Raw genomic sequence first — 115,343 nt, 5'->3', positions numbered from 1 at the left:
CGCGCTGAATCTGGATTCACGTCGTATTTCGTGGCGTCGTGTCATGGACATGAACGATCGCGCGCTTCGCCATACCTTGGTTGGTTTGGGTGGACCTGCTCATGGTCAGCCACGTGAATCAGGCTTTGATATTACTGTCGCGTCAGAAATCATGGCGATCCTTTGTCTTGCTGATGATCGAAAAGATCTCCAGCGCCGACTCGGAAATATCATCATCGGGCGCAACCGTGACAACAAGACAGTCACGGCACGCGAGCTAGGCGCTGATGGCGCAATGACGGTGCTGCTCAAAGAAGCCATTCAACCGAATTTAATCCAAACTCTGGAGCATAATCCAGCGCTTATTCACGGCGGTCCGTTCGCCAATATTGCTCATGGTTGTAACTCGGTGATGGCGACACGCACCGCGCTCGGTTTAACCGATGTCGTGGTCACAGAAGCCGGCTTTGGTGCGGATCTGGGCGCGGAAAAATTCATCGATATTAAGTGTCGATTGTCAGGTCTAAAACCCGATGCTGCGGTATTGGTGTGTACTGTACGTGCTTTGAAAATGCAGGGTGGTATCGGCAAAGGAGACCTTGATGCGCCAAATGTCGAGGCCGTCACCAAGGGTGCAGAAAACCTCGTTCGTCATATCGAAAACATGCAGCAGTTTGGCTTAAACCCGCTGGTGGCGATTAACCGATTCCCAACAGACACCGACGAAGAACTGACGGTGATTAAAGAAGTCTGTTTAGGATTAGGTGCGAAAGTGGAAGAAGCGCATCACTGGGCGGAAGGCAGTGCGGGTGCCAAAGCCGTCGCAGAAGGCGTTAAAGCGATTTTGGACAGCGGCTCGCCAGAGGTGAAGTTTCTCTACGAAGATGCGATGCCGATTGACGAGAAAATCCGCACCATTGCCACGCGCTTATATGGCGCATCGGATGTGCAATTCAACATTGCCGCGCAAAAACAGTTGGATGAAATTCATCAACAAGGTTTTGGTCATCTGCCTGTATGTATCGCGAAAACGCCTTACAGCTTTACCGCAGATCCTCATATGCTGGGCGCACCGACCGATCATGTTCTGCCTGTGCGTGAATTGCATTTGATGGCAGGGGCTGGGTTTGTGGTGGCCATTTGTGGTGACGTGATGACCATGCCTGGCTTGCCAAAACAACCCGCGGCGCTGAGTATTTCCTTGGATGACAATGGCGAAATTGTGGGTTTGTTCTAGCGCGCCTAACGCCAATACTTAGCCTGTAAGCTGCGACTTGAGTCGCTCACGCTAAAAAGTCACAAATAGCGCCACGTTTCGTGGCGCTTTTTGTTACTTTGAACAGCGGTATTAACGGCGGGCGGGATCTGTCGTAGTCTTGGTTCCACACACGGAGCACAGACACAAAAAAGGACAGAGACATGGCCAAGCAGGACCCTTCATATCACTATCAGCAAAGACAGGTTGAGCTTGATGCACAACGCCAGTTACGTATTGGCGATGGCAAAATCAGCGGCTATTTGTCCTTCATGCTCGGTGCATTGTCATTGCTTGCGGTGCTGGCCTATCTGTTTCCTTCTTATCTCACTACCACCGAACTACGCAAAACCTATGACGCCGAAAGCCTGCAACACATACTGAAATACGGCATGTATTTTTCGTTGTTCTTTGGGGCAATGACGCACCTACTGAAAAAATGCCGCAGGTTGGGTTGTTTGGGAATTTCGTTGACTCTCATTGCGTTCGCATTGGGTGGTTACACCGTGCCTGTTGGCCCCGTTGAACCGAAAGCGTTATCGCTCGGCGTAGATTGGTTAATCCTTGCGTTTTTGGGCTCTGCGGTGGTGTTTGTGACACTGGAAAAGCTGTATCCGAAATATAAAAATCAGGTGATTTTACGCAAAGAGTGGGAGACGGATTTTCTCTATTTCTGCTTCAACCATCTCGCGATTTCCGCCATCTTGATTTATGCCAACTATCATGTGAGCCACTTTAGCTGGGCGGTGAGTGCTTCGTTTCAAGAAACCATCCAATCGTTACCTGTGTTTGTTCAGTTTGTGTTGATTCTGATTGCCGCTGATTTTGTGTTGTATTGGGAGCATCGTCTGTTTCACGAAGTGAAAGTGCTTTGGCCTGTGCATGCTGTGCATCACTCGGTGGAAAATCTCGATTGGTTGGCAGGTTCACGTGGTCATTTTCTGCAGGTGTTTTCAGAGCGCGCCATGGTGATGGTGCCGCTGTATTTGCTTGGCCCATCGGAAGCCGCCTTGAATGCCTACGTTGCATTTGCTGCGCTGCAAGCGGTGTTGATCCACTGTAATACGCGGCTGCATTTTGGCGTGCTGAAATACATATTCGTGACGCCACAGTTTCACCATTGGCACCACAGTTCAGAAAAGCCGGCGATTGATACCAACTACAGTGCGCATTTGGTGGTGTTTGATTGGCTGTTCGGCACCATGCACATGCCGGGTAAACACTGGCCGGCGAATTACGGCACGACCAAGCCATTGCCGAAAAGTATTATGGGACAGATCTTGTATCCCATTACAGCGTGGAAAAAGAACAAATAGTAAGATTCACGTTGATTCACAAAGCGTCAAAAAAAAGCCCAAACTCTGCGTTTGGGCTTTTTGATTTGAGTCTGTGCGAGCCTACCCGCCAGTCGCCAAAGCAACTGACATTACAGCTTACTGTGTGTTGCCAAAATCGCTGCCAACATGTCGTTGCCAAATGCGGCGCTGCGCGCCGGAGACCAACCATAGAGCGCATCAGCGTGGCTGATGTGATCTTTAAATGGCATTTCAACGGTGTAAGCTAAACATTTGAATTGTTCTGCTACCCAGTTTGAACCCACAGTTAGGTTGGCCGTACCCGGTGCACTTTTCGGGTAACCGAATTCGTCTTGGAACTCAGGGGTGATGGTCAGCAGGGCTTGCTTGAAGTGATCTTCGAGCGCCGCCAATTCTTCGTTATAAGAAGGGATGCCTTCACTGCCCGCGACAAAGTTATACGGAATGGCTTCATCACCGTGAATGTCCAAGAACATATCAACCCCCGTTTCTAGCATGCGCTCGCGAACGTAAAACACTTCAGGGCTGCGCTCGACCGACGGTGTTTGCCACTCGCGGTTGAGGTTTACGCCAATCGCGTTGTGACGCAGGTGACCGCGAATGCTGCCATCTGGGTTCATGTTCGGTACCACGCGGATCACGGCATTGTCGATCAGGGTTTTGCCCACGGTGTCGGTTTCATCAAGCAGGCGCAACAGCAGCCCTTCAATGAACCATTCCGCCATGGTTTCGCCAGGGTGCTGACGACCAATAACCCAAATGTTCTTCTTGCCTTCTGCTGGCTCGCCGATGGTCAACAGGCTGATGTCGTTGCCATCAAGCGTGGTACCAAGGGTTTCAAGTTCGCACGCATAGTGAGATTGCGCACTGTGCAGTAAGTCTTGATGACGGTCGTAAGAGTATGGCGCGAAGTAGGCAAAGTACATGGAGCCACTTTCTGGGATAACAGAAAAACGCAGGGTGTCGCCATCAAACTCGGCAGGAATACGGAACCACTCATTGCGGTCATAAGACGCGACAACATCGTAGTCTTTCCACCCTTCTGGGTAAGCCGATTTTGCTAAGTTCAGAATGTTGAAATCATGCTGTTCTTGCGACGTACTTTCTAGTCGAAAGTGGAACCACTGGGATATCTCGGTTTGGTTATCCGCAGGAATGGTGAGCTGAATATCGTTAGGCGTATCGGCTTTAACGATGTGAATATTTCCGCTTTCGAAATTGCTGAATATTTTCATTTTTGAATGTGACGTTTTTGTGTGAACAGTCAGTAAGATTATCACAGTTTTCGGCGTCCTAAACCTGCAATCCACCCCCGATATGCGTGGGGCAATTTCCCCTCTGACGCAAACCCGCAACAAGCTGTCGCAATCGCACCGCCGAGTTTGAAGGTTGTTGGTTAACGTGAAAGTCATAGAAAAGGGAATACTCACAAGGAAGCTTTCATGTCCGACAATAACGCTGCCGCTTTACTTCATCGCGATTCCATCATTATTGATGGCCTCATCATTGCCAAGTGGGACAGGGCGCTGTTTGAAGACATGGCAAAGGGTGGACTCACCGCTGCTAACTGCACCGTGTCGGTGTGGGAAGATTTTCAGGCCACCATCGACAATATCGTCGAATTCAATCAGCTGCTTCGTGACAACAACGACCTTATTCGCCCTGTTCACACCACACAAGATATCTTGCGTGCCAAAGAAGAAGGCAAAACCGGCATCATGCTGGGCTTTCAAAATGTGCATGCATTTGAAGACCAACTGGGCTACATCGAGATTTTCAAAAAGCTGGGCGTTGGCATCGCGCAAATGGCCTACAACACCCAAAACCTCGTTGGCACTGGCTGCTATGAACGTGATGGCGGTTTGTCGGGTTATGGGCGTGAAGTGGTAGCGGAAATGAATCGTGTGGGCGTGATGTGTGACCTTTCCCATGTTGGTCCCAAAACCTCTGAAGAAGTGATTTTGGAATCCAAGAAACCTGTCTGTTATTCCCACTGCTTGCCTTTAGGGCTAAAAGATCACCCGCGCAATAAATCTGACGCTGAACTGAAATTCATTGCTGATCACGGCGGATTTGTTGGCGTCACCATGTTCGCGCCTTTCCTCAAAAACGGCATCAACTCCACCATCGAAGATTATGTCGAGGCGATTGATTACATCGTCAACATTGTGGGGGAAGACAGTGTCGGTATTGGTACGGATTTCACGCAGGGTCACGATCAGGCATTTTTTGAATGGATCACTCATGACAAAGGCTATGCGCGCAGGCTGACGCGCTTTGGCGAGATCATTAACCCCAAAGGTATGCGCACCATCGGGGATTTCCCGAACTTAACCCAAGCGCTGCTTGATAACGGCTGGCCTGCAAGCAAGGTGCAGAAAATCATGGGCGGAAATTGGGTCAATGTATTGAAAGACGTGTGGGGCGAATAGCACCTGCGTGTAAGCGTTCGATTGTTGCTAAGTGATTTGATCGAGATTAATAGTGAAAGCTGAGGAAACATTCATGAGCCAACATCCACCGGAATTACCGATTCAGGTTGACGACGAAACCGGCGTTTGGAGTACAGATGGGTTACCCATGTTGTACGTGCCGCGCCATTTTTTCATCAATAACCATGCTGCGGTAGAAGAAGCGTTAGGTGCGGATGTCTATGCTGATTTGCTCTACAAAGCAGGCTATAAATCGGCCTATTTTTGGTGTGAGCAAGAAGGTGAAACCCACGGCATTTCCGGCGCTGAAGTGTTTGATCATTACATGAAACGCCTTTCTCAACGTGGTTGGGGGCAGTTTTTTATCGAGCACCTTGATGTGTCTCAAGGCACAGCGCGAGTGCGACTCGAAAACTCCGCGTTTGTGTATTACTACGGCAAGGTCAATCGCAAAGTGGATTACATGTTCACGGGGTGGTTTGCAGGCGCGATGGATCAAGTGACGGAAAGTGTCGGATTTCCGCTCAAAACCCACGCTGTTCAACGTCAAAGTGGCTCGGAAGAGGGCTACGAATTTGGGTTGTTTGACGTGAAGCCTGTTTAAGCGTCAAGCGTTGAGAGTTAAGAGCAGGCCCTAGATCCTAGGGAAAGCAAGAGCTTGACGTAGCAAACATGGGCTTTGAATTTTTGCAGGACCCAGGATCTAAAACGAACATAAGGAAATATCATGTCTCAGTTCGATGCCATTTTTCAGCCGCTTGCGATTAACAAGCTGATGATCAGAAACCGCGTGATCAGCACGGCGCATGCCGAGGTATATGCGACCGAAAATGGCATGCCGACTGAGCGCTACATTCAGTATTACGAAGAAAAAGCCAAAGGCGGCATAGGGCTGTGTGTTTGTGGCGGCTCGAGTCCGGTCTCAATCGACAGCCCGCAAGGCTGGTGGAAGTCAGTCAATATGGCCTCCGACGAAGTGATCCCGCACCTACAAAATCTTGCCGATGCCATGCATAAACATGGCGCGCATATCATGATTCAAATTACCCACATGGGGCGTCGTTCTCGTTGGGATGGCGGCAATTGGCCGTCGTTGATGAGCCCAAGTGGCATTCGTGAACCGGTTCACCGCGCCACCTGTAAGACTATCGAACCAGAAGAAATTTGGCGCATCATTGGTGATTTCGCCAAAGCGACCAAACGCGCCCAAGACGGCGGTTTGGATGGCGTTGAACTCTCTTTTGCGCACCAACATCTGGTTGATCAATTTTGGAGTCCGCGCGTTAACCGACGGACCGATGAGTGGGGCGGCAGTTTTGAAAACCGGATGCGTTTTGGCGTGGAAGTACTCAAAGCGGTGCGTGAAGAGGTGGGGCCGGATTTCGCGGTCGGCATTCGTATGACAGGGGATGAGTTCCACCCAGATGGCCTTGATCAAGATGACATGAAAGAGATCGCGGCGTATTACGACAGCCTCGGTCTGATCGACTTTTTCAGCATCGTTGGCTCAGGCTGTGATACGCACAATACGTTAGCGAATGTCATTCCAAATATGACCTATCCGCCAGAGCCGTTTATCCATTTGGCGGCAGGCATTCGCAGCGTGGTCAATGTGCCCGTGATGCATGCGCAAAACATCAAAGATCCCGTGCAAGCGGCGCGCGCATTAGAAAGCGGATTGATTGATTTTGTCGGCATGACCCGCGCTCATATTGCTGACCCGCATCTCATCACCAAAGTGAAGCTGGGACAGACAGACCAAATTCGTCAGTGTGTCGGCGCGAATTACTGCATCGACAGACAGTATCAAGGCATTGACGTGCTTTGCATCCAAAATGCCGCGACGTCTCGCGAACAAACCATGCCGCACATTATCAGCAAAACAGAGGGCCCGATCCGTAAAGTGGTTGTGGTGGGCGGCGGCCCTGCGGGCATGGAAGCGGCAAGGGTATGTGCCGAACGCGGTCATCAAGTCACGCTGTTTGAGAAAAGCCGCGAGCTGGGTGGGCAGATTTCACTCGCATCACAAGCACCACAGCGGGAACAAATCGCGGGGATTACCCGTTGGTTTGATCTCGAACTTCGCCGCCTTGGCGTCAACTTGGTGTTTGAAGTGGCAGCCGATGAAGCCGTGATCATGGCCGAAACACCCGATGTGGTGCTGCTCGCTGTCGGCGGCACGCCCTTCACAAATCAAACCCCTGAATGGGGGGCGGAAGATGGCTTGGTGACCAGTAGTTGGGATATTCTCAGTGGTGCGGTTGCGCCGGGGGAAAACGTGGTGGTATATGACACCATTTGCGAATTCAGTGGCATGTCGGTGGCAGATTTTCTGGCAGCCAAAGGCGCACAAGTTGAGATGGTCACGGACGACATTAAACCGGGTGTCGCGGTGGGGGGAACCAGCTTCCCGACTTATTACCGTAGCCTGTATGCGCGCGACGTAGTGATGTCGTCGGATCTTGTGTTGGAGCAGGTCTACAGAGAAGGCGAGAAGCTGATCGCCCGATTTGAAAATGAATACACGGGTGTGCGCGAAGAGCGCGTGGTGGATCAGGTGGTCATTGAAAACGGCGTAAGACCTGACGAAGCTCTGTATTACGCGTTCAAAGAGGGATCGCGAAATCACGGTCAAGTCGATCTTGAAGCGCTTTATGCTGCCAAACCTCAACCTATGTTCGCCGAACAAGGGGAGGGGTATTTGCTCTATCGACTCGGGGATTGCAACGCCCCACGCAATATTCATGCAGCCATTTATGATGCGCTTCGTCTGTGTAAAGACCTATAGCCATTAGCGAGGGAAGCGATATGTCCACAGCGCTAATTGGTCCTCTTCTTCTCCTTGCGATCTTGCTTGCAGCCATAGGTGCAGCGAGAAGAGTCAAAATGTGGCGTCAGGGTAAGCCTGACCCTAACGCTGTTCCATTCTTTAAAGGCATTGCCGCTATTCTTCCTCGCTACCTGCATGATTTGCATGATGTGGTGGCGCGAGACAAAAAATTTGCCAATACCCATGTCGCCACTGCGGGTGGCTTTGTTGCCTCTGTGCTTGCCATGTTGGTGGTGTATGTTTTTGGCGGCGATTCTTCATTTACCTATGGCTTGTTGGCGGTGACATTCTCGGTCATGAGTATTGGCGCTTATCAGGTGAAAAAACGCCGAGATAACCCGCCTGCAAATTTATCTAAAGGCGTTTGGCATCGTCTTCCCTATAGCTTGTTAGCATTTTCGCTGTCAGGCCTTTGCATCGCACTGATTCAGCTTCTTGGTATCGGTAATGTGCCGATTGTGCTTACCGTTTTGTTGCTCGGTGGCGTGCTGCTCGGTTTAGCAGAACTGATATTTGGCATGACGTGGCGCGGCCCAATGAAACATGCGTTTGCTGGCGCACTCCACTTGGGGTTTCATCGCCGGCAAGGCAGGTTCGGCGGTGGGCGTTCGACGGGCTTAAAACCCATCGATCTCAATGAAAACACGCTAGGCGTGGAAAAGCCGACGGATTTTCATTGGAATCAATTACTCGGTTTTGATGCGTGTGTGCAATGCGGGCGCTGCGAAAAAGTATGTCCAGCATTTGCCGCGGGCCAGCCGCTTAACCCCAAAAAACTGATTCAGGATATGGTGGTCGGCATGGCGGGTGGAGACACCCGCCAATATGCAGGCAGCGCTTATCCTGGAAAAGAAGCAGGTAAATCTGATGAAGCGAGATGCGGTGCGCCGGACAAGCCATTGTTTGAAGGTTTGCTCGATGCCGATACCGTGTGGTCATGCACCACGTGTCGCGCATGTGTGGAAGAGTGTCCGATGATGATTGAGCATGTTGATGCCATTGTTGATATGCGCAGACATCTGACACTGGCGAAAGGGGAAACCGCAGGAAAAGGCGCAGAAACCCTGAATAATTTGATTGCGACGGATAACCCGAATGGCTTGTCACCGCAAAACCGCGCCATTTGGGCAGTTGATCTTAAGCTCGATACCATGGAAAACGTAGGCTCGACGGATGTGTTGCTATGGGCAGGCGATGGCGCGTTTGATTTGGCGTATCAGCGCACATTGCGAGCGCTAGTCGCACTGCTTCGACATGCTAACGTTAGCTTTGCCATTTTGGGCAATGAAGAACTCGACAGTGGCGATTTAGCGCGTCGATTGGGCGATGAAGCCACGTTTCAGCGTTTAGCCAAGGCCAATGTGAAAACCCTGAATAAATACACTTTCCAAACCATTGTGACGCCAGATCCCCACGCGTTTCATGTCCTGAAAAATGAATACGCCGACTTTGGCGGTCACTATTCAGTCATGCACCACACCGAATTTCTCGCCCAATGTGTCGAACGCGAGTCACTGACCTTGAATACGGCCAAAGCGCAAAGCGTCACTTATCACGATCCCTGTTATTTAGGGCGTTACAACGGCGGTTATGATGCCCCGCGATTCTTGTTGGAACGCATGGGGATGACGATCAACGAAATGGAACGCTCAGGTTTTCGCTCTCGCTGTTGTGGCGGTGGAGGGGGCGCGCCCATCACGGATATTCAAGGCGAGCAACGTATCGCGGATATGCGTATGGACGATGCCCGCGAAACGGGGGCCAGCATTGTAGCCGTTGCTTGCCCGCAATGTGCGGTAATGCTAGAAGGCGTGGTGATGCCACGCCCTGCCGTTCAAGATGTGGCTGTCATGCTGCTTGAACGGGTGATTGATACGGGGCAAAGCGCAGGGGGGCGCAATGGATGAGATAATGCGGCGCGATCCGCGAAAAGAGAGAATCCTGCGTGATCGTCTGCACCCCAAGCACGAAGAGCTGACCACGTTTGATGGTCGCTCTGATGGGGGTGTTGAGAGCGGTACGGCTAACATGATGGTGAATGGCATTCGCCGAAAGAATCCGCATGGAGTTGGCTTTACCTCGGCGGATGGCATTAAGCGCATTGATCGTTCTGGTGGCATGTCATCATCGTCTTCAGGCGTTGTGAAAAAATCACAGTCTCAATCTTTGCCGCGTCGACAGATCACCGAGCCAACAGGATACATCGTGGTGGTGTCTGACGCTGACAGCAAAAAGCTCACCACGCTTGATAAAGACATGCTTGGCCTTGCGCACCAACTGGCGACAACCGGCGATCATAAGACCGTCGCGCCAAACACTGCAATTGTGTTTCTCACGTTGTTTAACCGCGATGATGACATGGCGGCTTTCGGCGCGGATCGTGTCATTTCTCTTGGCGACAATACGACATATTCGCCGGATCATTGGTTGGCGGTGCTACATGCATTGCATACCCAACTCGCGCCTCAACATTGGATTTTCGCTGATGAAACATTCATCGGCGGCGACCTCGCAAGAAAGCTGAGTGCGTCGTTGGGCGAGCGTCCCGCCACGCGCGTGAAAGCAGCTTCTCATGGTTCGATTGAATGCGGTAGCGGCGACGAGAAGCAGTCTGTGACCCGAGAGCTGTCGCGCTTCTTGCTGGTGGAAGAGCAAGTGTCCGACCCCATTTCAGGGTTCGTCAGTGAAGCATCGGCTTGTGCTTGTCCAGATGTGGAAAACGGTCAGGCTAAGATTGTCGATCTTGGTCGTGTGGCGGTTGATCCCAAAGATATCCCGTTACCCGAAACCCGATTTATTTTGTCGGGCGGTAATGGCGTGCGTAACTGGGCCTTGTTTCATCAATGTGCCGACGCACTGGGCGCCACCGAAGGGGCAAGCCGCGTTGCCGTCGATAACGGACACATGCCGCGTCCTACTCAGGTGGGCGCATCGGGCACGTATGTCAACGCCAAAGTGTATATTGCAGTCGGCATCTCTGGTGCGATTCAGCATCTTCAAGGCATGACGCATTGCGACAGCGTGATTGCGATTAATACCGATGCGTCTTGCGACATGGTGAAACGCGCCGATCTCAGCATCATCGCCGATAGCGCTGCCGTGATGCAGGCTTTGATTGACGCCACGCAAGGCGAGTTAGGAGAGATTGAAGATGCAAGCTAACAGCAGTGTGATGGTTTTGGTTTCTTGCGGTCAGCATCCTTTGTCTGGTCGAGCGCGTCGGGCGGAAAGTGACGCCAAAGCCTTGGAATTGGCACTGAAGTTAGAAGAGGGCTTAGGAGAAGCACCTGCGGTGATTTTCGCAGGCGATCCGGATTCACTCGCTATTCGAGAATACCTCGGTATGGGCGTGAAGCAGTTGGATGTGCTCAAGGTGTCGCAAGACGCCGATGCGAGCCTCGCCTTGGCAGATCATGTTTCGGCGCGAAAACCTAACATAGTGTTGTGTGGCGCAAGAGCCGAATGGGGCGAATCTTCGGGAATGGTGCCTTATCTGGTTGCTCAATCCCTCAGCGCGACGGTTGTGCCCGACGTGGTGGATGTGCTCACTCAAACAGAAACACACGCCGAGGTGCTGCAAGCCTTGTCAGGTGGCCAGCGTCGTCGTTTACGCATCACATTGCCTGCGGTGCTATTGGCAAGTGGCGCTGCGCCAGAGCCGCGTCAGAGTGCGTTTACCAAGGCACGTGATGGCATCGTAAATGTATTGCAAGTGGCAGCGCACAAAGATGAACTTGCACAGGCTTGGCAATGGCAGGTAGCGAAGAAGAAACCGAAGCGAGTCAAAACAGTGGCAGCATCAGCATCAGGGCGCGATCGCTTTTTGGCGGCGACGGCAGCACCTGTGTCTTCTGGCGGTCAGGTCATGAATAACCCCAGCCCACAAGACGCGGCTGAGGCTATATTGGTGTTGCTTAAAAAAGAAGGCGTGATTTAGGCATCTCTAATTTCAATCAAAATGATAAGAGACGAGGATAAAGCGCTGTGAAAGCTCACTGTCCGCAGTTGGTACTGGTAGCGGATCTAGACACGCGGTTATCGGCACCATCACAGAAATCGTAGTTCAATTTCAAGTAACACTGCTGAGTGCCATCTGCCTTTATGGTGATTGAGCCTGTGTAAACATAAGACAATGGCGTACCGCGAACATCACCATGTTGGCAAGCAGGTTTAATGGTTGAGCTACCATTGACGGTTAGCGTTTTCAGTGTTTTGATTTCTGTTACCCCGACATAGCCTCTAATCCCACCATTGTTTCGGTCATAGTTGGTGGTTGAAAAACTGCCATAGTCAGTGGTCCAACTTACTCGAGTATGACGGGCCGAATCACTGTATAGACCCGCCGCATTAAAATAGACATCGGATTTATTGCAGTCCACACCAAAATAGGACCAAGCGCCATCGCCACTTGCAGCCATTTGCAGTTTGACGCCGGAGCTACACGCGCCTAATGGTTCATCGTTGTCTTTAATCGTGGCCAGTGCAGATGCTTTGTCGCTTTGATCGTCGTTTATCCAAGCGTCGAGAGAAAAAGTTTTATCATCTTCATCAGTGTTGTCATCGATTGTCGATACTACCACTCGAATACTGCTGACACCCGGCGGCACGGTGACCTTGACGCCAGTATCAGTCAGTGTCACGTCGACACTATTTGTCTCATCAAATATTACACTGACATCGCGGCTGTAATCAGTACCCGAGAAGGCCGTGCCATCTTTGAGCGCCAGCGTCACCTCTTTGCTTGCTTTGAGTTCTTTATCAAAATTGACGTTGAAGGTAGCGCTTTGCCCTTCGGTCACTGTGTCGCCAGTGACGCCTGTTACTTCAACAATCGTCTCGCTTGGGAAGACGGTTTCGTCATAACATTTATACGTTTCTTGGGTATTGGTCGCCATCGCACTGATGCGGCTGGGGAACAAACCAACAGAAACCTTTTCACCTGTCTCTGGGTTCAAGCGCCACAGCCCTGTGCTGTTGATGTTGCCCGTGACATTCTGATTTTTGGTGGCAATCAGCAGTTGTCCATTTTGGTCGAGCGTAGCGGCGGTGACGAAATCAATGTAGTGAAAAGAATCAAGCGTTGATGAGGCGTCTGAGGTATCAATGCTGAACGAGCGTGTGTTGGAGACGAGAAGAAGCTTGTTGTCATAGAAGACAAAATCCCCCCAGTTAGTAAACCCACCCGCGACCATATTGGTTTCAAAATTGCCCACGGCGGTTGTTGAGCCATCAACAGGATCAATCGTAAAGACTTTGCGATTATCAGAGGCGAACAAGGTGCCGGTTGCTGGGTTAAAGGCCATGCGGAAAACGTTAGGCACCTCAGCAACAATGGTGTGTTGGTTGGTTTCTGGATCGAAGTAAGCGAGTTGGTTGTTTTTCACACGTGAAGCGTGAAAGTCCAAGTTGGAGAATTCTTTGGCCACCGTTTCGTCATCAAGCCCATCAACATGGTAGTCATCAGGGCGCGGTGTACTGACGTAGTAGATACGGTTGGTGTTTTTGTCATACGCCATGGCAGAGCTGCTGAACAGGGCTCGTGACTCTTTGAGTGCCCTGTCACCATTGTAAACGCCAGTGAGTTGCTTATCTTCTTGTACATCAATCATGAAGCCAACATGACCACGACCTGCGTTCATCGCATAAACATTACCGAAACAATCCGCATATGCTGCAGAAGAGAGACTTGTTGCCATGATCAAACTGGCAATCATCTTTATTTTCATCATATGTCCTTACTTTTTATATTGTTATGTGAGGTTAAACCTCGTTATCAAATGGGAGATTATGTTGAACGTGGCAGGTATGTTGTCTCAGGATTGCTAGCGCTAAAGATATTGTTTATTAGGGTTGGCTAAAAATCTCATGTATTCAATTGGTAGTGATATGAACAATTTAATACTAAATTAGAGTAAGATAATTAATCTTTGTAAGCTTAATAATGCAGAATAATTATCTTTGCATGGCAATGGAGGCAATGTGATAAAAATCGTGATCTACACCAGCAAGAGCTGTGCTCACTGTCAGGCAGCAAAACAGTTCTTTGACAGCAAGAAAATGACCTATCGATTGTGTGATGTTGGTACGCCTCGCGGGCGAAAAGAGCACGCAGCATTAGGTGCGCGTGGCGTTCCCGTGATCAAAATTGGCGATAAAGTGCTGCATGGATTTTCAGTAAAAGCCGTAGAACGAGCATTGAAGTGATTGAAAGAAAATCGTCACTTTACATATGGGAAATCATATATAAAGTGATGCTACAAAATTCATTGCTTATTGATACGGCGAAATCTATGTCACCCGTGACTTTTTACAAATGTTTAGCGGACGAAACGCGCCTGAAAACCTTGTTGTTGCTTCAACAGGAAGGTGAGTTATGTGTCTGTGAACTGATGGCTGCATTAGAAGAAAGCCAGCCTAAAGTGTCTCGCCATTTGGCGCAATTGCGTAAGAGTGGTTTGCTTAATGACCGCCGTCAGGGGCAATGGGTGTTCTATCGCATTCGCAATGAGCTGCCTTCGTGGGCAAAAGATGTGTTAGCGCTAACCATTGAATCAAATCAAATCTTCCTGCAAGACAGCATGGATAAATTGTGCCGAATGGGTGACCGACCTGAACGAGTGTTGAGTTGTTGTTAAACGCATAATTGATGACTGAGTATTTAGAAAAACCTCAGCAAATTCGATGAGGTTTTTGATTTAGATACTTAAGATTTAGCCTAGCAAAAACACACTGCCCAATCCCAAGAAAGCCACAAAGCCTACAATATCGGTGACTGTGGTTAAGATCACTGACCCAGACAGCGCGGGATCGATTTTGAACTTGTCGAGTATTACTGGAATGAAAATCCCCGATATCGCGGCGCAAATAATATTAGCGACAATGGCGATGCCAATGACAACACCAAGCATTGGGCTGTCAAACCAATAACCTGCAACAAGCCCGATCACAATGGCCCATAACACGCCATTTAGTGCACCGACTTTGACTTCTTTTGTCAGTAGCGGTTTAAGGTTGGCTTTTGATATTTGTCCGAGCGCCAAGCCGCGCACAATCAAGGTGAGTGTCTGGCTGCCAGCAATGCCGCCCATGGAGGCAACAACAGGCATCAAGACCGCCAATGCGACCACTTGTTGCAGTGTGGCTTCAAACAAGCCAATAAACCATGACGCGAGAAAGGCCGTCATTAGGTTAATGCCAAGCCAAATTGCACGGTTCTGCGCGCTTTTGCGAACGGAAGCAAAAAGGTCTTCATCTTCATCTAGACCGGCTTTTGCCATCAATTGTGATTCGGCTTTTTCACCTTGTAGCTCGTAAGCCGTGCCCATGTCTAAGCGACCAATCAACAAGCCACTATCCGTGATAACCGGTAGTGATGACTCGCCACTAGCTGCTACCTTGTTTGCAGCGGAATAGATATCTTCTTTGGCGTTGAGTGACGGAAAGTCATCTTCAGAAAACTCTGAAATGCGAAGTGTCGGGTCGGCGCCAAACAAGCGATTGATTCGCACTGTGCCATCCCAATTCCCTCTGCTGTCGACCAAGAAAATAACGTGGCTATGCGGAGGAAGATGGCGACGTAAAAGTCGCATCACCACTTTGATTTTGGTCTTTGCAGGCACAACTAAAGGCTGGTGATCACACCAGTGCCCGACTTCGTCATCCTCAAATTGTTGTGCAGCCGAGTAGCGATTTTGCTGCTCTTCATCCATTCGCCCAAGCACGTTCTCGAGCAAATGGTCTGGAATGCTGTCTTGAAGTTCAAGCAGGGTATCTGCATCTATTCCCGTGAACAGAGAGAGTAATTTCTCTTCATCCTGGTTGTTGAGGATGGATGTACTGGCGTCTGTACGCATCTCGACCAGAACGGGAACTTTCATCGCATCTGAAAGTTGTTCCCATGTGCTCAAGCGCTCGGTAAGCGGAAGTGACTCAAGCAACAATGCAATATCGACAGGGGAGTTGTCTTGCTCCCACTGTTCGATGACAGCGTGTTGCGAGTCAACGTCGCCACTATCTGTGAGAAGCTCACTGACTACGTCCTGAATCGTGTTATTTTCCATGGGTTCTTTAAGTCAGCAGATAAGCGATCTGGCGAGAGTAATGCAAAGGATCTGGATGTAGCAATAAAAAACATTGATGCAATAGAAATTTCATATGTTAAATAAGAACATTATTAGGTGAAGAGTTAGACGCATGGACGATTTTATCATCTCAAGTTGGCGGTTTTCGTCAGGCATAGCTTATGAAAACAAAAAGTTATCAGGGGAGTTGCAGCCTTCTGTATGGTATCACTGTCAACGTGATGCAGACGGATTACGAGGGTGGCTGGAAGACAATGCGATTCCTGAAGCCATTGTTGATTCGCTGTTGGCCGATGATACGCGCCCTCGCTTTGAGCATTTCGACGATGATTGTTTCTTGATGATCTTACGCGGCATTAACTTTAACGAAGGTTCACAGCCAGACGATATGCTGAGCTTGCGTATTCTTTGGTATAAAGGGGCGCTCATTTCAACGCGTAAAGTCCCGTCTCGCTCAGTGTCTGGATTGATTGCTCAGTTAGAAAAAGGGCTGGGCCCAACCTCTTTGTCTGACGTCATTATTGGCATGGTGACGGGCATCAATAAGCACATTTCAAGCTTTTTGGTTCCTGTGGAAACGTTGCTCGATGGCCTAGATTGGGAAGGGGATGAGGACACTCAGGCGCTCAACGCTTTGCACTCGCGTTTGTTAAGGTTGAGACGTTACTTGAAGCCGCAAAAGTATGTGTTTGAAGACCTTATTGAGATACAGCCTAAAGCACTCGTGGATGCGCAAAACCATCTCAAAAATAGTCTCGATACCACAATGAGAATCAATGAGTCGATTGAGTTTTATATTGATCAAATCAACGTATTCTTGGCGAATTTAAGCCAGCGACAAGCAGAGAAAATGAATCGAAATACCTATTTATTCTCGATTATCGCAGGGATATTCTTACCTGCGGGTTTCTTTACGGGTTTGCTTGGTGTCAACATTGGTGGGATTCCGGGAACGGAAAATCCGATAGCGTTTACCTTATTCTGTATCGGACTGGTTGCAGTGGTGGCCATTGAAGTGATTGTTTTGAAGAGGTTAAGATTTATTTAATGATTGAGTTATTACTATCGAATGTGTTGTTGAAGCAATTCGGTCTCGGCCTACTATTAATTGTTGCTTTTTTGGTGTTTAAACGTGTCGGTCGAAAGTGGATAGAAACACTGGCTCAAAACAAGCGCGTGAACCTGAAACGCACTCAGTTTGTGATCAAATCATTCAATGCGGCATCGTTCTTGCTGTTCGTTGCCATCTTCACTATTGTTCTCGATTTGGGATTTGGTGATATCTCGTTATTTTTGTCCTCGATCTTCGCGGTGCTTGGTGTTGCGCTGTTTGCCCAATGGTCAATACTGAGTAACCTGACAGCCAGTGTGTTGATATTTTTTGTGTTCCCTTATCGCATTGGTGACAAAGTCAAAGTGTCGGACAAAGATGATGACATTAGTGGTGTCATCATTGATATCACGATGTTTCACGTGATTCTTCGTCATGCGAGCGGCAACATAATCACGTACCCCAATAACCTTATCCTGCAAAAAGGGGTGACGAAAATCGTCGCAGAAGAACCAGTGAAAGCCGCCGAGGTTTTACTTGACGGCAGTTGATACGACACATTCGGAAACGGATGCTTGGTTTCGTCGAGCATAGGTTCATAGGTTCATAGGTTAGGGCAGTGAGCAGGCTTTCGCTGCCCTTTTCTATTGACCTTTATTTTAAACATTGATTTGCAACGAGCGCCACGCGCTATTTTCACCTCCCGAGTTTCCACAAAACCTTTCATGGCATCTAGCCTGATTTTCACCTCTTAAGCTTTCCTTAAGTTTCGAACGATAGGCTCACGCTTGGTCTCACACTGCGGTGTGTGGAGCGCTGTTCGATGAAAAAACGGTGTGTTCATTCGCTAATAGATCGATGTATTACATTTGTTACATAGACTAGCGTCGTCATGGTCAAACATGAGTACTGACAACTTAGTGATGGAAAGGAAAATCCCCTACATGAAATCCCCAGCGACAGGGTTGATGCGAATTATCTATGCGACGCGATTTTCGATGTTTGGTCTTCGGTCAGCATGGAAGCACGAAGCGGCTTTTCGGCAAGAAATAGCACTGGTCGTGCCGCTTGTCATCCTCACATTTTGGTTACCCGTAGAGAAAATTGAACAAATCCTTCTTATTGGTTCGTTGATGCTGGTGATTATAACAGAGCTTTTGAATTCAGCGGTTGAAGTGGTTGTCGACAGGGTCGGGGATGAGTGGAATGAGCTCAGTGGCAGAGCCAAAGACATCGCGTCGGCGGCTGTGTTTGTCTCATTAGCCTTTGCCCTTTTTACGTGGGTTTGGATATTAATTTAGCCCAAGTACCTCCCGTTTAGTTTTATAAAACGCTTTTAGCCATCACATGGAGTGACTGTGTTGAAAAATATAAAATCAGTGTTGGGCCCGTTATACCCGATTGTTTGCGCCTGCCTGGTCTTGATCTTGATCTTTACTGTGTCCCGATTAAGTCTCGCCATTTGGCATATCGACCGCGTGAATGACGCCCATGGCTGGAGCTCAATATTTCTCGGTGGGTTACGTATAGATATCGCATCAATCTGTTATCTCTTCATACTGCCCGCGTTGCTTGCTTCTCTTTTGTCCGGAGACCATGTTATTGGGCGAATTTGGCACTGGATTTTGCGCGTATGGATCACCCTAGGCTTATGGTTTGTGGTCTATATGGAAGTGGCGACGCCGCCTTTCATCATAGAGTACGACCTTCGGCCTAATCGTTTGTTTGTTGAATACCTTGTCTATCCAAAAGAGGTGTTTGGCATGCTTTGGAGTGGCTATAAACTCGAATTGTTTGTCGGGCTTGTTGTATCGCTGCTGACCTTGGCGCTGGGATGGACATGGAGCAAATCTCTGGTCTCAGGTTTGCGCTACCCCAAATGGTATTGGCGCCCATTGATTGCTGTCTTGGTTGTTGCTATCGGCGTGATGGGAGCGCGTTCTTCGCTAGGTCATCGCCCACTTAATCCTGCGATGGTGTTCTTCTCTAGTGACCCTTTGGTCAACGATATAACGTTGAATTCTTCATACTCGGTATTGTTTGCTGCCAAGCAAATGGGCTCAGAAGCGAGTGCGTTTGATTTCTATCCGAAGATGGATAGCGCTGACATCATTTCTGAAGTCAGACGGTCGATGAATGTGCCTGAGTCAGCGTTTATATCAGACAAGGTTCCATCGCTTGCCGATCATGAATCGACCTATCAAGGTAAGCCTAAAAACATTGTGATCTTATTGCTAGAAAGCCATGGTGCGCGCTATGTCAAAAGCCTTGGTGGGATAGATGCGTCCCCCAATTTAGACGCGTTGATTGACGAAGGGTGGGCATTTACACGCATGTACGCAACCGGTACGCGCTCAGTGCGAGGTATTGAAGCGGTCACAACCGGCTTTTCACCGACACCTGCTCGTTCGGTGGTGAAGCTGGGTAAGAGTCAGACCAACTTTTTTTCGATTGCAGATCTGCTGAAAGCAAATCAATACCACACCCAGTTTATTTATGGCGGCGAGAGCCATTTTGACAACATGAAGAGCTTCTTTTTGGGCAACGGTTTTGTTGATATGCAGGATTTCCCTACCTTTAGCTCTCCCACGTTTGTCGGTTCTTGGGGGGCATCAGATCAAGATTTGTATAATAAAGCCGATCAACAGTTCAGCCAGTTGGAAAAAGAAGGTAAGCCTTTCTTTAGTTTGGTATTCAGTTCCTCCAATCACAGTCCTTTTGAATACCCTGATAACGTCATTGAACCCTATAACAAGCCCAAGAAAACCGTTGAAAATGCGGTGAAGTATGCTGATTTTGCATTGGGTGAATTTATCGATAAAGCGAAAAAATCAAATTACTGGAATGATACTGTGTTCGTCGTTGTCGCGGATCATGATGCGCGCACGTATGGCAATTTACCGGTTCCGATTGGGCATTTTAGGATCCCAACGGTGATTTTGGGTGGTGGTATTGAGCCACATTTGGATACTCGCTTAGTGAGCCAGATTGATCTTCCCCCGACGCTGCTTTCGTTGGCGGGGATCAGTAGCGATAACCCGATGATCGGCCACGATCTAACGAAAGAGGTGCCCGCTGAAAAACAACGTGCATTGATGCAGCGTGACAAGAATTTTGCGTGGATGACGGAAGACAATAAAGTGGTCGTGATCCAGCCGGGACTCGGGATCTCAACCTATCAATACGATCCGGTTGCGGATACCTTGCAGGAGCAAGATATCGAACAAGGTATTGTGAATTGTGCTCACGCTAATGCGATGTGGGGGAGTTTGGCGTTTCGAGAAAACTACTATTCTGCCAGTAATAGCGACGCCGCCAGCCAGCAAAATCGTGCTGGTAAGCAATAGAGTATCGCTTTCGTACACATCTATTGATATCAGAAATGGATAACAAAAAGCCGCAACGTTTTGCGGCTTTTTGTTGTGTCGATTAGCGTGCTTTTCACCCGTAAAAGTCAGACTTATTGGAAGCCAAACTTACCGTTGTCGTTTTTCCAGTCGCTGCGTGGCGGAATGTTTTCAATCACATCCCAATGTTCCACGATTTTACCGTTGTCTAAGCGGAACAGGTCATAGAATGCTACATCTTGATTAAGGAAAGTCCCTTCGCTGATGGCCAGCACAAAGTTACCTTCACCAAGGATTTTATGGTTGGTGGTGTACACCATTGGTATACCTTGCTCGGCGAGGGCACCAAGAGCTGTACCAAGTGCTTCTAGACCGTCACCTACAGCGCTGTTGTGCTGTATATACGCATCTTCACCATGGTCGATGAATTCGTTCATTCGGGCCATATTGCCTTCCATCAAAATGGTTTTCACAAAGTCTGCGACAATCGCTTTGTTCGTATCTGTTTTGTCGAGGTCCGTGACTTGCGTAGGGCCATCTAATTGCGTGCGTCCACTTGGATTAGCAGGAGCAATGGCTTGCAGGTTATCCCAATGTTCGACGATTTGACCGTTTTCGAAGCGGAATACATCAAAGCCAACTTTTGGGCCAAAGAAATCATATTCTGTGTGTGTGACGGTAAAGTCGCCATCTTGAAATGCGCGCTTAACGTCAGCTTTAGCGCTCCCCTCTGGCAACATCGCCATTAACTCACCAAACCCGTCAAGACCATCGGCAGCCGCTAAATTGTGCTGGATGTACTTATCTGAATTGATGTATGCAATTGGGCCATGGTCACCCGTTTCGATGCTACTGATGAGTGCGACGGCTTTGTCTTTATTGCTCAATGTGTCAGTAGAAGACTGGGCAGAACAAGCGGTTACGCCTAGAATGCTGGCAGCAATGACAGAGCGGCTAACTGAATTCGATAATGTTTTCATGGTGGAGTCCCTGTGATTTCGACGATGTGTTTGTCGTGAATTACGTTTCATGTTGGGGACTATGTTAGGTGAGAGCACCAAGCGGTGGCAGAGTCAAAAAGGGCGTTAAAATGGTGAATGTCGAACCTTTAGTGATATTCACCGGAACGGATAGGCTGGATATATTACGTGGGTTTTATAGCACCGGTGTGGTGTGAATTTTCTGGAATTGACTCGGCGTGAGTCCCGTTTCCTTTTTGAAATATTTGAGGAAGTTGCTGGCATCGTCAAAACCGAAGTCGTAGGTGAGTTGCTGCGAGGTGACATTGCTAACCACCAAGCGTCGTTTGATTTCAATGATGGTAAAGGCATCAATCATTTGCTTGGCTGTCATATTGGTTGCGATTTTGCAGATTTGGTTGAGGGTTTTATACGTTATCGCTAACTGTTGTGCATACCAATTGGCATCTCGTACACGTTGGAAGTTGCTTTGAAGTAATTCGAACAAACGAGCAAATTTTTGGCTTTGCGTTTGAGAAAGTGCTGCCAGATTTTCTTTTGGCTGCAGTCGACGATGAAGCAAGGCAAGCGAGCAAAATAGATACATCACGATTAATGGGTCTCGATGTTCCAGGCCAATCTCCGTGGTCATTTCTTCTATCAGCGTTTTAGTGCGGCGGTTGTTTTGGTCGTCCAACGTCAATATGGGTGACTGAAGATGATTTAGGTGGGTAGGCGTGTAATTAGGTAAGCGCATGTTGGTATGCACATTGTCGAGAAACGCTTGAGTGAAAATCAGCACTTTGCCTTTGGGCATATTAGAAAAATCAAACGCGTGGACTTGTTCTCGTTGCACGAAAATCACAGAGCCTGCTTGATAGGCGTACTCTTTGAAATCTACCCAATGCTTGCCTTCGCCGTGCTCAATATATATCAACAAAAAGAAATTTACGCGGTGTGGCAACTGAGGCGCATGGTCTGTGTGCTGAGCCTGTTCAAGCGCACTGAGTTCGATAATTTCCAACTCTGCCTGATTGGTTTTATGATGATTAAAACCGATATTCGGGATGTGCATATTGAATGTTAGCTCCGTCTAAAACTCTTAGTATTGTAGCGGAATGTTAGGCGTATCTGCTATTTGCGCGCTACCGTGGATACCGATCCGATAGAGGCAGAGAATAGGGAAAGACGTGCTTCGATGGTGTGATGGGGTATGAGATTCGCGTTGATAAAGCCAGTATGTAGATAAAACCGCATGCCCTTGATGAGTAAGCATACGGTTGATAAACAACAGAATTAACGCTTTTTACCGCCAGATTTTTTCAGCAGTTGGTGCTTCAAACGGCGTTTATCACCGCCTCGTCCGCCGCGTTTTTCACGGTGTTCGATTTCGGCATTCAAATCCGGTTCAAACCCCTCCAGCCATTCTTGTGGCAAGCGTTGGTCAATTAAGGTTTCAATGGCCGCCAGCATGCCTTCTTCTTCTCGACTCACCAATGAAATCGCATTTCCGCTTTTGCCTGCACGTCCGGTACGCCCAATACGGTGAATATAATCTTCCGCCGCGTGTGGCAGTTCATAGTTAAACACGGTATCAAGGGAAGGAATATCCAAACCACGTGCCGCCACATCGGTGGCAACCAGCACGCGTATTTTACCGTCTTTAAAGCCTTCTAAGGCGCGGTTTCTTGCACCTTGGGTTTTCTCGCCATGAATAGCTTCAGCGGCTAATCCATCAAGCTTTAGCTCGTTAGCTAAGGCTTCTGTGGTTTGGCGGGTTTTGGCAAACACCAACACTTGTTTTAAGTTGCGACTACCAATCAAAAATGACAGTAATTCACGCTTACGCTTCTTATCGACAGGGTGCACCAATTGGTTAACGGTATCTGCGGTGCTGTTTGAGGTAGACACTTCAATACGCACTGGCTGGTTGAGTAGGCCATATGCTAACTCCAATACCTGTTTTGGATAGGTGGCGGAGAAAAACAGTGTCTGACGTTCTTTGGGCATTCTTTTCATCAATCGTTTGATGTCTGAAATAAAGCCCATGTCTAGCATGCGATCCGCTTCGTCCAATACTAACGTGTCGAGGCTCGAAAGGTTCAGCGTGCCAATGTGCAGATGGTCTAAAAGACGACCGGGCGTGCCCACTACGATTTCTGGGCCTTTTTGCAGCTGACTTTTCTGCGGGTTGATGTTGGCACCGCCATACAGAGCGACACATTTAAGTGATGTGTTTTGGCTGTACTCGATAACTTTGTCATACACTTGCTGTGCTAATTCGCGCGTTGGTGTGACCACCAATACTCGCGTTGCGCCTTTTGCGCCGCTTTCGAGCAACTGGTGGATCAGTGGCAGCGTAAAAGCCGCGGTTTTCCCTGTGCCGGTTTGCGCTGCGCCCATCACGTCATTCCCTGCTAAAACCTGAGGAATGGCTTGCTGCTGAATGTCCGTAGGCTCGGTGTAACCAAGGCTAACCAGTGTTTGCTGCAAGGTAGGGTGAAGTTGTGAAAAGGCGCTGTCAGACATGATGAAAAATTCGACCTAGAAAAAGGAGCGCGAGTGTAACAGATTGCCTTGCATTATACCCAAGCATCTTGAGGTTGCTTGAGTATATGCATTTTTCAAATGTAAAGGTCAGCGCAGGCTGACAAGCTCGATAGAGAAACTCAGTTTGGCTAGCGCTTCACGCAGGTGAAAATTGCATTGCCAGATGCGTTGTCCCACGGCAGCAATTTGTCGTAATCGTGTTCTAAAATCGTCACATCGAAATACGGCGCAAGTAGCGATGTCAGCTCATCGAATCCGACCGCGACCATCGGGTGGTCATCGTGCCATTCTTCGGTCACTTTGTTGGTGGTTTTTTCAATGCTGAGCTTGAGCGCTTGCTTGTCGCCATTACCGCCATAAAACCATCCTGATTTGAACACAAAGTGGCTGCCTTCGTGCTCCACGCTGTGGCGAACGAAAGAGTCATTGTTGATCAGTTTTTTCTCAACGGCGTTGAAACAGAAGACGCCGGCTGGTTTCAGCGCGGCATGAACGCGCTCAATGCAGGCGCGAAGCTGTTCAAGGCTGCCGCTGTAGTGAATCGAATAGAGAAAACAGGTGATCAAATCGTAAGGTTCATCAACCACAAAATTACACATGTTCTGCAGCGAGAATTGGGCTTCAGGACAGCGCTGTTTCGCTAAATCCAGCATAGGCTGATTTAAGTCTAACCCACTGCTTTCATAGCCATTATCGATGAAGAAACGCACATGCGGACCCGTGCCACATGCAAGGTCTAAATGGGTTTTTCCTTCACTACCAAACATTTGATGGAGTCTGCGTACACAGTCACTTTGTTGTTGGTAGTTAATGTCAGCGCACATCAAATCGTAATAACCAGACAGGTCAGAATAGAGCGCAGTGGAGGGCTGTGTGTTCAAGCAAATTCACCAGGAAAAATGAAGGTGGCGAATACTATACCGTTTGCACTGTTTTGCGAAGTGGTTAAAGTTTTTTGTGGCAATAAAAACGCCAGCCTAGGCTGGCGTTCAACGTGGACAATAATGGAAAGTTAGCTTTGCAAAATCATTAACGGCAGGGCCAACATGTCATCGCCTTTTGTGGCGAAATAGATGATCACGCCAATAAGCGAAGCAACGGTAGCAAAATACCAAAGTGTGCTGAAAATTTGGCCGTAGCGGTTAAGCGGCAATAAGTGCGTGTGATGGCGGTACTTCCATTCAAAGATGATCTCACCACTGCCAATCAGCAGAAGAAAACCCAGTAACGCCAAGCCAAATGCGTAACTGACGTACACACCGATGGCAGCACCTGCAATACAGGCCACTAAGCCCGCAATACTGTTCATTGAAAAGCTGATGCTTTTAAGGATATGTCCGCCGTCCAGCGGCAGAATAGGCAGCAAGTTAAACAAGTTAAGCAGGGCGTTAAAGGTCGCGATGCCAGCGAAGAATACATTGCCTGTGATCCAATAAGCGACCAAGGCCAATAACGACATGAACAAACCAAATGTCGGCCCCATGATGGAGATAACCACGTCTTGCCAGCGGGTGTTTATCTTTTCATCAGACAGCGCCAAGCCGCCCATGAAGGGGATCAAGTAAATGCCTTTGGTTTTCATACCGAAGTATTTCATGGCGCGGATGTGTCCGTATTCGTGCACCACGAGGCAAGCAATCAACGCCAGTGCAAACTGCCAAGAAAACAGCCACGAATAAGCCGCAACACTGGCACCCGCCAACACTACCTTGATGACTTTGGCGCTTTTTAAAAGCTTGAAGCCGAGTGAGGCCAAACCCACAACGCTGAATTTTGGTTTCGTTTGGGGTGTCACGACAGGCTGCTGACGTTCAATGTCTTTTTCATTGCGTGAGCCAGATTCAATGACCTCGCCATCAACGGTCACACGATAGTCGACATTGAAAGGTTGCCAATGGATATCGGTAGAGACATCCACCGTGATGATGCTGTCATTGGCAGTAAGCTGAAAGGTATGGGTTTTCTCGCCGTCTGGGTCGGCACTGGCGGCAAGTTGAGACACGAGTTGGTTGTCCCAGTAAAGCGCTTGCCAGCCTGCTAAAGAGCCTTCCAAACGCAGTGGCTTGCCCATGCACGAAATATTGAATAATTCCAAAATGATGTAATTAAATCTGATAAATGATGGGCGCTAATGTAGCAGTTTTTTGAGGGTGACGAAAAGAACAGAAGGGCGCATGCGCCCCAACGCATCTTACTCTGTCGTCGCATTGACCAATGTTGGCGCCACAATCACTTTACGGGCGACAGTGTCGCTGGTTTCAAACTGTTCAATCAGACGCTTTGCAGCCTGCCGGCCAATCTCTTTCGCATCAGAATTAACGAAAGTAATCGGGGGCTCTGACAACTCAGCTTCTTGCACCGCATCAAACCCGACAATTGAGATTTGCTTATTAAAAAGATTGTCGGTGCCAACAGATCGCCCAAGGCGATGAATGCCTTGTACCGCCCCAACCGCGGTCGACGAATAGTGACATAACACCGCACTCACTTGCGGATGATTGATCAGTAACTGTTCGACCGCATTGGCGGCGGGCGCTTGCCCTGCGTCACACTCCACCACCCACTCAGGTTTGAAGGGCAGCCCAAACTGCATCAAGGTACTGCAATATCCGCCTACGCGTTCGGCGCGACAGAGTGAACTGATTTTTCCACCCACATATGCAATGCGACGATGCCCTTGATTGATCAAATGCTCCGTTGCCATTTTCGCCGCGCTGGCGTTATCGGGGCCGACATAATCAATCTGCTGATTCACTGAAGCGCGCGAAATACACACCAACGGTAGATTGTGCGCTTTTAACGCATCCACATCGACGTGTTGGTTTTCATTGGCTGGGCAGAAGGCAATGCCACCCACGCCTTGTCTTGCCATGGTTAGTACGCATTGTTCAAATTTGGCTTCATCGCTGCTTTGGGTGAGAAACACCATGTAGCCCTGCTTTTCCGTTTCTTCACAAAGCCCAGCTGCAACTTGTGCGTAGTAAGGATCGCTGATGTCTTTAAGAATCAGGCCAATGATTTCGCTGCTGTTAGAGCGCAGATTTGCCGCAGCGCGATTGCGCACATAGCCAATGGCCGCCACCGCGTTATTGACCTTTTCAATCGTATCTGCCGATATCCGCCCTTTGTTGCCGAGCACCATCGACACTGTGGTAACAGAAACACCAGCATGCTCAGCCACGTCCGTGATCGTCACTTTCTTCAAGTGTTTTCCTTTTTGGTCTTAGGGCAGGGTGCCTTGATAAAACGTTTTACCCCGAAAGGATACTGTTATTTTCCCGTTTTTTAAACCGGATCAAATTTGTGGATTAAGAGAGTATGCAGAGATCACATTTGTTTTGATAAAACGTTTTACCAAAATTTTAATCCCCTATGATGGCCCCGAAATCACTTATTCAGTGTGCTGGTCCGATGACCCGTCACTTCTGTCATGTTCTCATGTTTCGGAGAGTTGTTATGACGAACAAAGCGACAAAAACCACTATGTGGGAGTTTCTGCAAAGCCTTGGCAAAACCTTCATGCTGCCTGTGGCCCTCCTTGCGTTCTCGGGTATTTTGCTTGGGGTCGGCAGTTCGCTGTCGAGCGCAGCAATCCGTGAAGCCATCCCCTTTTTAGATAACATCTTGCTTCAATACCTGTTCATGTGGATGACCAAGATTGGCTTGGTGGCATTCATTTATTTGCCTGTTATGTTCGCCATTGCGATTCCGCTTGGCATGGCGCGTGAAGAGAAAGGCGTTGCCGCTTTTGCAGGCTTCGTTGGCTATGCCGCGTTCAACCTTGCTATCAACTTCTTCCTGACAGTGGCCAACGTGCTTGGCGATCCTGTTGCAAGTAAAGCCTATGGCGTGAAGAGCATTATTGGCATTGAATCTATCGACACCGGTATTTTGGGTGCGGTGATGGTCGGTATTATCGTTGCTAGACTGCATCAGCGCTTCTACACCTTCAAAATGCCCGATGCGTTAGCATTCTTCGGTGGTGCGCGTTTCGTTCCTATCATTTCGGCTATTACACTGGGTGTGGTCGGTGTGCTGGTCCCCTTCGTGTGGCCTTACTTTGCGGCTGGCATCAACGGTATCGGCAATCTGATTGCAAGTGCTGGCGCGTTTGGCCCAATGCTGTTCGGCACGGGTGAGCGTCTTCTGCTGCCAATCGGCTTGCACCATATTCTGGTGGCGCTGGTACGCTTTACCGAAGCGGGTGGCACCATGGCGGTGTGTGGCGAGACAGTCTCTGGCGCACTGAATATTTTCTACTCTGAGCTAGCGTGTGCGGAAACGAACGGCTTCACGCCAGAAGTCACTGCATTCCTATCTCAAGGTAAGATGCCTGCGTTCTTGGGTGGCCTTCCTGGTGCAGCATTGGCGATGTACCACTGCGCTAAACCTGAAAACCGCTCAAAGATTAAAGCCCTACTGATCTCTGGTGTGGTGGCGTGTGTGGTCGGTGGTATTACCGAGCCGTTGGAATTCCTGTTCCTGTTCGTTGCCCCTGTGCTGTATGTGGTTCACGCAATCCTGACTGGCCTTGGCTTCATGGTAATGGGCTTGCTGGACGTGACCATTGGTAACACTGATGGCAATATCATCGATTTCTTGGTGTTCGGCGTACTGCAAGGCACAGCAACCAAGTGGTACTTGGTGCCAGTGGTCGCAGCGGCATGGTTTGCGGTTTACTACACCGTATTCAAGTTCGCTATCTTGAAGTTCAACCTGAAAACACCCGGTCGTGAAGTGGATACTGCGGAAGTAGATGGCGAGCTAGAAGCGGCATTTATCAACGAATCAGGTAAAGGTGCAGCGATTCTGAAAGCCCTTGGTGGCAAAGGTAATATCACCTCGCTAGACAACTGTATCACTCGCCTTCGTTTGACGGTCGACAACATGGATTTGGTGGATGCTGGCAAGCTGAAAGCTTACGGCGCATTGGGTGTGGTTAAGCTCGATGCACATAGCCTGCAAGTGGTTATTGGTACGCAAGTACACCTTGTGAAGAATGAAATGCAAGCGTTGATGACCGCGAGCTAATTAAACGGTTCCCCCTAAAACCCTCGGATTGACGGTCAAAGTCAGACCGAGGGTTTTCTTGTTTGTGTGGATGAGAAAATGACAACAATGAATTTTGATACGCCGGTTGACCGCATGGGCACTTACTGCACGCAATGGGATTATGTGCAGGACAGATTTGGCAAAGCGGGCTTGCTACCGTTCACCATTTCAGACATGGATTTCGCGGCACCAGATGCCGTGATTGACGCATTAAAAGCACGTTTAGAGCATCCGGTGCTGGGTTATAGCCGTTGGAATCACGATGATTTTAAAGGCGCGATTGAACGCTGGTATCAACGCAGATTCGATACCCAGATTGATAAAGACACCCTTGTTTATGGCCCATCGGTGATTTATATCATTGCCAAGTTGATTGAGAAATGGAGCCATGCTGGCGATGGCATCGTGTTTCAAACACCCGCCTATGATGCATTCGACAAACTGGTCGAAGGCGCAGGTCGTCGCTGTATTCGCAATCCGTTGCTAAAAACCGCCAGCGGTTGGGAGATTAACTGGCCGCTACTGGAACAACAGCTGGCGCAACCTGACACCACCGTGTTCTTGTTATGCAGCCCGCACAACCCAACGGGGCGAGTTTGGCGGCGCGAAGAACTTGAGCGGATTGCAGCGCTTTGCGATGAACATGATGTTGCGTTGATCTCGGATGAAATTCACATGGATGTTGCGTTAAAAGCACATACGCCATGGTTGGGTTTTGGCATGAAACAGCGTTGGGCATTGGTGACTTCGGCGTCTAAGTCTTTCAATATTCCGGCGCTTAATGGCGCGTATGCCATGATTTCTAGCGAACAATCGCGTAATGACTATTTGTTCAAACTGAAAGAAGTAGACGGACTATCGTCTCCATCCATCCTGGGTGTCATCGGGATGATGGCGGCTTATAACCACGGAGAAACATGGCTGACTGCGTTGAATGCGTATGTGAAAGAAAGCCATGAGCTGGTGCGTGATACGTTGAATAGTGCCTTTGCTAACGTGCAATATCAGGTGCCAGATGCCACGTATTTGGCATGGCTCGATCTTTCTGCTTTGAATCTCGATATGCAAAAACTACAAAGTGACCTGATTGAACATTTCAACGTGGCAATCATGGACGGCGGCGTTTATGGCGAGGTTGGACAAGGTTATGTGCGATTGAACCTTGGCTGTCCACGTTCGAAAGTACAGGCGGGGTTGGATGCGCTCGTGGGCGCGATCAGGCTTCAGACCCATTAATTTACGCCGCTGATTGAGGGGAAAACGGGTTAATCGTTTTCGTTATCTGGCGGATATGAGGGCGATTGAGTACGTTTTAAGGCGTCAGTCAGTGTGTCCAAAGAGAACTGCTCTTGCATGGAAGGGCTGTTGTATAGGTACGAATCTCTTCGCATATTGATGACGTCTTTTTTTATGTTCCATAGCGGTTTCGTTGCAAGCACCTGAAGTTTTGCTGATTCCTCTCTCCCTAAGTGGGTAAGCACTGCCGTGATCACAGGTACCCCCATGATGTCTTCGCAGTACAGCGTTAAATAGCCAAACTTGGCGTGTGCATTTTCACCGCTTTGACTGACGGCTTTTGCCGCGAGTTCCATGCTGGTGTAAATCGCTTTGATTTTCTTATTCACGTTGTCATTGTTTTTCACTCCAAACATGTCATCAGACGTTTTCTTTATTAAATCATTGTTTTTTCGTACCTCATATTCCGTCGATACTTGCCCAATATGAACAAATAGAGGGTGATGCGCCAGCATCTGTTCAAGTGCGTATTGGTTGTAGATGGAGCATGGTCTGCCTGTCTGTGGGTCGGTGGTTGAGGCGACGGCTTTTGTCATCATACATAGCATGCTGATGGCTTCGAGAAACAACTTTTGGACGTCGTCAGGGAGCTTTTCGCTCGGAGGGCGATGGCTTGCAATGACGATGTTTCCCGTCTCATTGAGGATGACATAGCGTGATGGTGCGAGTTTTTCTTTCGGGGTGGGTTCTTTGGGTGCGATATGTCGACGCTTACCCCATATGGCATAAATAATAAGTAATAAAATAGCGCCAGCCATCACAAGAAGAAGCGGGGGGAAGAAGTCACTGAACAATTCGATTCGCGTCGTTTCCATGGTTATCGCTCAAAGCACCATTGATAAAACGCCGTTTTACCTAGGCGGTAAAGCGGCGTTCTGGCTTAGGTACCGCTGGTGACGGTGAATGATCCTGGAGAGGAAGCAACCACGGTATCTTTACCGCCATCGGTCAAGACCACATTGATGGCTGATTCGTCATCCATGGTGCCATTGACGGTGAAAGCAATTTGATCGCCAGTGTAATTCGGTTCTGAGAAGGTAGAGGTTGTCGCTCCCGATGCCCATTTGAGAGAGACTTTATCGGTAGGAAGGAACTGACCTTGCAGTGCGTAGGAATGTCCGGCAACAAGTGCTGAGCCTGAATCAACAGATGCGTATCCGTTACCCCTATCAGCAACATTAAATATCGTTGGCGTTCTAAGTAGCAGCCCGCCAAGCCAGTTGATCATCGCCAAATACTGAGGATCGGAATTAATAGAGCCAAGATCGCCAGCATATTCATGAATAAAAGTGGGTGTTACGAACATATAGGTGTCTTTGTGCATAGTCAGCGTAACGCTAGACGAATGACCTTTTATGCAAGGACCGGCCTTAAAGGCGACTTCATTTTTCGCCATATCAGCGTAGACAACAATGGCGCTGATAGAAGGCATGCCCAAGAGGTATTCACAAACAAAAACGATGTTGCCGACTTTACTGTTGGTTTTATCCTGACTGGCTGAAATGTTTAAACCTTCTTGGCCAATTGATGAGATCATGGAAGAGGCAAAGGCGAGCCCACCCAGTCCGGTTGCGAGCCCAAGTAGTGATTCAATTAATTCCTTGCTGAACGTTGCGCCGCCGCTTTTGCTGGAGTGGGTGACGTCTTCTTCTGTGACATGAACGAACAAGCCCGAACCTTTTATGACACTCTCTAAAGCGGCATAGTTATACAAGGAGTAAGGTTTACCCGTTGCAGGGTTTTTGGTTGTGCTCATTGCCCGAGACATCCCCGCAAAAAACACAGAAACCTCAGAAAAAATCTTCTGAACGTCCTCAGAGATAGGTGTATTCGAATCTATGGTGCTGGACATCATTATGTTGCCCGTTTGATTGAAAATGTAGTACTTCGTCGCCTCAATGTTATGCGGGTTACTGGCTGGTGGTTTTATTTCAGTGGCTTTGATTTCTGCATTATCTGCCATGGGAATATCCTCATACAGTGTAAATAGGGAAGTTTAGAAACCAGAGTGGGGTGCTTTATGCGGCAAGTTCCCCCATAATTCATTTGATTTTTGTGTCACTATCACACCATGTGAAAAAAACATTTCCCTTTTTGCAGGCAGACTTTATATCTTCGTCACTGAGTAGCGTTGACGCTTTTTTGGAAATGAAAAAAACGGAGGCTTTCTTGAAATTTGTGGCCGATTTTTTTGTGTCGGCCACTTCTTGGTCATCAAAATCAATGAACCAGTCTCCATTCTCATCTCCATGATAGCCAGAATATACAGTGAGATTTTCTACTTCGTTTATTTCGTCAAACTTGGCTTGGATTTCAGTAATGAAATCATCCACGGTAGATTGACCTTCATGCGTGATGATGTTGTTTCTATATATATGAATAGACATGGTATTTATCCATTAAATGTTGATTGGCTTGAACGCCAGCTATTAGTCTTTTTATAATGACTACAGCCTGAACCACTTTTAATGGTGAGAGAGGAAGGGGATTGTCTGAACATTAAATCAGGCTACTGAAAGGATAGTAACAGCCTGAAACAAGGCAATGGTTTATTTTTGGTGAATTCACACTGTGTATGACTTTTGATTCACGTCCAATTATTAAGGCATGGTGAAATTACTTTTATTATTTAGATGGAGTCTGAGGTAAAACTCTTTTTTATGCTGTTGATAATGTGGGTATAGGGAGGGGAAGTTATTTAAATTAATAAGAAAGGACATGTCGGAGATATACTTTCATAATTAGTTTTGATTTTAAAAATCCCCTCCCTGATAAGAGGGAGGAGATGTGGTATGAATCCGATACTACGTTTTTTCTCTAAATTTGGCCGTAAAGTGTCGCAGCACTGTTGGCTCGTAGGTGAAATCGAGCCCTTTAAGCGACGCGGCTTTTTCTTTAAGTTCAATCAACGCGTCTGCGATGTAATCCATGTGGTCGTTGGTGTACACGCGGCGGGGAATAGTGAGTCGCATCAGCTCCATCGGGGATGGTTTCTGATCTCCCGTTGATGGGTCTCGCCCAAGCAGCAAAGAGCCAATTTCAACCGCGCGAATACCGGCTTCCACATATAAGGCGTTAGCGAGCACATGGCCCGGGAATTGTTCGGCGGGAATATGAGGCAGCATTTTCCCCGCATCGACAAACACAGCATGACCCCCTGTTGGGTATTGGATGGGAATTCCCCCTTCGCGTAAACGCTCGCCCAAATACTCCACCTGACGAATTCGGTAGTTAAGGTAATCTTCCTCCGCACCTTCGTGTAAACCTCTTGCCAGTGCTTCCATATCACGGCCAGCCATCCCGCCATAGGTGATAAAACCTTCCATGGGCACGCAGCGTGTTTGCACGGCTTGGAACAGTTCTTCATGGTCGCGCACACAGCAAAGCCCGCCGATATTCACCAGTGGATCTTTCTTGGCAGACATGGTGAGCATATCGCCATAAGTATACATTTCGCGAATGATGTCAGTGATCGAGTGGTTTTCGTAACCCGTTTCGCGCTGTTTGATAAACCAAGCGTTCTCGCAATAGCGCGCGGAATCAATCACCACCGGAATATCGGCTTCTTTGGCGATTTGGTAAACCTCGCGCATGTTCGCCATGGAAACCGGCTGACCGCCGGAGCTGTTGCAAGTAATAGTAGTAATAATGGCTGCGATATTGTGCGCGCCATGCTGCGCAATGGTCTCGCGCAATGTATCGAGGTCAAAATTGCCTTTCCAGTCGTCATAGGTGTCGGTGTCGAAGGCTTTTTCGGTCAGCACATTGATGGCCTTACCACCGTTCATTTCAACGTGACCTGCGGTGGTATCGAAATGGTAGTTAGAGATAAACACAGGGTTTGTGCCCCCGCGTACCTGACGCATCCGTTCAATTAAACAAGGGAACAGAATTTGCTCTGCGCCACGCCCTTGGTGGGTCGGCACGGTGAGTTCATAACCAAAGAAGTGTTTTACCGCATCACACAAGTTGTAGTAGTTACGGCTGCCTGCATAAGCCTCATCGCCCATCATCATGCCAGCCCACTGGTTATCGCTCATTGCGCCTGTACCGGAGTCGGTGAGCAGATCAATGTAAACATCTTCGCTTTTGAGCAAAAACGGGTTGAGCCCCGCGGTTTCTAATGCTTGCGCGCGATGTTCAGGGGTGGTCATTTTGATGCGTTCAACCATTTTAATACGGAACGGTTCTGGTAAGCGTTTCATAGGATTGATCCTTTTTACGCTCGCACGGACGGTGTTTTCTTCGCCTGATGATTCACGAGTGAGCGATCAGGAAAGCGCAGAAACCACAAACCGACCCCAACAAAAAAGGGACGTGCGAGCAAATTGTGAGTGTTTAAACGAGGTGAAATATCGACGCGAGTGCGTCAGCGAGGATCAATCGCGAGGGAAGTCGTAGGCGAGTTGGATATCGTTGTTGTACCAATGGAATAGCACTGCGCTGTCATCATGCGTGCACGTATTCATTCGCTATCCTCCTTGATGTTTTGGCTACAGATGGTTTGGTTACAACTGTTGATAAAGTAGTCAAATTTAGTGATGAATGCAACTGAGCGTCTAGCGGCCTAAAAGCGCAAGGGTGATAAATTCACGGCGAAAACTATCCGATCCTATCAAGTGCGAGACACTTCGCTGGTCATATCTATGCATATAGTAGGGAAGCAAGAGCATAAGGTTCAGCAGTGATTCTAATGGAGAGGAGAGCCCGCACTATGCAGTTCGATAACCACGTCAACACATCGATTTTTAATCCAAGAATTTTTCGCTCGCAGGTGTCCGAGAGCGGCAAGAAGCCAGCGCTTAACGCGATGTCTAGTTTGCCCTTGTTTGACGCGATATCTCAGCAAGTGTCTGCGTCTACTGATATGGATGCCAGTTACAAGGCGCGTATTGACCGTCGCCTTCAGGTGCTATCCCATAACACACTCAATCTACTGATCATCGGGTCAAAAGGTGCAGGGAAGTCAGCGACCGTGCAGGCACTTTTTGGTGGGTATGATTGGCGAGCTGCTGATTTAAAAAACGATGAAAGCGACGCTTCTTCGAAGATTCGCCGTCAGCAATTGAATCAACTCACCGTGTGGCAGGCAGATCTGCCGAGCGAAAATGAGCCCGCGCAGGAGCGATGGAGTGAGCTTGGCGCACTGCTATCAGAAACCAATGCAGATAATGAGCCGTTGATTGATCGCGTGATTGTGGTTTTGGACTCCGCCAGCAGCAATATTGATGATTGCTATTTAGATATCTGCCATTCCATTGTGCCCATGATGGGAGCGATGACAGAAAATCGCTTGACCATCTTGATGAACAAAGCCGATAAAGTTGCCAGGCATATTCGTGGGACACACGCGAATGTGCTTATGCCGTTGGATGCAGAGATTTGGCTTGATTGCACCGCAGCGACCTTGCGCTATCGATTAGCTCACAACACGGGTATTCAAACATGCCTGTTGGCTTACAGTGCGTTGGCCGGCGAATCGCCAAATGGTCGTCCTTATAACTTACAAAAACTCATGGCAAAAATGTTGGCTGACCTGCCAGAGGAAAAGCGTTTATTGTTGCTGAATCAGCCTCTGACTTGTGGTGATGACCAATGGCGTGATCATGATGACAAATTGATTTACATGCAAAGCATCGAAAACCTCTGTTTTGATAGTTTGCACGTTGGCGCGAGAGATGGCGATCGTTTCGGTGGGCAACTTGGTGCGTTTCTGGGGCGTCATGGTCGAGCGATGGGAGACATTGTTTCAGACACAATTCGCGCACAAATGGGTATGACGATTTAACATCTTCTCTCATCCATTTATTTTCGAAAAATACGCTGGAGGGCTCGTTATTAGGGCGATCCTCCTTTCGATTATCCCTCAGCTCTATTCCGCACGACAACCTGTAAGTAAATAAATTGTTAAAGACTATCAAGAGCGAGACAGATTCACTCTGTTGCTTTGCTTATAGTTGCATTTGGTTACGTAGTACTCATTGAGGGCAACCCCATGCAAAATAGCACCGCATTTTCTCGGCAACTAGCAATGGATATCAGCCATTCTTCTTTGTTGGATGAATTCAAAAAAGCAGCGCTTCAACTTCGCTTGCATCAATTGGAAGCACAACCCCTGAACATTCTGTTTGCTGGGCCGCAAGGCGTTGGCAAGACATCTACTATCAAGGCATTGTTTGGTGGCGCGCTTTTAGAGCCAAGTTCGTCGGATGCTGGTCGCTATGAAATGGGCAATTTAGTGGTTTGGGATTATCCAGGTCATACGGGCAATCCTGAACAAGACGCTATGCTGGACATGCAGTTGGCAGCAACGTTGACAGAGCGGGACAGCAACGGTAATCCGCTTATCGATATGGTTGTTGTGGTGTTGGACGCGGCGGAAAGAAACCTCAACAGTGGTTATCGCTTGATAACAGAAGTGCTTGTGCCTGCATTGGGCGATAAGTTAGATAGCCGATTGGTCGTCGGGCTCAATAAAGTTGATGCCGCCAGTTATGGTTACGAGTGGGACTATGTTGTCGACAGCCCGTCAACGGAAGTGGAAATCTGGCCTGAAAGTACAGCGACCTTGTTGCGTCATTGCATGCTGGATGAAACGGGCCTGGAAATCGCCCCTGTTTGTTATGCAGCAGAGTTCGCACGTCGTGATGAAGCAGCTCGTCCGTTTAATTTGCTGAAACTCATGAACCAGATGGTCGTTAAGCTCCCGCTTGAGAAAAAACTTACCTTGATTGATGCGCCGCTAAACGCACAAACGCAGGCGTGGTATGAAAGTGATGATCGTAATAATTATCTGACAGAAATGGAAAACAATCTGTTTGATTTGGTTTACGAAGGCGCGAAAGATGGCGCGAGATTTGGTGGTTTGCTTGGCGCTTATCTTGGTAAGCAAGGCAGGGAACTTGGCTATTTAGTTCGCCGTAATTTGCGTAGAACGCTTCATCAGGACTAAGCACTTTTGTTGTTTTCTGATGAGCAAGAGAAAGGGAGCTGTGATAGCTCCCTTTCTCTATGTGTTGCATTTGGCTTTTTATATAGGCATTTCATACCTAGGCAAAAGGCATTTTGCTCGTTAGTGCTCCCAGCTAAAATCTGTCACGCGCTCATCAGCAATGTAAAACAACAAATCGTTTGGTATTACTTCTGCATCCAGTGGCGGATTAAGCTGCACATTACTATCTCGGCGAATGCCAATCAGCGTGGCATCATGTTTTTCTTTCATGCTCAGAAACAATGCATTCACCGTCGTGTATTTTGCATCGGCGGGGTAGCTGACTGCGTATTGGGTCATTCCTTTGCGGGTATTCAGTAGCTCATGATGAAGCTCAGAAGAGCCAGGATCGAGCGCGGATTTTGCCATCATCTCAACAGACACCGACGGAATGCATTCAGCTTTTGGACAATGTGTTTTCAACAGGTTGCTTAACACCTCGTCTTGGAAGTACGCGAGAATGTGTGCATCGGGATTCTTGCTTGCGCAGAACAAGGCAGCCGCAAACGTAATGTCATCTTCTGGGTTATCAATGATGATACAGCTAGCATCTTTAACACCCGCACGTGCCATGGCCGTTTCATCGGTAAAGCTGGTGGTGCGAACAAAATCGATGTCTTTCGGCAGCGGGTTTTCAATGTCCACTCGAACACAAAGCACAATAGGGCGCTTGTTTTTTTCTTCATGGAGCAACATGTCGATGAGGTGTAGGGTACGGCTTTCATTCCAGCCCAAAATTAAAATGTGGTCAGACACGTCAACGCTCCTTTTTCCTGTTAATCCTTTACGCCAAAACTGAATGGCGATACCCGCTAAACGGCCAACACCTATCGCAAAAATACCTAAACCGCAGGGAATAACAAAAAGGGCGGCAACCCATTTTCCTGCGTCTGTCTGTGGAGACATATCGCCGTAACCGACCGTCGAAGCGGTCACGAGTAAATAGTAAACAAAATCAACAATTGGTGTGGTAAGTTCTTGCTCTCCTGCTGCCTTAAGCAACACCCAACTCAGTGCGGCATAAGCCAGTACCGCAACGGCGACGTGCTTACCGCTCAGATGCTGAAATTGAGAGGTGATCCATCGGCGAACCATGTACCACTTTGTCATCAGCCGTTTTCCTTAACATGTGTCTTATACCCAATCATCTTGAGATTTTTTGGGCGTATCTATTAAATTTAGCCGCACACTATAACAGCCTATTCACAAAGCCAATTTCTCAATACTGCTGATTGTGAAAAAGTTCTCATCTTCGTGCTGGATGCGCCGAAACTTTCCCACTAATGTCGAACAATTGCGATAGTTCTAAGCATCTTGATGCTGTTAGGGCGTAAGAAGGAAGCTGTAATGAGTGATAACAAATATCTTGATGAGTATTCAGAAGATAGCTTTTGGACAAAAACGCGCAACTTCGCGCAAAAAGCCGGTTATGACGTGTTGGAAAAAGCGCTGAGGCTCTACTATTCCGCCACGGATGACGACACACCCAAGTGGGCGAAAACCACCATGTTCGCGGCATTGGGTTACTTTATTAGCCCTATTGATGCCATTCCTGACCTGACCCCTGCGGTAGGGTTCTCGGACGACCTAGGTGTACTGGTGGCTGCTGCCGCTGCGGTAGTGATGCATGTAAAAGCAGAGCATGGTGAGAAAGCTACCGAGAAACTCGATAGTTGGTTCAACAAACAAAGCACAAGCACGGGAAAGGAGAGCGAGAAATGAGGGGATCACGAGTCAACATCAGAAATGCCTTTGAAAAGGTCACCTTTCTCGCCGGAAGGACGCCACAACATTCGTTGAGTGGAGAAGGCACTGACGCATTTGATACCTTGTCGGCGTATCGAGATGGAGGGGTATTTATCGCTTACTATGACGGGAAGAGTGAATGGGAGCGTCACCCTGGTGACGAGTTAGTACAAATTATTGAAGGACAAACCACGGTATTTCTATTGGAAAACGGGGAAGAAAGGCCAGTATCTCTGTCTGAAGGCGAGCTGATCGTCGTGCCAGAAATGGTGTGGCATCGGTTTGATACTCCAAATGGTGTGAAAGTGCTTACCATCACGCCTCAACCAACAGAACACAGTATTCAAGTGCCGTCATCTTGAACAAAGGCAAGCAAATCGTGGAGACACGGAAAGCATTGCTCAAATGTGACTACCCGAGATGGCATTGAGCGCGTAGAATGCCAGCCCTGCGATTCCCAGACAGCACCAACTGGACTTCAACATGGCAAAACCGAGCAAGACATCCCCACAATTGAAAAAGGGCCTGCATCCGCGCAATCCGCATCGTGCGCGCTATGACTTCCCAGCGTTGGTAAAAAGTACGCCAGCGCTGAGCGCTTTTGTGAAAAAGAATCCCTTTGGCGAATTGTCGGTGGATTTTTCTGATCCCGACGCGGTCAAAATCCTGAATAAAGCCCTGTTGAATCACTTCTACCAAATTAGCTTTTGGGACATACCTAAAGGCTACTTGTGCCCGCCTATTCCTGGACGTTCGGATTATCTGCATTACATTGCAGACCTTCTTGCTGACACCCATAACGGCAATATTCCGACGGGTAAAAAGGTTAAAGGGTTAGATATCGGGATGGGGGCAAACTGTGTGTATCCCATGGTCGGTCACCGGGTGTATGGCTGGCAATTTGTGGGTGCAGACATTGATCCAGTGTCTGTTAAAAGTGCCAAGCTGCTGGTGGACACTAACCCAACGCTGAAAGGCGGTATTGAGTGTCGTTTGCAAAACAACCCCGACAATATTTTCACCGGCATGATTAACGCCAAAGAACGTTTTGATTTCACCCTGTGTAATCCGCCATTCCATACCTCAATGGAAGAGGCGACCAAAGGTTCTGAGCGTAAAGTGCGTAACCTTGCAGCCAATGCGCGCAAGAAAGGCGCCGAAAACCGTCCTTCCCACGCGATGTCACATACAAACGCGAAAGACTTCACTAAAGGGAAGGGCAAACCTGTTTTGAATTTTGGCGGTCAAAACGCAGAGCTTTGGTGTCCCGGTGGTGAAGCCGCGTTTGTCAATCGCATGATCACTCAAAGCGCAGACTTCAAGCATCAATGTCTTTGGTTCACGACGATGGTGTCGAAGAAAGAAAATCTCCCCGCCATTTATCAGGCATTGAAAGCGGTTGGTGCCAAAGAAGTGAAAACCATCGACATGGCACAAGGCCAGAAGGTCACTCGTGTTGTTGCGTGGACATTTTTGGACAAAGACGCGAGAGATTTGTGGTGCAGTGGGTGGGGAGCGTAAGGCGAACGTTCTGATCAATGTGATGACCTCCTAGAGACCGTATTGAAGCAATCTAGGAGGTAAGAAATAACGACGGAATCGCTAGTTTTCAGACACTCTTTTGTGAAAATGTTCGTGCGCAGAATCAGACAGGTCACACCCCATATAATTTCGCCCAAGATTTTTTGCGGCGACTAACGTTGCACCTGATCCGAAGAACGGGTCGACAACTAATTCACCTTCTGTGCTGCTCTGAGAGATGAGCATCTCGATCAGCGGAACTGGCTTCTCAGTGGGGTACCCGTTGTAGACTCTTTTGCTAACGAGAATATCAGGCATGCCTAAGTCGTTGAGTTTTCTTTTTCCCTTCTCGAAAAACAGAATATATTCATGACGAGCACGATAGTGGTAACCCATGCCAATCGTGACTTTATCCCAAATGATCGGCTTCCAGAATTTAAAGCCTACTTTTTCTGCAATCGGTTTGATTGCAAACATCGTTTCTTGGTCACAGAATAAATAGAAATGAGAGTTTTTTCTTAGAACGCGATAGACCTCTTTTAGAAGCGCTTCAAAGCGGTCATTGGGAAAAATATCAAACCACTGATTGCTTGAAGACTTGCTTACCTTCAGCCTTGTCGTTGTTCCAATTTTTCTGTGCTTTTCCAGTGATTCATAGGGTGGATCTGTGATGAAAAGATCAACGCTCCCGTCCGCGAGCGTTGAAAGCCATTCTACGGCATCATTTTTAAAAGTAAGCATTTCGCCTCTATGTTAAATCACTGCAAATACGGCCTTTCTGATAAGTGCGAGAAGGTACACCTTTATCCAATCTACGGCAATCAATGGGGAGGTTTGATCTGTGCAGGGAGAACATACGCTCTTGTCATCCCTTATCAGTCGAAGATTGCTTAAGTAATGGCGCTGTTGACTGACGCCTTGCCTACAGAATCAATCAACCACAAACAGCTTTGCGCCAATTTCAGTGGATGAGCGATGGGCTTCGGCGTTATCCGCAACGTGATAGCTCATGCCGGGCTTCAATACGTGAATGCTGCCGTCATCTAGCTCTGTGGTTAATTCACCCGACAGACAAAATAGAATGTGTCCTTTTGAGCACCAATGATCCGCGAGGTAACCGGCTGAGTACTCCACAATACGCACTCTTATCTCGCCGAATTTTTGAGTGCGCCAGTAAGCCACACCTGTTTCGCCAGTGTGTTCAGTCGGCGTGATTGTTTCCCAGTCTGTTGTGCCAAATGGCAGATTATTCATTTCCATCTTTCTACTCTTTCCTTGAGTGAAGGTGCGTTTAGGCACGACGTTGTTGTTCTGATCTGCGGGTTCGGCAGGGTTCTTGCTGACGGCAGCTTGACTTTACAGTATGACATTATTAAAGCGTGTGCCGCTATATTATGGGCTGCTGTTTCTCGGCGAGATTGAACGCTCAACAAGCGCATTCATTAAAAAAGCTTCGGCCTTTTTTTGTTGCGCCTTTCACTAATATGTAAAGCTGAGGGTTTGCTCAACTTTACATGATATATCCATGACAAAAATGTTGTCTTTTATCGGGTTTAGAAGTAAATAGTTACCATCTTCATTTTCTTGGTTTTTGCGTGGAAAAACTGCTCAAAAAGCTTCCGCTTATCATGGCATTGCTCACGGTGTTATTTTGCGGTTACACCCTTGGTGTGATTGGGTTAAATCACGCTGAGAATGTGATAAACAGTGCTGTTAATCAAGAATCCGCACCCGATGTTAAAATTGACATGTTGGCTCGGCGTATGGCTTCGTCACGTGTCCTTTTTTCTGCTTCAAACCCTGAACAAAAAGACCCACTATGTTGGCCAATATTGCTCACTTCGATAGCGAGCTTATTGGCTTTGGGGCATGTTTTGTTCGGGCTACCTCGCACATATTCTTTCATTGATAGTGATCGCCTCGCGGGCTGGCAAGGTGCCAATTTGCAGTATCGATTTATTCATTCTCGTCGAACGATACATTCACACCTGACTCTTTGTATTCACGCAAAGAAGTATCAATATAGACAACAAAAAGCCAATGAAACCCGTAACTCGCATTCCTTGCACCTTGGTATTTTGGAGAAACAATGTTTGAAGCAATCCAAGACGTATTGGTCGCCATTTGGCACCAAGATTTCAATGCACTGCTAACCCCTGGTAGTGCAACCCTAATTTATATTCTTGTGGCGATGCTAATCAGCCTAGAAAGCGGTTTTCTTCCCGCCGCACCGCTGCCTTGTGACAGCATCGTTGTACTTGTTGGTACGCTTTCAGCTGTAGGTGTATTGGATCCCTTTATTGCCTTTCCAATGCTGATCATTGCCGCGTCGATAGGAAGTTGGTTAGCGTTCTTACAAGGCCGCTGGCTTAACAAATTTCCGCTGGTGCAATCTTGGTTAACAAAGGTACCGGAAAAACAAATGCGTACAGTGGATGCGCTTTTATGTCGCCACGGTTTGGTTGCGCTGTTTATTGCTCGCTTTGTACCGGGTGTGCGTTCTGTTTTGCCAATGATGATGGGAATGCGTGTGGATGAAGTGCCGAGATTTCATCGTTTCGCGTGGCTGAGTGCCAGTATGTGGGTGTTCTTGTTGGCGGGTATGGGTTACTTGCTGCCTTCGCTTCCTGAGCCCATTAGCCGTTTAGTGACCATGGGGTTGATGGCTGCACCTGTCATTACCTTGTGTATCGGAATGCTAACTGCGGTGACATGGCGTATTCGTAAAGCCCTTCGAGCAGACCTTAATCCCACCGTATAAGGTTGCATTTTTGCGTACTAGCGGTATTCTTGCGCGCCTTTTTACCGAGTGAAATAGAGAATGTTGTGAACAGCTATCGCTTGCGGATTGATTATCCGTTGTTTGTTGCGATTTGTGCGTTGATTGCTTTGGGATCGATAAGTGTTTGGAGTGCAAGTGGCTTTAGCTTGCCAATCCTTGAACGCCATTTAGCGCGCGCGGCGTTGGCCATTTTGGCACTCGTGGGTTTATCCACTATTCCGGCAAGAATTTATAAAGATTTCGCACCTAAGCTTTTCGTTATCGCGATTGTGCTTTTGTTCGGGGTTATCATTGCTGGTGATACCGTGAATGGCGCAAAACGCTGGTTAGCATTGGGACCCATTCGCTTTCAACCTTCTGAATTGATCAAAGTGGCCATGCCGATGATGATGGCATGGCTGATTGTGAAAGATCCTGGGCGACCTGGGTTAAAGAAAATAGCATTGTGTGCCGTAGTCACTGCCTTGCCTGTGTTATTGATTGTGATCCAGCCTGATTTGGACGGTGCAATATTCACCGTGATGTACGCGCTGTTTGTGCTGTACCTTGCGGGGATGAGTTGGAAAATTATTGGCGGTGTATTGGCAACTGTGGCTGCGATAGTGCCCGTGATGTGGTTTTTCTTTATGAAAGACTACCAAAAAATGCGTGTTACTCAGTTTTTGAACCCTGAATCCGATCCGCTCGGATCTGGCTATCAAATCATCCAGTCTTTGATTGCGATTGGTTCTGGTGGTTTTGATGGAAAAGGATTCATGGGCGCTACGCAGGGGCAACTCGGATTTATTCCCGAAAGCCACACTGATTTCATTTTTTCGACACTTGCGGAAGAGTGGGGTTACATGGGCAGTGCAGTTGTGGTGCTTCTGTACTTATTTATTTCAGGTCGAACTTTGTGGTTGGCGAGTCAATCCCCGTCAGCATTTTCACGTCTTGTGAGTGGTGCTTTGGCGATGAGTTTCTTTCTGTACGCATTCATTAACCTTGGTATGGTGAGCGGCATACTGCCTGTGATGGGAAGCCCATTGCCATTCATTAGCTATGGGGGAACGGCGATGATCACTCAGGGCGCATGCTTCGGCATCATCATGGCGTTGTGTTGTGGTGTTCAGCAAGTTGAAGCGACGTGGTCACAGCGAAGCCTTTCGAAATAGTCGCAGGTTCATACTGACTAAACAAAAAATTAAGCATCAAAAAAGGCAGGTTATGAACCTGCCTTTTGTTTATCTAAATAACCGCTTAGAACGTATTACTTAATGGTGACGCTTTGAATAACAATAGGATCCATCGGCACATCATCGTGCCCTGCAACGCGTGTTGTCATTGCGTTACCAATGTTGTTTACCACGTCCATTCCTGCTGTCACTTTACCAAATACGGCATAGCCCCAACCTTGATTTGTGGTCGCGGTGTAATCCAAAAAGCCATTGTCTTCTAAGTTAATGAAAAACTGTGCAGTTGCTGAATGCGGTGCATCCGTACGGGCCATTGCAATTGTGCCAATACGGTTTTTCAATCCACGGTTCGCTTCATTCACAATAGGGGCGTCGGTTGGCTTCTCTTTCATTTTCGCCGTGAATCCGCCGCCTTGGATCATGAAACCTTTGATCACTCGGTGAAAGAGGGTGTTGTCGTAGAAGCCGTCTTCGCAATACTTCAAAAAGTTCTTAGACGAGACTGGTGCTTTGTCTGAGTCCAATTCGATTTCAATGTCGCCGAAGTTAGTGGTGAAAATAATCATAGGTCGAAAGCCGTTGGATAAAAACGAAAGGGGCGCAGTATATACGCAAAGCCAAAGATTAAAAGTAGTGATGATGAAGCCGTTAAATAAGGAAAGCGCTCAGTCAAAAAGACTGAGCGCTTTTTTATCTACCGTCTATGGCCTATAAACGATCTTTAGTGGGTTGTTTCAGGCTGTTCAGGGATAGCGGTTGGCTCATCGGGCTCATCATCCATCTCGCCTTCATGGAGCTTGTGACCGCCAGAGATATAGGTGTACATCACGGGAAGAACGAACAAGGTGAACAAGGTGCCAACCGCAAGGCCTGCCACAATGACCAAACCAATGTTATAGCGTGATGCTGCACCTGCACCGGTTGCGAACAATAGAGGTATCAAGCCCGCAATCATGGCTGACGTTGTCATCAAGATCGGACGCAAACGCACAGTGGCGGCTTCAACAATGGCTTCCTGTTTAGACACGCCTTTCATGGTTTGCTCTTCTTTTGCCACTTCACACATCAAGATCCCGTGCTTAGTGATGAGTCCGACCAAGGTGATCAAGCCAACTTGAGAATAAATGTTCATCGATGTCTCGCCAGACATGTGTGTCCAGCCCAACGCGATCAATGCACCGCTGATGGCGAGCGGTACGGTGAACATGATGACCAAAGGGTCGCGAACACTTTCAAACTGGCTAGCAAGCACGAGGAAGATAATCGCCAATGCCAGTGCGAAGGTTAGGTACAGGGAGCTACCTTCTTCCACAAACTGTCTTGCTTCTCCCATGAAGGAGTAGGTGTAACCTTGTGGTAGGTCCGTGGCTGCGAGTCCTTCTAAGAAGCTGATCGCATCACCCATCGCAACATTGGGTGCAGGCACACCTTCAATTGAGATGGCGTTCATTTGGTTGTAGTGCGGCAACGTTCTGGCCTGTCCGTTAACGGTGAAACTCACCAAGCTCGACAACGGAACGGCGGAACCATTTTGCGCCGTGACATAGAACTGATTGATGAGATGTGGGTTGGCACGATTGGCTCGTTCGACTTCAGGAATGACCTCATATGAACGCCCATCGATGTTGACGCGATTAATGTAGCCACCGCTCATCATTGTTCCTAATGTGGCGCCAATCGCTTGCATAGTGACGCCATACGCACCTGCTGCTTCTCGGTCGATGGTTAATTGCACCAAACCTGAGTCGTATTTCAAGTTAACGTCCGAATACACAAATAGCGGGCTGTTCTTCACTTTCTCCAGCATTTTGCTGCCGATGCTATACAGGGTTTCGAAATCTGCCGGGCTGGTGATCACGAATTGCACTGGTAGGCCGCCAGACGCGCCGGGCAATGATGGCATTTGGTATGCGGTGGCATTAATGCCGGGGATTTTTTTTGCCTCTTTATTGATGGTGGCTGAGATCTCTTTCTGGCTCTGCGTTCGATCACTCCATGGGATTAATGGCCCGATAGCAATCCCTTGGCTGCTGGTAGGCACACCAATCATGGCAAGCGACGCTTCCGCTTGAGGTTGCTTGGAAATGATCTTGCCGATCAATTCCATGTTGGACTGGATATAGTCATTGTTTGAAGTAGATGGTGTACTGCCGATCACGACGACCACGCCCTGATCTTCATCGGGTGCGAGCTGTGATGGGATAAAGCTGAAGAGGATTGGCAGTGATACCAATACAAAAAGGGCAAAGACCACCACAACACGCTTGTGATCTAATACGGCATGAAGCGCGCGTTCATAACGCTTAGTGACTCCCCCCAACACGCTTTCTACCGTAGATTCAAATTTGCTTGGCTTCACGTGAGGCTTCAGCATTTTCGAACACATCATGGGCGAGAGGGTGAGTGCCACAAAACCGGAGATAAACACCGCCCCAGCGAGCGTTAACGCAAACTCTTTGAACAATGCCCCTGTTACGCCGCCCATTAAGGCAATCGGCGCATATACGGCAGCGAGTGTGATGGTCATCGAGATAACCGGAACGGCAATTTCTCGGGTCGCTTCGATAGCGGCTTTAAAGGGTTTGGTGCCCATTTTGATATGCCGATCGACGTTTTCTACCACCACAATGGCGTCATCCACCACCAGACCAATAGCCAATACCATCGCGAGCAGCGTCATCAAATTGAGTGTGAAACCAAAGGCTTGCATAACAGCCATGACGCCAATCAATGACAACGGAATCGTCACAATTGGAATGACCACCGCGCGGAATGAGCCCAGGAAAAGCAGTATCACGATGATAACAATCACCGCGGCTTCGATGATGGTTTTCACCACCTCGTCGATAGAATCCGTAATCGCTAAGGTGGAGTCGTACAGCACTTCTGCATCGATCGTAGAAGGCAGGTTGCGCTTAACAGATTCAAACTGCACACGAATACCTGCCGCTACATCAAGTGGGTTCGCCGTGGGTGTGGCATTAATGCCAATGATCACCGCTTCACGTCCATTGGCCAACGCACGGGAACTGTCGCTGCTTTTGCTCATGTTCACTTCGGCAACGTCTTGAAGCATCACGACTTGGCCATCTTGACTCTTGATGATCAGGTTTTTCAGACCATCAACGGTGTCAACCTGACTGTCGATGGTACTGTTCAATACCGTGAAATAGCTATTGAATTGCCCGACGGCAGATTGGTAATTGTTTTGCTGCAAAATGTTGACGAGGTCCGTTGTTGAAAGGTCATATTGTCCTAACTTTTTCGGATCTGGCCATATTCGCAGCGCAAACGGCGCACCGCCCATCATGACGATATTAGACACGCCATTAACGGTTGAGAGCTGCGGATTGACCACGCGTTCCAAGTAGTCCGCAATTTGGCTTGAGTTCAAATCACCACTAAAGAACGAGATATACATAATGGATGTGGTGGAACCCGTCGATGAAGTGACCGAGGGGTTATAGGCTTCTTTAGGAAGTTGGTTACTCACCGAGTTAATTTGCGAAAGCACATTCGCCAGAGCCCCTTCGGGGTTGGTATTGAGCATCATGTTCAGCACAATGCTGGAACTGCCAAGTTGGCTGGCTGACGTCATGAAATCCAGGTTATCAACCTGTGCCAGTGCTTGCTCGAGTGGCTGAGTAATAAAGCCTTCCACCAAATTGGCATCAGCGCCGGGGTAGGGCGTGGTCACTGTGATAACGGTGTTGGTCATTTCTGGGTACTGGCGTACTTGCAGATCTTTCAGTGCGTTCAAACCAAGCAACAGCAATAACACACTGAGAGACGCCGCCATTACCGGACGATGTATGAAAATATCGGTAAATTTCATTTCCGGCTCCTTAAAGTTGCGGCATCTTATCGGGTACGGAAATTGGGTTAGGTACAATGTCTACTTTTGCGTTGTTACCTAAGTTCAATATGCCAGTGGTGACGACTTCATCATCAAATTTCAGTGCGCCAGTGACCAATGCGTCGTTGCCATTGCGTTGAGTGACTTCAACCGTGACTTGTTTGACGCGGGTTTCGTTGTCTTTCTTTTCCACCACATATACCGAGTTGCCGTATAGCGCGAACACAATGGCGGTTTGTGGTACCACAAATTGATTGTCGAGGTTGGACAGCGCGATGTTCACATCGGCAAACATGCCGCCGCGTAAGGAGTTGTCATCGTTAGGCAGCTCGGCTTGCACCATCACTAACCCCGTTTGGTTGTTCACTACCGGTTCAATAGCATTGATCGCGCCTTTGTAGGTGCGACCAGGGAAAGCTTCGACTGTGAGCGAAATGGCTTGGCCGATACTGATATTGCCTAATTCAGCCTGAGGCACGCTAAAACGCACGCGCATCACAGACAGATCTTCAAGGCGAACAATGTCTGTTCCTACTGACACATATTGGCCGAGGTTAACGTTTCGAATACCGAGTAGGCCGTTAAACGGGGCTTTGATTTCTCGCAATGCGATAGTTGCTTGCAAGCTTTCAATATTGGCGAGCATTGCTTGGTATTTTGACTGTGCTGTTTCAACGCTTTGTTCAGATACAGAGCGCTCTTTGTAGAGTTTGACGAGGCGGTTGTAATCATCACGTACGGAAGGAAGTTGCACCTGTTGCGCTTTGAGGTCAGCTTTTTGCACCGAAGCATCAAGGCTGAGTAGCACAGTGCCCTGTTTCGCTGAATCACCGTTGTCAAAGTTAATCGCGGTGACAATACCGGCGACTTCATTGGATACATCTACCCCTTGGTTGGGTTCGATAAAACCGATAGCACTAATGCCTTGTGGCCACACTGTTGGTGTGAGCTTTTCGATGGTCACGGGATACACAGGCTCGGGCAAGTTGGCCAGTGTGTTCTCGATTTTTTTATTCACAAAGAGGTTGAACCCAATCACTGTGCCGAAGGCGAGCACAACAATCACTATCATCCCTATTACCCACTTACTCATGTGTGAATCTCCATGCTCTTATCAAATTGATGGTTCAAAAAGTGAAGGTGAAGGCGCCCATGACGAGACCACATTGGCATGGGAATACAGCAAAACATGGAAGGTTTCGCTTGGGTGATCAGGCTGGGTGTTTGTCTCGTGGTTCGAGAGGTAGCACCGGATCAAAAGCACGGTTTGCGACGCCATGTTCACTCACTTCATTGGTGACTTTCAGTAAAAAGTATATGCGGCGAGCAAGTTAGGAGTGTTTCCTTGTTGGGACGAAACAGTGGCTTGTGATAGATAAAGAGGTCATGGAGGGTGGAAAGGGGGGCGCAGCACCAAATCGGCACACCAGTTAAGGCTGCTTGGCGTGACTTTATCATGACGCCGATGGCCACTTGCTCCTTTATGTCCCATGATGAGTGAAGCTCTGTGCTGGTCATTGCTATAGTCTGTAGGTCGCGATGGAATGGGTGTAAATGCCAAGAATGAAAACAATTTACGAATATACACAAACGAATATTTTAGTGCTTCCACAGGCATTATTTGCGATGAAAGATGTCAGTGTCCTGATGCAAAGTGGCGATGCTGTGGTGTTTCGAAAGCAGCTTGAACAAGACTTGTCAGATATTGAGTTTTATACCAATCAACCGTGTTTGATATACATCGAAAGTGGTCGTGAAACGCTGACTAACAGTGATAACGGCACAACAGAGTTGTTCCCTGGGTCGGCGATATTTCTTGCTCAAGGATTAAATTTGCATTCTGATTTCGTAAAAAGTACCGAATCATTGAAAGCCTATTTGGTCTTTTTTGATGAGCAGGCGATCCTCGAATACTTGAAAAAGGTGAAAAGTGACGATTTGGTTTCAAACACAGATCAGGGCTTTTGCCTTCTGGAAGAAAAAGATAATGGCTTAGCCAATTTCTTCAGTACGATTCAGTCTGATATAAAATCTTCAAGCTATTTGGATATTAAACTCCAAGAGTTATTGCACCTTGTAGCATATATGGGTGACAAAAATTTGATTCATGCATTGCTTGCCCAAAAGGCAATATCTAACAAACGAAATCTCCGTCGGCTGCTTGAATCGGAAGACATACTGCACTTAACGGTCAGTGATTTGGCTCAATTATCTGGAAGAAGCATTTCTAGCTTTAATCGGGACTTCAAAAATATTTATAACGTGACGCCTCAAAAATGGTTGCGAGACAAAAGGATGGTTCGTGCAAATACGCTTCTTGAACGAGGGGCGATATCGGTGACGGATGCGGCCTTAGAGGTGGGGTATGACAATGTGTCTAATTTTATCAGAGTGTTTAAATTGAAATATGGAAAAACACCCAATCAGATAAAAAAGGCTCGGTGATCGAAAAACGTTTGTTGATCTGACCAAGACAACTGCGAGTAAAGCCTGAACCTCATTCAGCAAAGCTTGCATTGGAGATGGGTAATGTTAGAGATTGGAACAGCAACCATAGGAACATTCATCGCTAAGGGAAAAGAAAACCATGACGTTTCAGAGCACTAAACACATTGTCATTGCCCTAATGGCTATTCTGCTCAGTGCGACAGCCCATGCTGAGGCTGTTTGGATAGACACCCGCAGTGCAGCGGAGCATTTTTTCGATAACATACCGGGTGACGCAAGGATTTCTCATTCAGAGATCGTTAAAGAAGTCAGGGCGCTTTACCCTGACAAAGACACGGAAATTCGCTTGTATTGCCTCAGCGGCGTTCGTTCAGGTAAAGCAATGAATGCACTTAAAGGTGCAGGCTATCAGAATGTGTTTAATGCGGGGGGTATTAGCGATGCGAGAGTGGAGCGTGGTTTGAAAGACCAATGAACCCACGTTCCCAACGCCAGTTAGAGATGAGAAGGCACGGGCTCTCATTTAACAAAATATGAGTATGCTGTGCCCGCCAGTTGTTTCTGTCTTCTATTGATTAAAAATCACAATCAACGCTAAACGTCATGCGTTGGTGCGTGTAAGGGTGATCAAACGCGAGTTGTTCCGCATGCAAGTGAAGGCGTGCATCTCTATCGCCATATAAACCATCACCTACCATCGCCATATTCAGCCCCATGTGATGTGCGCAATGCACGCGAAGCTGATGAGTACGGCCTGTTTTCGGGTACATATGAAGCTTACTGCGACCCTTTTCAATACAAATTAACTGCCAATAAGTTGTTGCTGGCTTGCCATGTTCAAAGCAGACCAATTGACGAGGCCTGTCGTCTGGGTCGCCGCGCATTGGCAAATTGATCTCACCTTGAGTTTGTTCAACAACGCCTTCCACCATGGCGATATAGCGTTTTTCTATGCCGCGAGTAATGAACTGTTTTTGTAAGTTCTTGTTCGCACGTCGCGTGAGGGCAAAGACCAACAAGCCCGATGTCGCCATGTCTAATCGATGCAGCGCAAACGGCCCTTCAACGTCAGGAAACATATCGATAACGCGGGTGTACGCGGAGTCTTTAATGGTTTTCCCTGGCACAGAGAGTAGGCCAGAGGGTTTATTCACCACGACAATAGCGTCGTCTTGATAGACAATTTCCAACGCTTTATCTTCTGCCCAGTTTTCTTCCAATGGGTTTGGGTCGACGCTTAACCCTTGCAGCATATGCCCAAGAATGGGATTGCACTTGCCGTGGCATGATGGGTAGAACTTTTTATGCTGACGCACTTCTGATTTTGGTGAAACGCCCCACCAAAATTCGGCCATCGCAAGCGGGGTAAAGCCGTGTTTGTAAGCGTAGTGGAGCAGTTTGGGTGCCGCGCACTCGCCGGCCCCTGCAGGTGGGACAGGGCTGGCTGTTGGCGCGAAAATGGCTTTGAGGGATTTTTCTTCCCCACGTGCATTCAGAAAGCAATATTGCTCAAACAGTTTGTTTTGAAGCGCATTAGATAAGGCTTTACGCTGCTGTTTGGCATGCTCGATATCAGCAGTTAACTGAGTGAGTTCTACGTGAACCGCACCGATTTTTTGATCCCATTCCAGCTTGAGGTATTTAAGATCGTTTTTCTCCGCAACGCTTCGTTTGGCAAGTGTATCGAGAGCGTCTTTCAGTGGGTCTCCGGTCAGGGCTCTCTCAGCCTGTTGGCGCTGTTGCTTGCGTGCTGCGCGACCCGCAATCATGGATTGACGTTGTTGTTGTTCAAGGGTTTGGTATTCGGTTTTATATTGCGCGATCTGAGCCGTCAGTTGCGCCACTAAAGGATTAGCAGTAAGCGTGGTGACGTGTGTGTTTAACGCAGTGATCGCTTCCAACTCTGTTTGGAAAAAACACGCTTCGGCCAGCATGTCAAACACAGGTGGTACGAAATTCGGCAGGATGTTTTGCTCAGCAATTTTGCCAGAGAAAGCACTGAAATAGCCGAGCTCACCGCTTGGAGAACGTACAAGCAAGACGCCAAACATTTTACCCATGCCTGCTGATGCCTTGTCATTGTCTAGCTCGAAATCATCGCTTAGCCCAAAGTCATGCTGCCAATCGATTTGCGTGGCTAAGTGTTGCTGCAATTCAGTGGCAGCAAGCACACAAAGCGGATGTGGCTGATAGTAAAAGGGGAACGTAAACGCGCTCGGCAACTCGAATTGATCGATGGTGGCGTTAAAGCGGGTAAACAGTTCGTCTGGGGTAAACAATGCGTCTGGGTGCATGGTCAATATCTATCAGCAACACGATGGGGGCGTGATTTTACCTGTTTAGGTGAGAAATACTACTTTGGCTCATTCAGCTGACGCATTCTTTCCCATGGTTGTTTCAGCGCCATCAGCAATATTGTGCAAACTGATCGGTAGCAGGCAAGCCAGATTTATGAATAATGAATGTAGCACGGCAATAGCCGTATGATGGGTGCTTTTTGCTAAATGCATCGTCGGAATTTAAGTAAGGGATCAGTTTGGCTAAAAAATACTATGTGGTGTGGAAAGGTCGTAAGAGCGGTATTTACACTGACTGGACACAGTGCAAGGCGCAAGTTGACGGCTTTCAAGGCGCAAAATTCAAATCGTTTCCTACGTTAGGCGAAGCTGAGGCAGCTTATGGCGGCAAGGCTAGCGCAACGTCAAGCAAGGCCGCAACGGCAACAAAAATCGCCAAACCTAAGTCCGCAGCACTGACACAAACGCAAATCACTGAGATGCCGTTTGATATCAAAATATTTACGGATGGTGGCTGTGAACCGAACCCTGGCGAAGCCGGAACAGGGTTGGCGGTCTATAACAACAATGCACTCAGTGAGTTGTGGTACGGGCTTTATCAGGCGGTTGGTACCAACAACACGGCAGAACTTCACGGACTATACCAAGCGTTTATTATCGCCAAAGAGAAGCTTGCTCAAGGGCTGTCTGTGGCGATCTATTGTGATTCTCGATACTCGATTGATTGCGTGACCAAGTGGGCGTCGGGTTGGGAATCGAAAGGATGGAAAAAGGCAGGGGGAGAAATTAAAAATCTCGACATTATTCAGCCCGCTTACGCGCTCTATCAAACGTTGAAATCTCACATCACTGTTTATCACGTCAATGGTCATGTTGGCATTGAAGGTAATGAACTGGCTGACCGAATGTCGATTTTGGCGATTGAACGTAAAGACGAAGCATTGAATCTGTATCGAGAAACCACCGATATCAATGAAATATTGGCGTTGCGAAGGGGCTAAAAAAGCGGCCCAAGGTGAAAGCATTGGGCCGCTTCTTTGTTTGCTGGTCAGTTAACGCGCTACAGTGCTTTTTTAACCTTGTCTGCCACATCTGCGGGTACCCATTGGGTCCACACTTGTGGGTAGGATTCAAAAAATTCCAGCGCGGCTATTTCACCGTCGGCTTGGTTTTCTTCCATCCATGCCATCATGGCACTCATGTCAGCGTTTGCGTAAGCGCGATTTGCAATGTATTCATATGCCGCGGGTGATTTCTGCGCAAAGGATTCTGTGGTGATCGTGTTCACCGCTGAGGGTGGATATGCCGTCACTTTTGGATTGGTGCAATCTTCTTGAGTGATGCAACTTTCATAGTGGGCAGGATCGGCGTCAACGCCAAAGTCGACTTTTACCATGTCGTAGCGACCCAGCACAGGGGTGGGTGACCAATAGTAACCAAACCACGACTTTTCGCGATCGTAAGCACGGGCGATTGATCCAGCTAGCGCTGCACCAGAACCGGGGTCAACCAGCTCAAAGCCAGATGCTTCTAAATTCAATGCGTCAAATAGATGACCTGCGGTGATCTGGCATGTCCAACCTGACGGACAGGTCATAAAGGCAGATTTGCTATCATCCTCAGGGTGCGGGAATAGTTTCGCATTGGCTTTAATCCCTTCGATGGTGGCCAGCTCTGGGTGTTTTTCAACCATGTACTTAGGCACCCAGAAACCTTCTTCTCCCCCTTCGGCGAAGGCTTTACCTGCAAATCGCAGTTTGCCGGCATCAACGCCTTTTTGAAGCATCTCTTTATGTGAGTTACTCCAAAATTCAGGTGCAATATCCGGTTCGCCTTTTTCTGTCATCGAAACGCCGGTTGGCATGGTATCGCCAGGAACCAACTCCGCGTTGCAGTCATAGCCATTTTGCAAGATGAATTGATCAACGTGCGCCATCAGCGTCGCGGAATTCCAGTTCATATCGGCAATGGTGACATCGCCGCATTCACTAGCGTTAGCGAGAGGTGAGAGCACAAGAAGTGCCAAGGGGGTTAAACGTGCAAGCATTTACAAAGCCTCCAGCAATAGAAAATTGTGTACTGTTATATTTGTGCCCACGATAACAAAGGGAATGTAAGGATTGTTTAGCATTTGTTGATAAACGTGATGTTTCTAACATTTGAATGCACAGTTTCACCACGCGTTTGTGAAAGAATTTTAAGCATTGCTCATGATCAGCCTCTCACTAGTTAGCATGCACTTTGATCATTGTTAACACCGTGTTATACGCTTTAGGTTGTTTAGAGGTGTAAGGAATGCATGGATCATGCAACAGGATGGCAATTCAAACAGCACGGCGTTCCCCTTTGTAAAGTTCGATAATATCCAGAAAAGCTACGATGGCAGAACTTTGGTGGTCAAAGGGTTTGAGATGGATATCGAGCGAGGTGAGTTCATTACTCTTCTTGGCCCATCGGGCTCAGGAAAGTCCACCGTATTGATGATGATGGCAGGCTTTGAGCAGCCTACTCACGGTGATATCTATCTCAATGGTAATCCGATCAAAACGCTCCCACCGCACAAACGCGGTATTGGTCTGGTATTCCAAAATTACGCTCTTTTCCCTCATATGACGGTGGAAGAAAACCTCGCTTTTCCCCTCCAAGTTCGCAATCTCTCAAAATCCGATATCGAAAAGAAAGTGAAACGAGCACTCGATATGGTGCGTTTGACAGAATTCGGCCATCGCCGTCCTGCACATTTGTCGGGCGGTCAGCAGCAACGTGTTGCCGTGGCACGCGCATTGGTATTTGAACCTGAGCTGGTATTAATGGATGAACCGCTCGGCGCGTTGGATAAAAACCTACGTGAAGAGATGCAATACGAGATCAAACACATTCAGGAAGATTTGGGTGTGACCATGATTTACGTGACTCACGATCAGTCAGAAGCGTTGACTATGTCAGATCGAATCGCGGTATTTAATGATGGTGTGGTTCAGCAACTTGCGACACCTGAAGAGCTTTATGAGCGCCCTGCGAACGCCTTTGTTGCTCAGTTTATTGGCGAGAACAATCGCCTCAAAGGGAATGTGATTTCGTTGGACGACAACCTGTGCAGGGTTCAAGTTCCTAATGGCGACATCATTACTGCCAAGCCTGTTGCCGTCGGTAAGCAGGGTGACGTGTCCACCTTATCGCTTCGTCCTGAGCGTATTATCATCAACCCTGAACAAGGGGCGCTACCTAATATTTTCAATGCCAAGGTAGAGGAAGTGATTTACCTCGGCGATCACCTTCGCACACGCGTCAAAGTGTGTGACAGCAACGAATTCATCATTAAAACACCCAATGCAGAAGGTCACCCAGACCTTCGCCGTGGGGACATGATCAGTGTTGGTTGGTCTGAAGAAGATTGCAGAGCCTTGGACGCCTCTTAATACGTTCTAGGTTCGTGTTTTTTGATGCAAAGGAAATGTTCGACTGGTCACAAAGCTAGTTGATCAATGGTTGGGAAAGAATTGGGTAAGTATGGAACGCAGTTTTTCTATCGTCGATCGTTAGGCGAAGAAGTGGATTCCTACTCCTGCTCAGACGTCAATAAGTGAAAGACTCACGGAGAAGAAGACGATGAAGAAACTTGCGTTACATATTGCCATTTTGGCTGGCTTGACTGGCGTTGCTTCCACAGCAATGGCTGAAGAAACTCTGAACGTTGTGTCTTGGGGGGGAGCGTATACTGCGAGCCAAACCAAAGCCTACCACGAACCTTGGACTGAAAAGACAGGCCAAAAAGTGGTTAACATCGACAAGGCGCAAAATGGCCTTTCTGGTTTGCGTGCACAGGTTGAAGCTGGAAACGTGACTTGGGATTTGGTCGATATTCTGCCGTCTGATGCCATTGTTGCTTGTGATGAAGGGCTAGCAGAGCCTCTCGATCACGATCTTTTGCTTGCAGCGGCGCCAGATGGCACGCCAGCGACGAAAGACTTCCTTGCAGGATCTTTGGGTGAATGTTTTGTCCCATCCATCGTGTACTCCAATATTGTTGCGTTCAACTCTGAGATGTTTGACGGTAAACAACCAAGCAAGATTCAAGATGTGTTTGACCTGAAAAACTTCCCTGGTAAACGTTCTTTGCAGAAAAAGCCGATCAATAACCTTGAGTGGGCCTTGATTGCTGATGGTGTTCCCGCCTCTGATGTTTATAACGTATTGAGCACCGAAGCTGGCGTTCAACGCGCGTTTAAGAAACTGGATACCATCAAAGATTCTGTTATTTGGTGGGAAGAGGGTGCGCAGCCGCCACAACTATTGGCTGATAAAGAAGTGGCGTTCGCGTCTGCCTACAATGGTCGCATCTTTAACGCAGCCGTTAACGAGAAGCAGCCGTTCGACATCATTTGGGATGGCCAAGTGTTTGAGCTGGATGGTTGGGTTGTGCCAAAAGGTAAGTTGGACAAGGTGAAAGACTACCTCCGTTTTGCGACGGATTCGCAGCGCCTTGCTGATCAAGCCAAATACATTTCGTATGGGCCTGCACGTAACTCATCAGCAGGTATGGTGACAACCCATGCCGACTCTGGCATTGAAATGAAACCGCATATGCCAACCTATGGACCTAATTTCGCGACCGCAATTCCGAAGGACGATGTGTTCTGGGCGGATAACGGTGACGAATTGGCACAGCGCTTCAATGCGTGGTTAGTGAAATAAGTTGATGTTGTAGGCGAGGATTCGAATATCGATCCTCGCCTTTTTGCGTTTTATCTAATGGGAGAGTGTGGTGCAGGAAACTTCAGCCAACGATATTAAAACGGCAGATGGTGTATCACTTCGCGTGAGCCAACAGCGCTCAATTCGTCGTAACAAAATCAAAGCCTTCTTGCTTGTTGCTCCTTTGCTGGCCTTCTTGCTGGTGGCTTTTGTGCTCCCCATTTTTGATATGCTGCAACGCAGTGTTGAAAACCCAGAAGTGGCTACCTACATGCCGCAAACGACGGCAGCGCTCGAAAGCTGGGACGGCAATGAACTGCCGAATGAAGAAATTTATGCAGCACTGGTGTCTGATTTACAGATCGGTGCTGAAGCGAGAAACATCGGCAAAGTTGCGTCTCGCTTAAACTATGAAAAATCAGGAATGCGTTCGCTGATCATGAAATCGGCGCGAAAATCGAAAAGAATCACAGAAGGGCCATACAAAGACGCGATGGCCAAAGTGGATAAGCGCTGGATGGATATCGGCACTTGGAAGCTGATCGAGCGAGAGTCGTCGCCTTACACGCTTTCTTACTATCTTAATGCCGTTGACCTGCGTTACGACGACAACGGCGATATTGTTGCTCAACCCGAATATTTACAGATATACACCTCTCTATTTTGGCGCACGCTCTATATGAGTATGGCGATCACCTTTCTTTGCTTGCTATTGGGTTATCCCGTCGCTTATTTGTTGGCGAATTTACCTGCCAAAAAAGCCAACATGTTGATGATCTTGGTATTGCTGCCATTTTGGACGTCACTATTGGTTCGCACCGCAACTTGGATAGCCATTTTGCAGCAACAGGGCGTGCTGAACGATTTAATGGTGGGGGCGGGTGTGCTGGATGATGATAACCGCATTCAAATGATCTATAACCAAACGGGCACCTTGATTGCGATGACGCATATCTTGCTGCCGTTTATGATCCTTCCGCTTTACTCCGTGATGAAAACCATCTCGCCGAGCTATGTCCGTGCTGCCCGCTCAATGGGTGCGCCACAGGCGCTGGCGTTCCGAAGGATCTATTTCCCGCAAACCCTACCTGGCATCGGCGCAGGGTCGATTCTGGTGTTCATTCTTTCGATTGGTTACTACATCACCCCAGCGTTGGTAGGCGGTCAAACCGGTACTTTCATTACTAATTTTATTGCGTATCACATGCAAACATCCCTGAACTGGGGTCTGGCAGCGGCAATTGCATCGATATTACTGGTGGTCGTGATGGTTTTGTATTGGCTTTATAACCGCCTAGTTGGCGTCGACAACGTGAAGTTAGGGTAGGAAATAACGATGGCATTACCAGAATGTGCGACGACAGGCGAAAAAGTATGGTTTGTGGTCTTTCGCGTGATTTGTGCAGGAATATTCTTGTTTCTGATTGGCCCGCTGCTCGTCATTTTACCGCTGAGCTTCAACGCTGAACCTTATTTTACCTTTACTCCTGAGATGCTGAGTTTTGATCCTGCGGGATATTCATTGCGCTGGTATGAAGATTTCTTTACGTCAGACGCTTGGCAGTCCGCCGTGAAGAACAGCGTGATTGTCGCAATCGCTTCAACGATTTTGGCGACAGTACTCGGTACCATTGCGGCACTTGGCTTATCTAGCCGCTACATGCCTTACAAAGACGTCATCATGGCGATACTGATCTCGCCAATGATCGTGCCCTTGATAATCTCTGCCGCTGCGATGTTTTTCTTCTTTTCCCGATTTCAGATGACCCACACCTATTTAGGCGTGGTGCTTGCGCACACCGCGTTGGGTATTCCATTTGTGGTGATCACTGTCACCGCCACTTTAAGCGGTTTTGACCACTCTCTAACACGTGCTGCTGCAAGTTTAGGGGCCAACCCTGTAACGACCTTCTTCAAAGTGGTATTGCCATTGGTGACGCCGGGTGTCATTTCTGGCGCACTGTTTGCGTTTATCACGTCATTCGATGAAGTGGTGGTGGTGCTGTTTATTGCGGGACCGGAACAAACCACCTTGCCTATCCAAATGTGGTCAGGCATACGGGAAGAAATCAGCCCAACAATTCTGGCTGCGGCGACCTTGCTGGTTGTGCTTTCAATTGCCTTGTTGACCACGCTTGAACTGCTTCGCCGTCGCAGTGCAAGACTGCGTGGCCTTGAAGACTAACTGAACTTCACGCGATGACACACTTGTGCGGCTGCAATGCTGCGCAGGTGGTTCATGCTTGTCCAAACCGTAAATTTCAATTTCTCATTCCCATGTTTATGCCATCTGTCACTCGCTAAATTCAACTAGTTTCATTTGAGATCTCTTTTCGTTTAAGGAAGATAACAATGAATTCGTGTGTCCGAAATGCAGCAATTTTCGCGGTTTGTTTGATAGCGTCACCCGTGAAGGCGCTAGACGGTTTGGAACAACTGTCAGTGCAAGAAAAAGTTGAGATTGCCGCACCTGCTCAAAAGGTGTGGCAGAGGGTGATAGGCTTTGATGGGACGGATTTTTGGGTGCCGGGTGTTTCTAAAAATGTCCTCATTTCAGGTTCGCCGAACGAGGCGGGCGCGGTCAGGGAATTGTTCATTGGTGATGCATCTGTCGAAGAAGAATTGGTGTCTATTGACCCTGCTGCGATGACATTGAAATACAAAATCGTGAAAGATAATGTCGACTTGTTGCCAGTGACACATTATCAATCGACCATTTCAGTTGTCGCTAAAGGAGACAGTGCCAGTGAAGTCACGTGGAGCGGCGAGTTTTTTCGCGGTTTTCCAGAAAGCGATCCTCCACCGTACCTGACTGATGATGCGGCAGTGAGAGGTGTAACAGGGTTATATCAAGCAGGACTGGGCAACTTGAAAAAGCTGATGGAAGCGAAAAGCCAATAAACACTCTAATGACTAAACGTGTTGATAGCGCTTAGAAGACAGCGTTTAGCGCACTGAATTGAAAAAATAGTGTGTAAAACAAGAAAGCACGATGACAGTTTCATCGTGCTTTTGAAGGTTGGTGTGCCAGTCACCCATTCCCCCAAATAAGGTAACCGGCAAACCAAACTGTTTATTCATTGACGCTTAATTGTTCAGCAGTGCTTGATTAAACATTGCTGTTCAACGTTTACTCGGCTAAAGAATGCCAGCTAGGCAATGACTTTCGTCTAGCACTTATCTTGTACCAAATGGACATCATTAAGCCGAAAATCATTCCCGTCAGAAGAGAAGCATTGACGGCGTAGTTCAACGTTACACCAAGGCTCTGCCATTGCATAAACCACATGATCACGCCCCACAAGGTGCCGAACCAAACTGTGCCAACGAGAATGTTAATGCCAATATGGGCAAATTGGGGTGGGGGGACTTTTAGGCCCGCTTTTCGCACAAGGCGATAAATGATGGGGTTGATGGCTGCGCCAGAAAAACCCTTTTTGAGAAGCACTTGATGTGCGCGGTCCAATTGTTGCTCAAAATCCATGTTCATTCACTATCTACAACTCAGTGCTGAAACTATACCTAAACCATTTGCATATTGAAGAGATGCAAACGTATTTGGTGACCCTGCTCTCGTTGGGATGAGGATTTCACTGTTTTCCCGCGACATGGGTAAAACAAGACGCGTGACGAGTTCGACAATACGTGTAATTTCTGGCTGAAGTTGGGCAGTTGTCCCATTTGTTTTGATGTGCCATTGAACGCTCTTCTACTTCAGCTAGGCTAGATGTTCTGTTCTTGCCCAAAGCGAATATTCCGCCATGAAAGTCGACTATCAAAAACGTTTGCTCCCCGTGATCCGTCACTTGGAAAAACACTTTAATCAACCCTTGAATTTGATTGAAGTTGCAGCGCTGGCCAACTTATCGCCGTATCACTTTCATCGCACCTTTAAAGCGGTACAAGGAGAAACGTTGGCTGATTACATCCGACGCTTGAGGTTAGAAGCTGCTGCCGATGATCTTTTTAAGAAAAAGCAGGCCGTGCTTAACGTGGCGCTAGAGTATGGATTTTCTTCCTCTCAAAGCCTTGCCAAAGCGTTTAATCAACACTTCGGTGTCACACCTTCGGCTTTTCGAGAGTGTGAAGATCTCTCTGCGTTTGCGACGCTTTCTCGAAACAGCAAGATTGGACACGCACTGCGCAAGATTGGAAACGCTGACACAAATGACAATCCATATACTGGCTCCAACACATCACAACGGAGTGCATATATGGAAACGCAATTATTCGACCAAGCAACACTGGCTTATGTTCGTGTCACTGGACCTTATGGGCATGGTTACGAAGCGGCATCAGGTCGCCTCTATCAATGGGCGGGCGCCAAAGGGCTGGCTGGCAGCACGTGTATTTTTATTTATCACGATAACCCTGAAATTACGCCTGCTGAAAAATGCCGAACTGATATTTGTTTAATGGTGCCATCAGACACAGAAGTAGCTGCTGGTATTGAGTTACAAGATTTTCCGGGTGGTCACTATGGCGTGATGCGAAAAACGATCACCGATTTCAGTCAGTACCCTACAGCATGGGACGAGATCATGGCTGATGTGATTGCGTCGGGCTTTGAAACCGACAGCCGACCTTGCTTTGAGCTTTACCACAGCTTTGATCCAAAGACACATCAAGCAGATGTGAGCTTTTGCACCGCCATTAAAATGTAAATCGCAAACCGCCCGTGAATACGGGCGGTTTTCTCTTCGGCCATAAACTCTCGCCCAAGTCTTTGATTCATCAATATGCCTAACATGATCTGTATGATTAATGAGCGCCTAGCCAGTTTTCCTCGATACAAAAAGTAAACCAACACTGATGCCTACCCCGTATTAGCAAGAGACAATGTGGTTGTATTTTACGCCTGTGACACTCTTGAGCTGGCATAATCGTGAGGTTTGTCGTGCTGACACGAGTGTAACGATGGCTGTTTGGATACAAGCATAATAACGACTGATATATAGACGAATGGCCGAAATTACTGAAAATACCCGTTTCAACGCAGATCAAATAAACAACTTGGTCGTCGGCGTCGCTGCCCGAATAGGTACGCACGATTCTGGTATACATAAACACAAGAAACATCAACTATTGTTGGCTTCATCGGGCTGCATGAGCATCAATTTTGCTGGCGTGTGGTGCGTGCTGCCACCTTCGCGTGCAGCGTGGATCCCTTCTGGTACTGAGCATTGCGCAGTAATGAGAAATGTCGTTGCTTATCGCTCTTTGTATTTTCAGCATTGTGTTTCTTTGACACTGCCGACAGACATTAAAATCATTGAAGTTAATGGGCTGCTGCGAGAACTCATCGAGAGAATGGCGTATTGGGAATGGGATAAATCGATTAACGAACAGCAAACGATTTTATCCGTATTTTGTGAAGAGCTTAATGCTGCAGAAGAAGAATACTTATCTCTCAAACTCCCGACTGATAGGCGCTTAAAGGTATGGTTAGAAGATGTCATGGAAGGGAAGCACTTACCAGAACCACTCACAGATATGGCAGATAAAATTGGTGCGAGCGCAAAAACCATCAGCCGCATTTTCACCCGAGAAACGGGGATGCCTTACCAATCATGGCGACAACAGTGGCGGTTACAAGCCTCTATCGAATGTTTGTCTGATGGTGCAAGTGTTTCTGAGGTTGCCAAAAAGCTGTGTTTCTCCAGTGACAGTGCATTTATTAGTTTCTTTCGCAAGATGACGGGTGACACTCCAGGGCGATATATCTGACCTTATAGGGTGGAAATTTACACTGTAATTTAATTTGTAATGATACCCATTCTCATTTAATGTTAAGTAAACGTAAATGGGAGGCTGAGCATGCAGAGCGACAGAGGCGATGAGTACACCAATCAGAGACTCAGAGAACCTGATTGTTTTGAGAGGAAATCGAGAGCTAGCGCAAAAAAGGTACAGATCGAAATAAGCGCAAACACGCTCGAACGTTTGTTTGTTCAAGGACAGCTTTGTGCCGCCGAGTTCAGTTGCTTGAATGCCGAATCAAAACAAGCCGTACAATCACTCTGCTTGAACACCTGTATGCATCGGATTTGTCGTGAAGAGAAGTTGAAAGTGGGCGAGTTTCAGATTGAAGTTACTCGTGAATATACTTGAGCAACGTCGAGATAATGTCTGGGTTGAAATCCGTCTAATTTGCCCCAATAGTGAAATGTTAATTGAATGTTTTACCCCAAATGTTGGCCAGAAAATCTATAAATTATTATTTAATCCATTCAGTGCCTTAGAGCGGTTTAGAGAAATATTTATATTTCATCACTTGAAAATGTCATGTGTTACCTCCAAATATATCGGTGAAGAGGTTGTGGCGATATTCGTGCGACCTTGGATAATCATTAATAATTAAATAACCCATATCGCTTCATTGGAGGATATATGATGAAAACTATCGATTTGACACCGCTATACCGTAACAGTGTGGGTTTTGACCGCTTCGCGTCATTGTTGGATAACGCATTCCGTGCAGAAAGCGCGGCGGGCGGCTACCCCCCATACAACATAGAGTCTTTAGAAGACAACTACTACTCCATCACCCTTGCTGTGGCAGGCTTCACGCAAGAGGAGCTTAACATCAATGTTGAGCGTGGCGTGCTCTCTATCCGTGGTGAAAAAGGCAAGGTAGAAGGTAAGAATTTCCTTTACCAAGGCATTGCTAACCGTACGTTCGAGCGTAAGTTCAATCTTGCTGATTATATCGAAGTGACGGGGGCTGATTTAGAGAATGGTTTATTAACCATTAACCTTTTGAAAATCGTGCCTGAAGCGATGAAGCCAAGAAAGGTTGTGATTAATACGGCTAAGAAAAACAGTGTTGAGCCAAAAGAAGAAATGATAGCGTAACGCTTATTGGTATTAACGCTGATATTTTAATGTGATAGTTAAAGGCCGAAATGTAGATTTCGGCTTTTTATTATTTGCATGAAAGTAATCGCACCATTCTGATGTGTTCTACTTGGGTAGATTTTGAGAGGTAAATATTTCCCACGGATATAAATCCTGCTTTTTCGTACATAGATATCGCTTGTATGCGAGCATTCAGCTCTATTTTTTTGGTGTCTAAATGATCGGCGTGTTCAACGATTCTATTCAACAGCATTGAGCCAAAGCCTTGCTGTTGAACTTCTTGTGCAACCACCATCTGTGAAATCTTCATGGAGCCGTTTGAGAGGGCACTTAACCTGCCGTAAGCAAGGATATTTTCGTGATCGGCAAAGGCAAAGTGCTGACTGGTCGCTTCGAGATCATCAAAAACCGTTTCAAAGGGGAGATGGTGCATTTCAAAAAATAGCGCATAGCGCAGTTGTAACGCTTGTGCATAGAGTGGGGATTCAGTGGTGATCTGTTGAAAAGTCGCGGTTTCTTTACCATGCATGCTCTTTCCCTTCCCATGTTAAGAACTTTCCTGTGTCTGCAAGGGTCAGCTGGCTGGTCAGTGCAACAATGCCTTGTGCACTTTCCTTTGCGGATATTTCAGCGTCATCACCCCCCATGTCAGTTCTCACCCATCCTGGATGAACGGGGCAGACAATAATACCCTTCTCTTTCAATTCCAAAGCAAGTACCTGCATGACTTTGTTCACTGCTGCTTTTGAACTTCGGTAAGCATGCATGCCGACAGATTCGCGATGCAATGAGCCCATTTGACTGGATATCGTGATCACGCGGGGTGAGTCACTTATAGCAAGGTTTGGTATGAGCGCACTTGTGACCATTAATGGCGCGATAGTGTTTACTCTAAATGCTTCTGCCCAACCTTTGGCGTCCATATCTTGATAGGACTGATTTACAGGTCCAATGCTGCCAGCATTGTTGATGAGAATGTCGATGGCGATACCATCAAGTATCGTAACAAGTTCTGCGATGCTTTTTTCATCAGTAACCTGTAAAGGACGGAGTGAAAGTTGATTGGTCGATAACAGTGCATTGAGGGCGTCGGGCGGTGTGTGGCCTCGGTAGGTCGCGAAGACTTGATTACCGCTTTCAAGGAACTGCTTAACTAACTCAAGCCCAATCCCTCGGGTTGCTCCCGTGAATAAAACTGTATTCATATGACGAGAAATTCCAATGCCTGATTTTTTAGATAGATTATATCTCATTGATAAATAGCGGAAATCAAACTCAGCAATCTACGTATCAGATCGCAAATTACACCGTGAAGAGAAATTAAGTTCGATAGTTCAATATATTACGCTTCGAAAATAAAGTTACCCACAGAAACGGTGGATAACCCTCTGGGTAACATTTAATTGATACAATTGTCATTCTAATTTTTAACGATTTGATCTTTAAATTTAGCGTGTTAACGATCTGGATTAAAACAGCACACACTTTATTCTTTGACAAAAAAAGTAATGGTTTATCGGGGTTTTGTGTATGAGTCTCACTGCTTATTCATCTTTAAAGCAGCCTAGTTTTATTGGCAGATCGGATGCTTACGCTACTCATTATTAGGGTGTTTCTGCTATGTGGTTAATATTTGAGCGGTGATATTCAGGTGAAAGGAAAGACGTAAAATCTATGCGAAAAAAGCCCGAATAATAATGTTCGGGCTAGATGGGCAATGTTGAACTGGATAAGTTGCGCTAACTGGCTATTTGCTCACCGTTTGTCGCTACCAGAGTTGCTTCCACTGCTGGTGTTGGCGGATGTTGAGCTTGTTTGAGCCCAAGGCGCTCTTCTCGCGGCGGAATGCCAAAATAGTCGCGATAGCATTTACTAAAGTGCGGCGTAGAAACAAAGCCACAGGCAATAGATATTTCGATGATCGACAAATTGGTTTGATTCAGGAGCTGCCTTGCGCGGCTTAACCTTAAATGCAGATAGTAGCGCGAAGGCGAACACTGTATGTGACGTTGAAAAAGCCTTTCCAATTGGCGTCGTGACAAAAGCACCAACGCAGCCAATTCATCAATGCAAAAGGGCTCTTCAAGATTGGCTTCCATTAATGACACGGTTTCCAACAGTTTTGGTTGCGCTGTACCAATCAGGTTCCGGAGCGGCACTTTTTGAACATCTTCACTGTTTCTCACGCGTTCACACATGAACATTTCTGAAATTGCGGCACTCAGCTTATTTCCATGCTCTTGTGTCACCATGCTCAGTATCATGTCCATAGGTGCGGTCCCACCTGCACTGGTCATTCTTTTCTCACACAGGGAAAACAGCTTGTTACTGACTCTTACTGATGGGAAGGCTTCCTGAAATCCGGCCAAATTCTCCCAGTGAATGGAACATGTTTTATCTTTCATTAGTCCGGCTTTTGCTAACACATAACTACCCGTACAAATGGCACCAAGGGTTTTGTGTTTGCGATCTTGTAAAGCCAGCCAACTGAGCAGTTTGGGCGTGTAGTTACGTTCGATATCAACGCCGCCACACACAACCACAATATCAACCTCTCGTTGAGTCTTAATGTGTTCGTCCACATTGATGGTTAGTGAGTCGCTAGCAGACACAGGGTGACCGTCTTCGCTCAAGGTAAACCATTCGTATAACGTTTCGCCAGACAATCGGTTGGCCATTCGCAATACTTCAATGGCAGATGCCATCGCCAGCATGGTGAAGCCATTGCAAAGGTAGAAACCAAGCCGGACAGGTTGGTGAATTGAGGATACTGAGCCCATTGATGGAACCCCTCCGTTATGGGTTTAGTGATCTAAACCGTCCATGTTTAAATTCATTACAGTTCGTATTGAAATCAGCCAGCAGTATTAGTGGCTCATAACCTCTGCGTAGGACATTGTTAACAAAAAGTAAAATGCGAACGTCCAAATCTGTCCATTAAAGGCGATGTTTCTTGAAAATATGAGGAATGATGGGGCTGATTATCGAAAATGAAACACATTACTCCGCGGGTGTGTAGGAGTAATGTGTTTAGACGTGTAAACATTATTTGGGTGTGTGGAGTGAGTGAGTTTCATCCCACGGCTTTTAGCAAGATGCAGTTATTTGCAAAACGAAGCCGCCACGTTCGCCGCTAGTTTGGCGTTGTTCAGTACTAATGCAATATTTGCTTTTAAGCTGCTTCCCTGAGTTTTCTCAGCAACTTTCGCCAGCAAAAATGGGGTTGAGTCTTTGCCTTTAATGCCCTTTTCATCCATTTCGGTAATAGCTTCTGCAATCACACCATTTATCAAGGCTGAAGCCATGGCGTGTTCAGGAGGGATCGGGTTGGCTATCACGACACCACCTTTCAGTGACATTGACCATTTAGCATTTAGTGCTGCAGCCACCTCTTCGGGAGAATCAAGGCGATAGTCGACGCCAAATTCGCTCTCACGGGTATAGAAAGCGGGAAGGGTATCTGTTTGGTAGCCGATCACAGGTACACCTTTGGTTTCGAGATATTCCAAAGTCAGACCTAAATCCAAGATAGATTTGATACCCGCACAAACGACAGCAACATTGGTTTGAGCAAGCTCCTCCAAATCAGCAGAGATATCGAAAGTGGTTTCAGCGCCGCGATGAACGCCGCCAATACCGCCTGTCGCGAACACGCGAATGCCAGCCATATCCGCCAAAATCATCGTGGATGCGACCGTGGTTGCGCCGTCACATCGGTTTGCCACAATAAACGGAATATCGCGGCGACTGGTTTTTATCGCGTCCTGACCGCGCTTACCGAGGTAAGTAATTTCTTCTTGCGAGAGTCCAATTTTTAAACGGCCCTTGAGAATCGCAATCGTTGCCGGCACGGCACCATTGTCTCTTACGGTTTGCTCAACGCGTAACGCTGTTTCGACATTCTCTGGGTAGGGCATACCGTGGGAAATAATGGTGGACTCAAGCGCTACAACAGGCTGACCAGCATCTAAGGCGGCTTTTACGTCAGGATGTATATCGAGATAAGGATTTAGCATAAGACGCCCTCAATGCGTTGTTGAACCAAAAGTTCGGTAATGTCTGGGTTAATGGTATTGATGTGTTCCATGGCAAGCGCGGAGCAACTTGCAGCAAACTCGCAAGCGTCGGCTTCTTTCATGCCTTGTAGTTGGCCGTGTACGAGGCCAGCTAAAAACGCATCACCTGCACCATTGGTATTAATGATGTGCGACGTAACAGGGCGGATAAGACGTTCTTCTCGGGGTGTTCGGAACAAGATGCCGTCAGCTCCCATACTAAGAAACAGCCGTTGAACACCGTGTTGGATAAACCAATCCGCCATTTCGTCGATGTCTGATTCGGATTCCACCGTCATTCCGGAAATCATCTGCCCTTCCACCAAGTTAGGTTTCAGGGTGTGGATGTGTGACAAATAAGGGCGGGCTTTCATCGCTTTGGTTGCTGACACTGTGTCGAGATAAATAGCCTGATCACTAAAGTTGCTAAACACATAGGCCAGCACGGTATCGCTGAGGTTGGTGTCGATCACTATTGCTTCTGCGTGGCGAATCATCTCTGCCTGTCGGCTGATCAGAGAAACATCTAGTTTGTCGAGAATAGACATATCCGCGACTGCAGCGAGCATATCGCCATCATGGTCAAGCAACGACAAATAGGTAGAAGTGGTTTCGTTTTCTAAGACGCTGACCCCGCGAACATCGACGCCAGCACGACGCGTGATATCTCGTACCATATTGCCGTAGGTATCGTTACCTACCACAGAGATGAGTTTGACGTCTGTACCCAAACGCGCCAGATTTTCTGCGATATTACGCCCAACGCCGCCTGCTGAATGAGAAATATTACCGGGGTTAGAGTCTCTAGGAATCAATTCGGCATTGGGTTGGCCCAACACATCAATGTTGGTGCCGCCAATGACCACCACATATCGTTGTTGGTCCACAATGTATCCCTTGCCGCGAATCACGCCTTTTTTGGTCATGTTCATGATATGAACCGCCACTGAAGATCGGCTGATATTCAGTAACTTGGCAATGCGCTGTTGCTGAATAAAGGGATCATCTTTGATCAGTTGTAGGATTTCATCTTCACGGGTGGTCATAGCCTCTCACCTGACATCTGTTTAAATAGTAAACAAATGTTAGTTTTTATCTTGCTGTGTAAACTGTCAATTGTTACTGAGCAATAATTAATCAAAGTGTGATGGTGAAATGAAAATATGCTGAATTATTAGTCATTTCCCAATGGCTTTGCCTAGGCTCATAGGTCGTAAAACGGGTAAAAGTGGTCTCATTTCGAGAACAGGAGGAGGCGTAAATACCACTACACTTAGGAGGACGAGTTCGCTTAGCAAGGAAGGCAAATGGAAAACTCTGCGTCACAGCCAGCATTACATCGCTCGCTGACAGAACAAGAATATCAAGCCGTCAATGAAGCGCTAAATGCGCTAAAGGCCAAACAAGGTGCATTGCTGCCAGTACTTCATCACATTCAAGGGGTGCTGAATTATGTGCCTCCATCATCGGTTCCGGTGATCGCCAGAGGGCTGAATCTTTCCGATGCCGACGTGCATGGTGTGATTAGCTTCTACCACGAGTTTCGTCACACCCCGCCGGGAGCCCATGTCATTCAAATTTGTCGCGCAGAGTCGTGTCAGTCAATGGGCTCGCGTTCACTTGAACAGCATGCGTGTTCACGCTTAGGTATCGAATACCATCAAACCACACGAGATAACAATTTCACGTTGGAGCCTGTCTATTGCCTTGGAAATTGCATGAACTCTCCAGCGGTGAGGGTGGATGATCAAATCTATGGCGACATGACAGACGAAGAGTTTGACCTCCTGCTTAACGGGTTACTGACACAAGTGATAGAGGTAAAAGCGCCATGAGTTATCGCATTTATATTCCCCTTGATACGTCTGCCGTCTCTCGTGGCGCCGATCAGGTAGCTGACCACATGTTGCACAGTGCAGCCAACCTTGGTGAAGACATTGTCGTGGTTCGCACGGGGTCGCGTGGCATGTTCTGGCTTGAGCCGATGGTTGAAGTGGAATCTGAGCAAGGGCGAATCGCGTTCGGCCCTGTGACGCCAGATGACGTTGACGCCTTGTTAGCACTTCGCTTTTTCGACCCAGATGGCAACGGCGAAGCAGGGCTAAATCACCCTTTGTGTCTTGGCGTTACCGAAGACATTTCTTATATGAAGAAACAACAGCGATTGACTTTTGCCCGCGTAGGCATTGTTGACCCGCTGGATATTGAAGATTACCAAAAGCACGGCGGGTTTGTCGGGCTTAAAAATGCGTTGGCATTGTCCTCGCAAGGCATTTTGGACGAAGTCAAAGCATCGGGCTTACGTGGACGCGGCGGAGCGGCGTTCCCAACAGGAATCAAATGGCAGACGGTGGCGGATCAAGTCGATCGCCAAAAGTATGTGATTTGCAACGCCGACGAAGGGGATTCCGGTACCTTTGCAGACCGCATGCTAATGGAAGGCGACCCGTTCACCTTGATTGAAGGGATGATCATTTGCGCCATGGCGGTGGGAGCAAATTATGGCTATGTGTATACCCGATCTGAATATCCCAAAGCGTGTGACATTTTCCAAAAAGCCATTGATACGGCCAAAGCCGCAGGTTATTTAGGCGATAACATTTGCGGTTCTCATTGTTCGTTTGAACTCGAGTTGCGCGTCGGCGCTGGGGCGTACATTTGCGGCGAAGAAACCTCGCTGATGGAAAGCCTTGAAGGAAAACGTGGACTGGTAAGAAGCAAGCCGCCTCTGCCAGCTATCCAAGGTTTGTTTGGTAAACCAACGGTCATCAACAACGTGATATCCCTAGCGTCGATCCCCACCATTCTGGCGCAAGGGGCGGAGTATTATCAGAATTTCGGTCAAGGACGTTCGCTCGGCACCATGCCGATCCAGTTAGCAGGAAACCTTAAACAAGGGGGTCTGTTTGAGCTTGCGTTTGGGGTGCCCATCCGTGAGTTGCTGTTTGAATTCGGTGGTGGTAGCAAAACCGGCAGGCCGCTAAAAGCCGTGCAACTAGGCGGTCCGTTGGGCGCGTATTTGCCGGAATCAGAATGGCACATCGACATGGATTACGAAGCACTATCCACCAAAGGTGCCATGTTAGGGCACGGCGGTATTGTCGCCTTTGACGACCGCACTGACATGAGCCAAATGGCGCGATTTGCGATGGAATTTTGCAGTATTGAATCATGTGGTAAATGTACGCCGTGTCGCATCGGTGCGGTGCGCGGTGTGGAAGTGATCGACCAGTTAATGACTGAAACCGGTGAAGCGAAAGCAGAGAGTGAGATTTTGCTGCGTGATCTTTGTGAAACCATGGAACAAGGCTCGCTTTGCGCCATGGGTGGCATGACGCCTTATCCGGTCAAAAGTGCGCTGAAATATTTCCCCCTTGATTTTGGACTTGCCGAGCAGGCAGACCAATGAGTTTTAGATAACCTAGCGAAGTCAGCGCAATAGCGCGGCAAGGAGCAAAGCAATGGTTGAGTATTACATTCCCATTGAGCAAGACCGCAAGGATTTTGGCACGCCTGCCATTACAGGCGAAGATGTGCAGACAGTGACTCTTTCGATTGATGGTTGGCCTGTCACCGTGCCACAAGGCACGTCTGTGATGCGTGCCGCTTCAACCTTGAACATTCAAATCCCCAAACTGTGCGCAACAGATAGCTTGGATGCGTTTGGTTCTTGCCGATTATGCGTGGTTGAAATTGAAGGCATGCGCGGTAAACCGGCCTCATGTACGACACCTGTTGCTGAAGGCATGGTAGTGACCACCGAAAACAGTGCACTCAAAAAGTTACGTCGTAACGTCATGGAGTTGTATATTTCTGATCATCCACTGGATTGTTTGACCTGTGCGGTGAATGGCGATTGCGAATTACAAGACATGGCAGGTGCCGTGGGACTTCGTGATGTTCGCTATGGATTCGATGGTGAGAATCACCTCAACATGGAAAAAGACACCTCAAATCCGTATTTCACCTTCGATACCAGCAAATGCATCGTGTGTTCGCGCTGTGTGCGGGCTTGTGAAGACATTCAAGGCCAGCATGCGCTAACGGTTAATGGTCGTGCGTTTGAATCCCGTATTGTGGCGGGCGATAACAATTTCATGGAATCTGAGTGCGTGTCCTGCGGTGCGTGTGTGCAAGCTTGCCCAACAGCGGCGCTGACAGAAAACAGCGTGATTGAACAAGGTACGCCGAGTCATTATCGCATTACCACGTGTGCCTATTGTGGCGTCGGCTGTTCGTTTCGTGCGGAAATGCGCGGCGATCAGTTAGTGCGTATGGTGCCGAACAAAGACGGCAAGGCCAATCAGGGGCATTCGTGCGTGAAAGGGCGCTTCGCCTTTGGTTATGCAACTCACAAAGATCGCATGCTGGATCCCATGATTCGTGAATCAATTGATCAACCTTGGCGCAAAGTGAGTTGGGATGAAGCCATTACTTTTGCGGCCAATCGTCTAACCAACATTCGCGACAAGCATGGTGTGAATGCCTTGGGCGGTATCACCTCGTCTCGTTGTACCAACGAAGAAACCTATCTGGTACAGAAACTGGTGCGAGGAGCCTTTGGCACGAATAATGTCGATACTTGCGCCCGCGTCTGTCACTCGCCAACAGGGTATGGCCTTAAAACCACCCTTGGTGAATCCGCAGGAACACAAACTTTCGACTCCGTGCAGTTGGCCGATGTCGTTATCGTGATTGGCGCTAACCCGACTGACGGTCACCCTGTGTTTGCTTCCCAACTAAAGCGTCGATTGCGGGCGGGTGCTAAGCTGATCGTGATTGATCCGCGCGAAATTGATTTAGTGAATGCGCCGCATGTGCGTGCGCAATATCACTTACAACTTCGTCCGGGAACCAATGTGGCGGTATTGAATGCGCTCGCGCATGTGATCATCACAGAGGGTCTGGAAGATTTACCGTTTATTGAAGAACGTTGCGATATCGCTGAGTACAACAAATGGCGCGAATTTATCGCTCAGCCTTCTCACGCGCCTGAAGTGATGGAAAGCGAAACGGGCATACCCGCGATGCTGATCCGCGAAGCGGCACGGCTTTATGGCAAAGCGGGCAATGGCGCGATTTACTATGGCCTAGGTGTTACTGAACACAGTCAGGGAAGTTCGGCAGTCATGGGTATCGCCAACCTTGCCATGGCAACGGGTAACCTTGGTCGAGAAGGTGTCGGTGTGAACCCGTTGCGCGGTCAAAACAACGTGCAGGGCAGCTGCGATATGGGGTCGTTCCCTCATGAGTTACCGGGTTATCGACATGTGTCTGATCCTGCAGTGCGAGCGCTGTTTGAAAGTGAATGGGGCGTACCCATCGACAGCGAGCCAGGTCTTCGCATTCCCAATATGTTTGATGCTGCCATAGCGGGTCGATTCAAAGCTTTGTATGTGCAAGGTGAGGATATTGCACAATCGGACCCTAATACCCAACACGTAGAGGCCGCGCTTACCTCGCTGGAGTGTCTTATCGTGCAAGACATTTTCCTCAACGAAACGGCCAAATTCGCCCATGTCTTTTTACCGGGGGCGACCTTCTTGGAAAAAGATGGGACATTTACCAACGCCGAAAGACGTATCTCTCCAGTTAGGAAAGTGATGGCACCTTTGTCAGGCAAAGGTGATTGGGAAGCAACGGTCGCCTTGTCTAACGCCCTTGGGTTTGAAATGAACTACAGCCACCCATCAGAAATCATGGATGAAATCGCACGCCTTACACCGACCTTTCATGGCGTGAGCTATGAAAAACTGGATGAGTTGGGTTCTATTCAATGGCCGTGCAATGAAGAAGCGCCTGACGGCACACCTACCATGCACATCGGTAGCTTTGTGAAAGGAAAAGGCAGCTTTGTCGTCACTGAATATGTGGCGTCGGAAGAGAGAGTGAATAAACGCTTCCCGCTCATTCTGACGACGGGTCGAATACTCTCACAATACAACGTGGGCGCGCAGACGCGTCGAACAGATAACTCGCAATGGCACACTGAGGATGTATTGGAAATTCACCCATTGGACGCGGAAGACCGCGGCATTACTGATGGCACTGCAGTCAGTGTAGGTAGCCGAGCAGGAGCCGTAACCCTTCAAGCGAAAATTAGCGAACGTATGCAGCCCGGCGTTGTTTATACCACCTTCCATCATCCTGTTTCTGGCACTAACGTGATCACTACCGAAAACTCAGATTGGGCAACAAACTGCCCTGAGTACAAGGTCACGGCAGTGCAGGTGAAAATTGCGGTGGCGCAGGGCGATTGGCAGACGCGTTTCCAAAAATTTGATGAAGAACAGCAAGCGCATTTGTCGGCAGCGACGCAAGATGGAGAGTCCTGAATGGAACACAATATGAACGGCGAGCTGATACGAAATCAGCGTTTGTATGATATGGCTAACCAAATCGCGGACAACCTCATTCATGGCAGGGATGAGGCTGACACCGTCGACGAAGTGGCTTCGCACATTCGCCGGTTTTGGTCGCTCGACATGAAAGAAAGCTTGTTTGATGCGGTGGGTTCGGAAGCGTTGAACCCAATCGCCAATTCGGCAGCAGAAAAACTGGCGATCGACTACCGCAAATAGTTAGCTTAAGTCTCAGATGGGCTAGGCGGTGGCTTCCGCGTCTTCGCGCTTTGCCACCTTATGGCCTTCTTCTGTCACGCCATTTTTCCAGTAGCTGCTGATGTAAATGTTGTCGCGTTCTACGCCTTTTTCATTACGAAAATACTGGCGAAGTGTACGCATGGAATCAAACTCGCAGGCACACCAGACGGCGGCTTCGCCATCAAGCCATGTTTTTTGCACAACGTGTGAGGCAAGAGAATCGTTTTGGCCTTTCACGATCCATTCTATGCTCATGCCTTCTGGGGCATCGAGCGTTTGTATATCGTCTTTCGTGAGCACTTCAATCACAGCATAGCCTTTTGCGTTTTTGGGCAACGCACTGATTTTCACAGACAGGGCAGGCAACGCCGTCATATCTGCCACCATAAAGAACCAGTCTGCTTCTTGATTGATAGTTTGAATCGTACCGGGGCCTGCAATGTTAATGGTGTCGCCTTGTTTGGCATTCATCGACCAACGCGCGGCATGACCACAACCGCAGTCATCGACGTTGTGTCGTACAAAATCAACAATGACGGTGTGTGCGCTTAGATCAATAGCGCGAATAGTGTAAGTGCGAAGAACGGGGCGTTCGCCGTCAGCCAATGCGCTTAAATCGGTATTGCCATCGGGTGTAAACATCAGCTTGATATAGCCACCTTCGCAATTGGAAGGAAAGCGTGACAACCCTTCACCGTGAAGGACAATACGCTGCATGTTAGGTGTGATTTGCTCAGAAGATTGAACGACAAGCGAAGTAGGGCTGGGTTTATTCATTCTTGTTCTCGTGGTTTTTAAGACGACTGGACTGTGCCTACAATAAGATCACTCAAAGAATTTATCAATGATAACAATTATCATTTGCATAAATTTACATTTGAATAATATCAGTTAGGGATCAACGCAAACTAAAGTCCAAGCCATCGTCGCTTAGGGTGACAACTTTGTGTTGCGTAAGAGATGTTTGCGCCGCTAAACCCATCACCACGGCTTTTAAGCCGTCTTCCAGCGTGACTTCTACCTCTTGTTCGCCCCAAATAGCACGTTGAAATCTTTGATGCTGATAGAAAGTTGAGCCATTGTGATCGCCCGCTTCAAGCAGGGCAGAGTCAACGGGGACATCCATGACTTTTGGCCCTTTGGGATCGCGTGGGCTGGAAATTACTTGCGGCACGGGGGCTTCGCCCAAGGTCTTTGTTGGCCAAAAACGACCGGGACCGGGAACAAGGCATTCGACTTTCCCTTTGTCGCCGACCACGCAAATCTCTTCTTGATACCGTGAACCTTCCGCAAACATGCAAAGTTCTAAGCTGGCGCGGGTGTGGTTGTCGAATTCGATGGTCACCACGGCATTGTCGATAATGTCTGGCGTTTTCCCTTCATATTGCTCGTCTCGATGATTCACGGCCTGATTACCAGAGGCAAATACGCGCACGGGATTGGCGTTCGCCATCAGGCGCATTAAATCGAAAAAGTGGCAGCATTTTTCGACTAAAGTGCCGCCTGTTTTGTGGTTAAAGCGGTTCCAATCATCGATTTTATGTAAGAAAGGAAAGCGGTGCTCTCGAATGGAAAACAAGTGGCGCTGCCCAATTTCACCGCCGTGAATCAATGAAAGCAATAAGGTGATGGGCGGCATGTAGCGATATTCCATCGCGACCCAAATGGGCGCAGGGTAATTGGCGGCGGCTTCACTGAGTTTTTTCACATCATCAATGTGCGTGCAGATGGGTTTTTCAATCAAAATGGGTAAGGTACAGCGGCTCATAATGCCAAGTAGTTGCTCCGCATGTTGAAAGTTAGGTGTCACGACAACGAGCGCATCCACATCGTTTCCTTCAAGCAAGGCATCCAGATCCGATACCGCACGTGCACTGGGAACGAGCGCTTGGGCTTTTTTGAGCATGTCAGGGTTTGGCTCGGCAAGCACAGTGATCTCAGCATGATCAAGTAACTGAATATTGCGGATGTGTTCTTGTCCCATCATGCCGCAACCAAGAATGCCATAACGGATTGGATGTTGTTTTGTCATTTTGCCTTACCTTCCTTGTACTGTTAATCCATGTAATGACGGAGTCTTGAGCGGTATGGGGTCATGTCCAGCGCGCGGCATAGCGCACTTTTTCTGGGTCATACCAAGTGAATGAGACTTCATCGATACGATCATGATTTGACCAACTTAACCTTTCGATGTAGCCGCAAGCGCTGCCAATGTCAGGCGCGAAATCTGCGTGTTTCCAGTCCGGTACGTGACCGACGGTGATGCTGTCTTGCACGCGTGAAATCCAAAACCCGAGCTTGTCGCGGTAATACACGTAGAGCGATTCCACCACTTCTTCGGGGGTGACGTGCTCAATGTGGCGACCATCAATCCAAATTTCTTCCATAGCAGCAGGTTGCTGATCCAATTTTCTAAGCCGTCTGAAGCGCCATAAAGGGGCATTAGACGGCAGCCCCAACAATGAAGCGACGTGGGTATTGCTGAGTCGTTCAACGTTCAAGATATCGGCATTCGGAAGTCCGCCACCGCTTTGCAGTTCAAGGCGGAAGAAGTGATACACCGCGCTGTTATCGGGTGTGGTTTTTACATAGGTGCCTGAACCTTGTTTACGTTCCAACAGCCCGTTGCTTTCAAGCTCGGTCAGCGCTTTTCTTAACGTGCCTACGGCGACGCCGAGTTTCTTCGCGAGTTCGGCTTCTGTCGGTAAGCGTTCACCTGGCAGCCAATACCCAGCAGAGATTTCCCTGCGTAACAATTCACTGATTTGAATGAACAGGGGTAATCGGGTTGATTCACTCATTTCTGATATTCTCAAAAAAAATAATCGTTTTAATTCTAGATAGTTAGAGGCGGATTTTCTGTGAAAGATACGAGATCTTGATTTAATTCATTCATCATTGATTTACTTTTCTTGGTTATCTTATAGCATTTATTAACAAATCATTCACTATTCATTTTCATTTGAAGTGTGTGAATAGTTAGCCAAGAAAAACGGTTTAAGGTTTAAGGATCAGGAGAATAGCGATGAGTGTAGTGCCCATCACAAGTGCAGGATTGGATGCCTCAGAGGTTTCGTGGTTTGCGCCCTTGTGTAGTGATGATTATCGATATCTGGGTGTACCAGAAAGACGTCTGCGAAGCAGTTGGGAAAACACCCGCGATATCGTGTTGATGGCGGAGCAGCAGGGCTTTCGCAACATTTTATGTCCGTCATCTTATCAAGTAGGCCAAGACACCCTGACGTTTGCATCGGCCATGGCGCCGTTGACGGATCGCATCAATATGCTGGCAGCCATTCGTTGTGGCGAAGTGCATCCCGCTATGTTGGCGCGCACGGTGGCAACCCTTGATCACATCATGAAAGGACGCTTAACCCTGAATGTGATTTCTTCTGATTTCCCTGGTGAGAAAGCCGACAGTGCTTTTCGATATCGTCGCTCGAAAGAAGTGGTCGATATTTTGCGTCAAGCGTGGACACAAGATGAGATTCGCTATGACGGTGAGGTGTACAAACTGAGCGAAATATCTACCGACCCTGTGCGCCCGTATCAACAAAACGGCGGACCATTGCTGTATTTCGGGGGCTACTCACCCGATGCACTCGAGCTTTGTGGCTCTGAATGCGATGTGTATTTGATGTGGCCAGAAACCGAAGACATGCTCGAAAAGCGAATGCGCGCGGTGAACGATGTCGCTCAACGACACAATAGAACCTTGGACTATGGTCTGCGGGTTCACATGGTGGTGCGTGATACTGAAGCGGAAGCCAGAGAGTATGCTGAATCGCTGGTATCAAAATTAGATGATGAATTTGGTCGTTCGATTCGAGACCGTGCGCTAGACGCAAAAAGCCTCGGTGTTGCGCTGCAGTCAGAGCAACGTGATCACGCGGATCAATTTGGTTTTACGGAGCCAAACTTGTGGACAGGTGTTGGCCGCGCCCGCTCGGGGTGTGGTGCTGCGCTGGTGGGCAGTGTCGATCAAGTATTAAGCAAAATAGAGCGCTATCAAAAGATGGGAATCCGCTCGTTTATCTTCTCGGGTTACCCGCACAAAGACGAATGTGAAATTGTTGGGCAGAAAATCCTGCCAGAATTGAAAACGTGCTCATTGCCTGATGAATATGGGCGAGTACCTGCAACCACGCCAGCAACACCGTTGGGTGTAGGAGAGCGAAAATGAAATACAGTGAACTTCATCCAAGCCTGTCTGCGTTTAGTCGCATTGTGTATGGCGCGTGGCGATTGGCCGATGACAGCGACACCTCTGAAGCGCATGTTCGCGCCAAAGTGGATGCCTGTTTAGAACAGGGTATCACCACCTTTGATCACGCCGATATTTATGGGGACTACGCCTGTGAAGCGGTGTTTGGGCAGGTGCTGGCGGCAAAACCGTCACTGCGGGATCAAATTCAACTCGTGAGTAAATGCGACATCATGCTGCTCTCTGAGCGTTATCCTCAGCGTCGCGTGAAGCACTACGACACCTCGGCGGCACATATTCGCCAATCGGTGACCCAATCGCTGAAAAACCTCAACACAGACTATCTCGATCTCGTGCTGATACATCGCCCAGATCCCTTCATGGATCATCTCGAAACAGGGCAAGCGCTTGACGCTTTGGTTAACGAAGGCTTAGTGAAAGGCGTGGGTGTGTCGAACTTCCAGCGTTGGGATTGGGATTTACTGCAATCCGGTATGAGCCACCCTTTGGTGACCAACCAGATTGAAATGAACCTGCTGACACGAAACAGCTTTACCGACGGTACGCTGGCGTTCATGCAGCAATATGGCGTGACGCCGATGGCGTGGTCGCCCCTTGCTGGCGGCGAATTGTTTGGTCATGGGGAAGCCGCTTTACGCGTCAGACCCTTGCTGGAAAGAGAAGCCGAGCGGTTTGGTGTTGGCATTGATGCCGTGGCAACCGCATGGTTACTGGCACACCCTGCGGGCATTTTGCCGGTGTTGGGTACGAATAATCTGTCGCGCATTCGCACCACCAGCGATGCATTGAACGTGTCGATAGACAGAGAAACATGGTTTGAATTGTGGACGGCAGCCGCCGGGGAGGAAGTTGCATGAGTCGTGAACTGAGAAACGCACTCTCTTGTTTTGCAACGGGCGTGACTGTGATTACAGCACGACATGACGATCAAGACTTTGGGTTGACGTGTTCGTCGTTTAATTCGGTCTCGCTCGACCCAGCGATTGTGCTGTGGAGCATCAATCGAACCTCGACATCTAAGAGCCCTATACTCGAATCTGGTGGGTACACGGTGAGCGTGTTGGCTGTTGAGCATTCCGAGCTTGCCATGAAGTTTTGTCGTGACAGCCACGATGAACGTTTCAATGGAGTCGCTATTGAGCGTGCGCCCAGCGGTCGCGCCATCATCGAAGGTGCAGTGGCGTGGTTTGACTGTGATTTGAATGGCGTTATTGCGGCGGGTGATCACGATATTTTACTGGGTAAAGTCACCGAGTTTAGTTCGCAGCAAGACAGTGCAGGTTTGGTATTTGAACGCAGCCGATTTGGGCGGGTTGGAGAAGTGGCGTAATGACAGTGGTGACGTCGTTTGTAACGGCACTGGAAAAGCTGAATGACAAATTAGACAAGATTGGCGCGTCGATTGCGTGGGTGCTGGTGGCCTTAATGGTGTCTAGCATTCTGCTGCAAGTGGTGTGTCGGTATGTCTTCAATTCAGCGCTACCTTGGCCAGAAGAAGTCGCCAGAGCGCTAATGATCTGGATGATGGCATTGGTAGCAGGGCAGGCCTATCGCAAAGGTATGTTTGTGTCGATTGACATGCTCTACAACTATGTGCCGTTTTCTGTGGCGCGCGCGATAAAAATCATTCTGTTAGTACTGGCTTTCGCTGTGCTTGTTCAGTTGTGTGTGGTTGCGATTGAGTTCTTTGATCGAGGTTTCCGCACGCGAGCGGCTTCCTTCCCATTAAAACGCGCATGGATATACCTCGCCATGCCCGTGTGCTTCGGCACCATGTTGCTGGCCAATATAGAAATGCTGCTTAAAGCGTTCATGGATAACAAAGAAAATGCCATCACTGCGCAAGCAGAGAAAGGATGAGCAACCGGGACTGATTTACCTAAGGATGTGGTTGTAGATGTTGATCTTCTTTTTACCTCTGTTTTTATTGCTTCTTCTGATCGGCATGCCAGTGTTTTTTGCGCTGCTCGCCGCGCCCGGCATCATGCTGTACGCAGAAGGCATGGATCGTGATATCCCGTTGTTGTTTCGCAATATTTACAACGGCATTGATTCGTTCCCCCTCATGGCAATTCCCTTCTTTATGCTCGCTGGCGAGGTGATGAACCGAGGCGGTATCACCATGAGCCTCGTGAATTTTTCGCAATCATTCATTGGCCATGTGCGCGGAGGACTGGCGCATGTCAACGTCATGTCGAGCATGTTGTTTGCGGGTCTGTCTGGTTCGGCAGTAGCAGACACCTCTGCCATTGGTTCCATGATGATCCCCGCGATGGAAAAGAACGGCTATTCGCGTAAATTCGCAGCGGCGATTACGGCAGCGTCTTCGGTGATCGGCCCCATTATTCCGCCATCCGGCATCATGATCATCTACGCCTATACCATGGAAATTTCGGTGGCGGCTTTATTCGCAGCAGGGGTGATACCTGGGCTGATGATTGGTGGTGGCCTGATGTTGTTGATCGCCTTGATGGCGAAGCGTCAAAACCTGCCCATAGCCAGTGAAAAGGCCACATGGAAGCAGCGCGGTACAGCCACCAAAGCGGCGTTCTGGCCACTGCTTACGCCAGTGATCATCTTGGGCGGTATCCTCGGCGGTATTTTCACCCCAACAGAAGCGTCTGCCGTTGCCGTGCTATATACCTTGGTGGTTGGCATGTTCGTGCTTCGCACTATCAGTTGGAAAGACATTCCTGACATTTTCACCCGAAGCGCGAAATCATCAGCGGTTATTTTGTTGTTGGTTGGTTCGGCGTTGGCCTTCAAAACCGTGGTTTCGCTCTCTCATGCCGCAGAAGCCATGGCGGCATGGACGCTAAGTATCAGTGAAAACCCACTGATCCTCCTTTTTCTTATCAATATTCTGCTTTTTATTGTTGGCATGTTCCTCGATGCAGGGCCAGCCATCATTATTTTGGGGCCTATTCTGGCACCGGTTTTTGTCAGTTTAGGCATCGACCCTGTGCATTTCGCCATCATCATGAGTGTCAATCTCACGGTGGGTTTGGCGACGCCGCCGATGGGGTTGGTGCTGTTTGTCGCGTCGAGTGTTTCTGGCGTCAAAGTCGAAACCTTGTCCCGCGCCATCTTGCCGTTTTTGGCGGTTGAGGTGGCGGTGATTTTCCTCATTACGTTTTTCCCTGCTCTTTCAATGACCATCCCGCAATGGCTGGGATTGGCTCAATGAGTGTGGGTTTCTAGCAACCGAGAACGTGAGTTCTTACCTTAACAAGTGCAGCAGAACGCTGATGATCACGGAAGTGAAAGGTGAAGTATGAATAAAACAGTAAATCAGGTGCGTAATGCATTAAAGGGAAGTGCACTGGCGCTGTTCGCGGGGTTAATGACCACCGCAGCCCTGTCAGTTCCGGCTATGGCCGCAGATTTCAACCTTCGTGCAGTCGCAAACTCGAACGAAAACGATGAAGACTATGATGGCTTAGTCGTATTCAAAGATTTTGTGGAGGCGCACTCTAACGGCAAGATCAAAGTTGATTTGTACATAGGTACGCAGCTTTGTGGTAACGGTACTGAGTGTATCCAAGCAGTAGAAGATGGCTCAGTGGATATCTACATATCCACATCAGGTGGCGCTGCCAACATGTTCCCGTACATTCAAGTATTGGATTTGCCCTACCTGTTACCGGATGACCGCACCGCAGAAGCGGTATTGCAAGGCGACTTCGTGCGTGAATTGCGCAAAGCCATCTTGGCTGACACTGACGACAAATTACGTTTGATGGCCATTGGTAACACAGGCGGTTGGCGTAACTTTGCCAACACTAAACGCACGGTGAAACAGCCAAGTGATTTGGAAGGGCTGAAAATTCGCACCGTGGTGGCTGATTTACCGCAAGAGCTGGTTAAATCACTGGGCGCTAGCCCAACACCGATCCCATGGCCTGAGCTTTATACCTCATTCCAAACGGGTGTTGTAGAAGGCTCTAAAAATGGCATTACTGACATCATGGGCATGAAGTTCCCAGAAGCTGGTCTCAAATACGTCACCTTGGACGGACACGCCTACATGTCAGCCCTGTGGTACATGAATAACGAAGCCTTCTTAGACATGCCAATAGCGCTGCGAAAAGTGATTGTTGACGGTTTCCGCGCGCTACAACAAGCGACGTTTGCCTCACCGAAACGTAAATCCATTGCAGCGTATGAAGCGTTCAAAAAAGCAGGCGGCACGCTTTACGTTCCAACCCCCGCCGAAAAAGCCAAGTTTCAGGAAGCCGCCGCACCTGTCTATATCTGGTTCCAAGAGAACGTCAAAGACGGCAAGAAGTGGTTTGAGTTGCTTGAGGTTGAATCTCAAAAAGCCCAACAGCAGATTGCAGGGGCGGATAAAGCCGACCTTTCTTAATGTTTATGTTCTGATTGCTTAAATGAAAATCAGCCCAGATGGGCTGATTTTTTTTCGCCAATATGGCTACTCTCGTCGAGGCAGTTATTGAACCAAGATAGCTAGCTAATCATCCCAATGAAATAGGGAATGATCAGGGCATTGGCTAAATCAATAAAGAATGCACAGACCAAAGGCACAATGATGAAAGCTTGATGTGAGTTACCGTACTTTTGCGCCACGGCTGACATGTTTGCCATTGCTGTTGGTGTAGAGCCGAGCGATATGCCACCAAACCCGGCACAAACCACTGCAGCATCGTAGGTTTTGCCCATTAAAGGGAAGACAACAAATACCGCAATGCTAACTGCAATCAAGAACTGAGCGGCCAAAATAATGAAGAGTGGTCCTGCTAAATCGACTAAAGCCCACAACTGCATGCTCATGAGCGACATCGACAGAAAAGCGCCTAGTGCCATGTCTGCAATCAATGCGACAGCGGGTTGACGGGATGGCCAGCGAGTACCGGTTAAACGAGGGTAAGAAGACGGAATAAGGTTAGAAATTAAGATACCTGCAAACAAGCAACTAACAAACAGGGGAAGATCCAAACCGAGCCCAGATATCACTTCGTTGAGCACTGCGCCCAAAATAATACAGAGATGGATGGCGAGCATCGCATCTAAAAAATCATAAGACGTGATACGCGTTTCTTTGGAATCTTGGCAAGTACCGACATCCACCTTCTCGCCCTCATTGGCTTTCAAGTTGTGTTTGTTGATGAGGTATTTTGCGATGGGTCCACCCATTAAACTGGCAAGAATGAGTCCAAAGGTCGCGCAGGCAATGCCGACTTCCATTGCGGTATTGAGGTCGAAAGCTTCACCAATTTTTGGCGCCCATGCGATGGCTGTGCCGTGACCGCCAATGAGAGACACAGACCCACTCAGCAAACCAAATGCCGCGGGCTGATCAAGCGCTAAAGCGAGGCCTATTCCCGTTATATTTTGGATGAACATATATCCAATGGTGATACTCAACAAAATGATAAGGGGTTTGCCGCCTTTGAAGAGATCTTTCAAGCTGGCATTAATACCAATGGTGGTAAAGAAGTAAACCAACAGCAGGTCGCGTGTGGCGAGATCAAAAGAGATATCAACCTGAAATGCATAGTGAACAACCGCAAAAAGCAGTGAAACCAGAATACCGCCTGAAACAGGCTCTGGAATGCTGAACTCTTTTAGCCAGTAACTCATTTGAGTTAATCGCCGGCCTAAGAAAAGAACGATGATACCGAGTGTAACGGCGAGAAATGATTCGATGTGCAAGACACCGTCAACGAAGTTCATGACAATCCTTTTCATAATTAAGCATCGGATTGCGCATCATAACGATGTTTGACACTCGCTATTTTGTTAGCAAGTTAGAGTGTGAGATGACTCGCGGATATTCGCTAGATAATCAATTAAGAATCAGCGGCTTGAGCCGGCTTACATTCTTTTGGCTGATTGCATGGCCAAAAGAATGCAGATGCCTGTTCGTTGCAACAACGGCGCATAATTACACCACTATTTTTCCTGCTGACAAACAAACGCGTTGAGCACCTAGACGGCTCGAATAATGTGAACTGATGAGTATTCGATTTCTCTTTGAGCGCAGTTCGATGGCATAGATTCGGTGAAAGGCGTTCGACGAGCCTGTTCTGATATGAAGGTTAACGTGTGAGTGTCATAGACGGGGAAGCGAAAAAGCACGGATGACAAACCCATCGGTGCTTTTGTGTTTTTGCTGAAGTGTTATTGTTTCTTCGAAGGTTCGGACTGTTCAGTTCGGCCTTAAAGAAAATTGCTATTGGTAGCGTCTTGCCACATGACGTCGCATTCTTCTTTGGCGGCGGCTGTTAATAACTCTATCAAGGGAATGGCGCGATTCCCCATGCTGACAGGAGATTCGATGAAGTTTTCTTCCTCTTCATCTTCTAGCGGGTCTGGATTTGGCTGATTCTTCTCCGCTTCTATTGCGCGCTTTAACTGTGCCAGTGCAGCGGGAATATCTTCAGCGAGAATCGCGCCCGGCACGGTTTCGCTGTGTCCCATCATCTTCAACATCTGAAGTCCGACATCACCAAACATAGTGATATCTGCGTAGGCCTTACAGCTAAATCTAATCAGCATATTGGTGATCCTGTGTTTTATGTTCTTAAGGGAAATTCACTCAGCCAGTATGCCTTACGGCAAGTGACATGGCACAAACTCTAAGCGCGTTCTGTAACCATAATTCACCCTAACACAATGTGATATCTCGACTTTGAGCAAATGTGGCATCTTGTTATGGCGTGATAAACTTTAAACAGGAATGCGGGAAAGATGTGCTTTGCGTTGGACGAAAAGATGACAATGAGAAAGCCGACACGAAGTCGGCTTTTTATCTAATGTGTCGTTTAATTGACGAGGGTTTCTTGTCTTCTTATCAATGCGCTGCGCGTTGTGCAGCAACATGAGTGGCGATGGCATCCATTAAGCCGGGGGACAAGCAATCGTAGGGCTCAAGGGCTAGCTCTTTCAAACGTTCACGGATGGGGGTCATTTGTTCTGGTGGCGTGCCTGTTTCAATAATGGATGAAACAAACGCGGCAAACTCAGGCGCTGACCAGCCATCTGAATCTGATAGTTCAGTGTGAATGAAATCTAGCCCATAAAATGGGTGGTCGGCGTTTTCGATACGTCCAATCATGTGAACGCCGCAATCACGGCAGGCATGGCGCTGAATGGCTGCGCTGGTATCAACGATATCGAGTTTGTCGCTACCTTGCTCAATGGCCACATTGTCTTTGGAAACAACCGCGACTTGAGAAAACAGTGCGCCTTCTGGCTTCCAGCACTTGGAACAGCCACACACATGGTTATAGGCCGTTTGGGCAGTGACGCCAACCACAACGGGGTCGGACGAGCATTTGCACGTTAGTTTGCCGCCAGCGAATCCAGCAACGTCAGTATGTTTTACACCACCATTAACGGCGGGGTGGATAGTAATAGTCATAGGGAACACCTTAGCAATGAGATTTCGAACTCCGTTCCACATCATTTGACCTCCTGTTTTATGAAGATCCCCTCTCTTTGCGTGCCCTATGGCGTTGAGTTTGCTCGTTGGAATGAACAATGGCTCGGTGGTTTTACCTATGCATGTGTTTTACTTTTGCACGAGGGCGTGTGCCCGCAAAGAGTACCGCTTTGATCCTAGTAATACTTACGGGCGGTGAATATGCGTCGTTTTGCAAAACTCTGTTGTGAAAACGCATCGAGTCTGAGTTGGATCTTCATTTTCGGCACGGAGCGCAGCGTGTTTGGTTGTATGAAATGGGTTGGATTGATGGGTAGCACTAAGAATGTACATTGTTTGCATGAAAAAGCGCTCGACCAATGCAGGACGAGCGCTTTGAACGCGAGGTGATACGGAATCAGCTAAAACCTCAAAGGGGGATGGACTTTAGTTCACATCAAAACGGTCGTTGTTCATCACCTTGGTCCAAGCGACGACAAAATCATCAACAAACTTCTGTTGAGCATCGTCTGAAGCGTAGAATTCCGCAACGGAACGTAACTCAGCGTTAGAACCAAAGATCAGATCAACCGGTGTTGCCGTCCATTTTTTATCGCCAGATGCACGGTCATAACCCACGTAGATACTCTCATCTTCCTGAGAAGGTGACCATTTGGTGGACATATCAAGTAGGTTCACGAAGAAATCGTTGCTTAACGTTCCCGGTTTCGCCGTGAGCACACCATTCGACGAACCATCACTGTTGGCATTGAGCGCACGCATACCACCCACCAAGGCCGCCATTTCTGGCACAGTTAACGTGAGCAGATCTGCACGTTCAACCAGCATTTCAGCGGGTGAGCGGTAGTTCTTAGACGCGTCATAATAGTTGCGGAAACCATCTGCAGTGGGTTCAAGCACAGCGAAGGAGTTAACATCTGTCATGTCTTGAGAGGCATCCATACGACCGGGTGTGAAAGGCACATCGGCGGTATAGCCTGCATCTTTCGCGGCTTTTTCGACGGCGGCATCACCGCCAAGAACAATGACATCCGCCAAGGAGACCTTGGTATTACCGGCTTTTTCGTTGAATTGTTGCTGAACCGAAGTGAGTGTCTTCAACACACTTTGTAGCTCTTTAGGGTCGTTCACGGGCCAGTCTTTTTGAGGGGCTAACGCCACGCGTGCGCCATTGGCACCACCACGCATGTCAGTGCCGCGATAACTCGCCGCAGATGCCCATGCCGTTCGGATAAGCTCAGGAACGGTCAGGCCTGATGCCAAAATACTCGCTTTGATGGCGTCAGCTTGCTTATCGGAGATCAGTGGGTGATCAACCTGAGGGATAGGGTCTTGCCAAACAAGAATTTCTTCTGGAATTTCAGAGCCAATATAACGAGCGCGCGGGCCTAAATCGCGATGGTTCAGCTTGAACCAAGCTCTTGCAAATGCCTGTTCGAACTGTTCAGGGTTAGCGCGAAAACGCTCTGCAATAGCGCGGAACTGCGGATCCTCCTTCACGGCGAGATCTGTGGTGAACATGATGGGTGCATGACGTTTGTTAGGATCGTGCGCGTCAGGAACCAGTTGCGCGGCGGCTTCAGTATCTGGAATCCATTGCTTGGCCCCCGCTGGGCTCTCGGTTAGTACCCAATTGAAGTTAAATAAATTGTCGAGATAAGCGGTTGTCCATTGGGTGGGTGTTGATGTCCATGCGCCTTCTAAACCACTGGTGACAGCATCGCCGCCCTTACCTGTGCCACAGGTGTTTTTCCAGCCAAAGCCTTGATCTTCGGTAGGGGCGCCCGCGGGAGCTGCACCGACACAATCTTGAGGTTTGTGTGCGCCATGTGCTTTACCAAAGGTATGCCCGCCAGCGATAAGTGCGACGATTTCTTCGTCATTCATTGCCATTCTACCGAAAGAGTGGCGAATATCTTTGGCGGCTGCGATCGGGTCTGGAACACCACCCGGGCCTTCGGGGTTAACATAGATTAAGCCCATTTGAACTGCGGCGAGGCCTTCTTTCAAATTACCTTTTTCATCACGTCGCTCATCAGCAAGCATCTCTTCTTCTGGGCCCCAATAAACCAGATCGGGCTCCCAGTCGTCTTGACGTCCGCCAGCAAAACCGAAGGTTTTAAAGCCCATAGATTCCATGGCCACATTGCCTGTCAATGCCATCAGATCGCCCCAAGAGAGACTCGAGCCGTATTTCTGTTTAATGGGCCATAGCAGGCGTCGTGCTTTGTCCAGATTACCGTTATCCGGCCAACTGTTGAGTGGGTCGAAACGTTGTTGTCCACCACCGGCTCCGCCTCTGCCATCACCCACGCGGTAAGTCCCTGCAGCGTGCCATGCCATACGAATGAAGAAGGGCCCATAGTGGCCATAATCCGCGGGCCACCAATCTTGCGACGTAACAAGCACTTCGCTAATGTCTTTTTTGACTGCATTCAAGTCGAGCGTTTCGAATGCTTCTGCGTAATCGAAACCATCACCCATTGGATTCGATTCCTGACTATGGTCGCGAAGCGGTGCAAGGTTGAGTTGGTCTGGCCACCAAAGTTGATTAGATTTCGGTTCGCTCTGTGAGAGTGCGGGGGCAGTCACTAACACGCTTGATAATGCGATGGACAGTAATGTACGTTTTAACATGGTTGTCTCCTTTTTCATGTGTACTCAATGCGTATAATTCGCCATGGGCTTTAAAATATTTTTTTGTTGAGAATGATGTTTGTTTTTTGATTGGGGTTTTGGTTTGAATTCTCTTTCGTGATTATTGGTGTTGTTCAAGTTTAAAAGGTGAATATTTAACGCTTAAATCAGGCGTTAAATATTTACTTATAAATTAAAGAACGCACTTGCTTCACTAGGGCTTTGCATGGTGTTTCATGCTTTTCAAAATCAAGACAGAACGTTAGATTCTTTTAAGTGCATGATTTTACTTGCCGAGGTGGAGCGCGGCGTGCTGAGCCTGACTTTTGATTTCAGATGAAATTGTCCAATTTATTCTCCATGCTGAAATTATAGGTATTAAATGGTGAGTATATATAAGGGAATATTTCGATTGCTCCAATAGAAAAATCAAATGACTAGCATGTGACTTTTTACCTGTGGTGTATTAACGCATTAATATTCTTGGTTTTTATTTATCATTAGAGGTTGCTAATTTGGTTTTTTGGTTGGCTTTCTCGGCGGAAAATTAATTCTTTTCTAATTAACTTGATGCTTATTTTTGTTATGAAACAATTTGTATTTTCTTGTTTGTTAGATTCCTTGCTAATTATGGAAAAGTGAATGTGGGGCGTTCTAAAATAACAAAGTGTTTCGCGAAAATTGTTTACATCAAAGAGGGAGGGCTTCTTAACCATGCTGTGGCTTTGCCAACACATTTTTCGTTAATTTCCTGATAAGATGCAAAAAATAGCTTTTAAAACAATGTTAAGGAGTGAATCGTGTTTATCTTCACGGTTGATGATGAGGTGTCACTCGCACTTGTTCAGCCTTCATTCGCTAAGGATTATTATCGAATTGTTTGCCAAGAACGCGCATACCTGTCTACTTGGTTAGCGTGGCCACCTCATGCAAACGAAGAGGCGTTTTTTGAACGCTTTATCCAAGGTGCGCTGCACGATTACGCGGATGGAAAATCGCTGACCTGTGCGATTGTTTATCAAGAGCGTGTTGTCGGTAACGTCAGTTTCAATACTATCTGCCATCAATTGAAAAAGGTCGAGATCGGTTATTGGTTAAGTGAAAGCTATCAAGGAAAAGGCATTGCCTCTCGCAGTGTGTCAGCCATGATCAAAATGGCTTTCGAAGATCTTGGAATGGAAAAAGTACAAATTGCAGCGGCAGTCGAAAACCTGCCTAGTCGTCGTTTGTGTGAACGACTCGGTTTTCGGTTGGAGGGCGAGATCAGCAATGCGGAAAACGTAAATGGACGTATCGTTGACCATGCTATTTATGGCTTACAGGTAACGCGCTAAGGAGCAATGATGAAGTCGTTAGAGGAATGGTTTGAGGAATACAGCGACAGTCACCAGAACCCTACTAACCAGAAGATTCACAAAGTGGCTGTGCCCGGTATCTTCTTTTCAGTGGCAGGGCTTTTATGGCTGATACCGTCATTTTCTATTTTCGGCTATAGCATTGCTCCGTACTTTCTGATTTTGGCGATGGTGCTTGGGTTTTACTTTTCTTTGTCGTTCAGAGCGTTTGTGGTGATGGCTGTCTTTTTAGGATTCTGCACCATGGTGTTGCTGGAACTTCAAGGTATTGGCGCCAACATTCTTATCATCTCTGTCGTGATGTTCGTTGTGCTGTGGGTGTTGCAGTTTATTGGGCACCACATCGAAGGCAAAAAACCTTCTTTTTTTAAAGATGTTCAGTTTTTGTTAATTGGGCCAGCATGGGTGTTTCATTTTATCTTGCCGTTGACAACGGATGACGAGATTGAGTAATTGTATTGAGTCAGAATGAAGACTTTAATACACAATAAAGCCAACCCTAAGGTTGGCTTATATATTTATTCATCATCACTCAATATGAATGCGTTTAGAAGCGTGGCGAGTAGCAGGCGTCTTGCTCCGACGTGACATTCGTCATTGCGTCAACCGCCATTGGCACCAAGCCAGCATAAGCCTGAGAGCCGAAGTTGTTAGCATTAGTCACAGGGTTTAGCGACCAGAGGTTGGTACTATTCGGTGAACCAGCAACGTTTACGTTACGTGATGCCACCAAAATTTCACCATTCTGATCTAAGGTTGCAGCGGTAACAAAATCAACATTGTGGAAGAATTTCACTGTTGCTGATGCGTCAGATGTGTCGATGGCAAACGTTCTGGTATTGGTAACAAATAACAACTCGCCGCCATAGAAAACAAAGTCGCCCCAGTTTGAGTAACCGCCTAATCTAATGTTGATGTCAAAAGTGCCCGCTAAGGTTTGCTCTGCGGTACTCGTGTTAATCGTAAATAAACGACCAATGTCCGATCCATATAGTGTGCCGGTCGTTGGGTCAAACGTCATACGAGTAATTTGGAATCGTGTGTTGCCTACAAAGTGGTGAGTCTGTGTAGCAATATCGAAATATGCCAAACGATGCGGCTTGAATGCACTGGCTTGAAGATTTAGGCCTTCTAACTCTTGAGCCGTATAGTCGCCGTTATCTGTGCCTGCTATGTGAAAATCAGCAGGCGTTGGCGTACTCGCATAGTAGATGCGATCGCTTGAGGCGTCATACGCCATTGCGGAAGCACTGAATAGGGCGCGTGAATGTATGGTTGCGATTTCATTGGCTTCGAAAAAGTAGTTGCTCACGTTACGAGCGCGACTTTCGTCAATATTGACGAGAATACCAACATCACCACGTCCTGAGTTCATGGTGTAGAGATTGCCATCGCAATCAACCGCTGATGCAGATGTAGCGAAAGTACTAACAGTCAATACCATGGTAGATAGTAAAGTTTTTCTCATATTTCCAGCTCCATTGTCCTTAGGGCTATTCCTATATATTCATTTTGTCTTGTGATGGTGTATATAATATCCTACAAGCCTATGCGCACCATTAGACACGACATCGTTAAATCATCATTAAATTTTCTAGATGTAAATTAGGAAGGATGTCTGGAAACAAAGCTACCACTGGTATGGTTTTTTTGCCTTTTATAATAGGTAAATACAATGCGTGTTCTCGTGGGCGATACAATTTTCTTATATAAAACGCGTTGAGTAAGAGATACCAACAATACTTATTTTTGTTTTGTTTAAAATATCAATAAATATTTTATTTAACGGTGATATTTTTTGGCGAAATAAAGAAAAAACGGCGATCATAAGATCGCCGTTTTTATTGTGGAGGCGGTATGAGTTACGCGCCAATAACACCACCATCTTTACGGGTAATTCGCATTACTGTTGATCTTGGGATAGCATCACCGCCTTCAGGGAAGTGTGAGGGTGCCAGTTTTTCACCTGGGTGTTGAATGCCCACAAACATCGTTTTGTAGTCAGGTGAAAATGTCAGGCCGGTGATTTCGCATGCAATGGGACCTGTCATAAAGCGATGGATCTCGCCAGTTTGTGGGTCCGCACATAACATCTGGTTATTGCCCATGCCTGCAAAATTGCCCTTATTGGAATATTTACCGTCGGTCAGAATCCACATTCGTCCACTGGCATCAAATCCGAGACCATCGGGGCTGTTAAACATATTGTCTTTGTTAATGTTTGCAGAGCCAGCCATTAGCCCTTCATTGACCTCTGGGTTGCCTGCCATCACAAAGATATCCCATGTGAAATCAGAAGCGGTATGGTCGCCGCCTTTCGGTTCCCAACGGATGATATGGCCGTACGGGTTTTTCTCACGTGGATTGGCTACGTTCACCGGCTGGTTTTCTTTCACACCACGGTTTTTGTTGTTGGTCAGCGTACAGAACACATGCTTGTTGTCTGGGTGAACCGCAACCCATTCAGGACGGTCCATGGTTGTCGCCCCCACTTGTGTTGCTGCTTGTCGTGCAAAGATCATGACGTCGGCTTGACTGTTAAAGCCATTTTCTGGCGTGAGACCATTTTTACCGAACGTTAGCTCTATCCATTCACCAGTGCCTTTCATCTCACCTTCTTTGCCGTCGAATTTCGAGACGTAAAGGGTGCCTTCTTCCAGCAAATCACGGTTTGAGGCGTGTGTGCCTGGTTTGTACTTATTCTTCGAGACGAACTTGTACAGGTGCTCACCGCGCTCGTCATCACCCAGATAGACAACGACATGACCATCATCGTTGATGAGCATGGCGGCATTTTCATGCTTGAAGCGGCCAAGTGCAGACCGTTTCTTCGGTGTGGAGTTAGGATCCATTGGGTCGATTTCTACGACCCAACCAAAACGATGCGGTTCATTGGGGTTTTTGCCAACGTCGAATCGCTCGTCGTGTTTCCACCAGTCATATCCCCAGTCTTTGTTGCTGACGCCATACCGCTTATACGTGTCGCCTAATTCAACGTCTTCATCTGTTGCAAAATAGCCGTTGAAGTTTTCTTCACATGTTAGGTATGTGCCCCAAGGCGTTTGACCGTTAGCGCAGTTGTTATACGTGCCTAATATCTTCTTACCTGTTGGATCGGCTTTGGTCTTCAGTAAATCATTACCCGCTGCTGGGCCGGTCATTTCCATTGGCGTATAGGCAGTGAGTTTACGGTTCAGTCGACCTTCACGGTTGACCTGCCATTGGCCGTCTTTCTTCACTAATTCAACGATTGATACCGCATGAGCTGCTTGAGATTTGCGTACATCGTCTGCGGAAATATTTTTGCCTTGATGCGGGTAAAGGTATTCGTTGTTGGTGTATTCGTTATTAGCAACCAATACGGCGCGGGTGTCAGTAATAGGAAATAGGGTCATGCCATCGGTGTTGTCACCGTATTGCATTTCCTGTGCTTTTGAATCGTTAGATTGGCTAAAAGCAGGGGACTCAACAAACAAAGCATCACCCCAAGAAATCAGTGGCTCTGCCACATATCCTTCTGGGACAAGTACAGTATCTGCGGTGGAAGCGGGGATCGCTTCAAAGCCGATCAGTTTGCTTTTATCCATTGTACCCGCAACCGCTTGTGCAACAGGGTTTGCGGCAAAGAATGCAACAGAGCCTGCTGCGCCAGCGGTTCGAAGGAAATTTCGACGATTCATTGCGGCATCAATAAAACGGTTGAACTCTGGCTCTGCGTCCAACTCACGTTGGTCATTATGTTGGTTATATTCGCTCACGATGACTTCCTTTCATGTGTTTAACGGGGATGGAGAATGATCTAAGTTATGGCTCCAAATCTTGCGTGGTGATTGTTAAACTTAGGTTAAATGACAATGAAGATAATATGTCAAAGCGTCTAAAGAGTATAAAGTATGGGTTTTTCGCAAGATGGAGAGACTTTCGATAGATGTGAGAGGCGTCGTATATGTGAGTTCTCGCGTCAGCACGCATCAATACTGCTATCAGCTTGATCCGAAGCAGGGTTGATTGTGTCGTAATACGAGATGCTACCGTGAACTGAATGAGAGGCATTAAGATGAAACGATATTTAACCTACCTCAGCGCGACATTTGCCTTGGTGACGCATTCGGCGTTTGCTGTGATGCCAGAGGGTAACCCTGAACTGGGTGAGCAAAAAGCCTACTCCTGTCAATTTTGTCACGGTGCAACCGGTTATAGCCTTCGTCAAGACTATCCAAACCTCAATGGGCAGCATGCAGAGTATTTGTTTAACGCAATGAAGCACTACCAAAAAGGGGAGCGTGGCAGCGCGTTGGGTATGATGATGAAGCAGCAGGTTTCGTCACTCAATGATCAAGATCTCGCTGATGTGGCGGCTTTTTACTCAGAGCAAAAACCGGGTAAGCCTGAGTGATGCTGTGAGAGATTGCGCTGTTTTGGCTCGACTGGTAATGTTCGCAGCAATTGATGTTTGAGGAAGAACGTAATGGCAACAATTTGGGTCGATGCTGATGCATGTCCAGCAGTCATTAAAGAAGTGCTTTTTAGAGCCGCAGACAGAACCCAAACGTCTGTGGTGCTTGTTGCAAACCAAGGGCTAAGAACGCCTCCTTCGCGTTATATTTCTAGTCTTCAAGTTGAAAAAGGGTTTGATGTCGCGGATGACGAAATCGTTAAACGCGTTGAGCCAGGAGATCTCGTGATCACCGCTGATATTCCTTTGGCTGCTGAAGTGATTGAGAAAAAAGCCCTTGCGCTAAATCCACGTGGTGAGCTTTATACGCTTGAGAACATTCGTCAGCGTCTTAACATGCGTGATTTCATGGATACCATGCGTTCGAGTGGTGTACAGATGGGGGGCCCTGCGGCACTCAATCAACAAGATCGCCAGAAATTTGCCAATGAATTGGATAAGTTTTTGCAGCGTAGCAAACGTTGATACACAAAGAAAAAATAAAAAGGGGAACGACATGTCGCTCCCCTTTTTTGTTGTATTTTAGTTAGCAACCATTGGTGCAGATTACACCAGGGTTGGAACCGTATTGAGCTTTTGTACCGCGTCGGATGTTATAAGTTCTGCCGCCGTAGTGAAGTTTGCCCCATGCGACCTGCCCATCATACATTCTTAATTCAGTGTTACTGTCGCCATAATAGAATCTTCCAGTGGATGTGATTGTATGCCAGCGTGATCCTGAACCATTCACAATAATTTCGAGTCTAATTCCGCCCGGAGGGAGGCTATAACCGCTATTGATGTAAGCATGTATGCCTCGAATAAGGGCTGGGTTTCGACCTTGGCTGCCATGCCAAGCAACACCCGAACCCTCAGCAATAGACTGAACTATTTCATAGTAGTCAGGATCGTTATCAACGATGGTGACGTTAGCACTGCCAAGATCACTCTTATCGTCATTGATCCACGCCTGCATCGTGAAGTATTCATTGTCCTCATGGGTTGAATCATTCACTGTTGGCACGCCAATGCGCACTGAGGTAACACCTTGTGGCATGGTGACCGTAGTGAGAGTTGAAGAAATCGTCGCCGATGCTGTAGTGCCATCTGAATAAAGTAACTCAACTGTATTGCGGTAGTCGCTGTTCAAAAGCGCGCTGCCATTTTTAAGTGCTAAACGAATCTGTGTCGTTGCGTTCGCTGTTTCCTTATCAAATGACGCAGTGAAGTAAGCTGTGGAGCCTTCAGTCACTGAACCTGCATTAGCAGCAAAGCCAGACACTTCTGGTTTTGAATCGCTAGGGAATGCAGTTTTCTCGTAACAGGTATGGTCTTCAGACGTCACGGTTGCCATGGCACTGATGCGACTTGGAAACAGTCCTACACGTTTTTTCTCGCCAGTAGACGGCTTGATGCGATAAAGAATGTTGCTGTTCACATTGCCAGAGACGTTTTGGTTTTTCGCTGCAACCAGCATTTGGCCGTTTTGATCCAATGTTGCCGCAGCGACGAAATCGATGAAGTGGAAGCCTTTGAGTGTTTGTGCGCCCGTTGAAGTATCAACGGTAAAGGTGCGACCATTGGTCACAAACAACAACTCGCCGTCTTGGAAGACAAAGTCACCCCAGTTAGTAAAACCACCAAACTTGAGGCTATTCTCGAAATTGCCAAGTTGCGTGATGTCGCCAGTAACAGGGTCAACTTTGAAAATGGTTTGTGCATCAGAAGCAAATAACTCGCCACTGTCTGGATCAAACGCCATGCGCAGAATTTGCTTTTTCACGGTTGGACCCGCGACATGTTCCCCAGTGGCGGGGTCCATATAAGAAAGTTGGTATGCGGCAACGGTTTAAGCGTGCAAATCTAGATTTTTTAACTCTTCAGATGAAACGTCAGCATCAGGACCTTGAACAAGCTGGGACGTAGGCTGAGGGGCGCTGATATAGTACAGACGATCGGTGATACGGTCATAAGACATGCTTGGGGAGCTAAACTGCGCACGAGAATGGTATTCTTCACGCTCACTGGCGTCGGTATACATCGCGGGCATTTCTTTGGCTTCTTGCACATCAAGTAATAAACCGACATGACCGCGACCTGCGTTCATGGAATATACGTTGCCTGCACAGTTTGCCATTGCTTGTACAGAAGTGAGTGCTCCAGCGATAATCGCAGTAGAGAGCAGTGTCTTTTTAATCATTATTGATACCTGTCATCCATTTTAAGTTAGCGAACCGAATATTTATCTCACTTATCTTCCACTTGCTGTGCGTGTCGGAGTGGATGATTAACACGGTTCACCGAAGTGCCTTCAGCTACCCCGATATTTCGGGTTACCTATGGGATTTGGGTTTATCTCATTCGCGGCGGCATTCAGTTACACGTCAGCTGTGTAAGAATATTATTGGACTATTGGTCAGTTTTCTTTCTCATTAATGAAACGCATGAGGTTTTAATGGTTTTTAAGGAGGCCGCTATAAGCCTTTTGATAGAATTTGTGAATAAAGTATTAGTGATGTCCAACGGTTAATGTAACGCTTTCACATATTGAGATGAAGAAAGTATGATTCAGATTAATTAGGTCAAAGAGAGTTTACGTTTTTCAGCAATGAAAGTAGGCTTATTTGTTAATAAATAAAGACAGCGTTGAAATTAAAAATCTAGAATTATGTCATTGTCTTTTGTTTAGTATTATACGCGTGCTTTTTGGTTGCTCTGATGTATACACATAAAAAAGGAGCGGCTGCCCTCCTTTTTTATGTCTGTGATTCGTTCACCAAGTTAGTTGTAGATCCGGCTCCAACAGCCGTTTGAACAATCTACATTTTTGTTCCAATGCAACTGTGCGCGGTGCCCAGTCTTAATGTTGTAGTATTGACCGTTAGATCCCCTCAAACGTGCCCAAGCAATGTCACCTGAATTGTAATAACGCTCATGGTTGGCATGTTGCTCATAGTATTGGCCGCCATTGCTGATGGAAATACTACGCAAATGGCCACCTGTTTTGTAAAATTCAAGCGTTGTGCCAGCAGGGATCGTGCCGCTGACATTGGCATGCACACCGCGGATCCATTGATCCTTAGTGAACAAGTTGCCGCCACGGCTACCGTGCCAAGCTACGCCGCTATTTTGAGCAGCTTGAGTCAGCAGCGTGTGCAAATCAGGGTCGTTATCAACAATAGTGACATTCGCGGAATTCACATCACTCTTATCGTCATTCACCCATGCTTGCAGAGTGAAGTATTCGCTGTTTTCATGCGCAGAGTCATTCACGGTTGGCACGGCAATACGAACGGATGTCACACCCTGTGGCAACGCAATTTCAGTCAACGTTGATGAGATAGTTGCTGACCCAGTGGTGTTGTCAGAAAACAACAGGGTAACCGTGTTGCGGTAATCGCTGTTTAACACAGCGCTGCCATTTTTCAATGCGACACGTACTTTGGTGTTGGCATCGCCTGTTGCTTTGTCAAAACCAACGGTAAAATAGGCTGTAGAGCCTTCACTGACTGAGTTTGACGCCAACGTAATGCCAGTGACTTCAGGTTTTAAATCACTTGGGAAGACGGTTTTTTCATAGCAGGTGTGATCTTCTGATGTCACGGTTGCCATGGCACTGATGCGACTTGGAAACAGTCCTACACGCTTTTTCTCGCCAGTAGACGGCTTGATGCGATAAAGAATGTTGCTGTTCACATTGCCAGAGACGTTTTGGTTTTTCGCTGCAACCAGCATTTGGCCGTTTTGATCCAATGTTGCCGCAGCGACGAAATCGATGAAGTGGAAGCCTTTGAGTGTTTGTGCGCCCGTTTAAGTATCAACGGTAAAGGTGCGACCATTGGTCACAAACAACAACTCGCCGTCTTGGAAGACAAAGTCACCCCAGTTAGTAAAACCACCAAACTTGAGGCTATTCTCGAAATTGCCAAGTTGCGTGATGTCGCCAGTAACAGGGTCAACTTTGAAAATGGTTTGTGCATCAGAAGCAAATAACTCGCCACTGTCTGGATCAAACGCCATGCGCAGAATTTGCTTTTTCACGGTTGGACCCGCGACATGTTCCCCAGTGGCGGGGTCCATATAAGAAAGTTGGTATGCGGCAACGGTTTTTGCGTGCAAATCTAGATTTTTGAACTCTTCAGTTGAAACGTCAGCATCAGGACCTTGAACATGGTAGGACGTAGGCTGAGGGGCGCTGATATAGTACAGACGATCGGTGATACGGTCATAAGACATGCTTGGGGAGCTAAACTGCGCACGAGAATGGTATTCTTCACGCTCACTGGCGTCGGTATACATCGCGGGCATTTCTTTGGCTTCTTGCACATCAAGTAATAAACCGACATGACCGCGACCTGCGTTCATGGAATACACGTTGCCTGCACAGTTTGCCATTGCTTGTGCTGAGGTGAGTATTCCAGCGAGAACTGCGGTAGAAAGCAAAGTTTTTTTAATCATCTTTAATACCTGTCATCCATTCTAAGTTCGCTAACTCACCTTCCATTCCTTTTCTCGCCCAAACATATCGGGTAGAAAAGTTCGTGAGTCTCTAACTCGCTAGCGCCTAAGACACCTTAGCGATGTAAAGACCATATACTAGATGACGTGAAATATCGTTCCAGAGAATGATACGTATGTATTTTTCATGATTTTTAGGTAGATTAAATTCATTCTTCTGGCGGGATTGCTGAGTAAAGCATGAGTGAAAAAGGAGAGAGGATGGATAAGTCAGCTCTATTGCTAATGTTTATCAAAGTAGTCCTTACGGCGAATGTATTTGTCCATAAAGTGGTAGGCGATGGGGCGCAATAGCCAACTTGTCAGAACGCGAATGATACGAACAAGAGAGGGCATATTGTGGTAAATCCGATCATTGTGAAGCCAAAGCAACTCTCCGACATGCCAGAAGAGAAAGGGCAGCCCTGGTAAAAATGTCACCATGTCGACATCGCAGCATATTCGGTAAGTTTTCGACTTTAATCGAAAGCGTTGCTTGAAGTTCCAGTAACCCGTCGCGGGTTGTCCGAATGTGACGATCCGTTTGATGGCGTTTGGGTATTTTTGTTCCAAGATCTCCGCAGCGATAATTGCCATGCTGCCACCGGATGAGTGGCCAGTGAATGACAGACGTTTTCCTTGGGCAATGAGCGGTGCGATACATGACTCGAGTTTTTCTATGACGGACACACCATCAAGTTGGTTTTCTTCAATAGAGTGAGTGATGTCTGCCTGTTGTGCGGATGTTAACGTGGAAGTGTCTCGTTTTGAAATACGGGAGGCGGATCGACTTGGCTGGCGCAGAAGAAATTGAAACCCCCAGTGAACATGACCCGCATGCTCCGGCGCGTCGACTCGACTAGGAATAAACACCAAATTTAACAGCCAATCCCATACACTTTGCGATCCTTTGAATACGACGACGGCATCACCGTCGTCTCGCCAAAGTATGCGAATAATGGTTTTTCCCCATCGATTTTTTATGTCGCGTCGTCCGAGTTCTGAAAACCCATATTGAAGATGATCAAAGTGTGCAGGATAGGCATCACGACAAAGGATAGCGTAACGTTCATATTGATAACGTTTGAGTCTTTTCAATAGTGAATTCAATCTCGACGAGCGTTCTCGACAGTGTAGATCGTGAACATGACGTTTAGACGACAGTGATGATGAGAGAGGGGGATGAAAAGACGGTGCAGAAATATTTGCCGCAGAGTCTGCGGCGAATACATGTCAATCGTAGTGTTGCATAAAAGGGGTAATGTGGCTGTTATAGGTCAGAGCCTTCACTGCGCTGTGATTTTTAATCAACCATTCTGCTTTGGTGCAGTTACCTACGCCGATAATGGCTTGAACGAGTAATTTGAAATCTCTCAGCCAACGTGTTTTCTGATCTTCACTCCAATCTTCGCGGTAAAGCTCATGGTAATGCTCTACCCACCAATACGCGCCACGTATAAATGCAGCAACAATGGTCGTTGCAGGTTGAATTTGCTCATCTTTCCCATCTATCGCATATTCGTCGGCGAGAGGGTTACCTCGTGAGAAGGCTGCATAGTTGATGCAGTATTTGTACAAGGCGAGCTGGAGTGCTGATGCGGAATCGCAGTGATCCAATGACAACGTTGTAATCGGCAGGTGTTTAGCGTTACTCCGGAATAGCTCAACTGTGCGCTTGCCCGGTAAGAGCCTTTCAATCACAAAAAACAAATCGATACTGATGAGTTTATTGCTCAAAATGGTGGTGTCCTTGTTTCGGTTCTTTGCTGAATCGCTTTAAATTGCGAATGAGAGGCAAAGTCATGATTTTAAACGATGTAGCCGCAGCATACTCTGTCCACCCCGAAAACGGAATCGCTTTACTGGAAAGCTTAGACACTTTGATTCGCTGCCTGCCAAAATAGTGTGCGCGGCAATGCAAGTTTATGCGTATCTGCAAATCTATTCTCCATCTAAAAAAGGTTACCCTCGCAAACTTTGTAGCCTAACTGTTAATAAAGTTCTGTTCGGAATGCAGCCAACATTAATTTTTCCGTTAATCGTTTAATAATTAGTTGGTTAATGAATAGCTCATACAAGGAGATGGTATGAAAAAGATAATAGCAGGGGCTGCACTGAGTGTGTGCTTAACGGCTCCAGCGTTTGCAGAAAATCACGTTGTAGGTGGCTATTTTGCGGATTGGCAGTATGCCAATGCAGAAAACCCTTATACGGTTTCTGATATTCCAGCGGATAAACTCACGCACGTCATTTATGCTTTCTTGAGCATGTGTGGACCGCATGAAAGTGCATCTGAAGCGGTACAGCAGCAAGTCGCAAAAGCGTGTGAGGGCAAAGCCCCATTTTCCGCCATTGTTGTTGATCAAAAGGCCGCCTTTGATGTGGATTTTGGCAAGGTGAGTGTTGATGTACCTTACCAAGGACATTTTGCACAATTGGCGCAGCTGAAAAAAGACAATCCAGAGCTGACAATTCTGCCTTCATTTGGTGGATGGACAATGTCTGAACCTTTCCATGCGATGGCAAAGGACGATGCAGCGATCAAGTACTTTGCAAAATCCGCGGTGGCGTTGATTGGCGAGTACGATTTCTTTGGCGGCATCGACCTGGATTGGGAATACCCAGGTGGTGGCGGTTTAACCACATCTCCTTGGAACCCTGATACAAAACTATCGGATGACGCGAAAGCCTCTGAACGTGATGCATTCACGACATTGGTGACGGCGCTTCGCAGCGAACTTGATGGCTTGTCAGCGAACACTGGCAAAACCTATGAGCTCTCTACTGCTGTGGGTGTCGGCCCGAAAGCCGCGCAAATTGATTGGAAAGCCGTTGCGCCGAAAATGGATAACATGTTTGCCATGACGTACGATTTTCTTGGCGGGTGGGGGACACAAACAGGCCATCAGACTAATCTACATGCGACAGATCGTAGCTGGTGGGGCATGGGCGCGGACGTGTTCATTAATCAAATGATAGAAGTAGGGATCCCTAAAGAGAAACTGGTATTGGGTGCTGCATTCTATGGGCGTGGTTGGGAAGGGTCTGAGTTTGATGGATCGCTGCCGAGTGCTGATTTAGCATCAGAGAAAGGGGCAAGCTTTGGTTCTGGTGAGCCGGGTTATTTCATGTACTGGGATTTGAGAACCAACTATAGCAAAGAGCAAGGTTACGAGTACGGCTATGATGAAGAGTCTCACGCACCATTTTTGTGGAACGCAGAGAAGAAAGTCTTCATTTCTTTTGAAGATAAACGTTCTGTAAAAGCAAAAGCGGAATGGGCGAAGCAGCAAGGTCTTGCCGGCGTATTCACTTGGGAATTATCGGGTGACCCAGACGATGAGTTGACCGAAGTGATACATCAAGTTCTGAGCAGTAAAACAGCAAAAAACTAAAAGTCACGTTTGTAAAAAGTCACGTATCTAAATAGATAGCCCAGCAATTAGCTGGGCTTTTTTGTGGGGGTATATCCAAATAAATTCTCGCTGAATAAGCATGTTGAGATTGATTGGGTATACAGATTGCGCGCTTGAAGACGATAGAGCTACTGCTTCTCTAAGATGTTTTGTGTGTTGCTATGAAGCAACGAAGCATTAATAAGTCCGTATTGTTGTTTTAACGATTCGACAAAAGAGGCGCGATTTTCAAGAAACTGATTGAATTGAATAACGAGATCAGGTCGAGACACACTAGACATATGACGCGTACCAGCAAGGAAGGGGAGGCTCGTATTAAGAGACATAGAAGGAGCAGATTCAAAGGCTAGCTTGATCCTGTTGCGGAACACAGCAGCATTGGTGTATATCCCATCAATCCTATTGGTCAACAGCATTTTTATTAGCGCATCCATGTTGTTGGCTTCATACACTGTTACGGTATTGGTTTTAATGTCCTGAAGGAAAGGCCATGGGGTAAAACCTGAAATCATGCCGATTGTTGCTAGTGCTTCTCTTGATTTGTCATGGTTCTCATCGAGCATGATGACACCGTCGATAAAAGATACCACTGGGTCGCTGTATATGACCTCTCGACCTTGCTTTAAATCTTGTGTCCATGAAGGGTTGTCAGGGTATTTTGCATCAATTTCGCCAGACACTAAGTTGCGATAAAGACGTTTGAGTGGCAGTGCACGATACTCAAACTCATAGCTATATTCGTTGGCAAAAGCATCCAATAACTCGCGATTAAAGCCCTGATATTCACCGTTTTTAAACGTTGAATATGGCGCGTAGTCAGCAAAGGCTTGTACACCGATAACGAAATGGTTTTCTTGTTCAGCGCTGATATTGGTAGAGGCAAAGAATGCGAATAAAAAAATGCCAACCAGTAATCGCCTAAATGTCAGCATTTTCCATTTCTCGCATTAATCTTAAACACGAGAAAAGTATAGCCCTGATTAACCCGTTGTCTTTGTATTCTGAAACTTAGCATTCTTAAAACGACAAAAACCCCGCAGAGCGGGGTTATGCCGTTTTTAGCAAGCAAAGATGACTTTGTTTCTAGTTGGTATGCGCTGAATATAGTGGCGCAGATAGGGTCTGTCCAACAGTTAATACATACATGTTAAATGATGGGCTGCGTATCACTTATATTATGCAACCAATTCTGTTGCGTGGTTTTTTTGGAGAGTCATTTCCAGAAATGCGCCAAATTTCGGGCAGAATTAGAAATTTATGCTTGTACATAATTCTTTACAGTTTATTGGCTCGACACAGATGTGATCATGATGCCTCGCCATTGTTATTGAGGGCGAAGTCTTAGCAAAGCGCCATTTGAAGAATCGGTTAAAAGGTAGATAAAGCCGTCTGGGCCTTCGACGACATCTCGAATTCGTCCGAATTTTCCGTCCAAAAGTCGCTCTTCGCTAACGACTTTGCCATTTTCAATGTCTAATCTGACCAACAAGCCAAATTTGAGTGAACCCAGAAGTAGATCGCCTTCCCAGCGAGGAAAAGCACTTCCGGAAACCATTTCAAGACCAGAAGGCGCGATAGAAGGTGCCCAATAATGCAGTGGTTGCTCCATCCCATCAGCTTCCGTCCCTTTTCCTATGGCTGATCCCGTGCCGTAGTTCACGCCGTAGGTGATGATAGGCCAGCCATAGTTGGCGCCTTTGGCGATGGGATTGAGTTCATCGCCACCTTGTGGGCCGTGTTCATGGGTCCAAATCGTTTTTCCGTCGTTGTCTATCGTCATTCCTTGGATGTTGCGATGACCAAAGCTGAATATCTCAGGCTTCGCTGTGGGATCTGACGTGAATGGGTTGTCTATTGGCACGGAACCATCATGGTTGAGTCTAATAAGTGTGCCGACATGGGACCGGTTCTGCTGTGCTTTGTCTTGGTTTCCGCGGTCGCCCAGTGCGATATAGAGATATTCATCCGTGACCAATAATCGCCCGCCGAAATGACGACCACCGCCAAGTTTGGGCGTTTGAGTAAATAACGGCGTAATATTTGAAAGCACCAAGTTTGAAGGGGCCAAGCTTGAAGGAGATGGGGTATTTAGCTGTGCACGAACGACACTGGTTCCCGATTTACCAAGATGGCCGCTTTCCGTGAACGCGATATATACTGTTTTTGATTCCTCAAAGTCGGTTGCTAGCGCTAGCCCCAGCAACCCTCCCTGACCTTTATCGACCAACTTGTCTGGTAACCCTTGGATTGGTGTCACCTCATGGGTGGTTGAGACGTGCTTTAGTACGCCATTACGCTCTGACACCACCATGCTGCCATCAGGACGAAAAACTAAAGACCATGGATGATTGAGATCTTTGACGAGAGTGTCAACGCTAAAGGTGTGTTTTTCAGACTTAACCGTATCAGCAAAGGCTTGCACGGAAAGAATGAAGAGAATAGCAAAAGGGGCGATGTGTCTCAGGCGCGAGACGTATGAGAAAATGCATAAGCTGTTTCCTTTTTGACGATCGCGCCCTTGCAATGCAAAGGCGCAGATAGGAAGCCTTTTCCATCTCTCACGTTAACGCTTGTTGCACATTAACTAAAGTGTTGAGCGAATCTAAATTTCAGTCTACGAACTCGGCGAGAAAAGCGCTGCATACGATCTGTCATGGATGGCTGTGTTTCCATGGACGGCTGATCTGTCACAGTGTCGTGATCGCTGATAGTTGTTTCGACGCGGTTTCGACCATTTTGCTTCGCGCGATACAGTAGTTTATCGACTCGGCTATAAATGTCAGACAGAGACTGCTTTTCACCGATTTCAGTCGCGCCGAAACTGGCGGTTATGTTGAAATTCACGCCTTGCTCAGTATGGAACTCCAACTCACTAATACGCTGACGTAAGTCTTCTGCGATCACCGATGCTTTTTCGATTTCACTGTTTGGGAGCAACAGCATAAATTCTTCACCACCCACTCGCGCACAGATGTCGTCTCGTCGCAAATTTTTGTTAAACAGTTCGGCAATACCCTCAAGGACTTTGTCACCAGTAGGATGACCGAAGTTATCGTTAACCTGTTTGAAGTGATCGATGTCGAGTAGCAGGCAGCTAACCGAAAAATCGCCCACCGCCATCTCTTTTTGCAAGCGATCTAACTGAGTGCCAAAGTAGCGGCGATTAAACAGGCCGGTCAGGCTGTCGGTGTTAGCAATCTTGCCCCAACGAATTCTGCGTCGGTTAATCCAAAGTGCAATAAGTGATGCAATCACCGTTGAGCCGATGCCAGCGACGACCAGAACGTTCAGATACTCTACCTTTTGATCGTTGGTTTTTAGTTCAAGAGTTTGCAGCACGTTGTTCCAGCTTAGGTGTTGATTTTCAGCTTTGATTTTTTCCAGATTAAAGAGCATTTGTTGCCGCTCTAAATTATCCACTTGCTCATCGGCACTAAATGTATTGAAGCGGTTTTGGTAGTCCAACAGTGTTAAATAGGCGTTCTTGTAATCCTCAAGACCAAAATGGGCTTTTGACAAGACAAGATAAAGCGCAATTTCTGAGCGATAGAGGCGCGTTTGTTCGGTCAGTGAAGCGACCAGAGGGGTAGCTAAATCAATGGCGACTTGATAGTTATTGCTTAACAGCTTTTCGTTGGCTTTGAGGTAATTGTATTTACTGATGTAGTAGCGAATGTTTTCGCGTTCACGCAGGTTATCTGTTGCTTTTAGATAACGCATCATGTTCTTGGTATCCCCAGCCTGGAGCAAGAGATCCGCAATTTGTAAGTTGATGCGAAAACGGTGTGAACCGTCTCCAAGCACTTGCGCAATTTGAAGCGCTTGCTTGTATTCGAGAAGTGCTTTTTTGTGATCGCCTTGTTTTTTAGCAAGCTCAGCCATGTCGAGTTTAACGAGCAATTGGTTAAATGACATTTTTCGTTGACGGAAAAATTGGTAGGACTGATCAAGTAACATTGAGGCTTTATCAAACCCATTGAGCTGAACCAAAATCCCACCAAGATTGGACGCGATACGTTCAATCAGAAGGTCATTCTCTGTGTTTTTGGCGGCTTCGAGTGAGCTCATTAATGCTGCCATCGACACGTCATATTCATTCTGCGCTTTATAGGCTTGCCCTTTCACCAACAGAATTTCGGCGGTGACTTCTGGATTATTGAGGGCTTGTGACTCTGACAAAAGTTGATCGAGTTGCACCAGCACTAAGGCTTCTTCGCCTTTTAAGATACGTGCCTGGCTTAAGCGCAATTGCATCAAATAGCGATCGGCCTGCAGAAGTGGATCGCTTGCTGTGAGTTCGATACCTCGATTAGCGGCTTCAATCGCACTTTCAGGGTCGTTCAGTAATAAATCAACCGTTGATTTCTGTAGGTAGTAGCGCGCTAACAAAGGTAAAGGTTGGTTTTCTTTTAGTTCTACCTTTTCCAATTCACTGAGTAGTGCGCGTGCTTTTATTGGCACCGAGTAGAGGATCGACTGAACGCCATTGAGCGTACGTTCAAAGGATTGCGTCTTTTCTACTGTGGCGTGTGAGAACACGGAAAAAAGGGTAACAAGTAATAGAACAAATAGATTAAAAAACGGTTTTCGCATTGATAGAGCTTCCCTGACCGACATAGCTATACGTCACTCGTTATTTAGAGGCTATAGATTACTCAACGCACAGATTCGACTTTGATTCATTTTTAAGACATTTGTATAATTTTAATTAATCTGTGTTAGTTAAGCGTAGATAGGGAAGCGATATTTTTCCTGCACGCAAGAGTGTGATGAACTGATTGGCGACTCATTGAGATGAAGTCGCACTGGCCAAGTTTTTTTAGTAAAAAGAGCCCGAACTAACTTGGCTTTAACAAGCCAGTACAGGCTGTGTTCTTACTACTGGGTGATTTGCTGGTAAATTTCATCCTTGAGCTGCACGCGGCGCATTCTCAAGTCTCGGAAATTCTCATCATCAGTGGGTATGTTTGCCATTTCTAGTCCACGTATTTTGTGGTCTAGGTGGTGATACTCATCAACCAAGCTACCAAAGCCTTTGTTGGACATTTTCATTTCATGAATTTTATCTTTGTACTCTGGGAATTCGAACATGAGTGCGTGATTTTCACCTTGCATAGTCGCTCCTGTATGAGTTGGTGCGAGCGTTTTGCGCAACGCATGAGCAAAGGCCTGCCATAAGGGGGGAGATGGCGGCGAATTGTGCTTGTGAACGAACGACGGACAAGAAACTGCAAATAATGTTGTATGCACGTCCACTGCTCAGAGAATAGGGACAATAACGCTGGGATTCTAGCGCGATGCGAAGGGCGATGAATGCAAGTCTTGAAGGTGGGACGGGTAGTGATAACTATCCCGTCACCAGTGTGCAGAAGGGTGTGATAGTTAGCGTTTGTCTTTGATTGACTCAGCTTCTTTCTTTAGCAGTATGATCTTGCCAAACCCTAACTTATTGAAGTAGCTCTCACGATGGTTTTTCACCGCTTTGCCATCTGCAATCACTTCCAGTTGCCTTTCCATTTTTAGGAAATCGTTGATATCAATGCCTTCGGCCTCCGCAGCAGCTTCATGAGGCGAGCGGTGCTGACGGTAAGAAAAGGTCATGACCTTGGTTTCGCCTTTGTAAATATATTGAAGTTGGCGTGACATATCCGCACCTTTAGCGAGTTTTTGAGGAGGCGGAGTATTTATCAGCCTCCTCGTCAAGTCAATCCCGCGTCACGGAATCAGAGGTAGAAACATAAGTTTTACTCGGCATCTCTTCGCATGGTGTAAATGCGACTTGCTCGCCCGTTCCCGTCAATAGGCCTATTTTTGCGGGAGAGCCATTAGGATTCAGTAAGACTTCGCCAACGGCACTTTTGTTGACTAAATACCGTGAGCAGCCATTGTCTGGGCGTCGTCGTTCTATTCGCATGCGCTTGCGGCGTGTAAAAACGTTGAGCGGTGACCCCGGCCAGAAAAGTTTTCTGTCGAACCATTCGAAAATTGAGAGATAAGGTTCTGGGAACGTATTACGAAACCCACTACAGGTGATTTGCCAAATTCTCGGACTGCCTTTTCGAAATCGCAGACGAATATCATACGCGAACGAATAGTGAACATCCCCAGAGAGGATCACGAAGTTCTTGGGTGTTTTAGGGTGTTTAAAAATATTTAACAGTGCATTGGCCGAACCCGGATGCGCCATCCAGTTTTCAGAATCAGTCGCTAACGGCTGACCGCACATCGTGACAATGCGTTGTAAGGTTTCAATGAACTTAACACCAAACATCGGCGCGGGTGAGACCACGACAACGGCATTAGCATTGATAACATCTTGCTGGAAATCCATGAGGGACTCCCAATCCATCAATCCTGACGGTTTATTGTTGCTTGACTCTGAGCGCCATCGGCGTGTTCGCGTATCAATCACCACAACCTTTGGCGTGGTGGGCAGCGTATAGTGCCAACGCTCAAAATGGTGAATCAGCTGCGTAGCGTCATTGAGGGTACTTGGCGTTGGCTCTGCCACAAACCGTGTGATGGTTCGCCAGAAATTGTCATCAAAGGCATCTGGGTCGTTGCCCCATCCCTGACAGAAGAAATAGCCCAGCATGCCGTTGGTAATAATACTTTGTGCAAAGGGCGAGTCATAAACTGCGCGCTCCCATCCGACGGTGAGATTGAAATCATCGGTGATGTCGTGATCATCAAAAATCATGTAAGTGGGTATATGAGCAAACAATCGTCTGACTTGTTTGAGTCCGGCACAGAAGTGAGTCAGCTCGTTTTTCTCTGATGTCCAACGTGCCTTATTTTCATCAGACAAGCCTGCTATTGCGTTTGCTTCAGGCAATGGAATGGTTGCCCACAGAGATGGTGACCACACCAACAGATACATGGCGATAAACTCGTTAAAGCTTATCAAGTGGTTGTCGGTGGTGCGTGAACTGAATATTGGTTCTGGGCCTGCTTTCAGTAGTCGCTTCATCAAACCATGATTGATGGTGGTTTTGGGCAGTGTGTCGCTTCGACCATATAGCGGCGTTAGATTTAATGCGAGTTGGCTGCAATGGGTGATTGTTTCGTCGTCGATTTCCTGATCGTAAAGTCCAAGTCTGGTAATGGCTTGGCGAATAGCGAACATCATGGGGCCGCAAACGTCATCGGCGTAAATCTGATCGCCACCCATGATCAACATGTCTGCACGCTCATCGATGGCGAGCGCATCATATTTTGTGTCTAATGCCACTAGGGCGTCATCACAATGGTGATGTGGGTGACGACATGAGCCGTGTGCAAGGTTTTCTGCGCGTGATGAGATGATAAAGCTCGGGCGCTTTTCGCCGTCATACAACAAGCCGTCAATGTCGGTGAGTAAAGAATGCTCTTGTGACAGTATGTCGTACGCTAATGGCGTATCTGTTTCGAAGTAGCCAATGTTCTTGTCTGCGGTCTCATCTCGGTGAGATGAATGTTGGGAAAGCTGCGCATTGGAAAAATGTGCAAATACGACAAAACACTGAGTGCCTAACTGAATCTGCTTTTGGGATTTGAAGGAGGCGCGAAAAAATGGATTGTCACTGTCTTTTTCATACAGTAAGAAGTCCGCATTCAACGGAGAAGATGTCACCGCCCAGACGCAGATTTCTGTTTTGGTTGTTCTTCTTAATATCGGGCCCGCAAGAAATAGGGGCAATGGCATCGACATGTGTTTCTCAGTATTCCAACGTTAATGCCCTTACTTTACGTGTCCAAGTGAGTAATTTGTAGCTTCCGTTGTGTAAATTCATGCAAAGACATTACTTCGTGGTGTTTGGCGAGAGATTCAAACCCGCAAAGGTTTGACCGCCATGGCTGCGTGCTTTCTCCAGCCACCGTGCGGCAATGTCGTGTTCATCAATCCCCACTAACGCGTTCGCAAGCGCAACTTGTGCCTGAATATGGTCTTGATGTGCGGCCAAACTTAAGAAGTAGATCCCTTTCTCTGTATCCTGATCGGTGACAAAACCATCGTGTAGCATTTTTCCTAATGCATATTGCTCAACGGGGCTATTGCACAAAGCCAAGTCTAATACCCACTTGAATTCGTCATAGTCGATGCCGTTAGTGAGGCGCTTACTGTGATAAATGCTGCTGTGATTGAGGGCATCGACATTGGGCGTTTCGCTACAAAAATCAAGATACAAAGTAGAAAGCTCAAACACCGCATCGTTTTCTACCCCTTCGAGAAAGTAAGGTGTAGCGGCCTGACAATGCTCTCTAGGGTATGAACCGCGCTGTAAATGCCGCCAGCCTTCATAGAAATCGCTGTTGAGAAACGCTTCGGAGTAGTTTCGTAGGGTGGGACAATCAGCGAGCGGCTGATCTATCTCGTCAGAGCAACTCACGGTGCTGGTGGCAATGAATAACGGAAGTAACCACTTCATACTTCGTTCCTTTGTACACAAGGGGCAATCGCACTACATATCCATGCAGTTTACGAAGTGGAGCGTGTTGAAGGGCGTTGCAAAATTGGGATTCAAGAGAATGGAAAGAGAAGTGGTTTGAAGAGTATCGAGCCACATCAGTCAAGATGTGGCTCTAAGAGGATATTCTTATACGCGTGACTGCTTACAAAGTTCGGCGGCTTCTTCTTGCTGAGTGTCTGTGGCATCCACGGGGCGCATTGCCATTGTGTAACGCAGTGAGGCGTAGAAGATGGTGATATAGGCCATGAGCTCGGTACCTTCTTCTGCGACGTTTTTGGCTGCGCGGACGAAGCCATCACCGAGCGCGTCGTGCCACAGGGAACTCATGCCAAACAGACGGGAGAACACCAATAAAAGGGCAAGTCCGAGACTGAGCAGCGGGAAGTAACGATGGCTGACAAATTCACTGAAACTTTTTAAGGTTTCAGCTCTGTTGTGCAGGGCATATAACATGGCGCTTGCCGCAGTCAGTGAGGCAGGATAAACCCAGAAACCATGCCACATCCAATCGTCGAAAAATTTGTCGAGTTCTCGGATTAACATACACATGAAAAAGCCAATGACTAGCGCACCAAAACGACGAAATGAAGGATTCCTCTTTGCAATAATCACGTAGCATAAAAGGGTCGCTGCCAGCAGAAATTGCTCGCCATATTCAGTCAGCGACTGTTCAGATAAGCCATTTTTGAGTACGTGGAGATCAAGTTTTATGATAATAACGGGGATGGTAACCAGCAGCGCAAACAAAAAGAATTGGCCAATGGCATAAAAGATGGTGGCTGTTTGTGTATGACGAAACTGCATCCGCAACCTCCTATAATTTGAAATGGGTTAGTTGTCACCTGACCATCATTCCGTGATAAGAGTCACATCGTTTTGCTAAAGCGTTCCGCGCTTTCGAGTGGTGAAAAATGAGCGGGGATCATACAACAATGGAATGTATTGAGCAGTTTGTAGCGCGAGACGTGTTGTTAATCCCTGTATCAATATGCTTACAATACACAGTATCAACGCAATAAACGGTCGAAAATCAGCACGCTAACTGACCGACAACTGTAAAAAATGGATGAAATGATGGAACAAAAGACAATTCGTTGGGGCATGATCGGTTGCGGTAGTGTCACTGAGCGCAAAAGTGGGCCTGCATTCTGGCAAGTCGAAGGATCGTCGCTGAACATGGTGATGGCTCGTCGCGAAGAGAGGGCTAAAGCTTACTGTGCCAAGCATGGTATCCCTGCCTATACCACAGATGCCTCCGCGTTGATTAACGACCCCAACATAGATGCGATTTATGTCGCGACCCCTCCGGACAGTCACCGTGAATATGCGTTGATGGCTGCGAAAGCGGGAAAACCGTGTGTGGTTGAAAAGCCGATGGCATTAACCACAGCGGAATGTGATGACATGATTGACGCATTTAAGCAGGCCAATGTCCCCTTGTTCGTGGCGTATTACCGTCGTTCCCTTCCTCGGTTTCAGGCCGTGAGAGAATGGATTGACCAAGGAAAAATCGGTGCTGTACGTCATATTCATTGGACGTATCATCGTGCCCCAAACCCTGATGACGTTGCAGGGCTTGAAAACTGGCGGGTTAATCCGGACCAGGCGGGTGGGGGCTACTTTGTGGATTTGGCCAGCCATGGTTTGAATCTTTTTCAACAATGGTTTGGTGACATCACAACTGCGCGTGGTATTGCTGCTAATCAGCAAGGTTACTATGCCGCTGAAGATGCGGTATCTGCTTCGTTCGCTTTCGAAAATGGTGTACTCGGTTCTGGCTATTGGAACTTTGGTGCTGCCATACGAGAAGACAGGGTTGAGATTATTGGCAGTGAAGGGCGAATTCTGTGTTCGGTATTTGGTGATGAACCTTTTGTGCTAGAAGGCACTGAACAGGCTACGTCTTCGATCGAGAATCCTGATCCTGTGCAGTATTTTCATGTTGAAAACATGGTTAAGCACCTTAAAGGTGAAAAAACTCACCCAAGTTTGGCTGAAAGTGGCAGAAATACCACATGGGTGATGGAACAAATACTCGCGGGACAATGAGTAATAGCAAAAGAATGCAGCATGATTTTTAGAGAATAGGTTATCAATTAGCCATTTGAACCAAAAAAAGCATGGGAATGCAAATTAGTGCTTGCAAGGCTTCCGTGCTTTTCCTACTATCAACCTCGTTCTCAGGAACACTCAATTCCCCCTTAGTTCAGTTGGTAGAACGGCGGACTGTTAATCCGTATGTCGCAAGTTCAAGTCTTGCAGGGGGAGCCAAATTAAAGAAACCTGCCGTATGGCGGGTTTTTTTGCGTTTTGAATATCGCTACGGGATTTGTCGCAAGTCTGCGTCCTCCGACGAATGATGCTGCCTTATCCGCTTTGACTAAACGTGCTTCTGCAGTTGATGCGCACCGATCGCCAATTTTTTCCCTTCAATGCTCTGATGTTTAGACGCGTAGCCTTCGTGAATCCAATCGCATTAAATTTAAATGCCCAATTTATCTGTTGTTAGATCTATTAATTTGGATATCATCGCTGCTGTTTCAAGGTTGATAAATTCATAGATATCAACCGGATTGATACAGTACGAGTAATTCCATTATTATTTAGATGTAGGAAGTTAGAGTGAAAGACGTATTCTTTTTTGATTCAATGCTTACACCAAAAATTATCACTGTCGTTTATTGGTTGCTATTGCTGGCATCAGTTGTTTCTGGAGTAACCGCAATGTTTTCTGGATACAACGGAATGACAGCAGGAAGCTTCTTCTCTGGTTTGGCTATTATCGTGGGTGGTGCCGTAGCATCGCGCATTTGGTGTGAACTTTTGATCGTACTGTTCAAAATCCACGAAAATTTGAAGAAGATTGCTGATAAATCAGAATCTTAATCGCAGTTTAATGTGATCGGTCAGGCTCAGGTCTGGCCTTTTTTATGCCATCACGAAATAGCCCTTCGCTGTTAGTTTAAACACAAGAGTATGTTATATTATAACATTACATACAAACGTGCCTGACGGATCATGACACTAGCGTTTCGCCAATTGTTACTTCCTTTATTGCTTGCAGTCCTTATAGGCTGGCAAGGTTTAGCGGTTGCGGAACACAAGGCATCTCATCAACATTCTTTAAATACTGATCATCATTGCGCTCTGTGTGCCATGGGTGCACCCGCGATAGCTTCAAATGATGCTATCCCTTCTGCGCCGTTGGTCAGCGGTTATATGCCTTCAGGCTATGTATCCCAATCTCCTCAAACATCATTGCTTGAACCTAAAGCACGTGCTCCACCACTCTTCTCTCCAACTTAACACGATATTTAATCAATTCAATTTGGAGAGAACATGCGTAATACAACTCGATTTACGCTCAGCGCGATAGCATTGGGTATGGCGACATTTTCGGTTGCGGAAAGTAACGATTTTACCCAGCATAGTGCCCATCAACATGGTTTGGTTGAATGGCATATTGCGCAGGATGGCGAAGAGCTTCTCGTTGAAATTACGGCGCCGGGCAGTGACATGGTTGGTTTTGAATATGCGCCTCAGAATGAAGAGCAAAAAGCCGCCATTGAACAAGCGCTGAAGTCGCTGGCTAAAGCAGATACTTTGATAGAACTTAATGCATCTGCTAATTGTGAACTGGTTGAGCAATCGGTCACTCAGACGTTAGATGAATCAGACGATCATTCTGATCATGACCATGATGCTCACGATAAGCATGACGACCATGATGCTCACGATAAGCATGACGC

General features: G+C 47.5%; 100 protein-coding genes, 1 tRNA gene and 2 pseudogenes (1 of these 103 running past the window's edge). 55 read left to right on the top strand and 48 right to left on the bottom strand.

Going from position 1 to position 115,343, the window contains the following annotated elements; all coding sequences use genetic code 11:
• A protein-coding gene (locus ACED36_RS03615) for a formate--tetrahydrofolate ligase (RefSeq protein ID WP_371732821.1) crosses the window boundary here: on the top strand, positions 1-1,216 show its 3' portion. Its footprint begins 515 nt before the window's first position; the window shows 1,216 of its 1,731 coding nt (coding positions 516-1,731); the start codon falls outside the window, past its left edge; its stop codon occupies positions 1,214-1,216.
• Between the two features lie 182 nt (positions 1,217-1,398).
• A complete protein-coding gene (locus tag ACED36_RS03610; protein ID WP_371732820.1) occupies positions 1,399-2,550 on the top strand; it encodes a sterol desaturase family protein in 1,152 nt (383 codons plus the stop codon).
• 110 nt (positions 2,551-2,660) lie between these two features.
• On the opposite strand, the gene ACED36_RS03605 is transcribed toward ACED36_RS03610, so the two are convergent.
• Positions 2,661-3,785, bottom strand: a complete 1,125-nt coding sequence (locus ACED36_RS03605) for a M14-type cytosolic carboxypeptidase (RefSeq protein ID WP_371732819.1) — start codon at positions 3,783-3,785, stop codon at positions 2,661-2,663.
• Positions 3,786-3,992: 207 nt separating this feature from the next.
• Here ACED36_RS03605 and ACED36_RS03600 point away from each other — a divergent pair, with 207 nt between their 5' ends.
• The 6 genes from ACED36_RS03600 to ACED36_RS03575 all read left to right on the top strand — a co-directional run bounded on the left by ACED36_RS03600 (position 3,993) and on the right by ACED36_RS03575 (position 11,749).
• The gene (locus ACED36_RS03600) at positions 3,993-4,982 is read left to right on the top strand and encodes a dipeptidase (protein ID WP_016959198.1); all 990 of its coding nucleotides are present in this window, start codon (positions 3,993-3,995) and stop codon (positions 4,980-4,982) included.
• Between the two features lie 73 nt (positions 4,983-5,055).
• Complete coding sequence (locus ACED36_RS03595; RefSeq protein ID WP_016959199.1) at positions 5,056-5,586, top strand: DUF5943 domain-containing protein; 531 nt, start codon at positions 5,056-5,058, stop codon at positions 5,584-5,586.
• 123 nt (positions 5,587-5,709) lie between these two features.
• Positions 5,710-7,770, top strand: a complete 2,061-nt coding sequence (locus ACED36_RS03590; protein ID WP_371732818.1) for an NAD(P)-binding protein — start codon at positions 5,710-5,712, stop codon at positions 7,768-7,770.
• Between the two features lie 20 nt (positions 7,771-7,790).
• On the top strand, positions 7,791-9,719 hold the full coding sequence (locus ACED36_RS03585; protein WP_371732817.1) for a DUF3483 domain-containing protein: 1,929 nt from the start codon (positions 7,791-7,793) through the stop codon (positions 9,717-9,719).
• Positions 9,712-10,974, top strand: coding sequence for an electron transfer flavoprotein subunit alpha/FixB family protein (locus tag ACED36_RS03580; protein ID WP_371732816.1), 1,263 nt, complete (start codon positions 9,712-9,714; stop codon positions 10,972-10,974). Before ACED36_RS03585 ends, ACED36_RS03580 begins: the two co-directional genes overlap by 8 nt.
• On the top strand, positions 10,964-11,749 hold the full coding sequence (locus ACED36_RS03575; protein ID WP_371732815.1) for an electron transfer flavoprotein subunit beta: 786 nt from the start codon (positions 10,964-10,966) through the stop codon (positions 11,747-11,749). Before ACED36_RS03580 ends, ACED36_RS03575 begins: the two co-directional genes overlap by 11 nt.
• Before the next feature lie 55 nt (positions 11,750-11,804).
• Here ACED36_RS03575 and ACED36_RS03570 read toward each other — a convergent pair whose 3' ends face one another.
• Entirely contained in the window at positions 11,805-13,538 is a 1,734-nt protein-coding gene (locus ACED36_RS03570; protein WP_371732814.1) for a hypothetical protein, read from the bottom strand.
• A gap of 253 nt (positions 13,539-13,791) precedes the next feature.
• Here ACED36_RS03570 and ACED36_RS03565 point away from each other — a divergent pair, with 253 nt between their 5' ends.
• Together ACED36_RS03565 and ACED36_RS03560 are read left to right on the top strand one after the other, a co-directional pair.
• Positions 13,792-14,016 carry a glutaredoxin family protein gene (locus ACED36_RS03565; RefSeq protein ID WP_016958274.1) on the top strand — a complete coding sequence of 75 codons (225 nt, stop codon included), beginning with the start codon at positions 13,792-13,794 and terminating at the stop codon, positions 14,014-14,016.
• An 86-nt stretch (positions 14,017-14,102) separates the two neighbouring features.
• Positions 14,103-14,447: a metalloregulator ArsR/SmtB family transcription factor gene (locus tag ACED36_RS03560; protein ID WP_029486153.1), complete on the top strand. Its 345-nt coding sequence runs from the start codon at positions 14,103-14,105 to the stop codon at positions 14,445-14,447.
• Between the two features lie 75 nt (positions 14,448-14,522).
• On the opposite strand, the gene ACED36_RS03555 is transcribed toward ACED36_RS03560, so the two are convergent.
• Entirely contained in the window at positions 14,523-15,872 is a 1,350-nt protein-coding gene (locus ACED36_RS03555; protein ID WP_371732813.1) for a magnesium transporter, read from the bottom strand.
• 133 nt (positions 15,873-16,005) lie between these two features.
• On the opposite strand from ACED36_RS03555, the gene ACED36_RS03550 reads away from it, so the two are divergent.
• From ACED36_RS03550 to ACED36_RS03535, 4 genes are all read left to right on the top strand, one after another.
• Positions 16,006-16,941 carry a CorA family divalent cation transporter gene (locus ACED36_RS03550; RefSeq protein WP_017003803.1) on the top strand — a complete coding sequence of 312 codons (936 nt, stop codon included), beginning with the start codon at positions 16,006-16,008 and terminating at the stop codon, positions 16,939-16,941.
• Positions 16,941-17,495: a mechanosensitive ion channel domain-containing protein gene (locus tag ACED36_RS03545; protein ID WP_371732812.1), complete on the top strand. Its 555-nt coding sequence runs from the start codon at positions 16,941-16,943 to the stop codon at positions 17,493-17,495. The genes ACED36_RS03550 and ACED36_RS03545 overlap by 1 nt, the downstream gene beginning before the upstream one ends.
• 393 nt (positions 17,496-17,888) lie before the next feature.
• Positions 17,889-18,245 carry a diacylglycerol kinase gene (locus ACED36_RS03540; protein ID WP_371732841.1) on the top strand — a complete coding sequence of 119 codons (357 nt, stop codon included), beginning with the start codon at positions 17,889-17,891 and terminating at the stop codon, positions 18,243-18,245.
• Positions 18,246-18,302: 57 nt separating this feature from the next.
• Entirely contained in the window at positions 18,303-20,291 is a 1,989-nt protein-coding gene (locus ACED36_RS03535; protein WP_371732811.1) for an LTA synthase family protein, read from the top strand.
• Positions 20,292-20,404: 113 nt separating this feature from the next.
• On the opposite strand, the gene ACED36_RS03530 is transcribed toward ACED36_RS03535, so the two are convergent.
• From ACED36_RS03530 to malI, 6 genes are all read right to left on the bottom strand, one after another.
• On the bottom strand, positions 20,405-21,271 hold the full coding sequence (locus tag ACED36_RS03530) for a hypothetical protein (protein ID WP_371732810.1): 867 nt from the start codon (positions 21,269-21,271) through the stop codon (positions 20,405-20,407).
• Between the two features lie 175 nt (positions 21,272-21,446).
• Positions 21,447-22,325: a helix-turn-helix transcriptional regulator gene (locus ACED36_RS03525; RefSeq protein WP_371732809.1), complete on the bottom strand. Its 879-nt coding sequence runs from the start codon at positions 22,323-22,325 to the stop codon at positions 21,447-21,449.
• Between the two features lie 221 nt (positions 22,326-22,546).
• Positions 22,547-23,779: a DEAD/DEAH box helicase gene (locus ACED36_RS03520; protein WP_371732808.1), complete on the bottom strand. Its 1,233-nt coding sequence runs from the start codon at positions 23,777-23,779 to the stop codon at positions 22,547-22,549.
• Positions 23,780-23,928: 149 nt separating this feature from the next.
• On the bottom strand, positions 23,929-24,681 hold the full coding sequence (locus ACED36_RS03515; RefSeq protein ID WP_371732807.1) for a class I SAM-dependent methyltransferase: 753 nt from the start codon (positions 24,679-24,681) through the stop codon (positions 23,929-23,931).
• Between the two features lie 131 nt (positions 24,682-24,812).
• Positions 24,813-25,895 carry a site-2 protease family protein gene (locus ACED36_RS03510; RefSeq protein ID WP_371732806.1) on the bottom strand — a complete coding sequence of 361 codons (1,083 nt, stop codon included), beginning with the start codon at positions 25,893-25,895 and terminating at the stop codon, positions 24,813-24,815.
• A gap of 96 nt (positions 25,896-25,991) precedes the next feature.
• Positions 25,992-27,005, bottom strand: coding sequence for a Mal regulon transcriptional regulator MalI (malI, locus tag ACED36_RS03505; protein WP_016958287.1), 1,014 nt, complete (start codon positions 27,003-27,005; stop codon positions 25,992-25,994).
• 251 nt (positions 27,006-27,256) lie between these two features.
• Between malI and malX the strand changes: the two genes are divergently transcribed.
• A complete protein-coding gene (gene malX / locus ACED36_RS03500) occupies positions 27,257-28,831 on the top strand; it encodes a maltose/glucose-specific PTS transporter subunit IIBC (RefSeq protein ID WP_016958288.1) in 1,575 nt (524 codons plus the stop codon).
• A 78-nt stretch (positions 28,832-28,909) separates the two neighbouring features.
• Positions 28,910-30,088 carry a MalY/PatB family protein gene (locus tag ACED36_RS03495; RefSeq protein WP_371732805.1) on the top strand — a complete coding sequence of 393 codons (1,179 nt, stop codon included), beginning with the start codon at positions 28,910-28,912 and terminating at the stop codon, positions 30,086-30,088.
• A 29-nt stretch (positions 30,089-30,117) separates the two neighbouring features.
• Here ACED36_RS03495 and ACED36_RS03490 read toward each other — a convergent pair whose 3' ends face one another.
• From ACED36_RS03490 to ACED36_RS03475, 4 genes are all read right to left on the bottom strand, one after another.
• Positions 30,118-30,963, bottom strand: a complete 846-nt coding sequence (locus ACED36_RS03490) for a hypothetical protein (protein ID WP_016958290.1) — start codon at positions 30,961-30,963, stop codon at positions 30,118-30,120.
• A 65-nt stretch (positions 30,964-31,028) separates the two neighbouring features.
• On the bottom strand, positions 31,029-32,111 hold the full coding sequence (locus tag ACED36_RS03485; RefSeq protein WP_016958291.1) for a hypothetical protein: 1,083 nt from the start codon (positions 32,109-32,111) through the stop codon (positions 31,029-31,031).
• A gap of 79 nt (positions 32,112-32,190) precedes the next feature.
• Positions 32,191-32,535, bottom strand: coding sequence for a hypothetical protein (locus tag ACED36_RS03480; protein WP_371732804.1), 345 nt, complete (start codon positions 32,533-32,535; stop codon positions 32,191-32,193).
• Positions 32,536-32,952: 417 nt separating this feature from the next.
• A complete protein-coding gene (locus ACED36_RS03475; protein ID WP_017007334.1) occupies positions 32,953-34,353 on the bottom strand; it encodes a tryptophanase in 1,401 nt (466 codons plus the stop codon).
• Positions 34,354-34,862: 509 nt separating this feature from the next.
• Between ACED36_RS03475 and ACED36_RS03470 the strand changes: the two genes are divergently transcribed.
• Positions 34,863-35,936: a hypothetical protein gene (locus tag ACED36_RS03470; protein ID WP_371732803.1), complete on the top strand. Its 1,074-nt coding sequence runs from the start codon at positions 34,863-34,865 to the stop codon at positions 35,934-35,936.
• A 207-nt stretch (positions 35,937-36,143) separates the two neighbouring features.
• The gene (locus ACED36_RS03465) at positions 36,144-37,100 is read left to right on the top strand and encodes a hypothetical protein (protein WP_371732802.1); all 957 of its coding nucleotides are present in this window, start codon (positions 36,144-36,146) and stop codon (positions 37,098-37,100) included.
• A 120-nt stretch (positions 37,101-37,220) separates the two neighbouring features.
• Here the strand turns inward: ACED36_RS03465 and ACED36_RS03460 are convergent, their stop codons facing one another.
• On the bottom strand, positions 37,221-38,249 hold the full coding sequence (locus ACED36_RS03460; protein ID WP_017003791.1) for an ion channel: 1,029 nt from the start codon (positions 38,247-38,249) through the stop codon (positions 37,221-37,223).
• Between the two features lie 237 nt (positions 38,250-38,486).
• Between ACED36_RS03460 and ACED36_RS03455 the strand changes: the two genes are divergently transcribed.
• From ACED36_RS03455 to rlmF, 3 genes are all read left to right on the top strand, one after another.
• Entirely contained in the window at positions 38,487-38,861 is a 375-nt protein-coding gene (locus tag ACED36_RS03455) for a YkvA family protein (protein ID WP_371732801.1), read from the top strand.
• On the top strand, positions 38,858-39,247 hold the full coding sequence (locus ACED36_RS03450; RefSeq protein ID WP_017003789.1) for a cupin domain-containing protein: 390 nt from the start codon (positions 38,858-38,860) through the stop codon (positions 39,245-39,247). The genes ACED36_RS03455 and ACED36_RS03450 overlap by 4 nt, the downstream gene beginning before the upstream one ends.
• Positions 39,248-39,368: 121 nt before the next feature.
• Positions 39,369-40,406, top strand: coding sequence for a 23S rRNA (adenine(1618)-N(6))-methyltransferase RlmF (gene rlmF, locus ACED36_RS03445; protein WP_371732800.1), 1,038 nt, complete (start codon positions 39,369-39,371; stop codon positions 40,404-40,406).
• Between the two features lie 81 nt (positions 40,407-40,487).
• On the opposite strand, the gene ACED36_RS03440 is transcribed toward rlmF, so the two are convergent.
• Entirely contained in the window at positions 40,488-41,147 is a 660-nt protein-coding gene (locus tag ACED36_RS03440; RefSeq protein ID WP_371732799.1) for a site-specific DNA-methyltransferase, read from the bottom strand.
• Positions 41,148-41,336: 189 nt separating this feature from the next.
• A complete protein-coding gene (locus tag ACED36_RS03435) occupies positions 41,337-41,666 on the bottom strand; it encodes a DHCW motif cupin fold protein (protein WP_016958301.1) in 330 nt (109 codons plus the stop codon).
• Between the two features lie 335 nt (positions 41,667-42,001).
• Between ACED36_RS03435 and ACED36_RS03430 the strand changes: the two genes are divergently transcribed.
• From ACED36_RS03430 to rodA, 3 genes are all read left to right on the top strand, one after another.
• Entirely contained in the window at positions 42,002-42,559 is a 558-nt protein-coding gene (locus ACED36_RS03430; RefSeq protein WP_371732798.1) for a hypothetical protein, read from the top strand.
• The gene (locus tag ACED36_RS03425; RefSeq protein WP_017003785.1) at positions 42,496-43,167 is read left to right on the top strand and encodes a DedA family protein; all 672 of its coding nucleotides are present in this window, start codon (positions 42,496-42,498) and stop codon (positions 43,165-43,167) included. The genes ACED36_RS03430 and ACED36_RS03425 overlap by 64 nt, the downstream gene beginning before the upstream one ends.
• 65 nt (positions 43,168-43,232) lie before the next feature.
• Positions 43,233-44,342 (top strand): rod shape-determining protein RodA, encoded by a 1,110-nt coding sequence (rodA, locus tag ACED36_RS03420; RefSeq protein WP_016958304.1) that lies wholly within the window; start codon positions 43,233-43,235, stop codon positions 44,340-44,342.
• 95 nt (positions 44,343-44,437) lie between these two features.
• On the opposite strand, the gene ACED36_RS03415 is transcribed toward rodA, so the two are convergent.
• The 3 genes from ACED36_RS03415 to ACED36_RS03405 all read right to left on the bottom strand — a co-directional run bounded on the left by ACED36_RS03415 (position 44,438) and on the right by ACED36_RS03405 (position 49,312).
• A complete protein-coding gene (locus ACED36_RS03415) occupies positions 44,438-44,929 on the bottom strand; it encodes a peptidylprolyl isomerase (protein ID WP_371732797.1) in 492 nt (163 codons plus the stop codon).
• Positions 44,930-45,084: 155 nt separating this feature from the next.
• Positions 45,085-48,198: an efflux RND transporter permease subunit gene (locus ACED36_RS03410; RefSeq protein WP_371732796.1), complete on the bottom strand. Its 3,114-nt coding sequence runs from the start codon at positions 48,196-48,198 to the stop codon at positions 45,085-45,087.
• Between the two features lie 10 nt (positions 48,199-48,208).
• Positions 48,209-49,312 carry an efflux RND transporter periplasmic adaptor subunit gene (locus ACED36_RS03405; protein WP_026024274.1) on the bottom strand — a complete coding sequence of 368 codons (1,104 nt, stop codon included), beginning with the start codon at positions 49,310-49,312 and terminating at the stop codon, positions 48,209-48,211.
• 461 nt (positions 49,313-49,773) lie between these two features.
• On the opposite strand from ACED36_RS03405, the gene ACED36_RS03400 reads away from it, so the two are divergent.
• On the top strand, positions 49,774-50,664 hold the full coding sequence (locus tag ACED36_RS03400) for an AraC family transcriptional regulator (protein ID WP_017003783.1): 891 nt from the start codon (positions 49,774-49,776) through the stop codon (positions 50,662-50,664).
• 142 nt (positions 50,665-50,806) lie between these two features.
• Complete coding sequence (locus tag ACED36_RS03395) at positions 50,807-51,142, top strand: rhodanese-like domain-containing protein (protein WP_371732795.1); 336 nt, start codon at positions 50,807-50,809, stop codon at positions 51,140-51,142.
• Positions 51,143-51,242: 100 nt separating this feature from the next.
• Here the strand turns inward: ACED36_RS03395 and ACED36_RS03390 are convergent, their stop codons facing one another.
• Positions 51,243-52,961, bottom strand: coding sequence for a pseudouridine synthase (locus ACED36_RS03390; RefSeq protein WP_371732794.1), 1,719 nt, complete (start codon positions 52,959-52,961; stop codon positions 51,243-51,245).
• Between the two features lie 242 nt (positions 52,962-53,203).
• On the opposite strand from ACED36_RS03390, the gene ACED36_RS03385 reads away from it, so the two are divergent.
• Positions 53,204-53,965, top strand: coding sequence for a ribonuclease H family protein (locus ACED36_RS03385; RefSeq protein ID WP_017003780.1), 762 nt, complete (start codon positions 53,204-53,206; stop codon positions 53,963-53,965).
• Positions 53,966-54,024: 59 nt separating this feature from the next.
• On the opposite strand, the gene ACED36_RS03380 is transcribed toward ACED36_RS03385, so the two are convergent.
• On the bottom strand, positions 54,025-55,011 hold the full coding sequence (locus ACED36_RS03380; protein WP_371732793.1) for an ABC transporter substrate-binding protein: 987 nt from the start codon (positions 55,009-55,011) through the stop codon (positions 54,025-54,027).
• A 259-nt stretch (positions 55,012-55,270) separates the two neighbouring features.
• On the opposite strand from ACED36_RS03380, the gene ACED36_RS03375 reads away from it, so the two are divergent.
• From ACED36_RS03375 to ACED36_RS03355, 5 genes are all read left to right on the top strand, one after another.
• A complete protein-coding gene (locus ACED36_RS03375) occupies positions 55,271-56,383 on the top strand; it encodes an ABC transporter ATP-binding protein (protein ID WP_016958313.1) in 1,113 nt (370 codons plus the stop codon).
• A gap of 190 nt (positions 56,384-56,573) precedes the next feature.
• On the top strand, positions 56,574-57,659 hold the full coding sequence (locus tag ACED36_RS03370; protein ID WP_017003778.1) for an extracellular solute-binding protein: 1,086 nt from the start codon (positions 56,574-56,576) through the stop codon (positions 57,657-57,659).
• A 70-nt stretch (positions 57,660-57,729) separates the two neighbouring features.
• On the top strand, positions 57,730-58,986 hold the full coding sequence (locus ACED36_RS03365) for an ABC transporter permease (RefSeq protein WP_371732792.1): 1,257 nt from the start codon (positions 57,730-57,732) through the stop codon (positions 58,984-58,986).
• 9 nt (positions 58,987-58,995) lie between these two features.
• Positions 58,996-59,844: an ABC transporter permease gene (locus tag ACED36_RS03360; RefSeq protein WP_016958316.1), complete on the top strand. Its 849-nt coding sequence runs from the start codon at positions 58,996-58,998 to the stop codon at positions 59,842-59,844.
• A 167-nt stretch (positions 59,845-60,011) separates the two neighbouring features.
• Positions 60,012-60,560 carry an SRPBCC family protein gene (locus tag ACED36_RS03355; protein WP_016958317.1) on the top strand — a complete coding sequence of 183 codons (549 nt, stop codon included), beginning with the start codon at positions 60,012-60,014 and terminating at the stop codon, positions 60,558-60,560.
• Positions 60,561-60,789: 229 nt separating this feature from the next.
• Here ACED36_RS03355 and ACED36_RS03350 read toward each other — a convergent pair whose 3' ends face one another.
• Complete coding sequence (locus ACED36_RS03350; protein WP_016958318.1) at positions 60,790-61,143, bottom strand: DUF6404 family protein; 354 nt, start codon at positions 61,141-61,143, stop codon at positions 60,790-60,792.
• A gap of 277 nt (positions 61,144-61,420) precedes the next feature.
• Here ACED36_RS03350 and ACED36_RS03345 point away from each other — a divergent pair, with 277 nt between their 5' ends.
• The 3 genes from ACED36_RS03345 to ACED36_RS03335 all read left to right on the top strand — a co-directional run bounded on the left by ACED36_RS03345 (position 61,421) and on the right by ACED36_RS03335 (position 64,514).
• Positions 61,421-62,323: a GyrI-like domain-containing protein gene (locus ACED36_RS03345; protein WP_017006220.1), complete on the top strand. Its 903-nt coding sequence runs from the start codon at positions 61,421-61,423 to the stop codon at positions 62,321-62,323.
• A gap of 298 nt (positions 62,324-62,621) precedes the next feature.
• Complete coding sequence (locus tag ACED36_RS03340) at positions 62,622-63,386, top strand: helix-turn-helix domain-containing protein (RefSeq protein ID WP_017006219.1); 765 nt, start codon at positions 62,622-62,624, stop codon at positions 63,384-63,386.
• A gap of 666 nt (positions 63,387-64,052) precedes the next feature.
• Entirely contained in the window at positions 64,053-64,514 is a 462-nt protein-coding gene (locus ACED36_RS03335) for an Hsp20 family protein (RefSeq protein ID WP_371732840.1), read from the top strand.
• 70 nt (positions 64,515-64,584) lie between these two features.
• Here ACED36_RS03335 and ACED36_RS03330 read toward each other — a convergent pair whose 3' ends face one another.
• From ACED36_RS03330 to ACED36_RS03310, 5 genes are all read right to left on the bottom strand, one after another.
• Positions 64,585-65,046 (bottom strand): GNAT family N-acetyltransferase, encoded by a 462-nt coding sequence (locus ACED36_RS03330; RefSeq protein WP_371732791.1) that lies wholly within the window; start codon positions 65,044-65,046, stop codon positions 64,585-64,587.
• Positions 65,036-65,722 carry an SDR family oxidoreductase gene (locus ACED36_RS03325; protein WP_371732790.1) on the bottom strand — a complete coding sequence of 229 codons (687 nt, stop codon included), beginning with the start codon at positions 65,720-65,722 and terminating at the stop codon, positions 65,036-65,038. Before ACED36_RS03325 ends, ACED36_RS03330 begins: the two co-directional genes overlap by 11 nt.
• A 534-nt stretch (positions 65,723-66,256) precedes the next feature.
• Positions 66,257-67,297 carry a GlxA family transcriptional regulator gene (locus ACED36_RS03320; RefSeq protein WP_016958326.1) on the bottom strand — a complete coding sequence of 347 codons (1,041 nt, stop codon included), beginning with the start codon at positions 67,295-67,297 and terminating at the stop codon, positions 66,257-66,259.
• Between the two features lie 321 nt (positions 67,298-67,618).
• Positions 67,619-68,533, bottom strand: coding sequence for a pseudouridine-5'-phosphate glycosidase (locus ACED36_RS03315; protein WP_016958327.1), 915 nt, complete (start codon positions 68,531-68,533; stop codon positions 67,619-67,621).
• Positions 68,527-69,618, bottom strand: a complete 1,092-nt coding sequence (locus ACED36_RS03310) for a PfkB family carbohydrate kinase (protein WP_017006216.1) — start codon at positions 69,616-69,618, stop codon at positions 68,527-68,529. The genes ACED36_RS03315 and ACED36_RS03310 overlap by 7 nt, the downstream gene beginning before the upstream one ends.
• Positions 69,619-69,879: 261 nt before the next feature.
• On the opposite strand from ACED36_RS03310, the gene ACED36_RS03305 reads away from it, so the two are divergent.
• The 4 genes from ACED36_RS03305 to ACED36_RS03290 are packed head-to-tail and all read left to right on the top strand — an operon-like array spanning position 69,880 to position 75,153.
• Entirely contained in the window at positions 69,880-70,407 is a 528-nt protein-coding gene (locus ACED36_RS03305; RefSeq protein ID WP_017006215.1) for a formate dehydrogenase subunit gamma, read from the top strand.
• Complete coding sequence (locus tag ACED36_RS03300) at positions 70,404-71,981, top strand: formate dehydrogenase beta subunit (protein WP_371732789.1); 1,578 nt, start codon at positions 70,404-70,406, stop codon at positions 71,979-71,981. The genes ACED36_RS03305 and ACED36_RS03300 overlap by 4 nt, the downstream gene beginning before the upstream one ends.
• 52 nt (positions 71,982-72,033) lie before the next feature.
• The gene (gene fdhF / locus ACED36_RS03295) at positions 72,034-74,907 is read left to right on the top strand and encodes a formate dehydrogenase subunit alpha (protein WP_371732788.1); all 2,874 of its coding nucleotides are present in this window, start codon (positions 72,034-72,036) and stop codon (positions 74,905-74,907) included.
• Complete coding sequence (locus ACED36_RS03290; protein WP_016958332.1) at positions 74,908-75,153, top strand: formate dehydrogenase subunit delta; 246 nt, start codon at positions 74,908-74,910, stop codon at positions 75,151-75,153.
• A 21-nt stretch (positions 75,154-75,174) separates the two neighbouring features.
• Here the strand turns inward: ACED36_RS03290 and ACED36_RS03285 are convergent, their stop codons facing one another.
• From ACED36_RS03285 to ACED36_RS03275, 3 genes are all read right to left on the bottom strand, one after another.
• Positions 75,175-75,951, bottom strand: coding sequence for a siderophore-interacting protein (locus tag ACED36_RS03285; protein ID WP_371732787.1), 777 nt, complete (start codon positions 75,949-75,951; stop codon positions 75,175-75,177).
• 121 nt (positions 75,952-76,072) lie between these two features.
• The gene (locus ACED36_RS03280) at positions 76,073-77,206 is read right to left on the bottom strand and encodes a Gfo/Idh/MocA family protein (RefSeq protein ID WP_371732786.1); all 1,134 of its coding nucleotides are present in this window, start codon (positions 77,204-77,206) and stop codon (positions 76,073-76,075) included.
• 61 nt (positions 77,207-77,267) lie between these two features.
• Positions 77,268-77,975 (bottom strand): GntR family transcriptional regulator, encoded by a 708-nt coding sequence (locus ACED36_RS03275; protein ID WP_016958335.1) that lies wholly within the window; start codon positions 77,973-77,975, stop codon positions 77,268-77,270.
• A 224-nt stretch (positions 77,976-78,199) separates the two neighbouring features.
• On the opposite strand from ACED36_RS03275, the gene ACED36_RS03270 reads away from it, so the two are divergent.
• The 6 genes from ACED36_RS03270 (at position 78,200) to dctP (ending at position 83,765) form a co-directional block, all read left to right on the top strand.
• Positions 78,200-79,357, top strand: coding sequence for an LLM class flavin-dependent oxidoreductase (locus ACED36_RS03270; protein ID WP_016958336.1), 1,158 nt, complete (start codon positions 78,200-78,202; stop codon positions 79,355-79,357).
• Positions 79,354-80,256, top strand: coding sequence for an aldo/keto reductase family oxidoreductase (locus ACED36_RS03265; protein ID WP_371732785.1), 903 nt, complete (start codon positions 79,354-79,356; stop codon positions 80,254-80,256). The genes ACED36_RS03270 and ACED36_RS03265 overlap by 4 nt, the downstream gene beginning before the upstream one ends.
• Positions 80,253-80,729 carry a flavin reductase family protein gene (locus tag ACED36_RS03260; RefSeq protein WP_016958338.1) on the top strand — a complete coding sequence of 159 codons (477 nt, stop codon included), beginning with the start codon at positions 80,253-80,255 and terminating at the stop codon, positions 80,727-80,729. Before ACED36_RS03265 ends, ACED36_RS03260 begins: the two co-directional genes overlap by 4 nt.
• Positions 80,729-81,259 carry a TRAP transporter small permease gene (locus tag ACED36_RS03255; RefSeq protein ID WP_016958339.1) on the top strand — a complete coding sequence of 177 codons (531 nt, stop codon included), beginning with the start codon at positions 80,729-80,731 and terminating at the stop codon, positions 81,257-81,259. The genes ACED36_RS03260 and ACED36_RS03255 overlap by 1 nt, the downstream gene beginning before the upstream one ends.
• A gap of 37 nt (positions 81,260-81,296) precedes the next feature.
• On the top strand, positions 81,297-82,586 hold the full coding sequence (locus tag ACED36_RS03250) for a TRAP transporter large permease (protein WP_016958340.1): 1,290 nt from the start codon (positions 81,297-81,299) through the stop codon (positions 82,584-82,586).
• Between the two features lie 87 nt (positions 82,587-82,673).
• On the top strand, positions 82,674-83,765 hold the full coding sequence (dctP, locus tag ACED36_RS03245; protein WP_371732784.1) for a TRAP transporter substrate-binding protein DctP: 1,092 nt from the start codon (positions 82,674-82,676) through the stop codon (positions 83,763-83,765).
• A gap of 101 nt (positions 83,766-83,866) precedes the next feature.
• Here the strand turns inward: dctP and gltS are convergent, their stop codons facing one another.
• The 4 genes from gltS to katG form a co-directional block, all read right to left on the bottom strand.
• Positions 83,867-85,093 (bottom strand): sodium/glutamate symporter, encoded by a 1,227-nt coding sequence (gene gltS, locus ACED36_RS03240; protein WP_017003768.1) that lies wholly within the window; start codon positions 85,091-85,093, stop codon positions 83,867-83,869.
• A gap of 486 nt (positions 85,094-85,579) precedes the next feature.
• Complete coding sequence (locus ACED36_RS03235) at positions 85,580-85,918, bottom strand: DUF1840 domain-containing protein (protein ID WP_016958343.1); 339 nt, start codon at positions 85,916-85,918, stop codon at positions 85,580-85,582.
• A 295-nt stretch (positions 85,919-86,213) separates the two neighbouring features.
• Positions 86,214-86,828, bottom strand: coding sequence for an S-(hydroxymethyl)glutathione synthase (gene gfa / locus ACED36_RS03230; protein WP_371732782.1), 615 nt, complete (start codon positions 86,826-86,828; stop codon positions 86,214-86,216).
• Between the two features lie 402 nt (positions 86,829-87,230).
• On the bottom strand, positions 87,231-89,441 hold the full coding sequence (gene katG / locus ACED36_RS03225) for a catalase/peroxidase HPI (RefSeq protein ID WP_371732781.1): 2,211 nt from the start codon (positions 89,439-89,441) through the stop codon (positions 87,231-87,233).
• Between the two features lie 800 nt (positions 89,442-90,241).
• Between katG and ACED36_RS03220 the strand changes: the two genes are divergently transcribed.
• Positions 90,242-90,775 carry a GNAT family N-acetyltransferase gene (locus ACED36_RS03220; RefSeq protein ID WP_371732780.1) on the top strand — a complete coding sequence of 178 codons (534 nt, stop codon included), beginning with the start codon at positions 90,242-90,244 and terminating at the stop codon, positions 90,773-90,775.
• A gap of 9 nt (positions 90,776-90,784) precedes the next feature.
• On the top strand, positions 90,785-91,249 hold the full coding sequence (locus ACED36_RS03215; protein ID WP_371732779.1) for a DUF962 domain-containing protein: 465 nt from the start codon (positions 90,785-90,787) through the stop codon (positions 91,247-91,249).
• 94 nt (positions 91,250-91,343) lie between these two features.
• On the opposite strand, the gene ACED36_RS03210 is transcribed toward ACED36_RS03215, so the two are convergent.
• Positions 91,344-92,264, bottom strand: coding sequence for a hypothetical protein (locus ACED36_RS03210; protein ID WP_016958348.1), 921 nt, complete (start codon positions 92,262-92,264; stop codon positions 91,344-91,346).
• Between the two features lie 394 nt (positions 92,265-92,658).
• Positions 92,659-94,476, bottom strand: a complete 1,818-nt coding sequence (locus ACED36_RS03205) for a PhoX family phosphatase (protein ID WP_198929583.1) — start codon at positions 94,474-94,476, stop codon at positions 92,659-92,661.
• Between the two features lie 377 nt (positions 94,477-94,853).
• On the opposite strand from ACED36_RS03205, the gene ACED36_RS03200 reads away from it, so the two are divergent.
• Together ACED36_RS03200 and ACED36_RS03195 are read left to right on the top strand one after the other, a co-directional pair.
• Entirely contained in the window at positions 94,854-95,192 is a 339-nt protein-coding gene (locus tag ACED36_RS03200) for a cytochrome c (RefSeq protein ID WP_016958350.1), read from the top strand.
• Between the two features lie 72 nt (positions 95,193-95,264).
• On the top strand, positions 95,265-95,717 hold the full coding sequence (locus ACED36_RS03195; protein WP_016958351.1) for a YaiI/YqxD family protein: 453 nt from the start codon (positions 95,265-95,267) through the stop codon (positions 95,715-95,717).
• 61 nt (positions 95,718-95,778) lie between these two features.
• On the opposite strand, the pseudogene ACED36_RS03190 reads toward ACED36_RS03195, so the two are convergent.
• The 4 genes and pseudogenes from ACED36_RS03190 to ACED36_RS03175 form a co-directional block, all read right to left on the bottom strand.
• Positions 95,779-97,431 (bottom strand): annotated as a pseudogene (locus ACED36_RS03190) (hypothetical protein).
• Positions 97,432-98,012: 581 nt separating this feature from the next.
• Positions 98,013-99,689: pseudogene (locus ACED36_RS03185) on the bottom strand (hypothetical protein).
• A gap of 282 nt (positions 99,690-99,971) precedes the next feature.
• Positions 99,972-100,826, bottom strand: coding sequence for a hypothetical protein (locus ACED36_RS03180; RefSeq protein ID WP_017003761.1), 855 nt, complete (start codon positions 100,824-100,826; stop codon positions 99,972-99,974).
• A gap of 135 nt (positions 100,827-100,961) precedes the next feature.
• Positions 100,962-101,465 (bottom strand): hypothetical protein, encoded by a 504-nt coding sequence (locus ACED36_RS03175; protein ID WP_016958354.1) that lies wholly within the window; start codon positions 101,463-101,465, stop codon positions 100,962-100,964.
• A 350-nt stretch (positions 101,466-101,815) separates the two neighbouring features.
• Between ACED36_RS03175 and ACED36_RS03170 the strand changes: the two genes are divergently transcribed.
• A complete protein-coding gene (locus ACED36_RS03170; RefSeq protein ID WP_017003760.1) occupies positions 101,816-103,123 on the top strand; it encodes a glycoside hydrolase family 18 protein in 1,308 nt (435 codons plus the stop codon).
• Positions 103,124-103,272: 149 nt separating this feature from the next.
• Here ACED36_RS03170 and ACED36_RS03165 read toward each other — a convergent pair whose 3' ends face one another.
• From ACED36_RS03165 to ACED36_RS03130, 8 genes are all read right to left on the bottom strand, one after another.
• Positions 103,273-104,076, bottom strand: a complete 804-nt coding sequence (locus ACED36_RS03165; RefSeq protein WP_371732778.1) for a substrate-binding periplasmic protein — start codon at positions 104,074-104,076, stop codon at positions 103,273-103,275.
• A 392-nt stretch (positions 104,077-104,468) separates the two neighbouring features.
• Entirely contained in the window at positions 104,469-105,566 is a 1,098-nt protein-coding gene (locus ACED36_RS03160) for a PQQ-dependent sugar dehydrogenase (protein WP_371732777.1), read from the bottom strand.
• Positions 105,567-105,724: 158 nt separating this feature from the next.
• A complete protein-coding gene (locus ACED36_RS03155; RefSeq protein ID WP_017003757.1) occupies positions 105,725-107,737 on the bottom strand; it encodes a tetratricopeptide repeat-containing diguanylate cyclase in 2,013 nt (670 codons plus the stop codon).
• A 285-nt stretch (positions 107,738-108,022) separates the two neighbouring features.
• On the bottom strand, positions 108,023-108,259 hold the full coding sequence (locus ACED36_RS03150) for a YdcH family protein (protein WP_016958359.1): 237 nt from the start codon (positions 108,257-108,259) through the stop codon (positions 108,023-108,025).
• A 267-nt stretch (positions 108,260-108,526) separates the two neighbouring features.
• Positions 108,527-108,790 carry a DUF2960 family protein gene (locus tag ACED36_RS03145; protein WP_016958360.1) on the bottom strand — a complete coding sequence of 88 codons (264 nt, stop codon included), beginning with the start codon at positions 108,788-108,790 and terminating at the stop codon, positions 108,527-108,529.
• Positions 108,791-108,848: 58 nt separating this feature from the next.
• Positions 108,849-110,834 (bottom strand): alkaline phosphatase family protein, encoded by a 1,986-nt coding sequence (locus tag ACED36_RS03140; RefSeq protein WP_371732776.1) that lies wholly within the window; start codon positions 110,832-110,834, stop codon positions 108,849-108,851.
• 91 nt (positions 110,835-110,925) lie between these two features.
• Positions 110,926-111,552 (bottom strand): tetratricopeptide repeat protein, encoded by a 627-nt coding sequence (locus tag ACED36_RS03135; protein WP_017006362.1) that lies wholly within the window; start codon positions 111,550-111,552, stop codon positions 110,926-110,928.
• A gap of 168 nt (positions 111,553-111,720) precedes the next feature.
• Positions 111,721-112,398 (bottom strand): hypothetical protein, encoded by a 678-nt coding sequence (locus tag ACED36_RS03130; protein WP_017006361.1) that lies wholly within the window; start codon positions 112,396-112,398, stop codon positions 111,721-111,723.
• Between the two features lie 270 nt (positions 112,399-112,668).
• On the opposite strand from ACED36_RS03130, the gene ACED36_RS03125 reads away from it, so the two are divergent.
• The 5 genes from ACED36_RS03125 to ACED36_RS03105 form a co-directional block, all read left to right on the top strand.
• On the top strand, positions 112,669-113,643 hold the full coding sequence (locus tag ACED36_RS03125) for a Gfo/Idh/MocA family protein (protein WP_016958364.1): 975 nt from the start codon (positions 112,669-112,671) through the stop codon (positions 113,641-113,643).
• 146 nt (positions 113,644-113,789) lie between these two features.
• Positions 113,790-113,865, top strand: a tRNA-Asn gene (locus ACED36_RS03120).
• Positions 113,866-114,216: 351 nt separating this feature from the next.
• The gene (locus ACED36_RS03115; protein ID WP_371732775.1) at positions 114,217-114,480 is read left to right on the top strand and encodes a DUF4282 domain-containing protein; all 264 of its coding nucleotides are present in this window, start codon (positions 114,217-114,219) and stop codon (positions 114,478-114,480) included.
• 132 nt (positions 114,481-114,612) lie between these two features.
• Positions 114,613-114,900: a hypothetical protein gene (locus ACED36_RS03110; protein ID WP_371732774.1), complete on the top strand. Its 288-nt coding sequence runs from the start codon at positions 114,613-114,615 to the stop codon at positions 114,898-114,900.
• Between the two features lie 33 nt (positions 114,901-114,933).
• The coding region (locus tag ACED36_RS03105; protein WP_371732773.1) for a DUF2796 domain-containing protein at positions 114,934-115,343 on the top strand (410 nt) is incomplete at its 3' end.

Source organism: Enterovibrio sp. FF113 (assembly GCF_041439165.1).
Taxonomy (GTDB): Bacteria; Pseudomonadota; Gammaproteobacteria; order Enterobacterales; family Vibrionaceae; genus Enterovibrio; species Enterovibrio norvegicus_A.
This window is presented reverse-complemented; position numbering and strand designations above follow the sequence as displayed.

Bases quoted from the DNA above. Each gene is read 5' to 3' on its own strand.
- ACED36_RS03435 (WP_016958301.1), bottom strand. From the start codon at position 41,666: ATGGAAATGAATAATCTGCCATTTGGCACAACAGACTGGGAAACAATC.
- ACED36_RS03325 (WP_371732790.1), bottom strand. From the start codon at position 65,722: ATGAATACAGTTTTATTCACGGGAGCAACCCGAGGGATTGGGCTTGAG.
- ACED36_RS03370 (WP_017003778.1), top strand. From the start codon at position 56,574: ATGAAGAAACTTGCGTTACATATTGCCATTTTGGCTGGCTTGACTGGC.
- fdhF (WP_371732788.1), top strand. From the start codon at position 72,034: ATGGTTGAGTATTACATTCCCATTGAGCAAGACCGCAAGGATTTTGGC.
- ACED36_RS03605 (WP_371732819.1), bottom strand. From the start codon at position 3,785: ATGAAAATATTCAGCAATTTCGAAAGCGGAAATATTCACATCGTTAAA.
- ACED36_RS03145 (WP_016958360.1), bottom strand. From the start codon at position 108,790: ATGTCACGCCAACTTCAATATATTTACAAAGGCGAAACCAAGGTCATG.
- ACED36_RS03200 (WP_016958350.1), top strand. From the start codon at position 94,854: ATGAAACGATATTTAACCTACCTCAGCGCGACATTTGCCTTGGTGACG.
- ACED36_RS03260 (WP_016958338.1), top strand. From the start codon at position 80,253: ATGAGTCGTGAACTGAGAAACGCACTCTCTTGTTTTGCAACGGGCGTG.
- rlmF (WP_371732800.1), top strand. From the start codon at position 39,369: ATGGCAAAACCGAGCAAGACATCCCCACAATTGAAAAAGGGCCTGCAT.
- ACED36_RS03550 (WP_017003803.1), top strand. From the start codon at position 16,006: ATGGACGATTTTATCATCTCAAGTTGGCGGTTTTCGTCAGGCATAGCT.
- ACED36_RS03135 (WP_017006362.1), bottom strand. From the start codon at position 111,552: ATGAAGTGGTTACTTCCGTTATTCATTGCCACCAGCACCGTGAGTTGC.
- ACED36_RS03280 (WP_371732786.1), bottom strand. From the start codon at position 77,206: ATGACAAAACAACATCCAATCCGTTATGGCATTCTTGGTTGCGGCATG.
- ACED36_RS03470 (WP_371732803.1), top strand. From the start codon at position 34,863: ATGCAGTTCGATAACCACGTCAACACATCGATTTTTAATCCAAGAATT.
- ACED36_RS03480 (WP_371732804.1), bottom strand. From the start codon at position 32,535: ATGTCTATTCATATATATAGAAACAACATCATCACGCATGAAGGTCAA.
- ACED36_RS03320 (WP_016958326.1), bottom strand. From the start codon at position 67,297: ATGGGCTCAGTATCCTCAATTCACCAACCTGTCCGGCTTGGTTTCTAC.
- ACED36_RS03560 (WP_029486153.1), top strand. From the start codon at position 14,103: ATGTCACCCGTGACTTTTTACAAATGTTTAGCGGACGAAACGCGCCTG.
- ACED36_RS03595 (WP_016959199.1), top strand. From the start codon at position 5,056: ATGAGCCAACATCCACCGGAATTACCGATTCAGGTTGACGACGAAACC.
- ACED36_RS03215 (WP_371732779.1), top strand. From the start codon at position 90,785: ATGAAGTCGTTAGAGGAATGGTTTGAGGAATACAGCGACAGTCACCAG.
- ACED36_RS03150 (WP_016958359.1), bottom strand. From the start codon at position 108,259: ATGCAAGGTGAAAATCACGCACTCATGTTCGAATTCCCAGAGTACAAA.
- ACED36_RS03210 (WP_016958348.1), bottom strand. From the start codon at position 92,264: ATGAGAAAAACTTTACTATCTACCATGGTATTGACTGTTAGTACTTTC.
- ACED36_RS03490 (WP_016958290.1), bottom strand. From the start codon at position 30,963: ATGGAAACGACGCGAATCGAATTGTTCAGTGACTTCTTCCCCCCGCTT.
- ACED36_RS03390 (WP_371732794.1), bottom strand. From the start codon at position 52,961: ATGCACCCAGACGCATTGTTTACCCCAGACGAACTGTTTACCCGCTTT.
- ACED36_RS03335 (WP_371732840.1), top strand. From the start codon at position 64,053: ATGAAAACTATCGATTTGACACCGCTATACCGTAACAGTGTGGGTTTT.
- ACED36_RS03165 (WP_371732778.1), bottom strand. From the start codon at position 104,076: ATGCTGACATTTAGGCGATTACTGGTTGGCATTTTTTTATTCGCATTC.
- ACED36_RS03450 (WP_017003789.1), top strand. From the start codon at position 38,858: ATGAGGGGATCACGAGTCAACATCAGAAATGCCTTTGAAAAGGTCACC.
- ACED36_RS03170 (WP_017003760.1), top strand. From the start codon at position 101,816: ATGAAAAAGATAATAGCAGGGGCTGCACTGAGTGTGTGCTTAACGGCT.
- gfa (WP_371732782.1), bottom strand. From the start codon at position 86,828: ATGATGTGGAACGGAGTTCGAAATCTCATTGCTAAGGTGTTCCCTATG.
- ACED36_RS03485 (WP_016958291.1), bottom strand. From the start codon at position 32,111: ATGGCAGATAATGCAGAAATCAAAGCCACTGAAATAAAACCACCAGCC.
- ACED36_RS03270 (WP_016958336.1), top strand. From the start codon at position 78,200: ATGAGTGTAGTGCCCATCACAAGTGCAGGATTGGATGCCTCAGAGGTT.
- ACED36_RS03425 (WP_017003785.1), top strand. From the start codon at position 42,496: ATGTTTGAAGCAATCCAAGACGTATTGGTCGCCATTTGGCACCAAGAT.
- ACED36_RS03265 (WP_371732785.1), top strand. From the start codon at position 79,354: ATGAAATACAGTGAACTTCATCCAAGCCTGTCTGCGTTTAGTCGCATT.
- dctP (WP_371732784.1), top strand. From the start codon at position 82,674: ATGAATAAAACAGTAAATCAGGTGCGTAATGCATTAAAGGGAAGTGCA.
- ACED36_RS03285 (WP_371732787.1), bottom strand. From the start codon at position 75,951: ATGAATAAACCCAGCCCTACTTCGCTTGTCGTTCAATCTTCTGAGCAA.
- ACED36_RS03375 (WP_016958313.1), top strand. From the start codon at position 55,271: ATGCAACAGGATGGCAATTCAAACAGCACGGCGTTCCCCTTTGTAAAG.
- ACED36_RS03290 (WP_016958332.1), top strand. From the start codon at position 74,908: ATGGAACACAATATGAACGGCGAGCTGATACGAAATCAGCGTTTGTAT.
- ACED36_RS03305 (WP_017006215.1), top strand. From the start codon at position 69,880: ATGGAAAACTCTGCGTCACAGCCAGCATTACATCGCTCGCTGACAGAA.
- ACED36_RS03195 (WP_016958351.1), top strand. From the start codon at position 95,265: ATGGCAACAATTTGGGTCGATGCTGATGCATGTCCAGCAGTCATTAAA.
- gltS (WP_017003768.1), bottom strand. From the start codon at position 85,093: ATGAACTTCGTTGACGGTGTCTTGCACATCGAATCATTTCTCGCCGTT.
- ACED36_RS03600 (WP_016959198.1), top strand. From the start codon at position 3,993: ATGTCCGACAATAACGCTGCCGCTTTACTTCATCGCGATTCCATCATT.
- ACED36_RS03460 (WP_017003791.1), bottom strand. From the start codon at position 38,249: ATGACAAAGTGGTACATGGTTCGCCGATGGATCACCTCTCAATTTCAG.
- ACED36_RS03250 (WP_016958340.1), top strand. From the start codon at position 81,297: ATGTTGATCTTCTTTTTACCTCTGTTTTTATTGCTTCTTCTGATCGGC.
- ACED36_RS03540 (WP_371732841.1), top strand. From the start codon at position 17,889: ATGAAATCCCCAGCGACAGGGTTGATGCGAATTATCTATGCGACGCGA.
- ACED36_RS03340 (WP_017006219.1), top strand. From the start codon at position 62,622: ATGGCCGAAATTACTGAAAATACCCGTTTCAACGCAGATCAAATAAAC.
- ACED36_RS03235 (WP_016958343.1), bottom strand. From the start codon at position 85,918: ATGCTGATTAGATTTAGCTGTAAGGCCTACGCAGATATCACTATGTTT.
- ACED36_RS03360 (WP_016958316.1), top strand. From the start codon at position 58,996: ATGGCATTACCAGAATGTGCGACGACAGGCGAAAAAGTATGGTTTGTG.
- ACED36_RS03545 (WP_371732812.1), top strand. From the start codon at position 16,941: ATGATTGAGTTATTACTATCGAATGTGTTGTTGAAGCAATTCGGTCTC.
- ACED36_RS03455 (WP_371732801.1), top strand. From the start codon at position 38,487: ATGAGTGATAACAAATATCTTGATGAGTATTCAGAAGATAGCTTTTGG.
- ACED36_RS03440 (WP_371732799.1), bottom strand. From the start codon at position 41,147: ATGCTTACTTTTAAAAATGATGCCGTAGAATGGCTTTCAACGCTCGCG.
- ACED36_RS03140 (WP_371732776.1), bottom strand. From the start codon at position 110,834: ATGTCGATGCCATTGCCCCTATTTCTTGCGGGCCCGATATTAAGAAGA.
- ACED36_RS03110 (WP_371732774.1), top strand. From the start codon at position 114,613: ATGACACTAGCGTTTCGCCAATTGTTACTTCCTTTATTGCTTGCAGTC.
- ACED36_RS03575 (WP_371732815.1), top strand. From the start codon at position 10,964: ATGCAAGCTAACAGCAGTGTGATGGTTTTGGTTTCTTGCGGTCAGCAT.
- ACED36_RS03155 (WP_017003757.1), bottom strand. From the start codon at position 107,737: ATGCGAAAACCGTTTTTTAATCTATTTGTTCTATTACTTGTTACCCTT.
- ACED36_RS03525 (WP_371732809.1), bottom strand. From the start codon at position 22,325: ATGCACATCCCGAATATCGGTTTTAATCATCATAAAACCAATCAGGCA.
- ACED36_RS03255 (WP_016958339.1), top strand. From the start codon at position 80,729: ATGACAGTGGTGACGTCGTTTGTAACGGCACTGGAAAAGCTGAATGAC.
- ACED36_RS03530 (WP_371732810.1), bottom strand. From the start codon at position 21,271: ATGAAAACATTATCGAATTCAGTTAGCCGCTCTGTCATTGCTGCCAGC.
- ACED36_RS03300 (WP_371732789.1), top strand. From the start codon at position 70,404: ATGAGTTATCGCATTTATATTCCCCTTGATACGTCTGCCGTCTCTCGT.
- ACED36_RS03475 (WP_017007334.1), bottom strand. From the start codon at position 34,353: ATGAAACGCTTACCAGAACCGTTCCGTATTAAAATGGTTGAACGCATC.
- ACED36_RS03310 (WP_017006216.1), bottom strand. From the start codon at position 69,618: ATGACCACCCGTGAAGATGAAATCCTACAACTGATCAAAGATGATCCC.
- ACED36_RS03520 (WP_371732808.1), bottom strand. From the start codon at position 23,779: ATGTCTGACAGCGCCTTTTCACAACTTCACCCTACCTTGCAGCAAACA.
- ACED36_RS03345 (WP_017006220.1), top strand. From the start codon at position 61,421: ATGAAAGTCGACTATCAAAAACGTTTGCTCCCCGTGATCCGTCACTTG.
- ACED36_RS03590 (WP_371732818.1), top strand. From the start codon at position 5,710: ATGTCTCAGTTCGATGCCATTTTTCAGCCGCTTGCGATTAACAAGCTG.
- ACED36_RS03415 (WP_371732797.1), bottom strand. From the start codon at position 44,929: ATGATTATTTTCACCACTAACTTCGGCGACATTGAAATCGAATTGGAC.
- ACED36_RS03275 (WP_016958335.1), bottom strand. From the start codon at position 77,975: ATGAGTGAATCAACCCGATTACCCCTGTTCATTCAAATCAGTGAATTG.
- ACED36_RS03400 (WP_017003783.1), top strand. From the start codon at position 49,774: ATGCCAAGAATGAAAACAATTTACGAATATACACAAACGAATATTTTA.
- ACED36_RS03350 (WP_016958318.1), bottom strand. From the start codon at position 61,143: ATGGATTTTGAGCAACAATTGGACCGCGCACATCAAGTGCTTCTCAAA.
- ACED36_RS03355 (WP_016958317.1), top strand. From the start codon at position 60,012: ATGAATTCGTGTGTCCGAAATGCAGCAATTTTCGCGGTTTGTTTGATA.
- ACED36_RS03570 (WP_371732814.1), bottom strand. From the start codon at position 13,538: ATGAAAATAAAGATGATTGCCAGTTTGATCATGGCAACAAGTCTCTCT.
- ACED36_RS03495 (WP_371732805.1), top strand. From the start codon at position 28,910: ATGACAACAATGAATTTTGATACGCCGGTTGACCGCATGGGCACTTAC.
- malX (WP_016958288.1), top strand. From the start codon at position 27,257: ATGACGAACAAAGCGACAAAAACCACTATGTGGGAGTTTCTGCAAAGC.
- ACED36_RS03555 (WP_371732813.1), bottom strand. From the start codon at position 15,872: ATGGAAAATAACACGATTCAGGACGTAGTCAGTGAGCTTCTCACAGAT.
- ACED36_RS03610 (WP_371732820.1), top strand. From the start codon at position 1,399: ATGGCCAAGCAGGACCCTTCATATCACTATCAGCAAAGACAGGTTGAG.
- ACED36_RS03580 (WP_371732816.1), top strand. From the start codon at position 9,712: ATGGATGAGATAATGCGGCGCGATCCGCGAAAAGAGAGAATCCTGCGT.
- ACED36_RS03130 (WP_017006361.1), bottom strand. From the start codon at position 112,398: ATGCAGTTTCGTCATACACAAACAGCCACCATCTTTTATGCCATTGGC.
- ACED36_RS03205 (WP_198929583.1), bottom strand. From the start codon at position 94,476: ATGAATCGTCGAAATTTCCTTCGAACCGCTGGCGCAGCAGGCTCTGTT.
- ACED36_RS03585 (WP_371732817.1), top strand. From the start codon at position 7,791: ATGTCCACAGCGCTAATTGGTCCTCTTCTTCTCCTTGCGATCTTGCTT.
- ACED36_RS03405 (WP_026024274.1), bottom strand. From the start codon at position 49,312: ATGAGTAAGTGGGTAATAGGGATGATAGTGATTGTTGTGCTCGCCTTC.
- ACED36_RS03315 (WP_016958327.1), bottom strand. From the start codon at position 68,533: ATGCTAAATCCTTATCTCGATATACATCCTGACGTAAAAGCCGCCTTA.
- ACED36_RS03410 (WP_371732796.1), bottom strand. From the start codon at position 48,198: ATGAAATTTACCGATATTTTCATACATCGTCCGGTAATGGCGGCGTCT.
- katG (WP_371732781.1), bottom strand. From the start codon at position 89,441: ATGTTAAAACGTACATTACTGTCCATCGCATTATCAAGCGTGTTAGTG.
- ACED36_RS03330 (WP_371732791.1), bottom strand. From the start codon at position 65,046: ATGCATGGTAAAGAAACCGCGACTTTTCAACAGATCACCACTGAATCC.
- ACED36_RS03465 (WP_371732802.1), top strand. From the start codon at position 36,144: ATGCAAAATAGCACCGCATTTTCTCGGCAACTAGCAATGGATATCAGC.
- ACED36_RS03125 (WP_016958364.1), top strand. From the start codon at position 112,669: ATGGAACAAAAGACAATTCGTTGGGGCATGATCGGTTGCGGTAGTGTC.
- ACED36_RS03380 (WP_371732793.1), bottom strand. From the start codon at position 55,011: ATGCTTGCACGTTTAACCCCCTTGGCACTTCTTGTGCTCTCACCTCTC.
- ACED36_RS03395 (WP_371732795.1), top strand. From the start codon at position 50,807: ATGACGTTTCAGAGCACTAAACACATTGTCATTGCCCTAATGGCTATT.